Origin of the sequence: Tomitella cavernea (assembly GCF_016599145.1) — a bacterium.
GTDB lineage: Bacteria > Actinomycetota > Actinomycetes > Mycobacteriales > Mycobacteriaceae > Tomitella > Tomitella cavernae.
Window position 1 is genome coordinate 1 of the sequence record NZ_JAENKO010000006.1, and the last position, 105192, is coordinate 105192.

Sequence of the window (105192 nt, forward strand, 5' to 3'; positions counted from 1 at the left end):
CGCCGCCGTCACCGCCAGCCCGGCCGCCCCGGACACGGCGAACCCCGCCGCCAGCACGCCCGCCGCCCCGGCGGTGGTCGACGACCATGTGCGGGTGGCCGCGCCGAACACCGTGCGTTCACGGCGCCGGGCCGGGACCGCGGCGGCGAGGAAAAGCAGCGGCAGCAGCGCGAGCCCGCCGAACAGACCCAGCCGGTACCAGTGGTCGCTGGGGAAGGTCAGCGTGACGCTGGTCGCGGCGCCCGCGGGCACGATCCACCCCTGCTGCCATCCGTCGACGACGATCGGCTGCAGCTCCGTGCCGGACGCGTCCCTGGCCACCCAGCCCGGGTTGGTCGACTCCGGCACCACGAGCAGTCGGTCCTCGTCGGCTGCGGGCACGCGCATCACACGGTGGTCGTCGCCCCAGGTTTCGACGTGCGCGGGCTGCGGCGACGATGCCGCGGCCCCGCCGGAGACCGTCGGTGCTCCCGCGGGCTGCGGCGTGAGCGTCACGGTGGACACCGTGAACGCCCCGCCGGGCTGCACCGTCAGCCGGTCCGGGCCCGCGGCGGGCTGCAGCGTTGCGTCGCCGCACACGGTCGCGGTGACCGGCGCGCCGTCCCGCAACGCGCGGACCGTCGCGGTGACGGACGTGTGGACCGCGTGCCCGTTCAGCGTGACGACGGGGCCGTCGCCGCAGCCGACGGTGACGGGCGCGTCGGGGTCGGGCGCCGTGCCGATCCGGTCGGTGCCGTGCGGACCGGCGAACGCGGCGAGCTCGGCGATGCCGGGGGCCTGGTCCTTCCGGCGCCCGAACGCCCCGTCCACGGGGACCTCCTGCCAGTCGGTGACCGACACCGTCACGGCGTCGGTGCGGGCCGGCGTGAGCTCGACGATCCCGTCTGCGGGCACCGCCCGCTGCTGCGGGCCGGTGCCCAGGTCGACGGTGACGGTGGTGGGCCGCGCCGGTATCGACTGCCCGTCCCGTCCGCCGGGGGCGGGCGTCGGCGCGGTCACGCGCAGGCTCGCCACCTCGCGCTCACGCGGGAGACGCAGGGTGATGGTGGGCGACGAAGTGGCGTGGCGGGCGGCGGAGTCCGCGGCGTACCAGCTGGTGGCGGGGTCGCCGTCGACGGCGGCGTGCGCGCTTCCACGCAGGTCGACGATGTCCGAGTCGGACTCGGCGCGCACACCGCCGGGCAAGGTGAGCAGCGCTTCGAGGTCCTGCCCGGGCCGTCCCCGCACGGTGAGCTCGGCGCCCAGCGGCGTGTCGGCCGGGGCGTCGATGGTGCGCGTGAACGTGCCGGGCGATTCGGCGGAGCCGCCGAGCGTGGTATCGCAGAGCACCCGCCCGCCGGCGGCCGCACACTGGCGGCGTCCCGGGAACTCCTGGCCCAGGCTCCACTGAGTCACCCGGGCGCGCGGCGGCGGTGGCGGCAGCACCACCTCGCGGTGCACGTCGAGGGGCCCGTCGGGAGTGGTCAGCGACACCTCTGACAGGCCGAACTGGCGTCCGGCTGTGCCGTCCGCGGTGCGTACCGCCTCGATCCGGATCCACTGCGTGGTGCCCGGCGGGATCGGCACCGTTACCTCGGCACCCGGTTCCGGCACCGCCGCGCCCATGGTGCCGCGGGCCGTCTGCACCTCGATCCCTGTGACGGGCGGGCCCACCGCCATGCGATCGGTGCGCACCGTGAGGGTCCCCGAGCGGATCGGCGAGTCCAGGTCCAGCCGCAGCCACTGCCCCACGGCGCTGTCGGCCCCGCCGCTGACCCAGCTGGTCGTCGGGTCGCCGTCGAAGGCGGACGCGGTGCCGCTCGCCGGGTTCACCCCGCCCAGCTGCGTGGCGTCGGCCGCCGAACCGGACGCGGTGACGGTGGCGCCCACCCAGCGGCCCTCGACGAGCCCGGCGCCGGGGACGGGGTAGTCGGGCGTCGCGTTGGGCGTGCGGCGCGGATCGGTGGCGGCGCGGATCCCCGACGTACCGCCGGTGACCCGCCCGTAGTCCTGCTCGCGCGCGGTGGGCGTGTCGGTGACGGCCACAGCGGACGGGTCGAGACCGGCGGCCCGCGCATCGGCGTAGAGCACGACGGGGACGGGGCGCGTGCCTGCAGCACCGGCGGGAGCCGGGCCCGTGGGGACGGTGCCCGCCGGAAAAGCGCGTGGGCGCGCCAGCACCTCCGGCCCACCGGCCACCACCGGGACCTCGTCGAGCCCCACGGTGTACGGCGCGACGGTGACCGGGTCGGCGCCGACCCGGTAGATCTCGATGGCGGGATAGTCCTGGCGCAGGCCCGCATCCTGGAACTCGGTGACCTCGTCGTCCGTCGGTGCCGCGCCGTTCCCGCGTCCCGCGTCCAGGCCACCGGGGTCCGTCCGGGCCGGGACCTGCCGCGTCGACGGCAGCGGCGGCTCGCCGAAGGCCGCGACCCGGGTCAACCCGGACGAGCCGTCGATCGCGGCGTGCACGACGAGCGGCCGCGGCGCCCGCGCCAGCTCGGGGTCCAGGTCGTTGCGCACCACGAGGTATCCGATGCCCATGCGCCGTAGCGTGGGGGCGAGTGTGTCGGACGGCCGTCCGTCGGCGAGTTGACGCTGGATCGCGTCGAGCGCGCGGATCGCGCCCGGCGGGTTGAGCGGGATGGCGTCGCGCACCGCCCACGGCGTCTCCGCCAGCGGCTGCAGCGGCTCGTCGCGCGTCATGCCCCACTCCTGGATGGCGAACGGCGCGCCCGGCACCACCAGTGCGCGGTGCATGCCCGCGGCGGTGGCATCGGTGGAATCCGCGTGGTCGGTGAGCCAGTCGGCCGCCTGCTGCCAGTGGTCGGGGATCGCGGAGTAGCCGCCCGGCGGTGCCAGGTCGCCCAGCCAGGCCGGGCTGGAGGCCAGCATCAGTGCGGCCGCCACCAGTGCGGTCACCGCCGTCATCGGCTCGTGTTCGGGGTGCGCCAGCGCGCTGCGGGCCCGGCGCCACGGCACCGCCCCGGGCAGTGGCACCCGTCCCAGCAGGTGCGCCAGCCCCAGCACCAGCGGCAGGCGCAGCAGCGGTTCGAGCTTGTGCACGTTGCGCAGCGGCGCGCCGGCGCCGTCGAGGAACGCGCGCACCTGGTCCGCCACCGCGGAGCCCAGCGCCCCGTCGTAGCCGATGGTCATCCCCGCCAGGCCCACCAGCAGGATCAGCAGCAGGCGCCCGCGCGCGGGCATGCGCCGCATCGCCAGCCCCGCGAGTCCGGCGGCGGCGAGCAGGCCGGTGGCCAGCACGAGTATCGGCTCGCTGACCAGCGGCACCCCGGTGGCGGTGGACGGGGAGATGAAGGGGGTCCACGAGCTGGTGCCGCGGAGCACCTCGGGCAGTGACGCGAACCGGGTGGTGGTGGAGGAGGATTCGATGAAGTCGAGGAACGGCGGGCTCACCTGTCCCAGCAGCCACAGCGGCACGAGCCACCACAGGCAGGCGAGCGCCAGCATGGGCACCCACCAGGCTGTGAAGCGGCGCCAACGGGCGTCGGGCCGGTGCGCGGCCCACCACAGCCCGGCGATGAGGCAGGCGAAGCCCGTGGCCACGGCGTTGACGGCGCCCATCAGCGCCACCGCCGCCGCCGACCGGGCGGCGAGCATGCGCATCGACGCGGGCCGCGCCCCGGCAGCGCCGAGGCCGCCCCTGTCGCCCGTCCCACCCGGGTCCCCGCCGTCGAGCGCCCGGATCACCGGCAACAGCACCCAGGGCGTCAGCATCACCGGCAGCGTTTCCGAGGAGATCGGGCCGATGGTGGTGAGCACGCGGGGCGCGAACACGAACGCCGCGGCCGCGACCATGCGGGACGTCCGGCTGCCGATGCCCAGCGCCTCGGCGACCCGGACCACGCCCCAAAAGCCCACGGCGAGCAGCAGCCCCCACCACAGGCGCTGCGTCACCCACGGGGGGATGTGCGCCAGGTCGCCGAGCGCGAAGAACGCGCCGTGCGGGAAGAAATAGCCGTAGGCCTGGTTCTGCACCTGGCCGAGCGGGGCGATCGACGACCACTGGTGTGCCGCGCGTGCCAGGAAACCGAGCGGATTCGCGGTGAGGTCCAGCTTGGTGTCCGCGACGATGCGGCCCGGAGACTGGCACAGCGCCGCCACCAGGAGAACCGCCGATACGCTCAGCAGCCACCGGCGGGGGACCGGGGCGACGACGACGCCGTCCTCCGTGCACGGTGGATCCTCGGCAGGGGACGGGGGACCGGGGCGCGGGCGGCGCCCGCGCGGGAAGGTGATGCTCAGGACGCCCGGGTCAGCGGGTGCCGTACTGGACCTGGGCGTCCGACGGGTTGGCCGATGCGGCGGTGTCGGGACGCGAAGTGCCCTCGATGGCCGAGGTCACGGGGATGACCACCGCGAGAGCGACCGCCACGCCGATGACCGCGCTGACGACTGCGGGCACAGTGAACTTCATGAAGGCTCCTCGGGATCGTTGGTCCCAAAGTTATCACCCGGACGGGCGTCACGCTCCCAACGCCCGGCGGAGCGTGCGCAGCTTGGCGTCGGTCTCGGCCAGTTCGTCGTCGGCCCGCGACCCGGCCACGATCCCGCCGCCCGCGTGCGCCAGCGCGCTGCGCCGGTCCGGCGCGAGTTCGGCGCAGCGGATCGCCACCACCCATTCACCGTCGCCGTCGGAGTCGCACCAGCCCGCCGCGCCCGCGTAGAAGCCGCGGGGTTCCTCGGTCTCGCGGATCGCGGCCAGCGCGCGGTCGGTGGGCGTCCCGCACACCGCGGGGGTGGGATGCAGAGCCAGCGCCAGGTCCAGGGCGCTGGTGGACGGGTCGGCGAGGGTGCCGGAGATCTCGGTGCCCAGGTGCCACAGGTGCGGCGTCGAGTGCAGCGTCGGCGTGGGCGGCACGGTGAGCTCGCTGCACAGCGGCGCCAGGGCACCGCGGATCCAGTCGACGACGAAGGCGTGCTCGCGCAGGTTCTTCCCGGAGTCCAGCAGCGCGCGTGCGGCCGGGTCGCCGTCGGCACCGCAGGCTTGCGGGGCGGCCCCTGCCTGCGCTGTTCCGCCCGTCCGTGCGGCCGTGCCGGCCAAGGGGCGGCATTCGACACGCCGGCCGCGCCGGCGCACGAGGGTCTCCGGGCTGGCGCCGACCAGCGCGCGCCCGGCGTAGCGTCCCCCGGCGGGGCTCAGGTCGACGGTGAATCCGTTGCCCGCGGTGTCGCCGGCCACCAGGCGGGCGAGCAGCGCGGTGCGCGAGATGGGGCCGTCGGCCTCCAGCAGCACGGCGCGGGCGGCGACGACCTTGTCCAGCTCGCCGTCGTCGACGCGGTGCAGCAGGCGTCCGATGCGTGCCAGGTGCTCCTCGGCGCTGGGCACGTACCCGGTCACGCGCACGCCGAGCGCATCAGGGCTCAGCCGCGGCGCGTCGGGATGCGGCACCCACGTGCCGGACGACCGGGTGACGGACTCGGGGACGGTGAGCGCGGCGGGGGTCTCGGGGTCGAACGGCAGCGCGCCCACCACCATGGCGGCGGCGCCCGAACGGAGCGCCGCCGCAGCGGCGCGGGCGTCGTCGAACGCGCGGGCGCGGCCGGCGGCCGACACCGTCCCGCCCGGGCCGGAGAGCAGGAAGCCCGCCGCGATGCCGGAGCGGCCGGAGTCCACCCCGCCGCCGGGGCTATCGCCGGCGCTGCGCAAGCCCGCTCACTTGCCCGGGGGGACGATCATCACCGGCCGGTGGCTGTGGCGCAGCACCTGGTCGGCCGTGCTGGAGTGGATGAGCGAGCGCAGGCCAGTGGTGCCGCGGGTGCCGGTGACGATGACGTCCGCGTCGAGCTCGTCGGCGATCTCCACGATGGTGGTCCACACGGTGGTGCCGGATTCGATGCACCGGGCCTCCGCTGTGAGGCCGGCCTCGGCGGCCAATTGCAGCCCCTCCTCGGCCACCTCCCGCGCCTCGACGTGCGCGATGTCCTCGGTGTCGTCGTCGGGCAGCCAGTCCGGCTGCATCATCCCGGACAGCCCCGACATCCGCGCCGCCTGCCGCACCATCGGCTCCCACACCGTCACCAGGATCGCGCGTTCGGCGGCGAGGAACCGGCCCGCGTACCGGATGGCGCGCCGGGCGTTCTCGGTGCCGTCGTACGCGATGACGATGAGATCGGCCGGTTCGGTGGACATTTGCTGTCACCTGCGCTTTCGGTCGAAATGGTTGCGGTGTGTTCATCGACGAACCTACTACCGGCGCCGCGGACGACGGGGGGTTTCCCCGGTTCGCGGTACGGTGCTCGGAGCCGTGGGGCACGACGGTACGTGGCGGTACGTGAAGGAGACACGGTAATGGTGTTCGGTGACAGGCGCAGGGGAGTGCGGCGATCCGGCATCGCCGCGCTCGTCGCGGTGTTCGCGGTGACCGCGGCGGCCTGCGGCTCCGGGGGTGCGGGCGACGGGGCCGCCGTCCCTGCGGCGACCGGCACGTCGCAGACCGGCCCGTCCGCGCAGCCGCAGAGCGCCACCACCGCCGCCGGAGGCGCCGCGACGCCGGCCGCCGGCGCCCCGTACGCGTGCGACGGTTCAGACCTGCTCGCTTCGCTGAGCACCCGGCAGAAGCTGGCGCAGATGCTGGTGGTGGGCGTCACCGGCACGCAGGACGCGCTCGACGTCGTCACCTCCGAGCAGGTGGGCGGCGTGTTCGTGGGCAGCTGGACCGACCCGTCGATGCTCACCGGCGGGGGCGCCGCCGCCGTGCACGACGCGGACATCGCCGCGCCGCCGCCGATGATCACCATCGACGAGGAGGGCGGACGCGTCTCCCGGGTCGCCGACCTCATCGGGCCCGCGCCCTCGGCGCGCGAGGTGGCGCGCACGATGAGCGTCGACGAGGCGTACCGGATGGCGCTCGAGCGGGGGAAGAAGCTGCGCGGGCTCGGCATCACCGTCGACTTCGCCCCCGACGCGGACGTCAGTGCCCAGTCTGACGATGCCGTCATCGGCGACCGTTCCTACAGCGACGACCCGCAGACCGTCGCCGACTACGCGGGCGCGGTGGCGCGGGGGCTGCGCGACGCCGGGGTGCACCCGGTGATCAAGCACTTTCCCGGGCATGGCTCGTCCAGCGGCGATTCGCACAACGGTGCCGTGTCGGTGCCCCCGCTGGCGCAGCTGCAGGGCAGAGACCTGATGCCGTTCCGGCAGCTCATCGCCGAGCAGCCCGACGTGGGCGTCATGGTGGGGCACTTGGACGTGCCGGGCCTCACCGACGGCGTCCCCGCCAGCCTCAGCCCCGCGGCGATGTCGCTGCTGCGTGACGGCACCGGATACGACGCGCCCCCGTTCGGAGGGGTGATCTTCACCGATGACCTGTCCGGCATGGGCGCAATCAGCGATACGTACTCGGTGCCGGACGCAGTGGCCGCCGCGCTCGAGGCGGGTGCCGACGTCGCCCTGTGGCTGTCCACCGACCAGGTGCCCGCGGTGCTCGACAGGCTGGAGCAGGAGGTGGACTCCGGGACGTTGCCGATCGACCGCGTGGACGATTCGGTGGTGCGCATTGCGAGGATGAAGGGGATTCTCTCGTGCGGGTGACGGCGGCTGCGGGTTCCCGATGGATGGGAACGCGCCGTGCAGATCCCTACCGTCAAGTAAGTTGAATCGGGCCTTGGTGACGGATGTGGTGAGGAGCGGGATGGGCGCGCGAGCGAAACGACTGCCGCGGGCCGTGCGTGAGCAGCAGATGCTGGACTCGGCCATCGCTGTGCTGGCGGAGCACGGCTACTACGGCACGTCCATGGATGCGATCGCCAAGGATGCCGAGATCTCCAAGCCGATGCTGTATCTGTACTACGGCTCCAAGGAGGAGCTGTTCGAGGCCTGCCTGGACCGCGAGAGCAAGCGGTTCATCGCCGCCATCTCCGAGCGGGCCGAGCCGGCGGCCGGCCCGCGCGAGACGCTCGAGCTCACGCTGCGTGCGGTGCTGGAGTTCGTCGGCGAGCACCGGAACGCATGGCGGGTGATGGTGCGGGAGGCGGCGTCGTCGGGGACCTTCGCCGACGAGATCAACGCCAACCGCGCCAAGCTGGTCGAGCTGACGGCGGGCCTGCTCAAGGCCGGCACCACAGAGGAGCACGACGACGCCGAGTTCGACCTGATGGCCGTGGCCCTCGTCGGCGCGGGCGAGGCGGTGGCCAACCGGCTGGTCGAGTCGGACATCGACGTGGAGAATGCGATCGCGATCGTCACCGGGCTGGCATGGCGCGGACTGGCGGGCAGGAAAAAGGAGTAGCGCGCCACACGTGCAAGCGCCCCGCCCCCGTGCAGTGCACGGACGCGGGGCGCTCTGCGTAGTGGGCCGGCCGTCCTCCGTCAGCCCTCGCCGAGGGTGGCGGTGAGGAACGGGTGCTGCTTCCTGGGGTGGCGCAGCTCGAGCGCCCAGCCCTCGCCGGTCCGCCGCACGTACTCCGCGGCCCGGGTGGGCAGCACCATCGGCTTGCCGAAGCGCACGTCGTACACCGCGTGCTCCGGGATCCGGCCTTCCAGCGCGCCGAGGGCCGCGGCGGCGCTCCACATGCCGTGCGCGATGGTGCGCGGGAATCCGAAGGCCTTGGCGCCCAGCGACGAGACGTGGATGGGGTTGCGGTCGCCGGACACGGCGGCGTAGCGGCTGATGATCTTCTGGTCCGCGTGCAGCGTGGTGGTGGGCACGCCCGGATCGTCCGGCGCGTCGTCCTTCTGCGCGGAGCGCTGGGACGAATCCTCGCCGGATCCGCCGCCGATCTTGAGGAACGTGCTGGTCTGCCGCCACGCCGGAGCGCCACCCGCGCTGATCTCGCTGACCAGCTGCACCTGCGTGCCCTTGCGGTGCGGGCCCAGGCCCTCGGCGTGGATGCGCAGGTCCAGCGGCTCGGACACCGATACCGGACGCAGCTGCTCGATCCTGTTGCCCACGTGCACCATGCCGACCGCCGGCAGCGGGAAATCGCGCGCCGTCATCAGCTTCATCACCGAGGGGAACGTGAGCACGAACCCGTAGGTGAGCGGCAGGGTGTCGGTCAGCCGCAGCCCGCACACCCGCGCGTAGGCGGCCAGGTGGTCCGGGTCCACGCGGTAGCCGGCGATCTCGTAGGTGCGCTGCGGCAGCGCGCCGTGCCCGCCGCCCGGCAGCGGCAGCAGCCCCGCGGCCGCCTTGGCGTAGGAGGCGAGCATGTCCGGCTGCGCCGTGAGGCGGACCGTGCCGCCGGAAGCCGCATAGCGATCAACAGCCACTGTTCACGCCCCCAGCAGGCTCTGGCCGCACACGCGGACCACGTTGCCGGTCACCGCGGCGGACGACGGGCTGGCGAAGTAGGCGACGGTCTCGGCGACGTCGACGGTCTGCCCGCCCTGCTGCATGGCGTTCATCCGGCGGCCCACCTCGCGGGTGGCGAAGGGGATGGCGGCGGTCATGTCGGTCTCGATGAAGCCGGGGGCCACGGCGTTGATGGTGATGCCCTGTCCGGCGTACGCGTCGGAGTGGGTGTCGACCAGCCCGATGACGCCCGCCTTGGAGGTGCCGTAGTTGGTCTGGCCGCGGTTGCCCGCGATGCCCGCGATGGACGAGACGTCCACGACGCGGCCGCCCTTGCCCAGAACGCCGAGGTCCACCAGCTTCTCGGTGAGCTTCTGCGGGGCGAGCAGGTTGACGCCGAGCACGGCGTTCCAGCGGGCGGCGTCCATGTTGGCCAGCAGCTTGTCGCGGGTGATCCCGGCGTTGTTGACGAGGATGTCCAGCCGGCCGCCCTGCTTCTGGACGGCCTCGGCGATCGTGTCGGCGGCGTCGTCCGCGGTGACGTCGACCGCGAGGGCGGTGCCGCCGACCTTGTTGGCGGTCTTGGACAGGCCCTCGCCGGCGGCGGGGATGTCCGCGCAGATCACGTGCGCGCCGTCGCGCGAGAGCACCTCGGCGATGGTGGCGCCGATGCCGCGCGCCGCACCGGTGACCACGGCGACGGTGCCCTCCAGAGGGGCGTCCCAGTCGGCCGGGGCGGCGGCGTCGGTGTCGTTCACGCGGATGACCTGGCCGTCGACGTAGGCGGACTTGCCGGACAGCAGGAAGCGCAGCGTGGATTCGAGCCCGGAGTGCGCGGCCTTCGCCTGGGGGGAGGTGTAGACGAGCTGGCAGGTGGCGCCGCGGCGCAGCTCCTTGGCCACCGACCGGGTGAAGCCTTCGAGGGCGCGCTGCGCGATGTGCTCGTCGCCCGAGGTGAGTTCCGGCGTGCTGCCGATGACGACGACGCGGGCGCACGGCAGCAGGCGGCGCATCTCCGGCTGGAAGAACTCGAACAGTTGGGCCAGTTCGGTGACGGAGGTGATGCCCGTGGCGTCGAAGACGAGGGCGCCGTACTTCTGCGCGTCCTGCGCCAGGTCGTAGTCGCCGAGCAGCGTGCGCAGCGGGTCCGCGAGGCGCCCGGCCCCGCCGATTTTCACCGGCCCGGGAAGCGCGGGCTTACCCTTCTGGTAGCGGCGGAGGGCCTCCGGTTGCGGGAGCCCCACCTTGTCCGCCAGGAAGGATCCGGGACCGGAGTTCACCAGAGTGGAGTACAGGTCAGTGTTTGCCACGAGTCACCTTCTATGTCGCCCGGCCGCCCGGGCGGTGCGCCGCGGGCCCGGTGGTCCTGTGTTCATGTTCGCCGTGCTGAGCATGCTCGCTCTGCCGGTGAGGCGCGCCGCTCGGCCCTGTTCGCGGACCGAGCGGGCAGAGCCTCGGTGTCGACAGCATCTTACTCTTGGGTAAGAATACGTCATAGAGACCGACAACATCTTTCCGACCGCTGGGAGAACCGCGTGCCTACGAATCCCGACTCCACACCCGCCAAGTCTGCCCCCGGCAAGGGTGGCCCGTCCACGGGCAAGAAGCCCGGGCCCGCCAAGCCCAAGCCCGCCGCCGCCAAAGCCGCTGCCAAGCCGGCCGACGCGAAGCCTGCCGCCGGGGCGGCCCCGAGGCATCAGGCCGCCGAGTCCGCCGCGAAGGCCGAGTCCGCCGCGAAGGTCGAGTCCGCTGCGAAGGCCGAGTCCGCAGCGAAGGCCGGGCCCGGCCGCTCCGGCGGGGGTGCGGCGCGCACGCCGCGCCGGGTCGCGGTCCTGGGCGGCAACCGCATCCCGTTCGCCCGCTCGGACCGCAAGTACGCGCACGCCTCCAACCAGGACATGTTCACCGCGGCGCTCGAGGGGCTGGTCAGCCGCTACAACCTGCAGGGCGAGCGTCTGGGCATGGTCGCTGGCGGCGCGGTGCTCAAGCACAGCCGCGACTTCAACCTGATCCGTGAATCGGTGCTGGGCAGCCACCTGAGCCCCTACACGCCGGCGTTCGACCTGCAGCAGGCGTGCGGAACCGGCCTCCAGGCGCTCATCGCGGTGGGCGACGCCATCGCGGCCGGCCGCATCGAGGCGGGCGTCGGCGGCGGCACGGACACCACCTCTGACGCACCCATCGGCGTGGGCAACGACCTGCGGGAGTTCCTCCTGGAGCTCAACAGGGCCAGATCCACGACCGATCGCATCAAGCTGCTGGGCAGCGCGCGTCCCGGGATGCTGAGCCTGGAGATCCCGCGCAACGGCGAACCGCGCACCGGCCTGTCGATGGGCGAGCACCAGGCCGTCACCGCCCGCGAGTTCGGCATCACCCGCGAGGCGCAGGACGAGCTGGCCGCGCAGAGCCACCAGCGTATGGCCGCCGCGTACGACCGCGGATTCTTCGACGACCTGGTCACCCCGTTCCTGGGGCTGACCCGCGACGACAACCTGCGGCCCGATTCCACCGTCGAGAAGCTCGCCAAGCTGCGGCCGGCCTTCGGCGCCAAGGGCCCGCACGCCGACGAGGCGACGATGACCGCCGGCAACTCGACGCCCCTGACCGACGGCGCGTCCACCGCCCTGCTGGCCAGCGAGGACTGGGCCGCGGAGCGGGGGCTCGATCCGCTGGCCTACATCGTCGACTCCGAGACCGCCGCGGTCGATTTCGTGCACGGACACGACGGCCGCACGCCCGACGGACTGCTCATGGCGCCCACCTATGCGGTGCCGCGGCTGCTTGAGCGCAACGGCCTGACCCTCGACGACTTCGACTTCTTCGAGATCCACGAGGCGTTCGCGTCGCAGGTGCTGTGCACGCTCGCCGCCTGGGAGTCCGAGGAGTACTGCACGCGGAGGCTGGGGCTGCCGGCCGCGTTCGGCACGCTCGACCGGTCGAAGCTCAACGTCAACGGATCGTCGCTGGCGGCGGGGCACCCGTTCGCGGCCACCGGCGCGCGCATCGTCGCGACGCTGGCGAAGATGCTCGCCGAAAAGGCCCGGCAGGACGAGCGGCCCGCTCGCGGGCTCATCTCCATCTGCGCGGCCGGCGGCCAGGGCGTGACGATGATCCTGGAGAGCTGACCCCCGCCTGCAAGGGCTCCCCGCGCGCCGCGCGCCGACCCTCCTCTGGCGCGCGCGCCGACCCGGCGTGTCGTGCCGATCGGCGCGCGGCGCGGTGGTGGTCCTCCGGAGCCGGGCCTGCTCTCGGCCTCTGACGCCTGTGGGGCCAGGCGAAATGGCGATTCTCGGCGCGGGTGGAGGGACTGCTCCCGCCGTGCCATTGCGCATTGGTAGAACTCCTGGTTACAGTAACCACACTGCAACACCATCGTCACCCATGACGGAGCGGGAGGCACCACCATGACCATCACGGCAGATTCGCGCACCGACGCCGCGGCCGAGGGCGCACTTCTCGAGCACGCCGCCGGCAATGCGACCCCCGCAACGGGCGGGGTGGGCGCGTCGGCAGGCGACACGGTGGCCGCCCAGGACGCCGCCTACGAGGAACGCCTGCGCCTGCTCTCGGAGGGGTCGGTCAACAAGAACTTCCAGCCGTACCGGGACATCGACTGGGATTCGCCGGAGTTCGCCGTAGTTCCGGGCGACGAGCGCTGGATCCTGCAGGCTGAGACGGACCCGATCGGCAGCCACCCGTGGTACCTGGCGCAGCCGAAGGAGAAGCAGATCGCGATCGGCATGTGGCGGCAGGCCAACGTGGCCAAGGTCGGTCTGCAGTTCGAGAACATCCTCATTCGCGGCATGGTCCAGTACGTCTTCGTGCAGCCGAACGGCTCGGCCGAGGCGCGGTACTGCACCCACGAGTGCATCGAGGAGTGCAACCACACGCTGATGTTCCAGGAGATGGTCAACCGCATCGGGATGGACGTCCCGGGTATGAACCGCCTGCTCCGCGGCGTCGGCCAGCTGCTGCCGCTGGCGGGCTCGGCACTGCCGCTGATCTTCTTCATGGGGGTGCTCGCCGGCGAGGAGCCCATCGACCACCTGCAGAAGCGGATCCTGCGCGAGGACGGCGACATCCACCCGGTGATGAAGTCCGTGATGTCGATCCACGTGGCCGAGGAGGCCCGGCACATCTCCTTCGCGCACGAGTTCATCGAACGCCGCGCGCCGCGCCTGTCCCGCGTGCGCAGGTTCGCGGCGTCGCTGGCCATGCCGGTGATCATGCGCGTCCTGTGCGATGCGATCGTGGTGCCGCCCAAGGAGTTCTGGGACACCTTCGACGTGCCGAAGTCGGTGCGCAAGGAGCTGTTCTGGGACAGCGATGCGGCGCGCGCCGAGCTGTCCGGCTATTTCGGCGACGTGCGTATGCTCGCCCGCAACTCCGGTCTGATGAATCCGGCGTCGAAGCTGCTGTGGAAGGCCTGCAGGATCGACGGCCGCGCTTCCCGTTTCCGCAGCGAGCCCCACCGCTGAGCGGGCCCGCCTACACTCATCCCATGGCCGGAGCAGCGTAGCGACCCTGGCCGGAACGGAACGATCGCCGTGCCCCATGTGATCACGCAGCCCTGCTGCAGCGATGCGTCGTGTGTGTACGCGTGCCCGGTCAACTGCATCCACCCGACTCCCGACGAGCCGGATTTCCTCACCGCGGAGATGCTGCACATCGACCCGCAGGCGTGCGTGGACTGCGGGGCCTGCGTCTCCGCGTGCCCCGTGGACGCGATCGTTCCGGAGTCGAAGCTGGGCGACGGCGAGCAGTTGTTCACGCAGATCAACGCCGACTTCTACCGGGAGCAGCGCGCGCGTCCGGTGCTGGCGCCGGTGATGCCCGCCGCGTCGGCAGTGCAGCGGGGCGAGGACCCGCTGCGGGTGGCGATCGTCGGCTCCGGCCCGTCGGCGATGTACGCGGCCGACGAGTTGCTCACCCAGCCGGGCGTCCAGGTGGACGTGTTCGACCGGCTGCCTGTGCCGCACGGCCTGGTGCGCCGCGGTGTCGCCCCCGACCACCAGAACACCAAGCGGGTGACGGGCCTTTTCGACTCGATCTCGGCGCAGGAGGGGTTCCGCTACTACCTGGGGGTGTCGGTCGGCGAGGACGTGACCCACGACGAGCTGCTGCAGTCGCACCACGCGGTGATCTACGCGGTGGGGGCGTCGTCGGACCGTCGGTTGGGCGTGCCGGGCGAAGATCTGCCCGGCGTCGCATCCGCCACCGACTTCGTCGCCTGGTACAACGGCGACCCCGATCACGCCGACGACGCCTACGACCTGAGCGGGCGGCGCGCGGTCATCATCGGCAACGGCAACGTGGCCCTCGACGTGGCACGCATCCTCACCGCGGATCCGGACGCGCTCGCGGCCACCGACATCTCGGATGCGGCGCTGGAGGCATTGCGCGGCAGCGGGATCGAAGAGGTCGTGATCGTGGGCCGGCGCGGCGCGGGACAGTCGGCGTTCACCGTGCCGGAGTTCGCCGGCCTCATCCGCACGCCGGGCGTCGACGTGGCCGTGGGCCCGATCGAGCCCGACGGCCACGACGATCGTGCGCTCGACGCCGCCACCAGGTCCGGGTTGGACGACGACGCACTGCCGCACGCGGTACGGCACAAGCTGGCACTGCTGGACAATCTGCGGTTGGCGGCGGCCGGGGCGCGGCGGCGCATCTCGATGCGGTACCTGCTCTCCCCGACGCGCATCCTCGCCGGCGACGATGGGCGCGTCACCGGAATCGAGTTCGTGCGCAACCGGTTCCGGGACGACTCCGACCGCGTGGAACCGACTGGCGAGTCGACCACGGTGGCGGCGGGACTGGTGCTGACGTCCATCGGCTACCGCGGTACCCCCGTGCCCGGCGTCCCGTTCGACGACGCCACCGGGACGATCCCCAACGACGAGGGGCGGGTGCTCACCTCCCCGCCGGGCGACGTGCCCGCCGGCGGCACCGCGGGCGCCGGGCCCGGCACGCGGCCGGACGCGGTTCCCGGCGCCTACGTGACGGGGTGGGCGAAGCGCGGACCGAGCGGGTTCATCGGCACCAACAAATCGTGCGCCCGCGAGACGGTGGGGCGCCTCGTGGACGACTACAACGCCGGGCGGTTGCCCCGGCCGCGGATGGACGCGGCGCGCTTCGATTCCGTGGTGCGCAGCCGCCGCCCCGACGTCATCGACCGCGAAGGCTGGCAGGCCATCGACGCGGCCGAGCGTTCGCGCGGCACCGACGAGGGGCGGGTGCGCAGCAAGATCGTCGACCCCGCGGAGGCCTCTGCGGTGGCGTCGGCGCCGGCTGCGCATGACGGCCGGCGGCGCGGGCGCCGGCGGCAGGGCCTCGGGCGCGGAAGCTTGCGGCGGCTCATCCGGCGGTGATCGCCGCACCCGGGGCGCGCTGCGCCCGAGTGCGGAAGGCCGGCGCCCGCACCGGCGGGGCGTTCAGCGGTTCTCGCTGGAGATGAGCGCGGCGATCTCGGTGCGCGTGCTGAGCCCCAGCTTGGTCAGTACGTGGGAGATGTGCGTCTGGACGGTGCGCGGTGAGATGCCGAGCCGTTCGGCGATCTGGGGGCTGGTCATGCCTTGTGCCACCAGCCGGGAGACGCGGTGCTCGGCGCGGGTGAGGCTGCCGGTGCCCGGTGCCGTGGGCGCCCGCGCTGCGCGCCCCGGATCGACCGCCCGCGGTTCCCCCGCCCACCGGCCACCGGCCGCTGCTCGCTCGAACTCCACGCCGAGCCTTAACAACCGGGTGTGGAGCCTGTGCCCGGTGGCGACGGACCCGATCCGCACGGCCAACGCCGCGGCCTGCTCGGCGCGGGCGAGCGCGCCGGCGCCGTCGTGGCGCGCCGCGGCGAGGCACGCGGCCTCCTCGAGTGCCGCGAGCTCGCCCAGCTGGTCTCCGGTCGACTGGAACTCGGCGGCCGCCCGCTCGGCGCCGACCGGATCGCGTACCGCAACTGCGGCGACGAGCGTGGCGGGCCCGCGCAGGGCGGGCGCGTCGAATCGGGGCATGAGCGCGGCGGTGCCGGCCGCGATGACGTCGACCAGGCCGTCGTCGCCGGCGAGCCGGGCCTGCCGGATCAGCAGCGGGGCCTGGCGCACCATCCATGCAAAGTGGCCGTCTGCCTGCGCGGCGGCCCAGGTCCGCCGGGCAAGGCCGACCGCGGCGGCGTGCTCGCCCAGGGCCAGGCGCGCCTCGGCGTCGGCGACGTCGACGTCACGCAGCCCGAACCTGTCGGGAAAGCCGCCCTCGCGCCACCGGGCGAGGAGGGCGAGGGCCGCGGGGGCCGCGCCGCGGTGGACGTCGATCAGGGCCCTGTCGGCCACCGCCGTTGACATCCACCCGGACTCGATGCGCTGGGCCTCGGCCAGGGCGTCGTCGAGGAGCATCGAGGCGATGTCGAGCTCGCCGCACGCCATGTGCGATTCGGCGATGACGCTCTGACGGAACGGGCCCAGCCATCGGTTGACGAGGCGGTTGTCGCGGACACTGTCCACGGGCGCGCGGGTGAGCGTGTAGGACGGCCCGTACGCGAACCGCGTCACCCACAGCGGCCATGCGGCGGATTCGGGGCTGTCCGCGCCGAGCCAGCTCTGGCTCGAGGCGTTGGAGTCGAGTACCGCGTCGAGCAGCGCCAGCGCGCCCACGCAGTCGCCTCCCAACGTGAGGCCGATGGCGCGGGCCGTGCGGTAGCCGGTGAGCCCCGGCGGGGCGTCGTCGATCTCCGCGAGCGCGGTGAGCGTGCCGCCCCGTGGCGGCGAGCCGGTCATGGCGTCGAGCCACGTCTCGATCTCGGCGAGCCAGACCGCGGACTCCCGGGGCAGCGGCTCCTCGTGCATCGCGCGGAGCACCGTGCGCGCCCTCTCGACGCGGGCGCCGAGCGTCGCGAACGACAGCATCGAGAACAGCAGCGTCAACCGTTCCGTCGGCTCGGTGCGCGTTGGGAGCGCCCGCTCGGCCAGCTCGTAGGCCTCGTAGAGCCGCCCGGCGTCCGAGAGCATGGTGACCCTGGTCAGCACTGTGGGAAGGTCGGTCGGTGTGGTGACGGTGCCGACCTGCGGGCGTGGGGGCCGTGGCAGCTGTGCGCCGATCTGCAGGCTCGTCTGGACGCGCAGGATCGAGGAGGTCTCGTCCGTGGCGGGGTGGGTGTCGCCCGCCGCCCCGACGGCGGCGAGCATGAGCGCGCGGATGGGCGGTTCCAGGCCCGCCCGCACGGCCTCCGCGGCGATCCGCGACCCGAACCGGATGTGCTCGCCCTCCCATGCGAGGATCCCGGCGCCCACGGCCGCGTCGATGCCGGCGACGAACTCGCTGGGGTGCTGGCGGCGGGCCATGCCGATCTCCGCGGCGGTGACCGCCTTGTTCCACACGGCGACCAGGCGGACGGTTTGCAAGGCGTCCGGGTCCAGCAGGCTGAGCTGGGTTTCGACGCTGCGTGAGAGGATTTCGACCATCTCGCCGTGGTCCAGGCGCGCGTCGACGGCGTCGCTGCCGGGTACGGGGCGCAGGCGCTCGCGGAACCGCGCCCAGTCGAGGATCCGGTGTGCGTGGGCGGGGTTGCCGCCGGTCTGCAGCAGCGCCGCGGCGAGCATCGGGCCGGGCGGCGCGCCGAGGCGGCCCCGTGCCAGCCCGAGGACTTCGTCGTCCGTGAGCGGCGCCAGAGCGATCCCACGCACGCTGGGCGCCCCGGCCAGCATGGTCAACGCGCCACGCGTGGGGATGCTGCGCCGGGCTACCGCCATGGCCAGGCGCACGTCCGCGTCGGTGCCCGCGAGCCGGTTGAGCACGGACAGCGAGAGGCTGTCGGCCAGGTGCGCGTCGTCCAGCAGCACGGCGAGCGGGCGCTCCCGTGCGAGCGCGGCGACCAGGGTGAGGGCGTGCCGGATCGGTCCCGGCGGCCCGCTCGAGTGCTCGTCCTGCCTGCCGCCGTACGTGCGGTCGCCGGGGGCCTCCAGCTCGGGGAAGAGCTGCGCGAGCACCGACCCCGGGCGGCCGGTGGTGGCCGGCTCGCCGGATGCGAAGCGCAGGTCGACGTCCGGCATGTCGGCGAGCCCGGCCAGCACGTGGAGCAGATGCGTTTTGCCGGAGCCACCACTGCCGGTGACGAGGAATGTGGAGGGGCCGCTGCCCGCCCCGTCCATGAGAGTGCCCGTCATGCCGGTCAGGACCGCGTCGAGGATGGCTGCGCGACTCTCCTCCTCGATCCCCATGCGCACATGATACGGGGACGATCGACCTCCTATGGAGTCTTGGCTCATCCGACGGCTCCCGCAGCGTGCGGGTGTGTAACGCCGCACGCCCCGTGACCGACACACAGGTCGGCCGCGTGATCCCGTCAACCCCGACCGACGGGCTCACGCGGCCTACTCGCGCATCCGGGCCGCACCTCCTCGTTATCCTGGGCGGAAGCGCCGCGGATATCGAGGCCCGGCCCGGCGCCCCGATCGTGACGGGCTCCGCACGCGGGGCCGGTTGAAGCAACGGTGTTCACCTTCGATCATGATGAGGTGTGTCCCCCGGCCGGAGATCCCCATCCGGGCCGACGACCGACTGAAGGAGCACGATGACCGGCGAGCAGGATCCGGCTACCGGGCCCCTCGCGGGCGACTCCGATACCGTCGGCGGCGGGCCTGCCGGCGGCGGACGGAGACGTCTGCGCATCACCCTCGCCGCGGTCGGCGGGGTCGTCGCGCTCGCGGCGGTCGCCTTCGGGATCGACGTGGCGACGACCTCCGGCGAGGTGCCGCGCGGCGTGCGGATCGCCGGGGTGGAAGTGGGCGGGCTCGCGCCGGACGAGGCCGCCGAGCGCGTGCGCGCCCGCGCCGAGGCGGGCGGTTCCCACCCGGTCACCGTGCAGGCGGGCGACGCCACCATCGAGATCGTTCCCGCGGATGCGGGGCTCGGCATCGACGCGGAGGCCAGCGTGGCCGCCGCGGGCACCGGGTCGATGAATCCGTGGACTCGTCTGACTTCGCTGTTCACCACCCGGGACATCCCCGTCGTCGGAGAGGTCGACCAGGATGCGCTCGCGGCCGCCGTCGACGGCATCGCCGGGCAGGTCGACCGCCCCGTCGTCGAGGGCGCAGTGGCCTTCGCGGGCGGCGAGGCGGTGCCGACGTGGCCGCAGACGGGGCAGCGGCTCGACGCCCCGGCGGCGGCCGACGCCCTCATCGAGCAGTGGGCGGACGGCGGCGCGGTGGTACTCCCGGTACAGGTGGAGCAGCCGCGGACCGACCGGTCCGACGTGCAGGCCGTGCTCGACGGCTTCGCCCGCTCCGCCGTGGCCGGACCCGTCACGGTGACCGGGGAGGGCGCCGAGGCGGTGCTCCCGCCCGAACGGATCGGCGAGATCGTCCGCATCGAGCTGGACGACGAGGGCGCGCTGGCGCCTCGGTTCGACGCGGAGGCGGCGCAGCGGGTGTTCGGCGAGCAGCTCGCCGGCACCGTCACGCCGGCGCGTGACGCCACCGTGCGGCTGGGCTCGTCCGGGCCGGAGGTGGTGCCCTCGCAGGACGGGCGCGACATCGACTGGGGCGCCACCCTGCACGACTGGCGAGGGCTGTTCGACGAGGACCGCGCACTGAGCGCCGTCTACGTGGACGACCACCCGGACCTGACCACCGAGGAGGCCGAGGGGCTGGGCATCGACGAGGTGATCGCCGAGTTCACGACCAGCGGCTTCAGCTACGCCTCCGGGGTGAACATCCGGCGCGTGGCCCAGGAGGTGAATGGCGCCGTGGTGCTGCCGGGCGAGACCTTCTCCCTCAACGGCTACACCGGCACGCGCGGCACCGCCCAGGGGTACGTCGAGTCGGGCATCATCCTCAACGGGCACGCCGATCAGGCCGTGGGCGGCGGCATCAGCCAGTTCGCCACCACGCTGTTCAACGCGGCGTACTTCGCGGGGATGGAGGACGCCGGCCACCAGGAGCACAGCTACTACATCTCGCGGTATCCCGCCGGCCGCGAGGCCACGGTGTACGAGGGGGCCATCGACCTCAAGTTCACCAACCCGTCGTCCACCGGCGTGCTCATCCAGGCGTCCGGCGACTCGGACTCGGTGACCGTGCGCATCTGGGGCACCAAGACGGTGGACGTGGAGTCCGTCAACGGTGGGCGCTGGAACTACACCGACCCCGAGCGGATCACGCTCCGCGGCGAGGACTGTTCGCCGTCGTCGGGCGCACCCGGCTTCACCACCTCGGACACCCGCATCATCCGCAGTGCGGCCACGGGTGCGGAGATCTCGCGCAGCACGGAGACGACGGTGTACGACCCGTCGCCCATCGTCACCTGCACATAGGCGGCGCGACCGGAAGGAGTGGTCAGCGGAGGCCGGCGAGCAGTTCGCCGGCCACCCGGCGCCCCGCGGCCCGCCGCTCCTCGGCGGTGCCGCCGAGCGTGAGCGCCTCGTCGTCCGACGGTCCCGTCGCGGCCAGCACCACCGCCCCGAAGGCGAGGATCGACCGCAGCCGGCCCTCCGCTTCCGGGGCGTCGCGGGTGAGCGTGCTGATCACGCGGGACAACAGCTCCAGGTGCCGGGCGCCGATGCTCTCGCGTGCCATCACCGCGCGGTTCACCTGCCCGAACCGCATGACCAGCCCCGATTCGCCGGAGAAGAGCGTGTCGAGCCGGTCGAGGAGCTCCGCATCGCGCTCTGCCGACGGGTCGGTGGCGGCCAGCCAGCGCATCAGCCCGTCGAGACGATGCTCGTGCGTGCTGAACGCCTCCTCGACGATCTCCTCCTTGGTGCGGAAGTGGTAGTAGAGCGCGGCCTTCGTGACCTCGAGGGCCTCGGCGATCTCCCTCAGCGACGTCCCGTCGTAGCCCCGCTCGACGAACATCCGCATTGCCGTCTCGACGATCCGCTGCCGCGTTCCCGTCCGCCTGCCTGACACTTGGGTCTCCGTTTCCATCCCACTGCGCACCGCGAATGTCGGCGCGGCCCCGAGCTTACTTGACGACCGGCTAATGGCGTGCTTACCTGTCGGCAAGTAAAAACTAGCCGGTCGACAGGTAAGGGAGTGTGCGATGAAACAGGCGCAGGAACTCACGGAGCGGGGGACCGCCTCACCACCGGTGCGGGTCGTCCCCGTCATGGCGGCGTTGTTGTGCGCCCTCGTCCCGGTGCAACTCGACGCGCTGGTGACCGCCACCGCGTTGCCGACCATCGCGGGCGACCTCGGCGGGTTCGGCCGGCTCGCCTGGATCGCCACGCTCTACCTGCTGACGATGGCGGTCGGCACCGCGGTGGGCGGGCGGTTCGGCGACCAGTACGGGCGCAGGGCCGTCCTGCTCATCGCCCAAGCGGTATTCGTGGCAGGGTCGCTGTGGGCCGCGCTCGCCGGCGGGATGACGGGGTTGCTGCTGGCGCGCGCGGTGCAGGGGCTCGGCGCGGGGATCACCCTCACCAGCCTCATGGCGACCGTCGCGGACATCGCACCGCCCGATAGGCGGGCGCGCTACCAGAGCATGTTCGGCGCGGTCGCCCCGCTGTCGATGATCATCGGGCCGTGGATCGGCGGCATCATCACCGACCACCTGGGCTGGCGCTGGATCTTCGCGCTCAACATCCCCGTCGTCGCGCTTGCGATGGTCGGCGTGGCGCTACTCCTGCGGACGCCGCGCGAGCGCACCGGTGGCAGGATCGACAGCCTGGGGCTGGCCGCCATCACCGTTACCGGCACCGGGTGGGTGCTCGCCGGCAGCTGGGTGGGGCGGTACGGGTGGACTTCGCCGCACGTGCTGATCGCCGCCGGGCTAGGGACCGTCGGCATCGCCGTCACCTGGACCGTCGAACATCGTGCCGCACAACCGTTTCTGCCGCGCGCGCTGTTCCGGGATCGATCCGTTCTCATGAGCGCCGCGGTCTTGGCGCTGAGTATGGGCGCGGTGATGATGGCGGCGATCAACTTCCTGCCGGTGTTCCTGCAACTCGTGCAGGGGCGCTCGGCGGCGAACAGCGGACTGCTCCTGCTGCCGATGCTGCTGCCGGCGATCGGCGTCTCCCTGCTCGTGGGCCGCTGGACCGATGCGCCATCCCGCTTCCGTCCAGCGATGCTCACCGGAACCGGGATCCTCACGGCCGGCTGCGCGCTGATCGCGACGATGGGGCCGGGCACCGCGATGTGGCAGACGATGCTCTACATGATCGTGATAGGCGCCGGCATCGGCATGCTCTTCCAGACGCCGGTGGTGCTGGTGCAGAACTCGGCACCGCCGGGCGAGGTGGGCGCGGCCACCGGAGCGGTGTCGTTCCTGCGCATGCTCGTCGGCGCGGTGGGCGTGGGCACCCTGGGATCGATCTTCACCGGACGTCTGGCCGACGGGATCGTCGACTCGGGCGCGCCCGGCACGGAGGTGCTCGACCCGTCGTCGGTCGACCCCGCGACGCTCGGCGGGCTGCCCGCCACCGCGGTGCACGCCGTCGCCGACGCCGCGGCCTCGGCGAACACACTGCTGTTCCTCATCGCGACGGGGATCGCGGCCGTGGCTCTGGCCGCTGCCGCGGCGGTCCCGAGGCGGTCGCGGAGCGAATGCGACACGGCGTAGGACGCACGGGGTACGCGGTGCCCGCTGGTCAGCTCCGGTTCAGGGCCTCGGCGATCGGGGTGGGGCCCGTGTTGAACTCGACGGTGCGCCGGATGGTGTCGTCGCGGTGGAGCACCTCGGCGATCACCGCGGCCACGTCGGCGCGGGGGACCTCGCCTTTCGCCATCTGCGACTCCGGCCCCTCGTCGGCCTCGATCCGGCCCGAGCCGGGCTCGAGGGTGAGACGGCTGGGCCCCAGGATCGTCCAGTCCAGGTCGGTGCCCCGCAAGTGCGCGTCAGCTGCGGCCTTGGCCTCCGCGTAGGGGAAGAAGCCGTTGTCCGACGGGACGCCGTGCCCCGGGCCCGCACCGAAGTAGGAGACCATCACGTAGCGGCGCAGCCCGGCACGGACCGCCGCGTCCATCGAGCGGACGGCCGCGTCCCGGTCCACCGCGTAGGTGCGCTCCGGGTTGCCGCCGCCCGCACCCGCGGTCCACACAGCGGCGTCGAACGCCCCGATCTCCTCCGCGATCGCGTCGACGTCGAGCTGCTCCACATCCGCCACCAGCGGCTGGGCGCCCGCCGCCATCACCTCCTCCGCGTGGTTGGGGTTGCGCACGACGGCGGTGACCTCGTCGCCGCGCTCGACCAGCAGCGGATGCAGCAGCATCGCCACCTTGCCGTGGCCACCGAAGACGACGACGCGCGCCATGTCGATCACACCCTTCTGCTCGGCTGCGGTGCACTTGGCGCCGACCCTACCCGCGGCCGGCCGCTCACACCTCGATCGGCGGGTGCAGGCGCTCGACGGTCCAGCGCCGGTCGCGCCGCGCCGCCAGGGCGCTCAGGGCCAGCGAGCCGACGAACACCCCGGCGAGGACCGCCAGCGAGATCCACAGCCGGCCGTCCACGTGGCCCAGAGTCACCTGGCGCAGGCCGTCGACGGTGTAGGTCATCGGGTCGAAGGGGTGCAGCCATTGGAACGGCCTCGAGGTGGTCTCCACCGGATAGACCCCGCCCGAGGACACCAGCTGGAGCATGAGGAACGCGAGCGTGACAACCCTGCCCACCGAGGTGCCCAGCACCACGTTGAACATCTGGATCAGGGCCAGGAACGTCGCCCCGACCAGCAGCAGCATCCCGAAGGTCGCCGCGGGGTAGGCGGGGTTCAAGTCCAGGGCGAAGCGCACCACCAGGTACATCACCACCGCCTGTGCGACGACGATCCACAGCGCCGGCCAGAACGATGCGAACACCACCCGCAGCGAGCCGAGCCTGCCCGCGAGGGGCCGCTGCTGGATGGGCCGCAGCAGCATCCAGACGATGATGCCGCCCACATACAGCGCCAGCGACAGGAAGAACGGCGCGAACCCGATGCCGAACGTCGGCGCATGGGTGACGCTGTCCTCGTCCACGCCGACGGGGGCCCCGATGGTGGACGAGACGTCCTTGCGCTGCTGCTCGTTCCAGTCCGGCACCTGTTCCGCGCCCTCGCCGAGCTTCCGGGCCAGTTCGGCGGACCCGCTGCGCAGCTGCTCGGTGCCTTCGGTGAGCGTGGTGGTTCCGTCGGTGAGCCGGTGCCCGCCGGCGGAGAGCTCGCCGAGCCCGGCGTGCAGTTCGGCCGCGCCGCCCTCGAGCTGATGCCCGCCGGCGGAAAGCTGCTGCAGGCCGGAGCGCAGCGCACCGCCGCCGTCGACCAGCGCGGTGATCCCGCTGCGGTATTGCGATGACGGGTTGCCCAGCTGGTCGGCGAGCTGGGCGGCACCGTCGCGCAGCTGATGCAGCCGGTCCAGGGCGGCGGGGGCGAGCCCCTGGGTGGCAAGGGTGTGCTGCAGTCCGTCCAACGCGGCGACGGCCTGCTGCGAGAGCGGATCGGGGTTGCTGCGCAGCAGGTCGGCCACCTGCGCCACCTGGCGGGCGGCGTCGGACTGGATCCGCCCGATGGGGTCGAGGAGCCCCACCACCTCATCGACGCCGCCGCTGATCTGTGCGGCACCGGACCCCAGCCGGTCCGTGCCTGCGTTGAGCTGCCCCAGCCCGTCGGTGAGCGCCAGCACGCCGCCGGTCGCCGTGTCGATGCCGTCCGAGAGTCGCGCCGCGCCGCCGGCCAGCTCGCCGGATCCCGCATGCGCCGTGTCGATGCCCTCGGACAGCGTGTGCGCGCCCGCGTCGAGTTCGCCTGCGCCGTCGTCGAGGGCGACGGCCCCGTCGGCGAGCCGCGCCGCGCCGTCGGCCGCCTGCTGCAGGCCGTCGCCCGCCGATTGCAGGCCCACCAGCACCTTGTCCACGGCCTGACTGCTGATGGTCTGACTCACCGCCAGCTGCAGCTGGTTCATGGCGTTCTGCCCGATCACCGTGCTCAGATAGTTGTTGGTGTCGTTGTAGAGCACGTCGATCTTCGCCTGCCGCGGGTCGTCGGACATCGGCGATCCCACGGCGGCGCTGAAGTTCTCCGGCAGCGTCACGGAAAAGTAGTAGTCGCCGTCCTCCACGCCCTGCCGGGCCTCCTGCGGCGAGACCAGGTGCCAGTCCAGGTCGTTGCGGCTCAGCAATTCGTCGGCGACCTGTTGGCCCGCGTGGAGCGGCTGCCCCTCGACGACGGCCCCGCGGTCGCTGTCGACCAGGGCCACCGGCAGCCGATCCACCTCGTTGAACGGGTTCCAGAAGGCCCACAGGTACAGCGCGCCGTAGAGCAGCGGCATGAAGACGATGGCCAGCAGCGCGATCTTGGGCATGCGGCCCTTGCCGAAACGCTTGAGCTCGGAGCCGATCGAGAATCCGGCGAGCATGGGTCAGGCGCCTTTCAGGGGTTCGGGGGAGCCCGGTTCCGTCGACTGCAGCGGGTAGAGGCTGTGCGGCGGGGCGGGATCGCGCAGCGGGTCGATGGCCGAGGCGATCACGGTGGCGCGGCGGCCTACGTCGGCGAGGCGGCGGACCAGAGTCTCCTGCTCGTCCCGTGCCCGCACCTGCTCGATGTCGTCGACGAACAGCACCCGCGGGGCGACGCACCGATCGTGGACGGCCGGCGCCGCGGCCAGCGCGATCCGCAACAGCATCCGATCCAGCTCGCCCAGGTCCTCGACGCGGGTGGCGGACGACGGCAGCGGCAGGTCGCCGTAGACGGGGCGCAGCGTGCCCTCGTAGGCCTCGTCGCCCATCCGTGGCGCGCGCCGGTACCAGGGGGTGTTCCAGGCGAGCTGCTCGTGCACGACGGTGCGTATCCGCACGGAACCGTCGATATCGTCGATCCCTCGGAAGCCGGCGATGGCGCAGAGTCCGCGGACTGCGGCCGGCCGGGTGCGGCCGAGCACGTCGAGCGTGCCGCCGTCCACCTTGAACCGGCCCGCAAGGGCCAACAGCAGCGTGGTGCGTCCGGAGCCGGAGGGGCCCTGGAGGATGTGCAGCCCGCCGCGCGCGATGCGCAGGTTCAGCGGCCCGAACACCGGCCCGTCGGGGCCCGCTGCGCGCAGCCCCGTCGCGGTGACGGCCGCGGGGGAGGGCAGGCCGGGGTCGTCCGTGGTGCCACGGTCGTCGTCCTGTGGGGCATCCGGCGCTGATGGCGAGTCCGGCTGCTGCTGAGACACGGCGAAGTCCTTTCGTCGACTGCGTCCGGCGGACCGTGCGACCGGGAAACCGATCGGCCGGATTCGCATGCCGGTGGCAGACCTTACTGCGGCCCGGCGACGATGTCGCCGGGCCGCAGGAGGGAGAGGGTCAGCGGGTCAGAACGCCGCCTCGTCGAGCTCCATGATCTCGCCGTCGGTGTTCTCGACGATCTTGCGGTTGGCCGTGAGCTCCGGCAGCACGTTTCGGGCGAAGAACTGGGCGACGCCCACCTTGCCCTCGTAGAACGCGCGGTCCTTGTCGGGGGCGTCGCCGTCGAGGGCGGCGAGGGCGATCTCCGCCTGGTGCAGCAGCCGCCAGCCCACGAGCAGGTCGCCGAACGACATGAGGAACCGCACCGACGCCAGGCCCACCTTGTAGAGCTCGGCGGTCTGCTCCTGGGCACCCATCAGCCAGCCGGTCATGGTGGTGACCATGCCCTGCACGTCCTCCATGGCGGTGGCCAGGTGCACGCGCTCGCCCTTGAGGCGCCCGTCCGCGTCCGGGGAGTCGATGAAGGCCTTGATCTGGCCGGCCACGTGCCCGAGGGCCGTGCCGCGGTCGCGGGCGATCTTGCGGAAGAAGAAGTCCTGCGCCTGGATCGCCGTGGTGCCCTCGTAGAGCGAGTCGATCTTGGCGTCGCGGATGTACTGCTCGATGGGGTAGTCCTGCAGGAAGCCCGACCCACCGAGCGTCTGCAGGCTGTCGGTCAGGTATTGGTAGGCACGCTCGGAGCCGACACCCTTGACGATGGGCAGCAGCAGGTCGTTCACGCGGTGCGCGGTCTCGAGGTCTGCGCCGGAGGTGAACTCGGCCATCGCCTGGTCCTGGTGGGCAGCGGTGTACAGGTACACGGCGCGCATGCCCTCGGCGTAGGCCTTCTGCATCATCAGCGCCCGGCGCACGTCCGGGTGGTGCGTGATGGTCACGCGCGGGGCGGACTTGTCGGTCATCTGGGTGAGGTCGGCGCCCTGGACGCGCTCCTTGGCGTACTCGAGCGCGTTGAGGTAGCCGGTGGACAGGGTGCCGATGGCCTTGGTGCCCACCATCATGCGGGCGTGCTCGATCACGTCGAACATCTGCGCGATGCCGTCGTGAACCTCGCCGACGAGCCAGCCGACGGCCGGGACGTCGTTCCCGCCGAAGGTGACCTCGCAGGTTGCGGACGCCTTCAATCCCATCTTGTGCTCGACGCCGGTGACGAAGACGCCGTTGCGCTCGCCCATCTCGTTGCTGTCGAAGTCGAAGTGGAACTTGGGCACGAAGAACAGGCTCAGGCCCTTGGTGCCGGGCCCGGCACCCTCGGGGCGGGCCAGCACCAGATGGAAGATGTTCTCGAACAGGTCGTCGGAGTCGGCGGAGGTGATGAACCGCTTGACGCCCTCGATGTGCCAGGTGCCGTCGTCCTGCTTGACGGCCTTGGTGCGGCCGGCGCCCACGTCGGATCCGGCGTCCGGCTCGGTGAGCACCATGGTGGCGCCCCAACCCCGCTCGACGCAGGTCTCCGCCCACTTCTTCTGCTCGTCGGTGCCGTTCTGGAACAGCACCCCGGCGAACGATGGGCCCGCGGCGTACATGAAGGCGGCGGGCTGTGCGCCGAGCATCATCTCGTTGAGGCTCCAACCGAGCACGCGGGGGGCGGGGACGCCGCCGATCTCCTCCGGCAGGCCCATGCGGTAGTACTCCGCGTCCCACATGGTGCGAAAGGACTTCTTGAAGCCCTCGGGCAGCGTGACCTCGTGGGTTTCGGGGTCGAAGGTGGGCGGGTTGCGGTCGGCGTCCGCGTAGGCCTCGCCCAGCGGCCCCTCGGCCAGCTTGGCGACCTCGGAGATCATCGTGCGCGCGGTGTCCTCGTCGAAGTCGCCCCAGGCGCCCTGGGACATCGGCTCCTGGACTTTGAGGTCCTCGAAGAGGTTGAACTCGATATCGCGGGTGTTGCTCTTGAAATGGCCCATGTCTTCGCTTCCTCGTGACAAGCCTTGACTCGGCTGGCAGGCGCCCCGGCCGGCGGGTGGTGGTCCATCCGATGGTGCCCGGTGGCGGGGTGCCCTGCGTGGTGTTCGTCGTTGTCGAGTTGTGGACTTCTGCCGTGCAGGCTGCGGCCTGCGGGTGTCGGTGCTACGCGTCGACGTCGAGCCGGAGGTTCGGCGCCGTAGACGGCACTGCCCGGCGTGCGCGGCGCAGTGCCGCGTGCGCGCAGAGCCACTCTACCGACGAGTAACTTACTGTTCAGGCTACGCCCTTTTGTCCGGTGCGCAAACATGAGGGATTGCTCGGATTGAACATCTGGTGTATAAGGTCGGGAATCTCCACGAAACTGCAGGTGGGTCGGGGTGTCGCAGCGAGGCTGCGGCGCCGGCCGGGCGGTTCGGTGACGGAAGGAACACCGCTGCGTGCCCACGATGGGACCGTTTCCGGGGCCGGTGGGATCCGCGGCGGGTGGCTGGTACGCGCGCCCATCGGCGGAGGCGAGGCCTACCGTGCTGCGTCGTCGGCGAGCGCCTGCACGGCTGGGGCGAGCAGCAGGCTCATGTCGGCGGCCGGGTCCTCCTCGGTGCCGGGGGCGATGGTGACGTAGCTCAGCGCATGGCGCACCAGGTGGCGGCCCAGCCGGTGGGCGTCTTCGTGCGACAACCGCGCCCACGAGTCGGCGAAGATCCGGGCCAGTCGCTCGCTCGCCGAGGCCAGCAGAGTGCCTGCCTCGCTGGTCACCAGCCGCAGGATGTCGTCGGACGCGGAGCCCTCGATGGCCGAGCGCACCATCGGGTCCGCCGCCGCCATCGTCAGGAACGAGCGGAACGCCGTCTCGAGGGCCGCCCGTGCGTCGCCGGGGTGCTCGGCGATGTCGGTCTCCACCTGGTCCAGGTAGCCGTCGACGAGCCTGAGGATGTACTGCTGCGCCACGTCGTGCCGCGATCCGAACTCGTTGTAGAGGGTTTGGCGGCTCACGCCGGCGGCGCGGGCGAGGTCGGTCATCGTGATCGCCGGCCAGGCCTTGTCCGCCTGCAGTTCGAAGAGCGAGTCGAAGACGGACTGCCGCAGGAGGCGACGGGTCGCCTGGTGATAGGGGATGCGTGCGCTCCGGCCGACTGCCATGCCTGCATTGTCGCCGAGTCCGTCCACACCATGCCCGGGCGGGTGCCGCGGGGTGGGGCCGGCGGTACGCGGCGCGAGCGCGGCGGCGGGACTCATCGGGCGGCCGCCGGCGCGCCGGACCAGGTGAGGTGCTCGCCGATGCGCGCCCGCGCCGCCCGCAGTTCCTTGGGGCGGCCGGCCGCGACGGCGGCCACCTCCTGACCGGCCGCGAAGCCGACGGAGAGGAACTCGCGGGCTCCGAGGTCGCCGTCCGTGCGCCACTCGTCGGCCGCCTGCGGCGTCCCCGCGATCTGCAGGTTCACGCCGTACTGGTGCGTCCAGCACCAGGGCACCTCCCGATAGGGCCGCCCGTTGCCGAGGATCGCCCGTGCGGCGGCGGCACCGTGTGCCTGCCCGTGGTTCCAGTGCTCGATCCGGCAGGTGCCGCCGGTGAACGGGTCGGGGAAGCGGGCCGCGTCGCCTGCCGCGTAGACGCCCGGCGCGGACGTGGCGCAGTACTCGTCGACGAGGATCCCGTCGGCGACGTCGAGCCCGGCGGACTGCGCAAGCTCCGTCGCCGGGATCATGCCGACCGCGCCGACGACGACGCCGGCGGTCCATTTCCGGCCGTCCGCGGCTTGGACGACGGATACACCCTTTCCCGATGTATCGGAGTCGGTTTCCCCGACGACGCCGGTGACCTGCACACCGGTCTCGATCGTCACGCCGTGCCCGGCGTGCAGGTCCGCGAGCATCTCCGACACCGCTTCCGGGACAGTCCCCGCCAGCGGCCGTGGTCCGGCCTCGAGGAGGGTGACCGCGACTCCCGCCGCCGCGGCCACGGCGGCCACCTCGCACCCGATCAATCCTGCGCCGACGATCACGAGGCGCCCGCGCGGACCCGGCGCGCCGACGGCCTCGCCGATGCGGCTGCGCAGTGCCAGCGCGTCCTCGGCGTCCCGCACGTGCAGCACCCCCGGCCAGGCAGGTCCGCCGGGCGGGTCGAGCCGCCGCGCGCGGCCGCCGGTGGCGAGCAGGAGCGCGTCGTAGTCGAGCGTCGCCCGGGCGCCGGTGCCGACGTCCTCCGTGGTGATGCTGCCGTCCTCCGTGCTGATGCTGACGTCCTCCGTGGTGATGCTGCGGCCGACGGGGTCGAGGTCTGCGGCCCATGTGCCTGTGCGGATCTCGACCGGCATCGTCTGCCAGGCGTCGGCGGAGCGGAGCGGGATGCGGTCGGCGTCCACGCGTCCGGAGAGCAGGTCCTTCGTCAGCATCGTGCGTCGGTAGGGCGGCCGTCGGTCCGCGCCGATCATGACGACCTCGCCGTCGAACCCGTCCTTGCGGAGTGTCTGTGCGGCGGCCGCCCCGGCGATTCCCGTGCCGACGATGACCACTCGGCCCGGCATCACCGCTCGACCTCCACCATCTCGAAGTCGGCCTTCGCGGCGCCACAGTCGGGGCAGGACCAATCGTCGGAGATGTCGTCCCAGCGCGTGCCGGGCTCGATGCCGTCCTCCGGCCAGCCTTCGGCTTCGTCGTACTCGAATCCGCACTGCAGGCAGCGGTACAGCTTGTAGGCGGTCGCGGTGGCGTTCATGGCATGCTCCTTCGAGTTCGAGGTCGAGGTCGAGGTCGATGTCGAGGTCGGGGGCGGGGGTGCGGGATGGCCGGGCTCAGGCGGGGAGGAAGTCGACCTTCTCGCGGACGCCGCAGTCGGGGCAGGCCCAGTCGTCGGGGACCTCGGCCCAGGCGGTGCCGGCGGGGAAGCCCTCGCGCGGGTCGCCGGCGGCCTCGTCGAACCGGTAGTCGCAGCCGGGGCAGATGTAGACGCTCATTCCGCACGCTCCCCGTAGGCCTCTTCGGCGGGCGCATCATCGGTGATGCCGTACGCGGCGAGCACCTTGGCGCGCTTGCCCGGCTGGATGTTCGCCAGGCGCATGTCACCTGCGTAGTGCCGGGCCACCTTGGGGTCCATGAGCCTGTGCCACAGCGGCGGGACCACCGCGAGCAGGATCATCGTCGAATAGCCGGCGGGCAGCTGCGGTGCCTCGTCCATTGTGCGCAGCGTCTGGTACCGGCGGGTGGGATTGGCGTGGTGGTCACTGTGGCGCTGCAGGTGGTAGAGGAACACGTTGGTGCAGATGTGGTTGCTGTTCCAGCTGTGCGACGGCCTGCACCGCTCGTATCGCCCGCGCGGGGTGCGCCGGCGCAGCAGCCCGTAGTGCTCCAGGTAGTTGACGGCCTCCAGCAGCGAGAAACCGAATACCGCCTGGATCAGCAGGTAGGGCCAGATGGACAGCCCGAAGATCGCCAGCGATGCGCCGAACAGCGCCACCGTCATCAGCCACGCGGTGAGCACGTCGTTCTTGGGGCCCCACACCGGGGAGCCGACGCGCTGCAGGCGCTTGCTCTCGATCTGCCACGCGGACCGGACGCCGCCGGCCACCGAGCGCGGCCAGAACCGGTAGAAACTCTCCCCGATGCGGGAGCTGGCCGGGTCCTCCGGGGTGGCGACGCGGACGTGGTGGCCGCGGTTGTGCTCGATGTAGAAGTGTCCGTACGCGGACTGGGCCAGCACCAGGCGCGAGAGCCGACGCTCCAGGTTCTCCTTCTTGTGCCCCAGCTCGTGGGCGGTGTTGATACCGATGCCGGCGGTGACGCCCACGGTGATCGCGAGGCCGATGTTCGACAGCACGCTCAGATCCCAGGCCGACCAGATGTAGCAGGCCAGGAAGAACGAGCTGTATTGCAAAGGGATGTACGCGTAGGTGGTGTAGCGGTAGAACCGGTCGTTCTCCAGCGCGTCGATCACCTCATCCGGAGGGTTCTTCCCGTCCTCGCCGGCCAGCACGTCGAGCAGCGGCAGCAGCCCGAACGCGATCATCGGCCCGGCCCACCAGAAAGCATTCCAGCCGGTGGCGGCGACGAGACCGACGGCGATGAACGTGGCCGACGACGGGATCAGCGCCAGGATCCACAGCAGCCGCTTGCGATCGCGCCACGTGGCGACGGTGCCGTCCTCACGCGTGTAGGTGAGTGTCTTCATCGTGATCACCCTTCATCCGTGCGGGTCGTCAACGTTGCAGGGCCGGTTGACGTTGATGTGGTAGTGATCACCAAAGTAGACAAAACACATATGAATGTCAATGGAGAAGACCTAATGAGGTCATATGTACACAGGCCGAGGCTGTGCGGGGTGCGGACGCGCGAACGGGCCCCGGCCGGTTGGCCGGGGCCCGTTCGGGGGTGCGGTGAGCGCGATCCGTGCGTCGGGCCTACCGCTTGCGCGCGAACACCAGCGCGTCGATGGCGGTGCCGCCGGCGGTCTCGCGGCCCAGGTCCCGGGCGAAATCCACCGTCATCGACGGATCGAGCTCCGCCGCGATGTCCTGCGGGGAGAACAGGATCGACGGATCCTGCGGACCGCCCACGCCTTCGGCGATGTTGCGGCCGTGGTGGCCCAGCATGAGCAGCGCGCCGCCCGGAGCCAGCGCGTCCTGGGCCCGCCGCAGAAGCCCCCGGCGCTGCTCCGGCGGCAGATGGATATAGACGATCAGCGCCAGGTCCAGCCCGGAGCCGAAGTCTGCGGTGGTCAGGTCCGCGCACGTCCACGTCAGCCGTTCGATCACGGACTGCGGAGAAGGCCGCGCCAGCTCCGCGGCCTTGTCCAGCGCCACCTGCGAGAAGTCGATGCCCTCCACGAGCCAGCCTCGCGTCGCCAGGAACACTGCATTACGGCCCTCCCCGCTGCCGATGTCCACCGCGCGGCCCGGCGGCAAGGGCGTCGTCAGCTCCACTACCACCTCGTTCGCCGAAGCTCCCCAGACGTATCCGGCGTCGGTGTACCGCTCATCCCACTCGCGCGCGTCCATGCAGCCGAATCTACTGCTGTCGGCGCCGCCGGTGGGCTGGTGAGGCGGGCGGACACCTCGGCGCGATTCGCATAGCCTGGGGGCCGGGACGCGGTGCCCGCACGGGCGACGTACGACGAATGGAGTGCCGATGGCGCAGGAGCAGGGCGGCGAACAGGGTTCGTACGTGGAGCCGGGTGGTTCGTACGTGGAGCAGGGAGAGGCGTTCAACCGCGACGAGAACTACATCTCCGACCGCATCACCGCGGACGGCTCCTCCGGGTGGCCCGTCGAGGCCGGCAGGTACCGCCTCGTCGCGGCACGCGCCTGCCCGTGGGCCAACCGGACATTGATCGTCCGTCGGCTGCTGGGGCTCGAGGACGCGCTGTCGCTGGGGCTCTGCGGCCCCACCCATGACCAGCGGAGCTGGACCTTCGACCTGGACCCGGGCGGCGTGGACCCGGTACTGAAGATCCCGCGCCTGCAGGACGCGTACTTCGCCCGCTACCCCGACTACCCGCGCGGCATCACGGTGCCGGCCCTCGTCGAGGAATCCTCCGGCAAGGTGGTCACCAACGACTTCAAACAGATGACGCTGGACTTCTCCACCCAGTGGGCGGCGCTGCACCGCGACGGCGCGCCGGAGCTCTACCCCGAGTCGATGCGCGACGAGATGGACGAGCTCATGGCGACCATCCACGTCGACGTGAACAACGGGGTGTACAAGGCCGGCTTCGCTGGCTCCCAGGAGGCGTACGACGAGGCGTTCCTGGCGTTGTTCGCGCGGCTCGACGAGCTGTCCGTGCGACTGTCGACGCGCCGGTTCCTCATGGGCGACACCATCACCGAGGCCGACGTGCGCCTGTTCACCACGCTCGCCCGGTTCGACGCCGTCTACCACGGGCACTTCAAGTGCAACCGCACCAAGCTCACCGAGATGCCGGTGCTGTGGGCGTATGCGCGCGACCTGTTCCAGACGCCCGGCTTCGGCGACACCACCGACTTCCGGCAGATCAAGCAGCACTACTACCTGGTCCACCGCGACGTGAACCCCACCGGGATCGTGCCGCTGGGGCCCGACACCTCCGTCTGGCTCACCCCGCACGGCCGCGAGGAACTGGGCGGCCGGCCCTTCGGCGACGGCACCCCGCCGCCGCCCGTGCGTGAATCCGAGGCGGTGGACCCGGCCGGGCGCGCGTAGCGGTAGGTGCGCGGGGGCCGCGCGGCGGTGAACAGTCCACGGCGATGGGCGGCCGCACCATAGGCTGCACCCATGACGGGGACCTCGCGCGGGGCAGCGCCGGCGGGGCGACGCGCCGTCCTGGCGTGGTCGTCCTGGGATGCGGGCGCGGCGGCGTTCAACGCGGTGGTGTTCACGTTCGTGTTCTCGGTGTACCTCACCGACCAGGTGGGGGAGGGCTCGCCGGGCGGCATCTCGTCGAGCACGTGGCTGGGATGGGGGTTGGGCGTCGCCGGGTTCGTCCTGGCCGTGACGGCGCCGATCATGGGCGGGCGGGCCGATGCGCGGGGACGCCGCAAACGCTCGCTCGCCGTCCTCACCGCGTGCACGATCGCGCTTATGGCGACGATGTACTTCGTCCGCGATTCCGAGCCGTACTTCTTCCTGGGGCTGGTGCTGCTCGCGTCGGCGTCGGTGCTGTCGGAGCTGGCCAACGTGCCCTACTACGCGATGCTGCGGCAGGTCTCGACGCCCGAGACGCAGGGGAGGGTGTCCGGGATCGGCTGGTCGGCGGGCTACGTGGGCGGTGTCGTGCTGCTGCTCCTCGTATATGCCGGATTCATCGCGGGCGACGGGGACACCCGCGGGCTGCTGGGCCTGCCGAGCGCCGACGGCATGAACATCCGCCTCGTGGTGCTGTTCGCCGCGGTGTGGTTCGTCGCCTTCGCGGTGCCGCTTTTCCTCGTGGTCCCGGAGGTGCCCGCGACGGAGGCGGCGCCGCGCGCGTCTGGTTTCCGCGGCCGGCTCGCCGACATGGCCGGCGCCTATCGGGCGCTGTTCGCCGACCTGCGCCGGCTGTGGCGCACGGACCGGCGCACCCTCGGATTCCTCGCCGCGTCGGCGCTGTTCCGCGACGGCCTGGCGGGCGTGTTCACCTTCGGTGCCGTGCTGGGGGTGGGCGTGTACGGGGTGTCGTCGTCGGACGTGCTCATGTTCGGAGTGGCCGCCAACGTCGTCGCCGCAGTGGGCGCGGTGGCGGGCGGCCAATGCGAGGAGCGGGTGGGCGCCAAGCCGGTGATCGTGTTCTCGCTGGCGTCGATGATGGTGGTGGGCACGGCGCTGCTGGCGTCGTCGGGGTCGGTGGCGTTCTGGGCGTGCGGGCTCGTGCTCTGCTTGTTCATCGGCCCGGCGCAGGCGTCGGCGCGGTCGGCGATGGCGCGCCTGTCGCCGCCCGGCGGGGAGGGCCAGATGTTCGGGCTCTATGCCACATCCGGCCGCGCGGTGTCGTTCCTGGCGCCGACGCTGTTCGGGCTGTTCTCGTGGCTGTTCGGCGCCGACCGGGCCGGCATCGTCGGCCTGCTGATCGTGATCGGCGCGGGGCTGGCGGCGCTGCTCCCGCTGCGGCTGCCGGGGGAGAGGGCGCGGGCGGCGGAAGATCAGGAGGCGGGGTGAGGCTGGCAGCGGGGTGATTTGGCGCTCGACGAGTACGAGTCCCTCAAGGAGACGGCGTACCTGCTCAAGAGTCCCGAGAATGCGCGTCGCCTCCTCGCCGCCATCGGGCGACTCGAATCGGGAGAAGGGGTCGAGCGGGATCTCGCCGAATGAGGCTGGTCTGGGACGGGTCGGCGTGGGACGACTACCTGTGGTGGCAGGCGCAGGACGGCAAGACCCTCGAGCGCATCAACGCGCAGATCCGCGATATCCAGCGGAACGGCAATGAGGGCATCGGGAAGCCCGAGCAGCTCAGGCACGGATTCCAGGGCTACTGGTCGCGGCGGATCACCCTCGAGCACCGGTTGGTGTACAAGATCATCGGCGACGAGATCCGCGTCGCTGCATGCCGATACCACTACGGGGAGTGAAGCTTTCGTGAGTTGTCGGGCGGGCAGAGCGGCTCAAGCGGCCTGCTCGTCGACTCCTGCCTACTCCGCGATCAGCCGGCGGCACCGCTGCTCGAGGTATGCCACGATCTGCCAGAAGTCCTGGAACACAGGGTTGGTGGTCTGCCCGTGGTAGTAGCGGTAGTAGATCTGCTGCGCGATCACCGCCAGCCGGAACAGCCCGTATACCTCGTAGAACCGCCAGTTGTCGGTGTGCAGCCCGGTGGCTTCGAGGTAGCGCTGCACGATCTGTTCGCGAGTGAGCATCCCCGGCAGGTCGGACGGCTGGCGCTTGGTCAGGCGCATCATCGGCTCGTCGTCGGCCTGCACCCAGTAGGCGAGCGTGGCGCCCAAGTCCATCAGCGGGTCGCCCACCGTGGCCAGCTCCCAATCGAGTACGGCCACCGGGCGGAGCGGCGTGGGATCGCCGTCCGACTCGGGGCCCAGCAGCAGGTTGTCCAGCCGGAAGTCGCCGTGGATGACGGCGTGCCGCACGTCCGGCGGTTGGTGCGCGTCGAGCCAGCCGGTGACCGCGGCGAAGTCGGGGACGTTGTCGGTACGGGCCTTGGCGAACCGGCGGGTCCAGCCCGACACCTGGCGGGACACGTACCCGGGGCCGCGGCTGAACTCGTCGGTGCCGGTGGCGACCGGGTCGACGGAGTGCAGCTCCACCAGCAGGTCCACCATCCGGGCGCATAGGGTGCCGGTCTGCGCGGGCGTGAGCGCGACGTCGGCGTCGCCCCGAAGGATCGTGCCGTGCACGCGCTCCATCACGTAGAAGTCGCTGCCCAGCACCGCCGGGTCGGTGCACAGCCCCACCATCTCCGGCACGTGCGGGAACGCGGGCGCGAGCAGCTGCTGGATCCGGAACTCGCGGTGCATGTCATGGCCCGACGCCGGCTTCGCCCCCGCCGGCGGCCGGCGCAGCACCAGGTCACGGTCCGGATAGCGCAGCAGGTAGGTGAGGTTGGATGCGCCGCCCGCGAACTGGCGCACCTCGGGAGTGCCGGCGATTCCGGCGGTCGCACTGAGCCATCGCGCCACCGCGTCCACGTCGAACGCGTCCTCCGCGCGCACCCGCTTGGCGTTGGCGGGCATGTCCGCCGCGGTCTGCTCGTCGGTCACCGGTTGCTCCTCCTCTGCGGGCGCTGTGTCCGTGCTGATGCTGTACGAGCTGATGGTCCCAGGTTGCGGGCCGGCGCGGTGTCGCGTTCGAACTTCCGGCGTGACGCCGGGTGCAGCTCGAACTTCGGGCATCATGTGCACGTCGCGTTCGAACTTCCGGCGTGACTCGATGTCACGCCCGAAGTTGTCGGGTCGGGTCCGTAATTGCAGACCAGATGCGTCAACTGCGGGCGCGACGAGCCGTGGCCTTCGAACTTCAGGCGCGACGTGCACGTCGCGCCTGAAGTTCGAGCGCGACCCGTGGCGCCTTCGAACTTCGGGCGCGACAAGGGCGGCGCGCTCGAACTTCGGGCGTCACCACGCGCCGGCCCCTCCCGCGCCGGCGCCCCGCGCATCGGCCCCCGCAGCCGCCGAGCCCTCAGCGCCGGCCCCCTCGACCTGCGCGCCCGCCGCCGCACGCCGCGCGCGCCACGCGCTGAATCGCGCGGAGATCTTCGGCCCGGTGCTGTCCCACCACCGGTCCACCGGCGGGCAGAGCCGCAGCACCGCCACGGCCAGCGCCCAGCCGATGAGGATGTCGAACACGTAGTGCTCGGCCGTGTAGACGAGGGCGAACGCCATGGTCAGCGCGTAGCCCGCCCACAGGGGCCGCCACCTTTTGCGCACGCGCGGCCACATGAACATGGCGATGAGCGCCGTGAGGCCCGCGTGCAGTGAGGGGATCGCCGCCACCATGTTGGAGTTCTTCTGCCCGGATTCGACCACCTTGCGGGCCGCCATCAGGTGTGTGGCATCCCAGCCGCGCGTGGAGATGCGCTCGACATACTGCTCGGCTCCGGGCTGGTGCGTGGTCATGGGGCCGAGCAGTCCGCCGTCGGGGGTGTCGGCCGGGTCGCTGAACATGCAGTCCGGGTTGGATGGGCCGTCCACCACCTGCTCGGCGGTGCACCGCGCCGCGGCCCACGGCGGTGCGGCGGGCACGAAAATGTAGCCGATCAGCGCGGCGAAGGAGATGGCGACGAACCGGATGACGTACTTGCGCCACGACACCCTGTCGCGCACCCACAGGAACGCGGCCACCACGTAGGGGATGAGGAAGAACGACATGTAGACGGTGCTGGTGATGATCTCCCACCAGGGGATCTGCGCCGTCTTGAGCTGTTCCTGCAACCACACGGTGGGGACGGTGCCGCCGAACATCCATTTGTCCACGTCCACCGCCAGGTGCCAGTGGGTGGGCAGCCCGATGATGATGGCCAGATACCGGCTCAGGTCGTAGGCGGCCAGCAGCAGGGCGAACGGCAGCCAGTCGCGGATCACCCCCAGCAGAGGACGGCGGCCGATGCTGACGGTGAGCAGGCCCAGGCAGATGAGGATCAGCAGGCGGTTGCGGTCGAAGGGGAACCCGAAGAACGTCAGCCACAGCACCACGACCACGGCCCACGCCGCGTAGCAGCTGCGGCGGATGCGGACCAGCTTGCGCCGGTGTTCGGCGGCCGCGCCGTCCACAGCGGTACCCGGGGCGGCGTCGGCGCCGTTCCCGGCAGCGTCGCCCCGCGCTGCGGGGACCGGCGTCGTGGCGCCGGCCGTCGTCGCCCGTTCGACGTCCGGGTCGAGCTGAGTCACTCGACGCATCCTAGGCGACGCACGGCCCGGACCTGTGTCCGACTCGCTGCTCCCACGGACTTACTGCGCGCCGAGGTTCATCTCGTCCGGGTGCAGTCCCAGCCGGGTGCCGTCGTCGAGCGTGGCGATCCGCGTCAGGTCGTCGGCGGTGAGGGCGAAGCCGAACACGTCGAAGTTCTGCGCGATCCGCTCCGGGTGCACGGATTTGGGGATCACGATGAGCCCGTTGTCCAGGTGCCAGCGGATGAGCACCTGTGCGGGGGAGACGCCGTGCTCCCGCGCGATGGTGCCGATGGTGTCGTCGCCCAGGAGCGTGTTCGGCTTGGAGTCGGGCCCCCACCCGGAGCGGGACGTGCCGCCCAGCGGGCTCCATGACTCGACCGCTACCCCCAGCTTCTCCGCCTCGGTGCGGACGTCCTTCTGCGTGAGGTTGGGATTGAGCTCCACTTGGTCGACGGCGGGGAGCATGCCGCCGCGGTCGACGAGAAGCTGCAGGTGGTGCGGCTCGAAGTTGCATACGCCGATGGCCTTGGCGCGGCCCGACTCGGCGATCTCCTCCATCGCGTCCCAGGTGCGCAGCAGCCGGTCGCGGTCCTGCAGCGGCCAGTGGATCAGGTAGAGGTCCACGTAGTCGGTGCCCAGGCGCTGCAGGCTCGCGTCGACGGCGGCGAGGGCTTGGTCGTGGCCGTGGTCGGCGTTCCATAGCTTGGTGGTGACGAAGACGTCCTCGCGCGGCACCGACGATGCAGCGAGCCCACGGCCCACTGCTTCTTCGTTGCCGTATGCGGTTGCGGTGTCGATGTGCCGGTACCCGGCGTTCAGGGCCGCCCCGACGGCACGCTCGGTCTCTTCGTCGGACGCCTGCCAGACGCCCAGGCCCAGCTGCGGGATCGACGTTCCGGAATTGAGAGTGATTGCGGGAATGCTCATGGTCGCCAGCGTAAGCATGAACGGCGGGAGGCGCCGCCGGCGCTGCGGACCCACCGGCGCCGGCCCGGCGGGTCCGCAGCGGTCAGTCGCCGCGCACCTCGGTGGCGCGCTGCTTGCGCAGCAGGAACCGCTGGATCTTGCCGCTGGGCGTCTTCGGCAGCTCGTCGACGAAGTGGACGACGCGCGGGTATGCGTGCGCGGCGAACCCGGTCTTGACGTGCTTTTGCAGCTCGTCGGTGAGCTCCTCGCCGCCGGCGATGCCCGTGCGGAGCACCACGTACGCCTCGAGAACCTCGCCGCGCAGTTCGTCGGGGACGCCGATCACCGCCGACTCCGCGACGGCGGGGTGCGTGGACAGCACGCTTTCCACGTCGAACGGGCCGATGCGGTAGCCGGCCATGAGGATGACGTCGTCGTCGCGGGACGAGAAGTAGTAGTAGCCCTCGTCGTCGGTGCGGCCGGCGTCTCCGGTGAGGTACCAGCGGCCGTCGTCGGCGAAGCGCTCGGCCGTCTTCTCGGGCGCCTCGTGGTAGCTGCGGAACCACATCAGCGGGCTGGCGGGCACGTCGATGGCGACGCGGCCCACCTCGCCGGCGGGCAGCACGTCGGTGGAGTCCTCCGACAGGACGGCCGCCGTCCACCCGGGGAGCGTGTGCCCCATGGAGCCGTCGCGCAGCGGGCGCTGGATCGACTCGTGCCAGCCGTTGATGATCATCATCCCGTGCTCGGTCTGCCCGTAGTGGTCGCGCACGGGGACGCCGAAGATCTGCTGGGACCACTCGATGACCTCGGGGGTGAGCGGCTCTCCTGCCGACGACGCGCGCCGCAGCGGCAGGCTCGCGGGCAGCGCGTCGGCCTTGGCCCGCATGGACCGGTAGACGGTGGGCGCGGCGGCGAAGTTGGTGACGCCGAAGTGTTCGATGACTCTGGCGCTGAGCTCCGGCGAGAACCCCGAGGACAGCAGCAGGCTGCGGCGTCCCAGGGTCAACGGCCCGAGGATCCCGTAGTAGAGGCCGTAGGCCCAGCCCGGGTCGGCGGCGTTCCAGAACACGTCCGTGTCCCGGACGTCGAGCCCCAGCTGGACGTATTCGTGGAACGAGGCCAGCGAATACACCGGGACGGGCACACCCTTGGGCTTGCCGGTGGTGCCGGAGGTGAAGATCATGACCAGCGGCGCGTCCGAGCCGGTGACGGCGGCGGGGCGGCCGGGCCGCTGCGCGTCGACGAGGGTGGACAGCGCCAGGTCGCCGTCGCGGCCGACGGCGCCGGTTCCGCCGTCGGCGATGACGATCTTCGCGCCGACCGGGTCCTCGATCTTGTCGCGCTGGCCCGGGTCGGCGACGACGACCTTCGCGCCGCTGCCGCTCATGCGCAGCTCGATCGCGGGCCAGGCGAAGGCGGTGAACAGCGGCACGTGGACGGCGCCGAGCCGCCAGATCGAGACCAGCGTGTAGACCAGGTCGGCCGACTTGCCCATGAGCGTGGCGACCGCGTCCCCGGGCCCCACTCCCAGCTCGGCCAGCGCCGCGGCACCCTGCTCGGACCGGGTGCGCAACTCGCCGAAGGTGATGTCCACGGAGCCGAGCTCGGCGTCGATGACGGTGAAGGCCACGGAGTCGGGGGCGTGCCTATCGCACAGAAGGTGCGCGGCGGAGACGTTGGAACCGCTGTAGCCGGCGATGAGGTCGTCGACGTAGGCGCCCAAGTCGGTGCCGGGCTCCGGGACGCGGGTGTGCGGGTCGGCAGTGGTGTGCGGGGTGCCAGGGTTTTGCGGGGTGCCAGGGTTTTGCGGGGTGCCGGCGTCGGCCACGGAAAACCGCCTCTCTACGCGATCGGATCACCCGTTTGGGTTAATCATTGTTAACTGTAGTCCTCTGCGTTCGGTTTGTGTAGGGCGTCACGCTACGCGCGGGCGCCGACGGGAACCGGCGCCTGCGCGTGACGGCGCGGTCAGGAGGTCATGCGGCGCGGTCAGCCCGTGATCACGACACCGAGAGCGGCGGAAGGCCGGGCAGCACGGACCCGGGCGGCATCTCCGGCAGCGGCGGCACCGCGGGCATGCCCGCGGGCGTCGTGCCCTTCTCCGCCATGACGGCGACCAGCCTGGCGAGCATCTCGACGAACATGTCCGGCCGGAACCGGTCGGGGGCGAACGGGTCCGCCAGGTTCTTGAGCTCCAGCGGGTCGGCCGCCATGTCGTACATCTCGAACACCGGCGGTTCCTGCCATGCCGGGTCGAAGTACATCGAGAACTTGCGCGTCCGCTCGCGGATAGTGCGCAGGTGGTTCGGCTGCTGCACCGCCGTCTGGCCGTCGGGCTGACCGATGTTGTCGTCGTCGAACGTGTAGTGGAGCACGTCCTGCACCGACGCGGTGGGCGACGCGGGGTTGGCGGCCGCGTCGTCGATGATCGGCGAGAGGTCGACGCCGTGGAAGCCGAATCCGCTGCGCGCCTTGGCGGGGACGTCGGCGATGGTCGCGAGCGTGGGCATGACGTCGATCAGGCTCGACAGCGCGCCGGTCGTCACCGCGGACGGGAACAGCCGCGGGTTGCTGACGACCAGCGGCACCAGCATCGTCTCCTCGTAGGCGTTGAAGACCTTCTGCCGCATGCCGCCGTGCGACATGCCCATCTCGCCGTGGTCGGCCAGGCGGATGATGATGGTGTCATCGCGCAGGCCGTTGGCCTCGACCGCGTCGATGACCGCCCCGATGTGCGCGTCCACCACCTTCTGCACGTACGCGTAGAAGTTGGCGTAGTTGCGCGCGCGGTCGTCGCCGATGAGCGGGCCCAGCCCCATCTGCGACGCGAGGTTGACCTGCGTCTGAGCGCGCGGCTTGTGGTTGAGCGCGAGGACCTCGCGGAAGGTCGGCGGCAGCTCGATGCCCATCTCGAAACAGCCGGGCGCGGCGTCGCGGTAGTTGGTGCCGCCGTCCGGCATCTCCTGGTCCCACGTCTGCGGGTAGGCGAGGATGTCGTGCGGGTTGGCGAAGCTGGCGATGAGGGCGAAGGGGCGGTCGGCGTCGGTCTGCACCGTGTTGAGGAACTCGACGGCCTCGTCCGCGTACTGCTGGTCGATGTTGGCGGTGCCGCCGCCGAAGTGCTCGGGCGCGATGTCCTGGCCGGCCTCGGGCGGCTGCCACCCGTGGAACCCGAATCCCTCGATGTCCTCGGTGGAGGGGTCGTAGCCGTCGGCGCCCTTGCTCATGTGCCACTTGCCCCGGTAGTGCACGTTGTAGCCGGCCGCGGACAGCAGGCGGGCCATGTTGGGGGTGTCCGGGGAAAGCACGGGCTCCGACGGCGACAGCGTGCCGCCCGAGGTCAGCGTGCGGAACACCCCGTGCTGGGCGGGGAAGACGCCGGTGAACAGGGTGCTGCGGCTGGGCGAGCACATCGTGGAATTGCACGCGTTGTGGATGAACGACAGGCCGGTGTCGACGAGCCGCTGGCGCTGCGGGAGATTCTCCGCCGCCCAGCCCTCGGGCCAGTGGATGGGCTGGCGCTCCTGGTCGGTCATGATGATGACGATGTTGGGGCGCTTGCGCACCGCACCGCCGAGGGCCGCGGCGCCGGCACTCGGCGCGGTCCCGGGGACCAGCGACGTGCCCAGGGTGGCCCCGGCGCCGGCGGCGAGCAGGAGACCCGCGCCGCCGAGGAAGCTGCGACGCGGGAAGTCCGAACCGGAACGGGGCTCGGTGATATGAGAACGATCGTCCTGAGAAGGATCGGGGTGGGGGTGATCGGGGGAGTCGGGCGCCATCGAGGGCCTGCCTTCTGTGGGATACGGCGCCGTGGCAAGGCCAGGCCCAGCGATGAACGAGCGCGCGGGGGCAGCGGGCGGTCACGGCATTGAGACTGAGGATAGAGGGCGGGCCACCTCACCGTGGGCGGATTCGCAAGAAGTTGAAACAGATTCCGGATTCCTGGTGAGGCGGGGTTCCGGACGGCGGAGAGCGCCCGGTCCTAGTCCGGGGTCGGCACGCCGTGCGGGTGGCGGTTCCGTATCGTTCTGTGCAGTCGCCGTTGCGGTTCTTTGAGGAGATGATGAGTGTGAACGCGGAAGAGCTGAAGGCCGAGCTGAACCCTTACGACCCGCCGTCGAAGACGCAGGCGTTCGTGTGGACCGGGATCATCGGCGTGCTGGTGGTCCTCGCGATCGTGCTGAGCGTGCTGTACGGCTGGGGAACGTTCGACTAGGACGTCGATGCTGCGGGGCGATCGGCCGGCGAGTCCGCGGCCGGTCGCCCGCGCAGGCCGGCGTGCCCGCCGCGGCGGGCTGCCGAATCCGGTGTCCCGGGCTGGCAGGACGGCTGCATGACCGAGCTTGGTCCGTGGGGCGAAGAATGCTTCGTGTGGCGGGTTTCGCAGTCCGGATTGGGGTCCGGGGCCGGATCGGGGCGGGTGAGCGGTCCCGGTTTCGCCCCGCCGGTGACGTGGTGGCGCGCCCTTGAGGCTGTCGTCCGTGACCTGCGCTGCCTGCGCTACGGGCGGGAGGTGGACGTCGATCAGCTCGAGTGGTGGCTATCAATCCGTGACGACCACTTCGTGTCGATCGGGTGGGAGAGCGGCCGGGGCGTCGGCGGTTTCGGCGGCATGACGGGCCTGACGGGCCTGACGATGGACGCCTCGTACGGTGAGGCCGCGGTGCGGACGGCCGAAGCCGTGCAAGACGATCTCGCCGGATACGAGTTCGTGCAGTGGCCCAGCCGAGGACGCCACCTGCTGACTCCCGGCGTGCGTGCGGGGGAACCGTTCTGGGTGGACCCGCACGGTGATGTGGCGGTCGCGCCGATCGGCGAACTCTGTAAGCACGTCGGTCGGTGGCCCGGCGCAGAGACGTCCACGTGAGCATCACACGGATGGCGGATCTGACGCCGGCGCAGTGGATAGCGGACCGCACCGAGGAGTGGGATCGGTTGGTCTCTCGTGGCCCGTTCTGTTTCGACAGCTACGCGCGCCTGCGGCTCATCCCGGATCCGGATCGGTACGGGCAGCGCGGGAGCGAAGTTCGGGCGGTCGCCGATGCGATGAACGACAACGAGCAGATCGGTGTCGTGCTGTCGGAGCTGGCCAGCTTCACCTGCACGCCGGCTGACTGCTATTTCCTCGTCTGGGAGGGTTGGCCCTGCTTCCACGCGGACGATCCGATGCCGAGGCTGACGATTCCGAACCGGGACTTCTTCCTTTTCCACGGCGCTGTCGCGGATGCGGAGACCTGGGACAGCCAATTGAATGCGTTGCTGGGCGCCATGGAGGCGCCGACGCCGGCGTTCGTCTGGCCGGCCGACCGCGCTTGGTGCGTCACGTGCGACATCGACCCGCACTACGCCACGATCGGGGGATCAGCGGACACCGTCGACGCGGTTCTGGCGCTCACGAACGTGGACGTGGTAGACGACCGCCCCGGAGTGGAGCCACCGCGGTACTTTTGACCGGGTCGTATCCTTGGGCATGTGTGGGCACGCGCCGGGCACGAATAACGGGTTTCGGCCGCAAATGGGCAGGTCGCAGTGGGCCGAAAATTCGCTCTGACCTGCGTGGAGCCGATGACGGGAATCGAACCCGCGTATTCAGCTTGGGAAGCTGATGTTCTACCATTGAACTACATCGGCATCGAGGCGATCTTGGCTGTGTGACCAGCGAAAACACGTGAATCACACTGCTGCGTTGCCTGCAGGCACAGACTCTAGCAGATCGCCGGCGGAGCCTGTCCATGCCGCCCCCCGGGTCCCCGTTAGGCTGTGCTGGTGCTGCTCTCCGACCGCGATATCCGCGCCGCGCTCGACTCCGGCCGCCTCGGCATCGAGCCCTACGATGATGCTCTGGTGCAGCCGTCGAGCGTGGACGTGCGGCTGGACAAGTTCTTCCGGGTCTTCAACAACACCCGGTACACCCACATCGACCCGGCGCAGCAGCAGGACGAGCTGACCACGCTGGTGGACCCGGGCGACGACGAGCCCTTCGTCCTGCACCCGGGCGAGTTCGTGCTGGGCGCCACCATGGAGTGCTGCACGCTGCCCGACGATCTCGCCGGGCGCCTCGAGGGCAAATCGAGCCTGGGCCGGCTGGGGCTGCTGACGCATTCGACGGCCGGGTTCATCGACCCGGGCTTCTCCGGCCACATCACCCTGGAACTCTCGAACGTCGCGAACCTGCCCATCACGCTGTGGCCGGGCATGAAGATCGGCCAGTTGTGCCTGCTGCGGTTGACCAGCCCCTCCGAGAGCCCCTACGGCAGCGCGTCGGTGGGCTCCAAGTACCAGGGCCAGCGGGGGCCCACGCCGTCGCGCGCGTACCTGAACTTCCGCCGCTGAGGACGGGCCGTCGCCACCCGGGTGTGAAGTCGAGGGTTTTCGCAGTATCGCCGCGCCTCATCGCCGCAGCGCAAGTATGGTGGGGCTGGCCTGGTTCGCGTCGCCGGAACGCTCGTGATCTGTCCGGCGACGCGTTGGGGATGTTCAGGCAGGATGGGCGTCCCGGCGTGGAGGGAGGGCACAGTGGATCGCGCGGATCGTGAGGCGAACGGGCAGGCGCGCGCACCGGGTGAGGCGCGGATGAGCGCGATCCTCGGCGTCTGCATCAACGGCGACGACGTCCGCATGGCCCTCGCGGACGCACCCATGTCCGGCGACCCGGCGGTGCACGGCGGCCGCGGTGTCCGCAGGCGTTCGGTGGAGGTACTCGACGCGGCGCGGTTGCTCACGGACGTCCCCGCCTACGGCACGCCGGAGGAGCAGGTGGCCTACGCCCTCCGACCACTGCTGGCCGGTCGTGCGGGGCAGGGCGCGGCGGCGCGCATCGACCGCACCATCCGCTCGGTCGTGTTCGCCTACCACGACGCGGACCAGGCCAAGCGCATCACGATGGGTACGGATGCCGCCGGTCTCACCCACTACAGCCTGATGCCCACACCCGTCGCTGCCCTGGCCGAGCTGATGGCGACCCGGCAGGTGGGCTTCGCCCGGCACGTCGCGGTGTGCAATGTGGACTCGTGGCGCTACAGCTGCGGCATCGTCGACGCCGACGGCGCAATGGTGGGCGATATCCAGCGCATCTCCACCGACAAGCTAGCGGCGGCGGACGTGGACGTGCTCGAAGGCGTCGCGATGGTCGTCGACGCCGCGCAACAGCTCAGCGGCGTGATGGCGGACCTGGTCGTGCTGGTGGGCGAGCGCATCCACGAGCAGTTCGACGCCGAGGTGGTCGAGCGTGAGCTGGGTCTGCCGGTGATCGTCCCCGAGAAGCCGGAATCGGTTGTGGCGCGGGGGGCTTCGTTGTTGCCCAGCCGGGAGGCCGTCGGAGCGTCGGGGGCGGCTTCGGACGGGGACTGGGCGCCGGTGGCGGAGCGTTCCCGGCGGGGCCCGGACTGGACGTCGTCGGCCGCGGCCGTGGCCGGCATCGTGGGCCTGGTCCTGCTGGCGGGGCTCGTCGTCGGGGCTGTGGCGGCCAGTGGGGTGCTGGCCGGGAACGACACCGCCTCCGGCCCGGAGTCGACCACTCTGCCCACGTCGCCCGCCGCGCCGTCACCGGCGTCGACGACGAAGGCGCCCGAGGTGCCTCCGCCGCCCCCGCCCGAGCCGGTGACCACCGAGGCGCCCGCGCCCCCGCCGCCGGTGACACAGCGGGCGCCCGCACCTCCGCCGCCTCCCCCGGCTCCGGAGCCGCCCCCGCCGCCGGTCACCGAGGAGCAGCCTGCGGCGCCCCCGCCGCAGCAGGCCCCGCAACCGCCGCCGCAGCAGGCGCCCGCGCCTCAGCCCGCGCCGCCTCCGCTGGAGATCAACATTCCGGGGCTGCCGCCCATCGAGATACCGCTGCCCGGCGCCTGACCTGCCGTCGAACGGCGCCCGGGGACGGAAGCGGCAAATGAGGCGTGCCGCCTACTGCGAGTAGCCCGCCAGGAAGTTGCCCAGCCGCTCGACGGCCACGGACAGGTCGCGGGCCCACGGCAGCGTGACGATCCGCAGGTGGTCCGGGTGCGGCCAGTTGAAGCCGGTGCCCTGGGTGACCAGGATCTTCTCGCTGGTGAGAAGGTCGTGCACCAGCTGCTCGTCGTCGTGGATCTCGTGCACTTCCGGATCGAGCCGCGGGAACACGTACAACGCACCCTTGGGCGCCACGCACGAGACGCCGGGGATGGCGTTGAGGCCGCTGACGGCGGCGTCGCGCTGTTCCAGCAGCCGCCCGCCGGGCAGGATCAGGTCGTTGACGCTCTGATAGCCGCCCAGCGCCACCTGGATCGCGTGCTGCGCGGGCACATTGGGGCACAGGCGCGTGGATGCCAGCAGGTTGATGCCCTCGAGGAACCCCGTCGCATGCCCCTTGGGGCCGGTGACCGCCAGCCAGCCGGCGCGGTACCCGGCCACACGGTACGTCTTCGACAGGCCGTTGAACGTCAGGCACAGCATGTCGGGCGCCAGCGACGCCAACGATGTGTGCTGGGCGCCGTCATAGAGGATGCGGTCGTAGATCTCGTCCGCCAGCAGCAGCAGCCGGTGCTTGCGGGCCAGCTCGACGAGCTGCTCGAGCACCTCGCGCGAGTAGACGGCGCCGGTGGGGTTGTTGGGGTTGATCACCAGCAGCGCCTTGGTGTGCGGGGTGATCTTCGATTCCAGGTCCTCGATATCCGGCTGCCAGCCGTTGTCCTCGTCGCACAGGTAGTGCACCGGGGTGCCCCCGGCCAGCGAGGTCATCGCCGTCCACAGCGGGTAGTCGGGGGCGGGGATCAGCACCTCGTCGCCGTCGTTGAGCAGCGCCTGCATGGTGATGGTGATGAGCTCTGAGACGCCGTTGCCCAGGAAGATGTCCTCCACGTCCAGGTGGGGGAAGCCGGGCTCCAGCTCGTAGCGCGTGACGATGGCGCGGCGGGCCGACAGGATGCCCTTGGACTCCGAATACCCCTGCGCGTACGGGAGTGCGGCGATCATGTCGCGCATGATCACGTCCGGCGCGTCGAAACCGAACGTGGCCGGGTTGCCGATGTTGAGCTTGAGGATCCGGTGGCCCTCGGCCTCCATGCGCGCGGCGTGGGCGTGCACCGGTCCGCGGATCTCGTAGAGGACGTTCTGGAGCTTCTGCGACTGCTCCAGGGCGCGGTGTGCCGGGTAGTCCAGGGGTGCAGGTGTGGACTCGGGGCGCACATTGTCTGAGATGCTCACCCGACCATCGTGCCACTGCGGCGCGGCCGGGGTGCGGCGCGGGCGGGCAGTGTGGCGGGTGCCTCGCCGGCGGGGGACGCGCCTCCCGCTGACAGGGACCGCCCGCCCCGCCGTCGGCCGCGCGTCCGGTCTCGCGTGCGAGGCTGTATTCTCACAGGTCGGCATTCTCCTGCGCCGCGCACGCCCCCGGCCGGTCGCGGCGGGAGAGCGATGGCGCCTCCACGCCCGGGGGCGGCGGACGATCGGCGGGCGGCACCATGACCGAGTTCTTCGAGCAGCTGTTGACGCTGAACGGGGCCGTGGTCTATGCCATCGTCGGGGCTCTGGTGTTCGCCGAGGTCGCGCTGCTGGTGGGTTTCGTCGTCCCGGGCGAGACGGCGGCGATCGTCGGCGGAGCGCTCGCCAGCCTTGGCCACGCGGAACTGTGGCCGATGGCCACCGTGGTCGTCGGGGCCGCGGTGCTGGGCGACCTCACCGGCTTCGGGGTGGGCCACCTGCTGGGCGACCGCATGCAGGGCCGGCCGATGTCGCCGCGTCGGCGCCGCAGGCGTGAGCAGACCAAGGCGCTGATCGCACGGCGCGGGCCGCTCGCGGTGTTCGTCGGCCGCTACATCGCCTTCGTCCGCACGCTGATGCCCACGCTGGCGGGCGCATCGGGGATGCGGCTGCGCCCGTTCCTGCTGGCCGACGTCGCCGCTGCGCTCACATGGGGTGCGGCCAACGTGGCCATCGGCTTCGTGGTGGGCCGCTCCTACAAGGAGGTGGTCCGCTGGCTGGGCGCCGGGTCGGCGGTGGCACTGACGGTGGTGGTGGTCGCGGCCGCGGCGGTGTGGCTCATCCGGCGCCGGCGGCGCGCGGCGGGTGTCGGTACCGCCCGTGCCCCGGTGGACAGTCCAGAATCATCGTGTGACCACTGAGCAGATTGCGCCTCCGAAGGGCACCGACCAGGGCCGGCCCCGCTCGCGCGCCCGCGTTCCGTTCAGGGGCGCCCCCTACCTGGGGCTCGTCGGCGCGCTGCTGTTCTTCTGGGCGTCGCTCACGCCCACCTTGCTCCCGCGGGGGCCGCTGTTCCAGGGGGCCGTCTCCGGCGGCTCGGCAGCCATCGGCTACGGCATCGGCATCCTCGTCGCGCTGTTCCTGCGGTGGCTGCTGGAGTGGGAGCCGCCGCGGATGATCCAACGCATCGCGTGGTGGGTACTGCCCGTAGCCGCGGCCGGCGGCACGGTGGCGATGCTGGTGTGGTTCGCGCACTGGCAGTCGCAACTGCGCACCATCATGTCGGCGGACGGGTTGCGCTGGTGGGCGTATCCGCTGACGCTGGCGATCGCGGTGCTGGTATGGGCGGCGATCATCGCGGTGTGCCGCGGGTTCCGCTGGCTGGCACGTCTTCTCACCCGCCTGGGCCGTGGGTTCCTGCCCCGCCGCGTGGCCGCGGTGGCCGGTGTCGTGCTCGCCGGGTGGCTGGTGGTGACCCTGGCCAACGGCGTGCTCGCGAACTGGCTGATGTCCGGTCTCAACTCCAGCTTCAGCGCCATCAACGACGAGACCGAGGCGGACAGCGCCCCGCCGGACACGCCCCTGCGCTCGGGCAGCGCCGAGTCGCTGGTCACCTGGGACTCACTGGGGCGGCTGGGACGGCGGTTCGTCTCCGACGGGCCGACGGTGGAACAGATCGAGCGCTTCACCGGCCGGTCCGCCGTCGAACCGATCCGCGTCTACGCCGGCCTCGCATCCACCGACGGCGGGGTCGTCGAGCGGGCACAGCGCGTGGTGGACGAACTCGAACGCACCGGCGCGCTGGACCGGCAGGTCATCGCCGTCGCGAACACCACGGGCAGCGGCTGGATCAACGAGGCGTCGTCGACCTCGCTGGAGTACATGTTCGGCGGCGACACGGCCATCGCGAGCATGCAGTACTCCTACCTGCCGAGCTGGCTGTCGTTCATCGCCGACCAGAGCCGCGCCCGGCAAGCGGGCCGGGCGCTGTTCCGCGCTGTCGCGGCCGAGGTGCAGACGCTTCCCGCGGATCGGCGCCCGCGGCTGGTGACCTTCGGCGAGAGCCTCGGCTCGTTCTCCGGCGAGTCGGCGTTCTCCGGCGACCTCGACCTGGCCGCGCAGACCGACGGCGCGCTGTTCGTGGGCCCCACCAGCAACAACGAGTTGTGGCGCCGGTTCACCGCCCAGCGTGACGAGGGCTCGCCGGAATGGCTGCCGATCTACCGCGAGGGCATGACGGTGCGCTTCATCTCCGACGCGGAGGACCTGCAGCGTCCCGACACCCCATGGGAGGGGACGCGGGTGGTGTACCTGCAGCACGCCTCGGACCCGATCACCTGGTGGAACCCGGACACGCTGCTGTCCGAACCGGACTGGCTCGACGAGCCGCGCGGAGACGCGGTGCTTTCGTCCACGCAGTGGTACCCGATCATCACGTTCCTGCAGCTCAGCGCCGACATGGCGGTGGGGACCGACGTGCCGGACGGGTTCGGGCACACCTACGTGGCCGACTACGCCGACGCCTGGGCGGCCATCCTGGAACCGCCGCAGTGGACCGACGACGACACCCGCCGGCTGCGGAAGGTGCTGGCGGAGTGATGGCTGCCGGCACCACGGAGGACCGACTCAGCGGTACAGGAACGCCAGGGGGCCTGAAATGTACCCGGACTGCTGAGTAGGTTCGCCCGGGACCTCGGGGCGTGGGTCACCCGATGTCGTAGACCACGTCGACCTTGACCGTGACGTCCTGTGAGCCCGGCTCCACGGGAGTGGCGGTCGCGGCCCGGTCGGCGAGCGCGAGCGGCTGCGGGGGACCGGCCTGCGCGGGTACCTCGGCGATGGACCGGACGCTGCCCAGGTCCACGCCGGCCGCCTCGGCGATCTGTTTCGCCTGATCCTGCGCCTGGGTGACGGCTTCGGCGCGGGCCTGGGCGCGCAGGTCGCTGTCGTCGGAGATGGAGAAGCCGGTTTGCCGCACACGGATCGCGTCGCCCGCGGCGCCGGCCGCCGCGTCGATGAGCGGGCCCGCCTTGCTGATGTCGTGCACCGTGGCAGTGACCTCGTTGGTCACCTGGTATCCGGTGATCTGCTGATCGGGCCCGTGCTGCGGGCGCAGGTTCAGGTTGCTGGTCTTGATGTCCTCCGCCGCGATGCCTTTGCCCTTGAGCAGGTCGATCACGGCGTTGGCCTTGTCCGCGTTGTCGGCGAGCGCGGCGTTGGCCGACGAGGCCTGCGTCTGCACCGCCAGTACCACCGTCACGGTGTCCGGGGTGCCGGTGACGGTGCCGGTGGCCTGGGTGCTGATGCCGGGTGCGGGCTCATCCTGCCCCGAAGACGGCGCCGGGGAGCTCGAGCAGCCGGCGGCGAACAGTGCGACGGCCGCGGCGAGAGCACAGGTGGCGGAACGGGAACGAGTACGCATTGCTCCATCGTGGCTGATGCTGCGCGGTGTCCGGGGCCGGATGGGCTCGACTCGCCCGCCTACCAAGTAGAAAATGCACGCCGGCGGGCCCGAAGTTGCATTTTCGACTTGGTCGGCGGGCCGAGATGCGTGCGGCGGCCGTCCCACCGGGGTAGGACGGCCGCCGCGTCGAATTCCCCCTGTGCTCCGACGCGCTCGCGGGGCGCCGGCGACAAAGTGGAGTGCATACCGCCCGGCGAGGTCCGCCGGGACCGAACGACGGAGGTGTGCGCGATGATCGAAGTGGAGGGGCTCTCCCGCCGGTACGGGGAGACAATGGCCGTGGACTCGCTGAGCTTCACCGCGGAGGACGGACTGGTCACCGGATTCGTCGGCCCCAACGGCGCGGGCAAGTCCACGACGCTGCGGATCCTCCTGGGGCTCGAGCGCGCCGACGGCGGCGGCGCCCACATCGATGGCCACTCCTATGGTGCGCTTGACAGGCCGATGAGCAGGGTCGGGGCGCTTCTCGACGCCGGGTGGGTGCATCCAGGCCGTAGCGCCCGCGCTCACCTGCGCTGGCTGTCGCAGGTGGGCCGGATCGATGCGGACCGGGTGGGCGCAGTGCTGACCCGGGTGGGGCTCGACGGTGTCGCGGACCGGCGCGTGGGCGGCTTCTCGCTGGGAATGAGGCAACGTCTGGGGCTCGCGGGTGCGCTGCTCGGGGAGCCCGCGCACCTTGTGCTCGACGAACCGCTCAACGGGCTCGACCCGGACGGCGTGCACTGGATGCGCCGGTTCATCCGCCACTACGCCGAGTGCGGGAACACGGTGCTCGTGTCCAGCCATCTGCTTTCCGAAATGTCCCTGACGGCGGATCGTCTCGTCGTCATAGGCCGCGGCAGCCTCATCGGGCAGTACGACACCGACGAGTTCGTGCGGTCCATGAGCGCGACCTCGATCCGCGTCCGCGTGGACCGGCCGGAGGTGCTGTGTGCCGCGGCCAGCGCCCGGGGATGGGCGGTGGAGACGACCGCTCCGGGGGCACTCGCGCTGTCGGATCCGGCCGGTGGCCTGGACGCGCCGTCGGTGGGCCAGGTCTGCTTCGCGGCGGGGCTGCGCGTCGATGAGCTCACCGAGGTCCGCGGTTCGCTGGAAGACGCATTCCTCGCGGCCACCGGCGATGCTCTCGATTACGGCAGTCCGGAAGCTGGGAGCGTGATCGTCGCCCCGCCGGCCGGAGTGCGGACGGGGGCGGCAGGATGATCGCCAACGTGCAGGGCGAATGGACGAAGATGATCACCACTCGCGCTCCGTTGGCGACCGTGCTGCTGGCGTTCGCCGCACTCGCGGGCGTGGGGGCCATGCGGACACTCACCGCCGACGGAACGTTGACGGCGACACAGTTGCTGGAGGGCGCCAGCACCGGCCTGCTCGTCGTGCTGGCGTTGGGCACTGTCGCGGCGACAGCCGAACACACCCACGGGACGTATGCGATGACGCTGCTCGCCGATGCGGGCAAGACGCGCTTCTTCCTCGCAAAGTTGTGTGCGTCGGCGGCGCTGTGCGCTGGTGCAGCGGTTCTGGGCGCGGCGGTGCTGTCCCTCGTCGGGGTGGTGGCGCCGAACGTCGAATTCGACTGGGCGGCGGGCGACATCCGGCCGGTCTGGGTCGTGGTGCCGCTGTGGGCGCTGTGCGGGGTGATCGGCGTCTCGGTCGGCACCCTGGTGCGGCATACCGCCCCCGCTGTGGTGCTCGTCGTCCTGTGGCCGGCTGCGCTGGAACCGTTGGCGGCGGGCATTCCCGGCGTGGGGGACAGGATCGCTGCGTGGCTCCCGTTCCGGAACGCGGTGGAGCTCTATCAGCCGGGGTCGCTTCCTGTGGATCTCGCGCATGGGCCGTGGGCCGCGTTCGCGGTGGTCGCCGTATTCACCGTCGTGCTCGCCGCGGCCGCGGCAAGCGTGGATGCGCTGCGGAACGGGTGAGCACGCCGCATCGGGGCGGGATGCGGGGTCCGGAGTGCGATGACGGCAACGCATCGACCTGGGGAATCCGCATTATCCTGAGGAAGCGATGACAGCGATGCCCCTGGACCCCGACACCGCGACCGGTCGCCGCCGCGTGCTTGCGGTCGACGTAGTGCTTGCCGCGGTGCTGCTGATCGCCACGCTTTTCCTCGCTGCGGCGCAACAGTCGAGCACCGGGGGCGCCGTCGCGTTGGTGTTGGCGTCGTGCGCGGTGGGCTCGTTGGCTCTGCGCCGTCTCCGGCCTGATGCGACGGCCGCCGTCATCGGCGTCTGCGGCATCGCCGTGCTGGGGTTGTACCTGGCGGAGGCGGACGGGTCGGCGACCAACGAGTACAGCGGCGCTGTGCAAGGGATGCTGCTGGCGACGCTCGCGGGACTGTATGCGGTCTCCGCGTACGGGCGCCCCCTCTTGGCGCTTGTCGCACTTGGCGTCGCGTTGGCCGGTGGCCTGACGTTCACGGTGACATCCGTACAGGCCGACGAGGATCGAATCCGGCTCATCACGATGAACGTCGTGGTCGTCTCGGTCCTCCTCAGCGGCGTCTGCTCGATGGGGCGGGTACGCCGCAGCAGGTTGCGGGAAGTCCGGATCCTCGCTGAACGCAACCTGGCGTTGCAGGCGGAGAAGGACGTGTCGGAGGAACGCGCGGCGGCGGCGGAACGCAACCGGATCGCCCGCGAGATGCACGACATCGTCGCGCATTCGTTGTCGGCGGTCATCGCCCAGGCGGACGGGGGACGCTATGCGGTCGTCGCCGATCCAGAGGCGGGCCGGCGAGCGTTGGAGGTCGTCGCCGCGACGTCCCGCGACGCACTGTCCGACATGCGAGGTCTGCTCGGCGTGCTGCGCGGTGACGAGTCGGACGACGGCCGCGCGCCGCTGGGGGTGCGGGACATTCCGGCGCTCGTCGACGCCGAACGCGTTCACAGGGCCGACGTGGAGTTCACTGAGTCCGGGGATCTCGGGCAGCTGCCGCCCTCACTGGGACTGGCGGTGTATCGGATCGTGCAGGAGGCACTCACGAATGCGCGGCTGCACGGGGCACCCGGCAACCGGACCCGGGTGTCCGTGTCGGGTGAGGGCGGGCTTCTTACAGTAATCGTCGAGGACACGGCACCGGCGGGATGGGCGTCGCGTACGTCGTCGCCGATCCCGCGCGGCGGGCGCGGCATCCTGGGGATGCGGGAACGTGCTGCGATCCACGGCGGCACGCTCGACGCGTGCGGGACGGCCAACGGGTTCCGGGTGGCGGCGGTGATACCGGTCCCGGAGGAGCATGCCGCTCGACCCGGATCGGCCCGAGCCGTCGGTGCGGATGAAGTTGAGGAAGAGGCGGGCCGCGCCCGCGCCACGACGTGGAGGTCGGAGTCCCGATGACGATCAGGGTGGCGGTGGTCGACGACCAGCAGCTGGTGCGCGCGGGCTTTGCGATGGTCATCGACTCCCAGCCGGACATGGCGGTGTCGTGGCAGGCGGGCGACGGGCAGGAGGCGCTGGGCCGGTTGTCCGCGGATCCCGTAGACATCGTGATCATGGACGTGCAGATGCCGGGGCTGGACGGTATCGAGGCCACGCGGCGGGCGATCGCAGCGGATCCGGCGCCCCGCGTCATCGTCCTGACCACCTTCGACATCGACCGGTACGTGCTCGACGCGATCGCGGCCGGGGCGTCGGGGTTCCTACTCAAGGACACCGAGCCGGAGCAACTGCTGGCGTCGATCCGCACTGTTGCGGGCGGTGATGCGACGCTGTCCGCGCGCTCTACTCGCAGACTCCTCGACCACGTACGACAGGGGCTCGGCACGGGCTCCGCACCGGAGCCGGCGCTGGTGGAGGATCTGACCGCGCGGGAGGCCGAGTTCCTGCGCCACATGGCATTGGGACTCAACAACGGCGAGCTGGCGGAAGGGTTGTTCGTCTCTGAGGCCACCGTGAAGACGCACGTGGGCCGGATCCTCGCCAAGACCGGGAGCAGGGACCGGGTGCAGGCGGTGCTCGTCGCCTTTCGTGCCGGGCTGGTGACGGCGGAGGACCTGCGGGGCTGAGGCTGCCGAAACGACGGATCCCCGCCGCGGACCTGTGCGGTCCGGCGACGGGGATCGTGTCGTGCTTGCGGGTCAGCGCTTGCCCGGGGGCTTAGCACCGCCCTGCATGCCCAGGCCCTTCGGCTTGACGCTCAGAGTCGGCTTGTCGTCGTCCGACGCCTTCGTGTCCGGTGCCGGCGTGTCCTGCTTCTTCTCGGCAGGTGCGTCGTCGGCCGGCGCCTCGGAAGCCGCCTCGGCTGGGGGAGCCTCGTCCGCCTGCGGCGCCGCGGGCGCGGCGGCGGGCTTCGGCGCGCCCGGCTTCTTCGCGCCCGGGGCCATCGCGCCCCCGGCCAGCCCGAGGCCCTTGGGCTTGACGCTCAGGCCCGCAGGCTTGTCGGGAGCCTCGGCGGATTCCTGCACCGATTCGGGCTGAGACGCGGCGGTGCTGGGATCCTCGGCCTCAGTCGCTTCCGGCTCGGAATCCTTGGCTTCGGGTGCCTTGGGCGCGGTGGCCTTGGGCGCGCCGGGCTTCTTGGCGCCGGGGGCCTTGGCGCCGCCGGCCATGCCGAGGCCCTTTACCGCGGGCTTGGGCGCGGCGGGAGCGTCAGCGGCAGTGGCTTCCGGTGCCTGCGATGCTTCGGCGGAGGTGTCCTCCGCCTTGGGTGCAGCGGGCTTGGGTGCGGTGGCCTTGGGCGCGCCGGGTTTCTTCGCGCCGGGCTTCTTGGCGCCGGGCTTCTTGGCGCCGGGGGCCTTCGCCGCCCCGGCCATGCCGAGCCCCTTCGCCGCGGGCTTGGGCGCTGCGGGCGCCTCGGCGGTCTTGGACTCCGGTGCCGGCTGCTCGGCGGGCTTCGGCGCACCGGGTTTCTTCGCGCCGGGCGCCTTCGCCGCCCCGGCCAGCCCGAGCCCCTTCGCCGCAGGCTTGGGGGCTCCGCCCGGCGCGGGTGCCCCGCCGCCGGGCTTCTTGGCCCCGGGCGCTTTGCCTGCGCCGGCCATCCCGAGCCCCTTGACCGCAGGCTTCGGCGCGCCGCCGGACGCGCCGTTGCCCGAGGACCCGCTGCCGCCGGTCGACGGAGCGCTCTCCGTCTTCTCCGGGGCCTCGGCGGGGGACTCCTTGAGAGCCGTGGCGGTACCGGCGCCGGCCGCCGCGGCCGGATTCTTGCGCACGGGGGAGGTGACGTTGACGGTGGCGCCGCCGCGGCGCACCCCGTCGAGCAGCACCTGCGCCACGTCGACCACCTCGACGCCCTGCGCCTTGTCCTCCTGCGCGGTGACGCCGTCGGCCATCATCACCTTGCAGAACGGGCAGGCGGTGACGACCTTCTTCGGCTGGGTGGTCAGCGCCTCCTCGACACGCTCGATGTTGATGCGCTTGCCGATGTTCTCTTCCATCCACATGCGCGCACCGCCCGCGCCGCAGCACAGGGAACGCTCGGCGTGCCGGGGCATCTCGCTGAGCTTGGCGCTGGAGCCGATGAGCTCACGCGGCGCGTCGTAGACCTTGTTGTGGCGGCCCAGGAAGCACGGGTCGTGATAGGTGGTGTTCTCCGGGGACGGATCGGCCACGGGGGTCAGGCGCTTGTCGCGCACCAGGCGGTTGAGCAGCTGCGTGTGGTGCACCACCTCGTACTCGCCGCCCAGCTCCGGGTACTCGTTGGTGAGCGTGTTGAAGCAGTGCGCGCAGGTGGAGACGATCTTGCGCTTCTTGCGCGGCAGGCCGTCGAACACCTCGTTGAGCGTGTCGACGTTCTGCATGGCCAGCTGCTGGAAGATCAGCTCGTTGCCGGCGCGGCGGGCCGGGTCGCCGGTGCAGGTCTCGCCGTCGCCGAGCACCATGAACTTCACCGCGGCGATGTTGAGCAGCTCGGCCACCGCCTTGGTGGTCTTCTTGGCGCGGTCCTCGTAGGCGCCGGCGCAGCCCACCCAGAACAGGTACTCGAAGTCGTCGAACGCGTCGACGTCCTTGCCGTAGACGGGGACGTCGAACTCCAGCTCGGAGATCCAGCCCATGCGGTCCTTGGCGTTCTGGCCCCAGGGGTTGCCCTTGTTCTCGAGGTTCTTGAACAGGCCGGCCAGCTCGGACGGGAACTCCGACTCGATGAGCACCTGGTAGCGGCGCATGTCCACGATGTGGTCGACGTGCTCGATGTCCACCGGGCACTGCTCGACGCACGCGCCGCAGTTGGTGCAAGCCCACAGTGCTTCCGTGTCGAATACCGGCTGCGGTTCTCCCTCCGCGTAGGAGCCGACGAGAGGACGCTCGGCCTCGGCGCGGGCGGACTCGGGGATCTTCGCCAGCGCAGCTTCGTCGGCGTTGCCCTCGGCGTCGACGAGGCCGATCTCGTCGCCGCCCATGTCCTTGCTGCCGCCGGCGAGCAAGTACGGCGCCTTGGCGTACCCGTGGTCGCGCAGCGACATGACCATGAGCTTGGGGCTCAGCGGCTTGCCGGTGTTCCACGCGGGGCACTGGCTCTGGCAACGTCCGCACTCGGTGCACGTGGTGAAGTCCAGCCAGCCCTTCCACGAGAAGTCCTCGACCTTGCCGGCGCCGAACGCGTCGACTTCGGGGTCGGCCTCCTCGAGTTCGAGCACCTTGCCGCCGGACATCATCGGCTTGACCGCGCCCAGGGCGTTCTTACCGTCGTCCTCGCGCTTGAAGTAGATGTTGAAGAATGCGGCGAACCGGTGCCAGGCGACGCCCCAGGTGACGAAGTACCCGACGACGGCCAGCCAGATCATGCCGGAGAGCAGCTTGACCACGGCCGCCCAGCTGACGGCGGTCTCGTCGATGCCGGTGAACAGCTGCGCGAAGTAGTGGGTGAAGAACGACGTCCAGATGGGCGGGTTCTCGCCGCCGCTGGCGATCTTGAACGTCTTGACGAAGATCATGCCCAGGCCCTCGATGAGCACGACCCACTCGACGAAGTAGGCGGCCTTGAAGTCGGAGCCGGTGAACCGGGACAGCCGCGAGGGCACCCGGGGATGGTTGATCTGGCGGATCACCATGAGCACGAGGACACCGATGACGGTGCCCAGGCCCAGGACCTCGCTCCACAGCTGCCAGATGTTCCAGGAGCCGAACACGGGCCAGTGGAAGTGCGGGTCGAAGGACTCGCCGTAGGCCTCGAACCACAGCAGGGCGCCGCCGAGGAAGCCGATCATCACGAACCAGTGGGCGATGCCGACGGTGCGGTTCTTGAGCATCTTGGTGTGCGCCAGGAACTCGACGATCACCGTCTTGACACGCGGAACGACCGGCGTGTTGCGGGTGCGGTCCGGCTGGCCGAGCGCGATGGTCTTGACCATGCGCCACACGCCGGAGGCGAACATCACCCAGCACGCGACGCTGATCAGCGACGCGACGGTGCCCAGCGTGATGGTCAGGGCGTTCATACGGGTCCCTTCTTCGGGGCGGTCATGTGGGGCGGTGGGCTCGACGCGGCAGTCCCGGATACCCGGCGTCCTGCCCGCGGTCGCCGCCCGCCGGCCTCGCGCAGGATGATACCTGCTGCGGACACCGACTTGTTACCAGCTGGTAACCTTATGCGCCCCTGTGCAGGGCAGGGGTCGCCCATGCTCGGAACCTACACCGGCCGTCCGTCGTCCGGCGGGGTCAGGGTAGGCAAATCCCCCGGGGCCGGGACTGTGCGCGTGGGCACTGGCGCGGCCGCGCGCAGTCGCGGCTGACTGCCGTATCGCTCCTGGCTGTCGTGCGTTCGGTGCAATCCGCCGCGAGGATTTCATTGTGTTATGTGTATTGGGTTACACTTATCCGGTACTTGTACGGGTCACTCTCGCTGGCATCGCGTCCGTGCGGGGTGGTGTGAGCAGTTCCGTCGTCGCAGTCGGGGTGCGGCCACGGACGATGAGGAGTCGTTGCATATGAAGATGATGCGATACGTCGCCGCTCCGGTGGCCGCCGTGACGATCGCCGTGTCCGGTGCGGGCGTGGCGTCGGCCGCGACGCCGGGCGATATCGCCCAGGGCATCAACCTGGGCCAGAGTGTGGCGCAGTACCCCGGGAGCGTGGCGAACATGCTCCTCGGCCAGCCGTACGGGGGTGCCGCCGCGACGATCATCGGCCTGCTCGGCGGTTCCATCGGGCTGGGGCTCGCGCTGGCGCCGGGGGTGGAATTGCCGACGATGCCGTTCTGACCGCTCGCCGTTGTGACGGGGCGTGCCCGCCGGGTGCGCGATGACCGCTCCGCGGAGCGCCCGTGGAATCGCGGCCGCAACGGCCGCGCAGTATTGCCGAATCGTTTGGGAGGAAGACCATGAACCGTAGTCGTTACCTGGTGGCGCCGCTGGCCGCTGCCGCCCTGGTGGCAGGAACCGGGGTAGGCGTGGCCGGCGTCGCGAACGCCGCCCCCGCGCCGGGCTCGATCGAGATGCCGGCGATGCCTGCCCCGCCGGCGGCGCCCGCGCCGCAGGACCTCAACATCGATGCGTTCCTGAAGCAGCTCGGCATCAACACGGCGATCGGCGGGTTCGCCGGCACTGCGGTGGGGGCGAGCCTCGGGTGCGCGCTGGGCGCTGGAGCTGGCGCGGCGGCTACCGCTGGCGTGGCGACGGGTTCGGGATGCATATCCGGTGGCCTGCTCGGCGGCCTCGCAGCCGGTGCCGGTGCCGGCGGCGTGGTCGGCACCATCCTCGGCGGCTTGGGTGCCATCCCGGAGCTCTTCGCCCCGGAGGCCCCGGCCGAGGGCTGAGGCAGCCGCACATAATGCCCGCGGCCGGCGCGTCGATCGCGCAGCCGACCTGGGTCCCCGTATGGCCCGGCCCTGTTCGCAGGGCCGGGCCATACGCGTACCCGAGGCCGGGGCGAGCCCCTGCCGGGGGCGCGGGCATCCGTTCCGGCCGACCCGCGATGGCCAAGCAGTACGCACTGAAACCGACCTCGGGAGAAAACGCATGACACGCAATAGCTGGATCGCCTCGGCGGCCGCGGCCGCCGTGCTGACCGGCGGCATCGGGTTTGGTACGGCAGGAACCGCTGCCGCGGCGCCCGCCGGGCCGCCGGCCCCTGAAGCCCCGCCGACGTGGATCCTGATGCCCAGCACCGGCGACCCGAACCTGGACGCGCTCCTCGGCGAATACGGCGTCGCCACCGACCCGGGCGCGGACCCCATCGCCGCCGGGGCCACCTGGGGGTGCCTCGTCGGCTCCGCCGCCACGCTCGTGACGACGGTCGGCCTCGCGTCGCTCGAGGGGTGTGCGATCGGCGCGGGAGTGGGCGCGGCGGCTTCCGCCTCGTAGGGCAGCCTTCGCCCACCGCCGCCCTCGCCCGGGGAATGCGGCGCATTCCGGCTGCCGCGCGGTGATGTGCGTCGCATAGGCTCATGGCGGGAATGATCCTCCGGGAGCGTCCGTTATGCCGGATGACAAACCTGAGCGAGTGAGGCTCAATCGAACTTGACGTCACGTAGCGCCTGATGCAATCTTGAGTGTGAAGTGCTCAATCCATGCCGGGTACGCGCTGGGTTTGATCACGACCACCGTCAACATCAGGAGGAACATCATGGCTCGTGCGGTCGGTATCGACCTCGGGACCACCAACTCGGTCGTCTCCGTTCTGGAGGGCGGCGAGCCCGTCGTCGTCGCCAACGCCGAGGGCTCGCGGACCACGCCGTCCGTCGTCGCCTTCGCCAAGAACGGTGAGGTGCTCGTCGGGCAGCCGGCGAAGAACCAGGCCGTCACCAACGTCGATCGCACCGTGCGTTCGGTCAAGCGCCACATCGGCACCGACTGGAACGTCGCCATCGACGACAAGAAGTACACCTCCCAGGAGATCAGCGCCCGCACGCTGATGAAGCTCAAGCGTGACGCGGAGGCCTACCTGGGCGAAGACATCACGGACGCGGTCATCACCGTGCCCGCCTACTTCGAGGACAGCCAGCGCCAGGCCACCAAGGAGGCCGGGCAGATCGCGGGCCTGAACGTCCTGCGCATCGTCAACGAGCCCACCGCGGCGGCCCTCGCCTACGGTCTCGACAAGGGCGAGAAGGAACAGACCATCCTGGTCTTCGACCTCGGCGGCGGCACCTTCGACGTCTCGCTGCTGGAGATCGGCGACGGCGTGGTCGAGGTGCGCGCCACCTCGGGCGACAACGAGCTCGGCGGCGACGACTGGGACCAGCGCATCGTCGACTGGCTCGTGGACAAGTTCAAGTCGGCCAACGGCATCGACCTGACCAAGGACAAGATGGCCCTGCAGCGCCTGCGTGAGGCGGCGGAGAAGGCCAAGATCGAGCTGTCCAGTTCGCAGACCACCTCCATCAACCTGCCCTACATCACCGTGGACGCGGACAAGAACCCGCTGTTCCTCGACGAGCAGCTCAGCCGCAGCGAGTTCCAGCGGATCACCTCCGACCTGCTCGACCGCACGCGCAAGCCGTTCCAGGCCGTCATCAAGGACGCCGGCATCGCCGTGGGCGACATCGACCACGTCGTGCTGGTGGGCGGTTCCACCCGCATGCCCGCGGTGACGGAGCTGGTCAAGGAGATGACCGGCGGCCAGGACCCCAACAAGGGCGTCAACCCGGACGAGGTCGTCGCCGTGGGTGCCGCGCTGCAGGCCGGCGTGCTCAAGGGCGAGGTCAAGGACGTCCTGCTGCTCGACGTGACCCCGCTGTCGCTGGGCATCGAGACCAAGGGCGGCGTGATGACCAAGCTCATCGAGCGCAACACCACGATCCCCACCAAGCGGTCGGAGACCTTCACGACGGCGGACGACAACCAGCCGTCGGTGCAGATCCAGGTGTTCCAGGGCGAGCGCGAGATCGCCACGCACAACAAGCTTCTCGGGTCGTTCGAGCTGACCGGCATCCCGCCGGCGCCGCGCGGCGTGCCGCAGATCGAGGTCACCTTCGACATCGACGCCAACGGCATCGTGCACGTCACGGCCAAGGACAAGGGCACAGGCAAGGAGAACACGATCAAGATCCAGGACGGTTCCGGCCTGTCCCAGGAGGAGATCGACCGGATGGTCAAGGACGCCGAGGCGCACGCGGAGGAGGACAAGCAGCGTCGCGAGGAGGCGGACGTCCGCAACCAGGCGGAGTCGCTGGTCTACCAGACCGAGAAGTTCATCAAGGACAACGAGGACAAGGTCCAGGCAGACGTCAAGGAGAAGGTGGAGGGGTCCATCCAGGGCGCCAAGGACGCGCTGGCGGGCACCGACATCGCCGCCGTCAAGTCCGCGATCGAGCAGCTCAACACCGATTCGCAGGCGCTCGGCCAGGCCATCTACGACGCGCAGGCCGCTGAGGACGGCGCGTCCGCCGAGGGCGGCTCCGCCGACGGTCAGGACGACGTCGTCGACGCGGAGGTCGTCGACGACGCCGGGAACGATCAGGAGAAGAAGTGACACAGGCGCCGCAGGGCGACGGCGGGCGCGCCACGTCCGGCGAGCGCGAGGAGCCCGTCGTCGTGACCGACAACCGCAAGGTCGACCCTGAGACCGGGCAGGCCCGCACCCCCGACTCGGCCGCGCAGGCCGAGCCGGGGGCGGGGGCCGGCGAAGAGGCCGTGGACCTCGATCTCGAGGCCGCGGTGGTGGACGGCGAGCTCGACGGAGCGGCGCTGCAGGTGGCAGAGCTGACCAACGACCTGCAGCGTCTGCACGCCGAGTACGCCAACTACCGCAAGCGCGAACAGCGCGAGCGGCAGGTGGCCGTCGCCCAGGCGAAGGCCTCGGTGATCGGCGAGCTCCTGGACCTCCTCGACGACCTGGACCGGGCCCGTGACCACGGAGACCTCGATTCCGGCCCGCTCAAGTCGCTCGGCGACAAGCTCGTCGGCACGCTCAAGGGGCTCGGCCTCGAGGGGTTCGGCGCCGTGGGCGACGCGTTCGATCCGGAAATGCACGAGGCGGTGCAGCACACGGGAGGCGACGACCACCCGGTGCTCGACACGGTGCTGCGCCGCGGATACCGCGTGGGCGACCGGGTCCTGCGCACGGCAATGGTCATCGTCGGCGACGCTCCCGCCGACGCGGCCGGCGGCGACGGCGGCCCGACCGCCGGGCCGGCGGACACTGCATCGGGTGCACCGCCCGCGCAGTGAACGGAAAGCACGATAATCAGTAACCGCAGTGACCACACTGAGAAGTGACCTGCGGTCACGTGAGCACGACAGGAAAGGAGGTGGCGCCCGGTGACGCAGCGCGAGTGGGTGGAGCGAGACTTCTATGCCGACCTGGGCGTCACGTCCACCGCGACGGCCGACGAGATCAAGAAGGCCTACCGCAAGCTGGCGCGTGAACTGCACCCCGACGCCAACCCCGGCGACGAGGCGGCGGAGGAGCGCTTCAAGCGGGTCAGCGAGGCCTACACCGTCCTCGCGGACGCGGAGAAGCGCAAGGAGTACGACGAGGCCCGTCGTATCTTCAGTGCCGGCGGGGGTTTCAGTCCCGGCGGCGGATCCCGCACCGGCGGACGCACCGGCGGGTTCAGCCCCGGCGGTTTCTCGACGGCCGACTTCGACCTGGGCGACCTGTTCGGCCAGGCCACGGGCGGCGGCGATGCCGGCGACATTTTCGGCGGACTGTTCAACCGCGGCACCCGGCCCTCGCGCCCCAGCCGCGGCAACGACATCGAAACCGAGATGACGATCGACTTCCGCGAGGCCGCGCGGGGGTCGGTGCTGCCGATCCGGCTCACCAGCCCCAGTCCGTGCATCACCTGCCACGGCAGCGGTGCACGGCCGGGCACCAGCCCCAAGGTGTGCGCGCGGTGCAACGGCTCGGGTGTGGTCAGCCGCAACCAGGGCCACTTCGGGTTCAGCGAGCCGTGCGTGGACTGCCGCGGCACAGGCTCGATCGTGGACAGCCCGTGCACCGACTGCAGCGGAACCGGCGTCACCACGCGTGAGCGCACCATCAGCGTGCGGGTGCCGTCGGGCGTCAAGGACGGGCAGCGGATCCGGCTGGCCGGCCAGGGGCAGGCGGGCATGCGGGGGGCGCCCTCGGGCGACCTCTACGTGACCGTGCACGTGCGCCCTGACCGCGTCTTCGGCCGCGACGGCGACAACCTCACCGTCACCGCGCCGGTGACGTTCGGCGAACTCGCACTGGGCACCACGCTGCACGTGCCCACGCTGGACAACAAGGTGGGCGTGAAGGTCCCCGCCGGCACCAAGGACGGTCGCACGCTGCGCGTGCGCGGCCGCGGGGTGCCCAAGCGCTCCGGCGGGGCGGGAGACCTGCTCGTCACCGTGCGCGTCGCGGTGCCGAACCAGCTCGACAGCGCCGCCAAAGACGCACTCGAGACCTACATCAAGGCCGAGAAGGAAAGCGGGTTCGATCCGCGCGCGGACTGGGCCGGTGCGTGATGACGGGCCGTGACCCGGGCGGGCGCAGGCGCGGCAGGGTGGAGGCGGCACTGTTCGGCATCTCGGTGGCAGCCGAGATGGCGGGCATGCACGCGCAGACCCTGCGCACCTACGACCGACTGGGGCTGGTGACCCCCGCCCGCACCAGCGGCGGCGGGCGCCGGTACTCCGATCACGACGTGGAGCTGCTCCGTGAGGTGCAGCGCCTCTCGCAGGACGAGGGCGTCAACCTGGCCGGCATCAAGCGCATCATCGAGCTGACCGGTGAGGTGGCCGCGCTTGAAGCCCGCGTCGAGGAGCTCATGGCGGAGACGACGCGGCTCCGGGCGCGCACGGCCACGGCCGGGCGCGAACTGGTGCCGTTCGAGCCGGGCAACGCGGTGGTCGTGTGGCGGCCGCGGACCGGACGGTGATAGCGGCGATATCCGCCCGAGCCTGACCGGCAAGCAAGACGGATCCCCGTCGCCCTGGGGCGGCGGGGATCCGTCATGCGTGCCTCAGCCGTTGTCGCTGACGTGGAAGCTGAACTCCGCGTTGGGGTAGCCCGCGTCGATCGTGTTCGCGGTGCCGACGCCCACGTGCGCCTGAGTGCCCACGGTGTTGAGGTTCCCCTGGTAGTCGTTGGCGTGCAGCGTGACGCCCCGGTGCGACACCCCGTTGGACAGGTCGTAGTCGAGGTTCACCGCGACGCCGTGGTTGCCGTTGCTCAACACCGTGATGTCCTCCGTGGAGTGTGCGCGGATCGCCTGCCACGGCGCGTCGCTGAACGTCCCGTCCTGCACGGTGCCGCCCTGGTAGTACAGGGTGTCGCAGGTCTCGTTGGTGATGTGCACCGTGATCGACGCGTCGTCGTCCGGGGCGGTGGGGCCGGCCAGTGAGCCGAGCGATCCGGAGACGGGGGCTGCGGAGGCGCCGGTGGCGAGGGCGGTGGCGGTGACCCCGGCGCCGGTGACGAGGGCGCCTGCGGCGAGGACGGAGGCGACGACTGGGGTGGCGAAGCGGACGCGCATGATCAATTCTCCGGACGGTGTCGGTGGTGGTCTGCCGGTGTGCTCCGGCGATGCATCCACTATCCGGCGCGCGGGCCGGGAAGTATGTCCTGCGCGGGGAGGGTGCGAGGGGGGAATGCGCGTGTCCACCGACAGGGGGACACGCGAAAGCCGCGTGCGCGTCGGTGCAGGGTGGAACACTTCAAGGCGTGGAAGTGCGCGTAGTCGTGGGCGACGATCACCCGATGTTCCGTGAGGGCGTGGTGCGGGCGCTCGCCGCCGCCGACGGCATCACGGTGGTGGCAGAGGCCGATGACGGCGCCGCGGCTCTGGACGCGATCCGGGAGCACCGCCCGCAGGTGGCGCTGCTGGACTACCGGATGCCCGCGCTCGACGGCGCCGCAGTGGCGGCGGCCGTCACGGCGGAGAAGCTGCCGACGCGGGTGCTGATCCTGTCCGGTCACGACGAGTCCGCCATCGTCTACAGCGCGCTCGAGGACGGGGCGTCGGGTTTTCTGCCCAAGGAGTCCTCGCGTGCCGAGATCGTGCTGGCCGTCCGCAACTGCGCGAAGGGCCGCGACGTCCTGCCGCCGGAACTGGCCGCCGGCCTGGTCTCCGAGGTGCGGCGCCGCAAGGAGGGGCCGGCGCTGAGCGACCGCGAGGCGGAGGTGCTCGACGGCATTGCGCAGGGCAAATCGGTGCCGACGATCGCCGGCGAGCTGTTCCTGGCCCCGTCCACGGTGAAGACGCACGTGCAGCGCCTGTACGAGAAGCTCGGTGTCACCGACAGGGCCGCCGCGGTGGCCGAGGCGATGCGCAGGGGGATCCTGCGGTGACGCCGGGCGGGTGAGCATGTGAGCGTGCGCGACGACGCCGTCCGCGACCATTCGGTGGAGGCGCTGCGGGTCACGGCCCTGCTGCGGGTGCCGCTGCTGTTGATCATGGTGATGGTGGGCACCGCCGTGCCCGTGGATCATTGGCTGCCGGGCCTGTACTGGGGGTTGCTGGCGTTCTGGGCGCTCGTCGCGGTCTGGTGGCTGTGGCTGGTGTGGCGGGGGCGCGTGGCGCGCTGGGCCCTCGGAGTGTCCACGGCGGTCGACATCGTGGGACTGGTGTCGCTGTGTGCGGCGTCGGGCGGGGCGACGTCGGTGCTGGTGCCGGTGTTCTTCGTGCTGCCGGTGGCGGCCGCGTTCCTGCACGGCCCGCGTATCACTGCGGCGCTCGGCGTGTTGACCGTCGCCGGCTTCGTGCTGGTGTGGCTCTTCTACGCCGTGCGGGACGACACCGTCGACCTGCCGGACGTCGCCTTCCTCTACGCGGCCTTCCTGGCATGGCTGGCGGCGGCGATGACGGCACTGTCCGCGGTGCTCGAGCGGCGTTCCGCGGCGGTGATGGAGTTGCTCACCGCCCGGCGGAAGCTCGTGGCGGAGGCGCTGCGGGTGGAGGAGCGCGAACGTCAGCGGCTGGCCGAGCACCTGCATGACGGGCCCCTGCAGAACATCCTGGCGGCGCGGATGGACGTGGAGGAGGCCTCCGAGCGTCATCCCGACCCCGCCCTCGAGGGTGCAGAGTCGATCCTGCGCGACACCGCCGGCCAGCTGCGCGCCACCGTGACCACGCTGAACCCGCAGGTGCTCGAGCACCTGGGGCTCGCGGCCGCGCTGCGCGAACTGGTGGACCAGAGCGCACGCCGCGGCGGTTTCGAGACGCAGGTGGAGATCGACGGCGTGGGCAGGCCGGCCGAGCAGGCGCTGCTGTATTCGACTGCGCGTGAGCTGCTGGCGAACGTGGTCAAGCATGCGAGGGCGGATCGGGTGACTGTTTCGTTGGGGCAGTCTGGCCGGTTCATGGAGATGACGGTTGCCGACGACGGCGCGGGGTTCGACCGGGGCATGCTTCCGGAGCGCATCGCGGAGGGGCACATCGGGCTCGCCTCGCACGTGCTGCGGATCGAATCCGTGGGCGGCACCTGGGAGATGGACTCCGCGCCCGGACGGGGCACGACGACGGTGGTGCGGGTGCCCCGGGCCGGGCACGGCGTCGTTGAGGGCTGATGCAGGCGCGGTCAGCCCTCGCTGCCCGAAGAGCAGCAGGCGCCGCTGCGTGCGGGGGAGTCGCCCATCGCGTCCGCGTCGCTCTTGACGACGTAGACCTCCCAGGGTTCGGCGCCGGGGCCGTGGGCCCAGACCTTGTCCTGCACCGCGTAGCAGCACGTGGTGTCGTTCTCTTCGAAGGTCGCCAGGCCGACGTCGGCGAACCGTGTGGTGGCGGCGGCGACCTGGTCCGCGGATTCGACCTCGACGCCCAGGTGGTCCAATCTCGTGGACTGGTCGGGCTCGCCTTCGATGAGGACGAGCTTGAGCGGCGGATCCGCGACCGCGAAGTTCGCGTAGCCGGGCCGCCGCTTGGCGGGCGCCACACCGATCAGGGCGGAATAGAACGCGATCGAGCCTTCCAGATCGGCGACGTTGAGCGCGAGTTGCACACGGGACAAGGTGTCCTCCGATTTTGTGATTCGATGTCTGTCGATGCAAGATTGCACCCTGAATTGAAACCTGTCAATATCGAGCTATGTCGAATCAGCTGGACGTGCGTGGGGACGAGTGCGGGTGCCGCGGAGGATTGCTCGTCGCGCCGGTGGGAGGCGAGGAAGCCGTCGAACTGTCGCGGGTGTTCAAGGCGCTGGGCGACCCGGTACGGCTGCGCCTGCTGTCGATGATCGCCTCACACGACGGTGGCGAGGTGTGCGTGTGCGACTTGACGCCGGCCTTCGACCTGACACAGCCGACGATCTCGCACCATCTCAAGCAGCTGCGGCAGGCCGGCCTGATCGGCTCGGAGCGCCGGGGCACCTGGGTGTACTACTGGCTGCTTCCGGAGGCGACCGACCGTCTCGCCGCCCTGTTCACCCGGCCCGTCGGGTCGGCGGACGCCCCGCATGTCCAGGCGGCCGATGCGACGGAGGCGCCGGCATGAGCGTGGACACCTCCGCGCCCGCAACGCAGCATGCGCAGAAGCTGTCGTTCCTCGACCGGTTCCTGCCGGTGTGGATCGGACTGGCCATGGCGGCCGGGCTGGGGCTCGGGGCCGTCTTCGAGGGGCTGGACACCACGCTCGACGCCGTGCAGGTCGACGGGGTGTCGGTGCCGATCGCCCTGGGCCTCCTGATCATGATGTACCCGGTGCTGGCGAAGGTGCGCTACGACCGCGTGGGCGCGATCGCCGGCGACCGCAGGCTCATGGTCAGCTCCCTGCTGCTCAACTGGATCGTCGGACCGGCGGTGATGTTCACCCTGGCGTGGACGCTGCTTCCGGACCTGCCGGAGTATCGCACCGGCCTCATCATCGTCGGACTGGCGCGGTGCATCGCCATGGTGGTCGTCTGGAACGACCTGGCCTGCGGCGACAGGGAGGCCACCGCTGTGCTGGTGGCGATCAACTCGGTGTTCCAGGTGATCATGTTCGCCGTCCTCGGCTGGTTCTACCTGTCCGTGCTGCCGGGGTGGCTGGGGCTCGAGCAGACGAGCATCGACGCGTCGCCCTGGCAGATCGCCAAATCGGTGCTGATCTTCCTGGGGATCCCGCTGGTCGCCGGCTATCTCACCCGGCGCCTGGGCGAGCGGGCCAAGGGGCGTCAGTGGTACGAGCAGGCCTTCTTGCCGCGGATCGGCCCGTGGGCGCTGTACGGCTTGCTGTTCACGATCGTGATCCTGTTCGCGATGCAGGGCGAACAGATCACCTCCCGCCCGCTCGACGTGGTGCGCATCGCGCTGCCGCTGCTGCTGTACTTCGCGATCATGTGGGGCGTCGGCTTCGGCACCGGCGCGGCGCTGGGCCTGGGTTACAAGCGGACCGTGGCCATGGCGATGACCGCCGCGGGCAACAACTTCGAGCTGGCCATCGCCGTGGCGATCGGCACCTTCGGCGTGGCCTCCGGGCAGGCGCTGGCGGGGGTGGTCGGCCCGCTGATCGAGGTTCCGATCCTCGTCGGGCTCGCCTACCTGTCGTTGCGGCTGCGCAGGCGCTTCGCGTCGGAACGGGTGGCGGAGGCATAATCTGCGCCGCCGGCGTGACGTCGCGTGCCGGACGCGCCGCGGTCCGCACTTCCATCGTGTCCTCGAAAGGAACCCCATGCCCACCGTGCCCAGCGTGCTGTTCGTGTGCGTGCACAATGCCGGACGGTCGCAGATGGCGGCCGTCTACCTCTCCGCGCTCGCCGGGGACCGGATCGAAGTCCGCTCGGCCGGCACCGCCCCCGCCGACGCCGTGAACCCGGCCGCGGTCGAGGCGATGGCGGAGGCGGGCATCGACATCGCGGGCAGCAGCCCGCGGATACTCACCGCGGACGCCGTCGAAACGTCGACCGTCGTCATCACCATGGGGTGCGGGGACACGTGCCCGGTGTTCCCGGGGATCAGCTACCGCGACTGGGCGCTCGACGACCCGGCCGGCCGCGGAATCGAGGCCGTGCGGCCCATCCGCGACCGGATCCGGGAGAAGGTCGAGGCGCTGATCGACGAACTTGCACCGGGCACGCCCCGCGCGGCGCCCGCCGACGCCGGCTGAACGGCCGACGCCGGCCGGCCTGCGCACCCGGAACGGTCAGCTCACCGTGAAGATGTACCGCGCATCCGGCGAACCGTGCACGAAGTGCGGGTCCAGGCGCACGCCCGGGCTCGCGGCGGATCCGTCGGTGTTCGTCTGCGCGTGGTAGTTGTTCACCGCGATCGTCACATCGCCGACGTTCCCCCACCAGGCGGACAGGTGGTAGTCGAGGTACACGCCCACGCCGGGGCCGGCGTCGCTCGCCACGCGCACGGTCTGCGACGTGTGCGGGGCGATGGTGTGCGAGGGGCCGTCGACCCAGTGCCCGTCGGGGGCGTGGCCGCCGGTGAAGTACATCGTCGCGTCGGTGTTGTTGGTGACCACCGTGGTGATCGTCGCCTCGGCCGGCGCGGGCTGCAGGCACAGGGAACCATCGGGCGTGATGCACAGCGACCCCACCGGGATCGCGGGCGGCGGCGTGGCGGAGGCCCCCGTGGCGGCCGAGACGCCGATGGCGGCGGCGGCCGTGGCCGTGAGGATTCCTGCGGAGATCGCGCTGCGGATCTTCATGATGACTCCTATTGCGGGACTGTGTGTTTCGTCTGCATCGCCGGTGTGATCCGGCGATGCACCCACAGTCCCTCGGAATCAGAGCCGGGTCTGTCCCGTGGCGGGAGGATCCGGCGGGGGAATGCGCGGTTCCACCGAATGGGGGATCAGTACGGGTCGAAGGCGATGTTCTCGCGGGGCGTGCCGGCCGCGAGGAGCCGGCCCACGGTGGCCTCGACCATCTTGGGTGAACCGCACACCAGCACGCGCCGGTCCGACCACGCTCCGTATGACGTGACGACGTCGGCGAGCGTGCCCGTCTGCCGCGAGTGCATACCCGGCTCGTAACGGCTGTCGGTGCCCGTGAGCCACCAAGGGTCCTCGGTCTCCTCCGACACCGGCACCACGGTGAGCCACGGGTTCGTGATGGACAGCCGCCACAGTGTGGGCATCTCGGTGAGGTCTCCGGGATGCCGCGCGCCGTAGAACAGGTGCACCCGGGGATTCTCGCCGAAGCGGGCCATGTCCACGATGATCGACCGCATGGGGGCCACCCCGGAACCGCCCGCGACCATGAGCACGTCGCAGCCGGCGTCGCGGTCCACCTGCATCGACCCGTGCGCCGCGCCGAGCCGCCACCGGTCGCCCACCCGCGTACCGGACACCACCGGGCCGCTGACGTCGCCGCCTGGGACGGTGCGGACGAGGAACTCCACCTGACCGCCGGGGTTGGGCGGGATGGTGGGGGAGAGGTAGCGCCAGCCGCCCAACGTGGTGCGCACGCTCAGGTACTGGCCCGCCCGGTAGGGGACGGGTGCCTCGGCCTGCAGGCGGATGACGGCCTGGTCCCGGGTGGCCCGGATGTGCTCGACCACCGTCGCCTCGACGAAGGCCGGTCCCGGGTCCTTGGCGGCGCCCGCGTTCATCAGCTCAGTGGTGGCGCGCACCAGTAGCAGCAGGAGCTTGTCGATCTCCGGGGTGCGCCGGTGGGCCAGTCGCTGCGAGATGACCATCGCCATCGACTTGCGGAAGGCCGAATAGTCCTCGGTGGCGGCCCCGAACTTGCGGTGATCGCGGCCCAGCTGGCCCAGGAACGCCATCATGGCGGGTTCTGCGTCGGGGTCGTCGATCGAGCGCACCACGTACACGAGGACGTCCATGAACACCGCGCGGTGCTCGACCATGTTCGCCGGGAACATCGCGCGGGCGGCGGGCCGGTACGCGAAGAACCGCGCGAAGATCTCTGCGCTGAGAGCGTCGGAGTCCTCATGCAGAAACGCCAGGAAGCGTTGTCGCGGGGACGGTTCCGCTGTGGACATGCGACCCCCTTCCTGATCGGCACCACGGCCGCGCACCGACGCGGTCCATCCGGCCTGTACCCGCTGCATCCGCTGCGGGTACAGCGTACTGAACCGGGGGAGGACCCGGCGTCGCGGCAGGTGGCGGGCGTCTCACGACACCTGCCGGGAGTGCTCCGGGAACCGGTGCTGGAACATGTGTCAGTTCTGGCGATAGTGTCGGGTGGATCACGACGAAAGTGGAGGGACGATGAGCGACATCCTTACGACGGACTCTGCGGGCACTCCGGGGCCGGCCGGCGTGGCGGGGGCGGCGGACCCCGCTCTGCACCGCATGCAGTACATGCCCGATCTGCTGATCCGCGCCCTCGACCGCAACCAGGACAAGCCGGCGTTGTACCTGGGCGACGTGGTGCTCACCGCGGGCGAGGTGCGCGACCAGATCAGCTGCTTCATCCAGGCCCTCGAATCGCTGGGCGTCGGCAAGGGCACGAAGGCGTCGATGCTGTCGAAGAACCGGCCCGAGGTGCTCATCTCGATGGGGTCGACCATCATCGCCGGGTGCCGCAACACCGCGCTGAGCCCCACCGTGGAGCTCGACGCGCACCGCTACATCATCGACGACGCGCAGATCGAGATGCTCGTCTTCGACCCCCGCCACTACGAGGAGCGCGCTGCGCAGCTGCGCGATGCGTGCCCCACGCTGACGACGCTGTTGTCGTTGGGGCCGTCGGAGGCGGGCACGGACATCCTGGCACTGGCCGCCACGTTCGAACCGAGGCCGCTGGTGGCCGCGGATGTGGACGGCGAGGACGCGTCGTCGATGGTGTACACCGGCGGCACCACGGGCAAGCCGAAGGGCGTCGTCAACACCTTCCGATCGGGTGTGACGCTGCCGCAGATCCAGATGTCGGAGTGGCAGCTGCCCGACGACATGCGCTTCCTGGTGTGCACGCCGCTCTCGCACGCCGGCGCCGCGTTCTTCCTGCCGACCCTGCTGCGTGGCGGCGCGTTGGTGGTGCTCGAGCAGTTCTCGCCGGGCGCAGTGCTGGCGGCGATCGAGAAGTACCGGATCACCTCCACCATGCTGGTGCCGACGATGATCTACATGCTGCTGGATCATCCGGACATCGACCGACGCGACCTGTCCAGCCTGCAGACCCTGTTCTATGGGGCGTCCGCGATGTCGCCGTCCCGGCTGCGGGAGGGCATGGCCAAGCTGGGGCCGGTGTTCTTCCAGTTCTACGGCCAGTCCGAGTGCGGGATGAGTATCGCCGTCATGCGTCGCGAGGAGCATCTGCCCGACGACCCGGCGCGGCTCGCCTCCTGCGGCCGGCCGGTGCCGTGGCTGGACGTGCGACTGCTCGACGACGACTTGAACGAGGTGGCACGCGGCGAGCTGGGCGAGATCTGCGTGCGCGGTCCCCTGGTCATGCGCGGCTACTGGAACAAACCGGAGCAGACCGAGGAGGCGTTGCGCGGCGGGTGGCTGCACACGGGCGACGTCGCGCGCATGGACCGGGGCGGATTCATGACCATCGTCGACCGCAAGAAGGACATGATCGTCACCGGCGGATTCAACGTGTTCCCGCGCGAGATCGAGGACGTCCTCTCCGCAGACCCGGCCGTCGCCGGCGTCGCCGTCGTGGGCGTGCCCGATGAGAAGTGGGGCGAAGCCGTCAAGGCGTGCGTGGTCCCGCGTGAGGGCGCCGCCATCGACGCGGACGCGCTGATCGCACGGGTCAAGGACGCCCTGGGGTCGGTGCACTCGCCCAAGTCGGTCGACGTCATCGACGCGATCCCGGTGACGGGGCTCGGCAAGCCCGACAAGAAGGCGTTGCGGGCGCGGTACTGGGAGGGTGCTGAGCGGATGGTATGAGGTGGGGCAGTGGCGGCCGGCGGCCCCGCCCGACTGAGGCGGGGCCGCAGTCCCGGGATCGATCCGGACCTCGGGCCGACCATGCCTCGCAACTGCGGCTCATCGGTTGCGGTCGTCCCGGTCGAGTTCCTCCTCCATCGCTTTCGACAGTTCGCCGACGAACGCCTCGAACGTCCGCAGCATCCGGGGCGGATAGGTGGAGATCAACGCGTCCAGACGCTCGCCGAGGGGGCGGAAGAACATGTCGGCGCGCTCGTGAATGTACTTGCTGCTGCGTAGCGTCACGATTCTGCGATCGGCGTGTTCGCGGGTGCGAATGATATGGCCGGCCTCCTCCAGCCGGTTCAGCAGTGCCGTCGTAGCCCCTGATGACAGGGGCAGGCTCTTGCTGAGGCGGGCCGGCGAGAGCGGAACGCCCCGCTCCTCCGCTGCGATGATTTGCAGCAGCGCGTTCGCGTCGGTGGCGTGCAAGCCGAGCCACCGGGCGAAGACCCGGCTGAACTCTGTGAAGTGCCCGCCGAACGTCCGGAGGCCTTCCATCATCCGCTCCCGTTGCGCCACCACGGCCTCGACCGACTCTTCCGCCATGGTCGCGCCTCCTCCGCCGTTCCGCCTGTCGTCGTTGACAACGTAGCGCAGTGGAACTAACTTCATAGTCAAGTTACTTTACTATGGAGATGATGTGAAGATTTCACCAGTTGCCCGCAAATGGCTAGGCCTCATCGCCATCGCGTTGGGCGTGGCGATCATCGTGGCGGACACGACGATCGTCAACGTGATCGTGCCCACGATCGTCGAGGGCATGGATGCCACCTCGGTACAGGCCCAGTGGATCCTGGAGTCCTACGCCATCTCGTTCGCCGCGTTGCTGCTATTGACAGGGCGGATCGCCGACATCGTCGGGGCTCGGCGGGTCTTCCTTCTGGGGGTGGTGGTCTTCGGCCTGACCAGTGCGTTGGCAGGCCTGGCGCCCTCAAGCGGGATCCTGATCGTCGCTCGATTCCTTCAAGGAGCCGGCGCTGCGATGATCCTGCCCACGTCGCTATCGCTACTCAACGCGACGTTCACCGGCAAGGCCCGGGGGCAGGCCTTCGCCGTCTGGGGTTCGACGATCGGTGCCGCCGCCGCGCTCGGACCGGTGCTGGGCGGCTGGCTTTCCGAACACTTCTCGTGGCGCTGGGCATTCGGCATCAACGTGCCCTTGGTGCTGATCATCATCGCGGGAGTTCTGCTCTTCCTGGCGCCGTCGCCCCGTACCAGGGGCCGTATCGATATCCCCGGCGCGCTGTTGTCCGTGGTCGGGCTCGGCCTCCTCGCATTCGGGCTCATCGAGGGCCGGAACTACGGATGGCTGATCACCACCGAGCCGATGCAGATTCTCGGCTTCACATGGGGTGGCGGGCCTTCTCCCGTGCTGATCGCGTTGGTGGTTGCCGCTGCCACGTTGGCGGGCTTCGTACGTCGGCAGGCTGTGCTGAGCCGAGGCGACAGCACGTATGCCCTGATGGACGTTCGGCTCTTCCGCATCTCGTCGTTCCGCAACGGGAACATCGCCACCCTCATCATCAGTCTCGGCGAATTCGGGATCATCGCGGTGCTGCCGCTGTGGATGCAGTTCACGCTCGGTTACAGCCCGCTTCAGTCCGGGCTCGCGCTGGTGCCCGTGGCCATCGGCAGCTTCTTCGCGAACGGCGCGAGTTTTGGGATGGCCGCTCACGTTTCGCCGCTGAACATGCTGCGCATCGGCCTGGGCCTCGAAGCCGTCGGTTTGGCAGGGCTGGGCTTGATCGCCGCTACCGACAGCAGTTGGTGGCTGGTCTCTGTGGCGCTGCTGCTCTACGGTGTCGGCGTCGGCTTCGCCACAGCGCAAGTCACGAACGTCGTCTTGCAGGACATCCCTGAGAGCAGCGCGGGGCAGGGGGCCGGGGTTCAAAGCGCCTTCCGGCAACTCGGCACCGCGCTGGGAATCGCACTGCTCTCGACTGTGTTCTTCACGACGCTCGGCTCGCGGCTGTCGACACGACTGGCCGACGCGGGCCTGTCAGGCGGGCAGGTGGACACCTTGACCTCGTCAGTCACCGATAGTGCGGGCGCGGTGATCGACTCGCTTGCGGCCAATCCGAGCACATCGTTCGTTGCCGATGCTGCGCGGATGGCCATGACCGAGGGCATCAACCTCGGCGGTTTCATAGCAGCCGGTTTCCTTGTGATCGGGCTGCTTGCCACGGCATTCATCCCCAACCGGCCCGTGCCAGCAGAAGACGGCGATCCGGCATCCGCAGAGGGGGCGACGCTCTAGGGGCGAAACTCGCAGCCGCTCGGTCGGGGTGCGGCGGGTGGGGTTCGGGCAGGCATGAGCGGTGCGGGGCTTCGCGGGCGGGCAGGCCGGGGAGGTCCCGCACTGTTTCCGCATCTGTGCGGGTATCGCCGGCCGGGCGATGTAGGACTTCGGATGCGCCTCCGTCTGCACAGTGCAGCGTTGTGCGCCGAGGCCGCGCGGGTTGGAGGAATGGGCGCAATGCCCGTGGACCACGCGTGTGTCGTACATCATGCAATAGCGGCGCGCCGACGTGTATTGAGTGGAATAGACTCACCTATCCCAAGGTTGAGTGAGTCAGTATCAACAATATCGGCTCAGCGGTGCGCACGGGGCGTGAGATCCCAAGACGGGTTCGCGCCGCGGCCCGGTCCGACCCGTGAAGAGGGGTGGAAATGGAATCGTTCAACCCGACAACCAAGACCCAGGCGGCGCTGTCGTCTGCCCTGCAGTCGGCATCGGCCGCAGGCAACCCGGAGATCCGGCCCGCGCACCTGCTGGTGGCGCTGATCGACCAGACGGACGGGATCGCCGCGCCGCTGCTGCGCGCCGTGGGCGTCGACCCGCAGGCGGTCCGCGCCGAGGCGCAGCGGCTGGTGGACGCGCTGCCGACGGCGTCGGGCGCGTCCGCGCAGCCGAACCTGTCGCGGGAGTCGCTCGCCGCGGTGACGGTGGCGCAGAAGCTGGCCGGCGAGATGTCGGACGAGTTCGTCTCCACCGAGCACCTGCTCGTGGGCCTGGCGACCGGCGACTCCGACGTCGCCACGCTGCTCACCGGGCACGGGGCCGGGCCGGACGCGCTCCGCGAGGCGTTCACCACCGTGCGCGGCAATCGGCGGGTGACCAGCGAGGACCCGGAGTCCACCTACCAGTCGCTGGAAAAGTACTCGACGGACCTCACCGCCGCTGCGCGCGAAGGCAAGCTCGACCCGGTGATCGGCCGCGACACCGAGATCCGCCGCGTCGTCCAGGTGCTCAGCCGGCGCACCAAGAACAACCCGGTGCTCATCGGTGAGCCCGGCGTGGGCAAAACGGCCATCGTCGAGGGGCTCGCGCAGCGCGTGGTGGCGGGCGACGTGCCCGAGTCGCTGCGCGGCAAGACGGTCATCTCCCTGGACCTCGGCTCGATGGTGGCGGGCGCCAAGTACCGCGGCGAATTCGAGGAGCGGCTCAAGGCCGTGCTCGACGAGATCAAGGAGAGTGACGGCCAGATCATCACCTTCATAGATGAGCTGCACACCATCGTGGGCGCCGGCGCCACCGGCGAGTCCGCGATGGACGCCGGCAACATGATCAAGCCGATGCTCGCCCGGGGTGAGCTGCGGCTGGTCGGCGCCACCACGCTCGAGGAGTATCGCAAGTACATCGAGAAGGACGCAGCGTTGGAGCGGCGCTTCCAACAGGTGCTCGTGGGTGAGCCGAGCGTGGAGGACACCATCGGCATCCTGCGCGGGCTCAAGGAGCGCTACGAAGTGCACCACGGTGTGCGCATCACCGACTCCGCACTGGTGTCGGCTGCGACGCTGTCGGACCGGTACATCACCTCGCGGTTCCTGCCGGACAAGGCCATCGACCTGGTGGACGAGGCCGCCTCGCGGCTGCGCATGGAGATCGACTCGCGTCCCGTGGAGGTCGACGAGGTCGAGCGGATCGTCCGTCGCCTCGAGATCGAGGAGGTGGCGCTGGCCAAGGAGGATGACGCGGCCTCGAAGGAGCGACTGGACAAGCTGCGCGAGGAGCTGGCCGACGAGCGCGAGAAGCTCAGCCAGCTTATGGCGCGGTGGCAGAACGAGAAGCAGTCCATCGACGCGGTGCGCGAGCTCAAGGAGCAGTTGGAGAACCTGCGCGGCGAGTCCGAGCGCGCCGAGCGCGACGGCGACCTGGGCAAAGCCGCTGAGCTGCGCTACGGGCGGATCCCCGAGCTGGAGAAGGAGTTGGCCGCCGCCACCGGCGAGGCCGGCGACGACGGTGCGGGCGACGTGATGCTCAAGGAGGAGGTGGGCCCCGACGACGTCGCCGAGGTCGTCTCCGCGTGGACCGGGATCCCCGCGGGCCGCATGCTCGAGGGCGAGACGGCCAAGCTGCTGCGCATGGAGCAGGAGCTGGGCAGGCGAGTGGTCGGACAGTCCGAGGCCGTCCAGGCGGTGTCCGACGCGGTCCGGCGGGCGCGCGCCGGCGTCGCCGACCCAAACCGTCCCACGGGCTCCTTCCTGTTCCTGGGTCCCACGGGCGTGGGCAAGACGGAGCTGGCCAAGTCGCTCGCCGGGTTCCTCTTCGACGACGAACACGCGATGGTGCGGATCGACATGTCGGAGTACTCGGAGAAGCATTCGGTGGCCCGGTTGGTCGGTGCGCCCCCGGGGTACGTCGGCTACGAGTCCGGCGGGCAGCTCACCGAGTCGGTGCGCCGCCGCCCCTACACGGTGGTCCTGTTCGACGAGGTCGAGAAGGCCCATCCGGACGTGCTCGACATCCTGCTGCAGGTGCTCGACGACGGTCGCCTCACCGACGGCCAGGGTCGGACGGTGGACTTCCGCAACACGATCCTGATCCTCACGTCCAACCTGGGCGCGGGCGGCGGCCACGACCAGATGATGGCGGCGGTGAAGGCCACCTTCAAGCCGGAGTTCGTCAACCGGCTCGACGACGTGGTCATCTTCGACCCGCTCTCGGAGCAGCAGCTGGAATCGATCGTCGACATCCAGCTGGGCCAGCTGGCCCAGCGGCTCGAGGCGCGCCGGCTCACGTTGGACGTCTCCGGCCCCGCGCGGGCCTGGCTGGCGGCGCGCGGCTACGACCCGGCCTACGGGGCGCGTCCGCTGCGCAGGCTGATCCAGCAGGCCATCGGCGACCAGCTGGCCAAGAAGCTGCTCGCCGGCGAGATCCGGGACGGGGACGCGGTGCCGGTCACCGTGGCGGGGGACGGCGAGAGCCTGGTCCTGTCGTCTGGGTCATAGCGGAGTCGGCCGTAGGTGAGACGCCGGTCTCGCTCACGGCCGCCTCATGACCAACATCATAGGCGGTACCGGCCGTCATAGGTAGATTTGGTGTGTCCGGCATGCACAGAATGTTCACGGGGGCGGCGTGCGCTGCGCACCACCCAGGGTCCGGCCGGAGCCGGGCCCCGACGAAGGGACACGACATGCTTGCAGGACTCCTGATCGCCGCCGGTGCGGTACTCGCCATCGGGCTGGCCTCCGGGCGCGGGCTCGACTTCGGCGCCCGTGAAGTGCGGGCAAAGACCGACAATCTGCGCTGAAGACGCCCTGCGGCCCGCCGTGCGGTCATCACACGGGAGCCGCCGCCGCACGTATAGTGTGCCCGGACCTCGACGGGGTCCGGGCACACCGCTGTCCGGGCGCGGGGTGTGTGTTGGCGCCCTCAGCGGAAACCACGCGGGTTCACAGCCTGCACTCAGGATCCGTGCCTAGCCTGAGCAGCACGCAGCCGGCACGCGGCCCGGCCCGGAGAATGCGCCGGGAACGCACGCCGCGGTGTCGCCGGTGGTGCATGCCGAGGTTCCGATGGGAGGCCACATCGAGATGGATGACCCGGATCGTTCGTCGCGCAATGACGACGCTTCAGGCGCCGCATGGTCCCGGCCTCACCCCGGTGCGCGTCCCCCCGGCGCGCCCCACTCCGGAGAGCCGCGCCCGTGGCACCCGGGCGACGAGGCGTACAGGCCGGACGCCCCCTACGGGCCGGACGGGCCCTACGGGCCGGACGGGCCCTACGGGCCGGACAGGCCCGACGCCCCTTATCCGCCGGGCCCGTCGTACGCGCCCGGGCCCGGCCACGAGCAGGACACGATGGCGTTCCCGACGGCGCCGGTGCAGCCCACCGCGTTCGGCTCGCCGGCGTACGTGGAGCCCGGGTACACCGACGCCGCGGAGAGGAAGCGCAGGCCCATCGGCGGCGTCGGCGCTCTCGTCGCGGCGGTGTGCGTCCTGCTGATCGGGCTGGGCGGCGCCTACCTCGTGTCCGTGGGCCTGGGCTCGTCCGACGAGGAGCCTGCGGTGCCGGTGGGGATAGCGCAGCAGGCGCCCGCGACCGGTGCGCCCGGCGGACAGGGCGGCAGCGCCACCGGCCCGCTGCCGCAGGGGAGTTCCGGGGGCGAGGGGGCGCAGTCCCCGCAGGCGCCGTTCGGCTCGCTGGGCGGCGGATCCTCGGCCGGTGCCGGCGGCCAGTCCGAGCACGGCGGTACCAGCGCGGCGCTGGGCGTCGTCGCGTCCATCGACGGATCCACGTTCTTCGTACGCACCATCGACGGCAGCGAGAACCAGGTGGACACCGACGGGCACACCTACTTCGCAACGGTGCGGGGTACCGGCGGCATCTCCAAGCTCGCCGTCGGCGACCTGGTGTTCGTCGGAGGCGAGAACCAGTCCGACGGCACCATCAAGGCCGACATGGTCCTCGGCGGCGCGTTCCCCGAGCTGGGCGCGGGGACCAGGTGACCGCCGGCAGTCGTTATCAGACGCGGATCGCGCCGTCATCGGCGATGCTTCCACGTCTCCGACGGGTTCACGCTTAAGCTGTCCATCGATGTCTATCTTCTGGTTCGTCCTGGCCGCGTTGGCGTTGATCGGCGCCGTGGCGCTGATGTACCTGGACCGCAACAAGCCCGAGCCCGCCCGGGTGGGGCGCAGGGACTGGGCCGGCGCCCGCGGGCTGGTGTACGCCGACGCGGAGCCGGGGCTCACCGCGGAGTGGCGCCGCGGCGTGTTCGAGGAGTTCCCGCACTCGCGGGCCGTCGATGTGGCGATGGGGCTGCTGGACGGCTCGCAGATGTACATCACGGACCTCGAGGTGCCGCCGCAGGTGGGGCAGGAGGCGGCCGCGCCGCAGCGGGAGACCGTCGTCTGCCTGCAGCGTGCGGTCGGATCGCCGGTCGTGTTCGACTTGCGCGCCGAGACCTCACCCGCCCCCACGGAGCCCGAGGTGCACATCCTCGGCGCCGTCGGACGGTTCTTCGCGTTCTCCAACGACCTGGGCGTGGCCCGCAGGGTGTGCGACAGGCGCATGGTCGCCTTCGCCGAGGCGGTGCCCGAATGCGTCGACACGTTGTGGAGCGAAGGGGACTGGACGTTCGCGTGGCTCGTGTCCGGGGCGGGCCCCGACGACTGCGACGACGCCGTCGCCGCGCTGTCCAGGTTCACCTCGCTGTTGCGGGTCCTTCCCCCGGCCCTCGGCGGTCCCGTGCCTCAGGCGATGGCGCACGACCCGGGAAGCCCGCGCCCGTGAGCGCCGGTGCGGACCGGACCGGCCCTGCTGGGCCGGCGAGGTAGGCGCGCTATGGAGACGGTGCTGTTCGGGGTGATCCCGGTGCTGGTGTTCATCGCCCTCGCGGCGCGGAGCGCCCTGCGCGGAAGGGCGAGGCCACGCCGCTTCAGCGCCGGCGTGTATGCGCCCGACGGCGACGGGCGCGGAGCCGGCGAGGGGATGATCGCCGCCAGCACGTTCGAAGACAGAGACAACGGCGCGCGGGACGAGTATGCGGCCCGGATGCGCGAGCCCGACCCGATCGACCCGACACGAGGTGGCAGATGACGAACCCGGACCGGACCGCGACCACGGCACCGTCCACCGACGGTGATGCCACGGCCGAGCTGGCGGGACTCGTCCGCGAGCACGCCGTGGTGCATGGGAAGGTGACGCTGTCGTCGGGCAAGGAGGCCGACTACTACGTGGACCTCCGCAGGGCCACGCTGCACCATCGGGCGGGGCCGCTGATCGGCCGGCTCCTGCGCGAGCTCACCGCGGACTGGGAGTACACGTCCGTCGGCGGGCTGACCATGGGTGCCGACCCGGTGGCCCTGGCGGTGATGCACGCACCGGGGCGCCCGGTCGACGCGTGCGTGGTGCGCAAGTCGGCCAAACAGCACGGGATGCAGCGGCGTATCGAGGGCCCGGACGTGCGCGGCCGCCGCGTGCTCGTCGTCGAGGACACCACCACCACGGGCAACTCCCCGCTCACCGCGGTACGGGCGTTGCGCGAGGAGGGCGCGGACGTCGTCGGCGTGGCGACGGTGGTCGACCGCGACACCGGCGCGGCGCAGATCATCGAAGCCGAGGGCGTCCCCTACCGCTCGCTGCTGGGGCTCGCGGACCTCGGGCTGGCGGGGGCCGCGGAATGACCCGTGACGGCGCGCGGTCCGTTCTGCGCAGGGTGGGTACGTCGCTGCGCGGATCGGGCGGACTGCACCCCGAGCACGTGGTGTACCTGACCGGGGCGCTCGCCACGACGGCGCTGGCGCTGACGGGCGACAAGCGCATCCAATACGCCACCAAGACCACACTGGGGCCCGCGCTGGCGGCCCGCGTGGTGCGTGAGCGGCGCGCCGGCGCGATCGACGGCGTGGACATGACGCTTCTGCTCGTCGGGCTGGCTGGCGCGACCGTGGGCGACGTGTTCATGGTCGACGCGGACGACGACGAACGCCTACGGCGCGGGGCGTCGGCCTTCGGCGTGATGCAGTCCGCCTACGGGCAGTACCTGCGGCAGCACGGCGCGAAGCCGAAGCTCAAGTCCGCGCTGGTGGGCGGCGGGTCCGCGGCGGCGGGTGCGGCGCTGCTGCACTGGCGGATGCCGCAGGTGGCGTCCACGCTCAGCGGGTATTCGCTGGCGCTGGGCGCCACGGCGACGCTCGCGGCCGACCCCGGGCTGGCGCCGGGCGCGTCCCGGATCGCCGACGTGGTGCGCCCCGATGGGGCCGACACCCGCACCTGGCTCGGCGCCGGAGGAATGCTGTTCACGGCGTCGGACGCGGCGATCGTGGGCCGGCGGATGTTCCTGCGGGGTGCGGCCGCCCGGCGCCTGGCGGAGGCATTCGTGATCGCCAGCTACGGTGCCGCTCACGTGATGCTCGTCGAGGGCATGTTGGCGCTGCGCCGACGCTAGCCGCCCGGGCCTGTGGTCCGGAGGCCGGTTCAGTGCGGCATCAGGTGCGGCTGCAGCAGCACGTGGTCCCTGTCGCGCGGGTCGACGCGGATGGGGAAGGTTTCGCCCGGCAGGAAGAGGGCGCGCTCGTGCGGGGCGAGCATCCGCACGATGTGCCCCGCGTACGGCACCGCGCCCGGGACGACGAGGCGTAGCTTGATGTCCGTGAGCTCGCCGGTGAGCTCACGCGGCTGCAACGGGTGCACGGCGAGGATCGTGGCCCATCCCTCGTAGCCGTGGCGCGCCAAGCGGGGACGCCGGTGCGCCCACATCAACCCGATGGCGAGCAGGAAAACGTAGCCGCCCAGCAGGATGACGATCTGCGCGGCGAGCGTGCCCCGCGGCGCGATGGTGTGCAGCACCGTCACCCATGCGATGAACGCGGCGACGAACAGAGCGGTTGCGATCGCCACCGCTCGTACGGAACGTGCACGGCTCATTCAGCTCACCGACCTCGACCCGGGCGTCGCGGACCACCGCGCGATCACCGTCAGTATCGACCGGAACCGTGGCGGCTAAACCGGCACGCCCACGACTCCAGCCTAGTCCTCCGTCGGACGGTGCCGGGGCGGTTGCGGAGGGATGGCGCCGGGCCCCTCGGGGTGCTGGGGCGCGCGCGTGGTGGGGGACTGGCCGGGGTAGTCGGCCCAGCCGGCGGAGGGGTCCAGCGGCGGCCAGGCCCCGTCCGGGGCGCCGGTGCGCGTACGCGGGCCGGCGTCGTCCGTCGAAATGGACGTGGCGGTGACCCACACAAGGCCCAGCAGCAGGCCGATCGAGATCGCCAGCATGGCCGACGCCCACACCTGGCGTTCGGAGGTCAGCGCGGCGCAGCTGGCCTGGCCGGTCTCCGTGGCGCCCTGCACCGAACCGGTGCCGAACGCCGACGCGCACTGGACGGCGCCCAATGGTGACTGCACCAGCGTGGGCCGGCTCAGGCCCAGGTACATGCCGGCGAGGAACAGGGTGATCGCCAGCGGTGAGAGCAGACGGGCGATCAGCCGGGACGGTTTCACTCGAAGACTCCTTGCCATGGGTGCGCCGGGCCGTGCGCCTGGTCCTCTGCGCAGTCTGTCGCACGCGCACTCGCCGCGATACGCCGGGTGCGCGTCGGCGGGCCGGGTGCGCGGCGGCGGGGTACCGTCGCCCCGTGCCTCACACCAGCCGCAACGCACCCGACGCGTGGACGCCGGACATGCCGGGCCCCCGGCACGAGGGCCAGGACCCGCAGCTCGACGCTCCCGGCCCCACCGAGTGGAATCCGCGCCCCGTGGGCCTCGGCCCGTGGCACGAGGAGCGCTGCGGGCCCGTGCCGGACGACCCGCGTCTGGACCGCGCACTGGTCGAGGAAGGCGACCGCCGCAACGTCGTCGACGCCTACCGGTACTGGCGGCGCGAGGCGATCGTCGCGGACATCGACACCCGGCGCCATCCTCTGCACATCGCCATCGAGAACTTCGGCCACGACTCGAACATCGGGACCGTGGTGCGCACCGCCAACGCCTTCGCGGTGGGGGCCGTGCACATCGTCGGCCGGCGGCGCTGGAACCGGCGGGGCGCCATGGTCACGGACCGCTACCAGCACATCGAGCATCATCCGGACGTTCCGGCCCTGCTGGACTACGCGTCGGAGCACGGGCTGGGCGTGGTCGCGGTGGACAATGTGCCCGGGTCGGTGCCGATCGAGACGGCGACCCTGCCGCGCGAGTGCATGCTGCTGTTCGGCCAGGAGGGGCCCGGGGTGACAGACGACGCCCGCAGCGCCGCGCTGTTCACCGTGTCCATCGCGCAGTTCGGCTCCACGCGCAGCATCAACGCCGGTGTGGCGGCCGGCATCGCGATGCACACGTGGATCCGGCAGCACGCGAACCTGTCCACCGCGTGGTGAGCAGCCGGATTCGGAACGCCGTGCGCGGCGGGCCCGGTCCGGGCACGATGAGATCATGTCGTCACCTGGCAGCCCGTCGGCGCAGCTCACCGCGTGGGCGTCGCGCGCCGATGCCGCGGAGGCGGCTGTCTCGCACCGGCACATTCGCCGGCTCTGGGCGGTCCCGCGGACGCGGATGGGCTGCGCACGCTGGCCGGCCGACGTCCCGTCCGCGACGTTCCTCTCCTGGCACTACTGGTGGCAGGCGCAGCTGATCGACTGCGCAGTGGACGCGGCGGTGCGTGACCCCACCCCGGTGCGCCGCCGCCGGCTCGGCAACCTGTGCCGCACCCCGTGGATCCGCAACACGGTGAGCCGGGCGGGGACCGTCGGCTGGCGGCGCGACTTCAACGACGACATGGCGTGGATGGCGTTGGCGCTGGAGCGGGCGACGCGGCTGTGCGGCGTGCGCACGCCGCGCGGATTCGACAAGATGACGGCCGCGCTCGTGGACGGCGCCGATCCCGCCACCGGGGTGCTGCCCTGGCGGCGCGGCGGCGACTTCCTGAACGCGGCCACCAATGGCCCGGCGGCGATCCTCTGCGCCCGCCTGGGATGGACCGACACGGCGGAGAGGCTCTGCGACTGGCTCGACGCCACGCTCCGCGACCCGCAGACGGCCCTCATCCACGATGGCATCCGCAAAGGCGTGCTGGTGCAGGAGTACTACACCTACTGCCAGGGTGCGGTGCTCGGCGCGGAGACGGAGCTCGCGGCGCATGCGGCGGACGCGGTGGGGTCGCAGGCGATGCGCGGGAAGCGCATCGGGCGACTGCTCGAGGCGGTGTCGTCGGGCATGTGCGTCGGCGGCGTCATCCACGGCGACGGCGGCGAGGACGGCGGGCTGTTCGCCGGGATCCTGGCGCGATACCTCGCGGGGGTCGCGTGCGACCTGCCCGAGTCCGTGCCCGATGCGGGCCTGCTGCGCGGCACGGCCGCGAATCTGGTGATGACGTCCGCCGAGGCGGCCTGGGGAAACCGGATCGAGTTCGACGGCGAGCCGCTGTTCGGACACGAGTGGGTGACCCCCGCAGTGGTGCCGGCGGCCCTGTTCCGGCCTGACGACCCGACCGCACGGGTCGCCGAGCGCGATCTGTCCGTGCAGGTGTCGGGCTGGATGCTGATGGAGGCGGCGGCGCGGGTCGACAAGACCGTCGCCGGCTACGGAGCGGGGTGAGCGGCGGTGCAGCGGCTCAGTGTGTGAGGGCGGGCGCGGCTTCCTCCGCGCACTGGCGCGCGCGGCCTTCCTTGCGCATGCGCACCACTCCGACCGCGGTGACGACGATGACGGCGAGCGTCATGCCGCTGAGGACCACCGGCATGAGCCAGCGCACGCGGTCGAGCTGCGAACCGCCGACGTACCCGACGACCAGCATCACCGGGGCCCAGACGAGGGCGCCGAGCGTCGTCGCGATGGCGAACGAACGCCGGTTCATCGCCGCGGCGCCTGCGACCTGGGGGCACAGCGTCCGGATCCACGGCAGCCAGCGCGCCATGAGCACACCCCAGAAGCCGTAGCGATTGAGCAGGCCCCGAGCCTTTCCGAGGTTCTCGGCGTTGACGAACCGGCCGCCGGGGCGGGCGGCGAGCCTGTTCCCGCGGCAACGTCCCATCCGGTAGCCCACGTGGTTGCCCGCCACGGCCGCGGCGAACACGGCTATCACTGCGAGCACCAGCCACCCCGGTTGGTGCCCGGCCGCGAACATCATGCCCGCGGTGGCAAGCAGTGAATCGCCCGGCAGCACGAAGCCGATGAGGAACGCGCATTCGATGAACAGCACAGCAGCGACCAGCACGACCAGCAGGCCGGGGCCCGCGGACTGGACGTGGTCGAGTGCGGTGCTGAAGAACGTCACTGGCCGGCCGGCTGCTCTGGGTCGGCGGAACCGAGTGAAACGGACTGTGGCCGGTCGGCGGCCGGATCCGGCCCGGTGGCCGCAGCGTCGCCCCCGCTGGACTTGCGCCGCTTGTACCACTCCCACACCATCGGCAGGATCGACACGAGCACGATGAGGATGAAGATCGGTTCGATGAGCTTCTGGATGATCGCGAAGCTGCCCAGCCAGTAGCCGAGCAGCACGATGCCCGCACCCCAGACGATGGCGCCGACGATGTTGTAGAGGCTGAACAGGGTGTACCGCATGCGCGCGGCGCCGGCGACGATGGGTGCAAGCGTGCGCACGATGGGCACGAAGCGCGCGATGAAGATGGTGAGCGGCCCGCGCTTCTCGAAGAAGTCATGCGCCTCGATCAGGTACTTCTCTTTGAGGAAGCGCGCGTCGGGCTTGAACATGGAGGTGCCGGTGTAGCGGCCGATCCAGTAGCCGATCTGCCCGCCGATGATCCCGGCGATGGGGACGCCGATGAGCAACCAGACGAGCTTGAGGTGTGAATCCGCGACCTTGTCGGCATGCTCGGCGGTGGCGCTGCCGGCGGCGATGAGCCCGGCGACGAACAGCAGCGAATCGCCCGGCAGGATCGGGAACAGCACTCCCGACTCGATCAGAATGACCAGCAGCAGGCCCCAGAATGCGAAGGCGCCGAAGTAGCCGATCAGATTGAACGGGTCCATGAAGCCCGGCATGAGCGCCAGGTTCGTGGTGACGGAGTCGGAAGCGGCCAGCAAATTCACGGAGCCCAGCGTACCTGGACCGCAGCGCGGATCCGGGAGGCCGTGAGCCGCGTCACCGACGGGGGTCGGTCGTGCGCAGCACCGTGTCGTGTGCGGGAGCCGTGCCTCGCTCTTGCGCCCCCACGGAGTGGGCCGTCACGAGACTTCGCCGCGGGGAGTTGCCATAATGAGTGCGGTAGGCCGTGTCGGCCCGCCCCGGACCTGCACAGTCGTCAATGGAGGACCCCAGCCGTGCCCATCGCAACCCCCGAGGCCTACGCCGAGATGCTCGGACGGGCCAAGGAGAACACCTTCGCCTACCCCGCAATCAACTGCACGTCGTCCGAGACCATCAACGCCGCCATCCGCGGCTTCGCCGAGGCCGGCAGCGATGGCATCATCCAGTTCTCCACCGGTGGCGCGGAGTTCGGGTCCGGGCTCGGAGTCAAGGACATGGTGACCGGCGCGGTCGCGCTCGCGGAGTTCGCGCACGTCGTGGCCGCGAAGTACGACGTCAACATCGCGCTGCACACCGACCACTGCCCCAAGGACAAGCTCGACGGCTTCGTGCGCCCGCTCATCGCGCTGTCCCAGGAGCGGGTCGACGCCGGTAAGAACCCGCTGTTCCAGTCGCACATGTGGGACGGGTCCGCCGTGCCGATCGACGAGAACCTCGAGATCGCCAAGGAGCTCATGGCCCTGACCTCCAAGGCGAAGCAGATCCTCGAGATCGAGATCGGCGTCGTCGGCGGTGAAGAGGACGGCGTCGAGAACGCGATCAACGAAAAGCTCTACACCTCGGACGAGGACTTCGCGAAGACCGTCGACGCCCTCGGGGCCGCCGGCGTCGGCGACGAGCGCGGCTACATGCTCGCCGCCACGTTCGGCAACGTGCACGGGGTGTACAAGCCGGGCAACGTCAAGCTCAAGCCTGCGGTGCTGGCCGCCGGGCAGCGGATCGCCGAGAAGAAGCTGAGCCTGTCGGAGGGCGAGAACCCGTTCGACTTCGTCTTCCACGGCGGCTCCGGCTCCGCGGTCTCCGACATCGAAGAGTCGCTGACCTACGGCGTGATCAAGATGAATGTGGACACCGACACGCAGTACGCGTTCACCCGGCCGCTCGCCGCGCACATGTTCACCAACTACGACGGCGTGCTCAAGGTCGACGGCGACGTGGGCAACAAGAAGGTCTACGACCCGCGCAGTTACCTCAAGAAGGCCGAGCAGTCGATGACCGACCGCGTGGTGGAGGCCTGCCGGAACCTGCACTCGGCGGGCAAGTCCGTCAGCGCTTGACATCATGAGACGCCGGGCCGTACGGCCCGGCGCTCAGCTCGGCGGCCGCATCCCGACAGGGGTGCGGCCGCCCCGCCTTTCCACGGGTCCGGCGTGCGGGGCGATGGGAGTGCGGTGAAGTGCGGCCGCGCGGCGTGTCGGTAGCGCTCCGCGCGGCGCCGGCACCGTGGCTCAGCTCGCGGACAGTGACATTTCGACCGATGCGAACGGAAGCAGCGGCACCGATGAGCCCTCGTCGCCGGGTCCGGGCTCCGGGTCCGGCTCGGCAGGCTGGTCGATGGCGATCACCGACACCGAAGAGCTGGTGCTGTCGGATACGTAGGCGTAGCGCCCGTCGGGGCTGATCATCACCGCGTAGGGGTCGCCACCGACGTCGATGGTTTCCACCACCTCCTTCGTCGCGGTGTCGATGACCAGGACGGAATCGGTGGATTGGCCGGTGACGTAGACGCGCGATCCGTCTGGAGTGAGGGCGACATCCCACGGGTTCGTGTCCACCACGATGGTGGTGGTCGACCGGCCTGAAGTGTCGATGACCGAAATCGATCTGCTGACGTAGTTCGCCACGTACGCATGCGCGCCATCGCGGGTAAGGGCGATCCCCCACGGGCCATCGCCCACGTCGATGGCCTCGACTTCGCGGGTCGTCGTGTCGATCACGGATACGGTGCCGCCGGAATAATCGGATACGTAGGCTGCGCTACCGTCGGAGGCGAAGACGACGCTTTCAGGGTCGGAGCCCACTTCGACTGTGCCCTGCACGGTGCGCTCCGCTGCATCGATGATCGAGACGGTGTTGTCGTCCCCATTCGTGACGTAAACCTCGGAACCGTCGGGGCTGAATGCCGCGCCCGCCGGGAAGTCCCCTACTCCGATCGTCGTGATCAACTCGTTTCCGGGAACTGTGTACACCGCGACCGACGCATCCCGAAAATTGGTCACGTACAGTTCGGTGCCGTCGGGGGAAATCGCCATGGCGAATGCGCCTGGGTCAGCGAACGTGCTTTCCACCGCGTTTGTCTCGGCATCGACGACGCTCACGGTCTTCGTCGACCAATGCGAGACGTACACCCGCGTGCCGTCGGGCGTGATGGCCATCCCCGTCGGCCCGGCCGTGGTCGGGATCGTGTCGATGACCTCGTCGGCCTGTGCTGCGGAGACGAACGTGGTCAACAATGCGACTGCGGCTGCCGTGGCCGCTGATGTTCGCAGGCCTCGGCGGAAGCCGCCGTATCGGTGGCGTCGAGGAGAAGAACGTATCGGGCGGGGCGGCATGGAGCGTCCTTGCGTCAGGGGCGTGATGCTTGCGAGTGCGACGATTTTCGAAACGGAACCGGGCCGCCGTGAGTGGTGAACGGGAAGCCGGGTTCACTGCACGATCGAGAGCAACTGCGTGTCCGAGAACTACTGCGCATGGGAAAACTACTGTGCATGCGAGAATGCCTGTGCATGCAAAAACTACTGTGCATTCGAGCGCAACCGCTCATCGTCGCTCGTCATTCTCGATTTATACTTGCGCAAACCATAGCCGAGAATTGTGATAAGTCAATTGTTCGCGCCGCGGGCGCGTATCAGCGTGCGGACACGTCGAACGAACGCCGATCCTGATTCACGCCACAACAAGAGACGCACGCTGCGTGAGTGGCAGCGACCAGCAGCCGGCGGCGGGGTACGGGGACGGCGCGGCGGGTGCGCGGGCCGTGGATGGACACGCGGACTCATCGTTGCCGCGCACCCTCCGGCACAATGGGCGCCATGACCTCTTTCGGTGATCTTCTGGGGCCCCCGCCCACCCTGCTCCCCGGCGACGATGACGACGCCGAGTCGGAGCTGCTCAACCACGCCGACCCCACTGCGGTGGCGGCCAAGTACCCGTCAGCGTCCATAGCGTGGGCCACGTTGGCCGAGGGCGCCCTGGACGAGGACGCCCACGTGAGGGCCTATGCCTACGCGCGCACCGGGTACCACCGCGGCCTGGACCAGCTGCGCCGCAACGGCTGGAAGGGCTATGGTCCGGTTCCCTGGAGTCACGAGCCCAACCAGGGATTCCTGCGCGCGGTCGGTGCGCTCGCGCGGGCGGCGCAGGCGATCGGCGAGGACAGCGAGTACCGTCGCTGCCTCGACCTCCTCGAGGATTGCGATACTGCGGCGGCGGGCGAGCTCGGCCTGGTGTGAGCCGCGCGGCCGGGTCAGTACAGTGCGCCGCTGATGTGCTCCCACGCGGGCGCGAGCTGCGGGCGGAAGGTCTGCCAGCCGTGCAGCCCGTCCTGCAGGTAGTCGACGCGGACGTCGGCGTCCACGTCGTCGAGTGCGCGGTCGAGGTCCTGCGTGCACCCGTAGATGAACTGTTCGATGACGGCGCCGGACAGGTACGCGGACAGGTCGCCGTCGTACGGCCCCGCCAGCTCGCCGGGCCGGCCGATCCCGGGGGACGCGGACAGGTACACCGCCATCCCTTCGAGCGCGCCGGCGTGCGAAAGGACGTCGTGCCGGGCCCACTCGGGGTTGTCCCGGGTGCCCCACATGTTGGTGACGTCGCCGCGCCGCGTCTCCACCGTCATCTTCGTCATCGCATAGCCGGCGTCGGACAGCGTGGAGTAGCAGCCGCTGATCCCCGCCACCGCGCTGTAGAGGGAGGGGTGCAGCGTGGCGATCCCCAGCGCCCCGGACGCGCCCATCGACAGGCCCGCGATGCCGCGCTTGCCGTTGAAGGGGATTGCGTGCGCGCCGCCCTCGAGCAGCGGCGGCAGCTCCGAGGTCAGGAAGGTCTCCCACTTGTTGCGCGAGAGCATCGGGTCGTCGGCGATCCAGTCGGTGTACATCGAGCCGTAGGCGCCGGTGGGCATGACCACGGTGACCTGCTTGTCACGGAAGTAGTCGTCGGCGTGCCCCAGCGTGATCCAGCCGCTGGGCAGGTCGGATCCGACGCCGTCGAGCAGGTAGAGCATCGGCGCGGGCGCATCCGGGTCGGCGGCGCGGAGCACCTGCACGGCGATGGTCCGCGACATCGACGCCGAGTCGACATACCAGGTTTCCAGGCGCGGTTCGTCCGCGTCGCGTTCGATCCGCACCACCCGCGACTGCGTGATGGCCGGGTCGGGGCGGGGAACCTGGTACGGGTCCTCGAGCAGCCCGGAACTGCCGAACACCGCGTCCATCGGCAGTGCGACGGTGCTGCCCAGCGACGCGGTGTCGGTGGATCCGAGCGGGCTCGCCGAGCCGACGCTCTCGCCCGAACCCGTCATCGACTGCGCGGACGACTCCACCGAGGCGCCCCCGGCCGACCCGGAGTCCCCGCCGGAGCCCGAGGACAGCGGCACGGCGGCTGCAGGCTGCGTGAACACCACCGCACCCAGGGACACCGCAACCAGGGACACCGCACCGAGGGCAGCCGCCGCAATGCCGGCGCGGCCGCGGGCCCGGTGGCCGGTCGGGCGTGCGCGGGCCGGGCTGCTGAACGGTGCGGGTGCGGTCACGGTTCCTCCGGGGGTCGGACAGACGTCTAGCCGGAGAATTCTCGCACATTGATCTCCGGCGTGCGCGACCGATCAGCAGGTTCCGCGGGGCACGATGATCGGCACCGTGCCCTGCGGGTCGTCGAGGACGTCGGCCCGCAGCCGGTAGGTCTGCGCCAGCGTCTCCGGGGTCAGCGCCTGCTGCGGCGTGCCCGAGCCCAGGATCCGGCCCTGCCCGAGCACGATGATCCGATCCGAGTAGGCGCCCGCCATCATCAAGTCGTGCAGCACCATGACGACGGTGCGCCCGCGGCGCGTGAGCCCCTGCACCAGCTCGAGCATCTCGACGGCGTGCGCCGGGTCGAGGTAGGTGGTGGGCTCGTCGAGCAGGATCACCGGTGTGTCCTGCGCGAGCACCATCGCCAGCCACACCCGTTGGCGCTGGCCGCCGGACAGGGTGGCCATATCGCGGTCGACGAGCGCGGTCGTCGACGTCTCTTCCAGCGCGGCGTCGATGGCGGCGGAATCGGCCGCGGTCTCGCCGCGCCACCAGGGCCGGTGCGGGTGGCGTCCGCGCGCCACCAGCTCGCCCACGGTGAGCCCCTCGGGTGCCACCGGGTTCTGCGGCAGGACGGCGACGGTGCGGGCGGCGTGCCGGGCCACCATGCTGTGCACGTCCTCATCGTCGATGAGCACCCTGCCGGCACGCGGGCTCAGCTGCCGGCTCATCGTCTTGAGCAGCGTGGATTTTCCGCACCCGTTCGGGCCCAGCAGCGTCGTCGTCTCGCCGGGACGGGCGGTCAGGTCCACCGGGCCGACGACGTCGGGTGCAGAGCCGTATCCGGCACTCACCCCCTCGACTGTCACCGTGGTGCCGGCGCAGGCGGGGTCGGCGTCGGTGCCGTTCAGCGGGGGTTGCCGCGTGTGCTGCTGTGGGATCATCGGGAATCCTCCTGCCTCTGTGCGCAATGCTTCACGGCGTGGACCGCCCCCCACGCCGTGCCGAACCGAGTACGAGCGCGATGAGAACGGGGCCGCCGACGACCGCGGTGATGAGCCCCACCGGTGCAGTGAACGGCAGCGCCTCGGCGGCCAGCGCGCACACGGTGATCACTGCGGCGCCGCCGACGGCCGACGTCGCCGGCGGGGGAGTGGGACGCCCGGTGAGCAGCCGGACCAGCTGCGGTGCGACGAGGGCGACGAACCCGATGGGGCCGACGACGGCCACGGTCACTGCGGCGAGCCCCGTCGAGGCCACCAGCAGCACCATCCGGACGCGCGGCACCCGGACGCCGAGTGCCGCGGCGGTCGCGTCGTCGTGTGCGAGCAGAGGAAGGTCACGTGAGACGGCGGCGCCCAGCGCGGTGAACACGAGCAGACCCACCGACAAGGGGACGAGGGCGCCCGCGCGCACCAGCCCCGTCGATCCGGCCAGCCATGTCTGCGCCTCCGTCGCACGCGTGAGGTCGGCGCGCAGCAGCAGGTAGCTGACGAGGCTGCTGCACAGCAGGCTGAGCGCGAATCCGATCACCACGACGCGGCGGGACGAGCCGAAGCCGCCGAAGAGCAGCAGCAGGCCGACGATGACGGCAGCGCCGACGAGCGCCATCGCGGCCCGCCACCAGAAGGTGGAGATGTCCTCGGAGAACGCCGGCCGGGCCACCACGGTGCCGGCGACGACGGCCACCGACGCGCCGCCGGTGATGCCGAGGACGTCGGGCGAGGCGATGGGGTTGCGGGACATCGTCTGCGTCCACGCGCCCGCCAGACCCAGCGCGGCGCCCACCGCCACGGTGGCGATGGCCACCGGAAGCCGCAGGTCCCAGACGATGCTGATGGTCCTGTCGGTGTCGCCGCCGGTGAGCGCGTCGAGCACTTGTGACGGAGTGAGCTGCACGGGGCCGGTGGCGAGGAGCATGATGTAGCCGACCGCGGTGACGACACCCAGCCCGAGGAAGACGGCGATGAGGCGCAGTCGGCGGGCCCGCGCAGTACGGCTTCGGGCGGTGCGGCCGCGAGGGGTGCGGCCGTTGTGCGGCGGGCCGGAATCGGCGCCGACATCGGCCGGGCGCACATCCGTCGTGCCGGTCATGCGAACACCGCCGGCCGGCTTCGGCGCATGCGCACCACCGAAGCGATGAGCAGCGGCGCCCCGATGACGGCGAGCACCACCGAGACTTCCACTTCGCCGGGGCGCGCGACGACGCGGCCGAGCACGTCGGCGATCAGCGTGATGGCGGCGCCGGCGAGCGCGGTGGGAATGAGCATCCGGCTCAGCGACGGGCCGGTGAACCGGCGCACCAGGTGCGGCGCGGCGAAGCCGACGAAGGCGATGGGGCCGACGGCGGCCGTCGCGCTGCCCGCGAGGATGACGACGGCCAGGGCGGTGAGCGTCCGCGTGGTGCGGGGCGTCCCGCCGAGGCCGACGGCGGTGGACTCGCCCATGGCGAGCAGATCCATCGGACGGGCCGCGGCGGCCGCGATCAGCAGGCCCACGGCGAGCCCCACGGCGACGATCGCGAGGTCGCCGCCGCTGCGTCCCACGGTGGACCCGACGATCCACTGGCGCATCCCGTCGAGGACCGACGAATCCTGCAGCGCCAGCAGGGTCGTCGCCGCCCGCAGTGCCGCCGCCATGCCGAAGCCGACGAGCAGCAGCGTCAACGGGTCGGACGTGCGGCGAGAGACGGCGAGCACGACGAGGGTCACGGCGCCGGCGCCCGCGAGCGCGAGCAGCGCCTGGCTGCCGATAGCGACGGCCCCCAGCGTGGTGCCGACGGCGACGGCGAACGCGGCGCCGGCCGTGATGCCGATGATGCCCGGGTCGGCCAGCGGGTTGCGGGTCCAGGCCTGGGCGAACGCGCCGGAGACCGCCAGCGCGGCCCCCGCGGCGAGAGCGAGCAGCGTACGCGGCACCCGGAGCTGCCACACCACCTGCGACAAATCGCCGCCACCACCCCCGCCCGGGCCGGCGAACAGTGCGGAGAAGGCGGCGACGGGCGAGGTCGGACGGGCGCCGACGACGATGGAGAGCACACAGCCCGCGAGCACCCCGGCGACAGCGACCACGAGGATCACCGTCGCCCGTCTACTGCGGCCGCGGGCCGGTGCGCTCACAACTGCTGGTCGATCGCGTCGACGACGTACGGGATGGTCAGCGGGTTCGGCATGCTCATCGCGTTGCCCGTGTTCTGGTCCAGGTAGTACACCTTGTCCTGCTTGACCAGGTCGAGACCCTGGAAGATGGGGCTGTTGCGCACGGCGTCGGCGGCGCCGTTGTAGTCGAGGACGAACAGGTAGTCGAGCACGTCGAGGTCGCGGTAGTTCTCCGGCGCGATGTCCTTGTAGAAAGTGCCGTCGGGCGTGGCCTGCAGGTCGTCCGGGATGGTGAATCCGAGCTTCTCGATCATCGCGCCGCGGCCGTCGCCCTCGGTGTAGAGGCCGAGCTTGCCGGCGTAGGGCATGACCACGGCGGCCTTCTTGCCCTGCAGCTCGGGGTGCGTCTCGCGGAACTCGGCCAGCCTCGCCTCGGCCTGGTCGATGAGCTTCTGGCCCTTGTCCGGCTTGCCGACGGCGTCGGCGATGGTGGTGACCTGCACCTTCCACGGCACCTGCCAGTCCTTGTACTCCGGCGGGTGCACGGTGACGGGTGCGATGCGCTCGAGGTCGGTCTTCGCCTGCTCGTTCACCGCATTGTTGACGGCGATGATCTGCGTGGGGTTGGTGGCCGCGACCTGCTCGACGATGTCCGCGGTGAACCCGCTGGCGGTGTTGAAGATCAGCGGCGGGCGGGCGTCGCCCAGCTCGTCCTGCGCCCACGGGCCCACTCCGGACTCGTCGACGTCGCCCTGTGCGCCCCACGGCGCGATCGCCACGGGGGTGATCCCGAGGGCGAGAAGCGTGTCGGTGTCGCCGAGGCCCAGCGCGGCGATGCGCTGACCGTCGGCGGCCTGCTGGGTTCCGGACGCCGCGTTCGCGGTGTCGCCGTCGCCGCCGCGCGAGCATCCGCCGAGCGTCAGGGCCACGGCGGACAGCACCGCGACGGCCCCGAGGAGGCGGCGTCGCCGGCGCAGGGGCGTCGGTGCGTCAGATTTCTGCATGGGGAGCAGGTTAGCCTAGGCTAATACCCGAACGGAAGCCGGATCGGCCGACGGAAACCGACCGGCGGACGCGGTGCGGCGACCCCGCCGGACCGCGACGCACAACCCAGGAGCCGCATGGCCCACAGCATCACCGCCGCCGACACGCGCCTCACCGCTCGGCCGGCCGCCGGGGAGCACCGCATCATCCCGGTCACCGTCACCGCGAACGAGCGCCTGGCGGAGAACGTCCGCCGCCTGACGTTCACGGCGCCCGCGTTCGCGGACCACCGTCTCAGCAGCCCGGACGAGTACTTCGGCCTGCTCATGCCGCGGGACGGCCGCGCGTTCCGGTGGTTCGACCCGGACGCGGCGGCCAACATCCGCGCCGCCGTCACGGCGCTCCCGGCGGACGAGCGCCCGGAGCTGCGCTGGTACACCATCCGCCGACTCGACCCGGCGGCCGCCGCCATCGACGTCGACGTGGTGACGCACGGCGACGACGGGCCCGGCTCGCGGTGGGTGCTGCGCGCGGCGCCGGGGGACACCGCGGGGGTATACACCTGCGGCGGCATCTGGTGGCGTCCCGCGGAGCGCCGCCTGCTGGTGGCCGACGCCACCGCCGTGCCCGCGCTACGGTCGGTGCTGGAGTTCCTCGCCGCGCACCACCCCGGCGAGCTGGCGTCGACGCACGTGCTCGCGCTCGCCGCCTCGGACGCGGAGCTCGAGCCCGGGCTGGTCGAGCAGTGGGCGCGCCGGGTGGGCACCCTCGAATTGGTCTACGCCCCCGAGGACCGCCAATGCGCCGAGACCGCGCGGATCCTGCAGCAGTGGGCCCGCGACGGTCACCCCGCCGCGCGCGTGCCGTACGTGTGGGCCTGCGGCGAGGCGGACCTGGCGAAGGCCGCGCGCACCATGGCCGTCAAGGCCTGGGGTCTGGACGTGGAGCGGGCGAACTGGGCGACGTATTGGATCCGGGGGCGGGCTCGGCCCTGAGCGGGGCACGATGCCAGGATGGGCGCATGCCGCGCACTCTCCTTCGAGCCCTCCGGTGACCGGCCGGTCCCTGCTGGTGGCCGGCACCACATCGGACGCCGGAAAGACGGTGGTGACCACCGGGATCTGCCGCGCGCTCGCCCGCCGCGGCATCTCCGTCGCGCCGTTCAAGGCGCAGAACATGTCGAATAATTCGATGGTCGTCGAGGGCGGCACCGCGGGGGAGTGCGCGGAGATCGGCCGGGCCCAGTGGATCCAGGCGGTCGCGGCGGGGGCGCGGCCGGAGCCGGCGATGAACCCCGTGTTGCTCAAGCCGGGCAGTGACCGCCGCAGCCATGTGGTGGTGATGGGCGAGCCGGCCGGCACGCTCGAAGCCGGCGAGTTCGCAGGCGGACGGCGACACCTGGCCCGCGCGGCCTTCGACGCTCTCGACGACCTGCGTTCACGCTACGACGTGGTGGTGTGCGAGGGAGCGGGCAGCGTGGCGGAGATCAACCTGCGCGCGCACGACTACGTCAACATGGGGCTCGCACGCCGGGCCGGGATGCCGACGATCGTCGTGGGCGACATCGACCGCGGCGGCGTCTTCGCCGCCATGGCCGGCACCCTGGCGCTGCTCTCGCCCGGGGACCAGGAGCTGGTGCGCGGGTTCGTCGTCAACCGGTTCCGCGGCGACGTCGGCCTGCTGCGCCCCGGGCTCGACGAACTGGAGCGCCGCACCGGCCGTCCCGTGCTGGGGGTGCTGCCGTGGCTGCGGGGGCTGTGGCTGGATTCGGAGGACTCGCTCGCGCTGGGGGCCCGGCGGTCCGGGGACGAGGACGATGGCGGCGAAGCGGATGCCGCCGGGGCGCCCACCGTGGCCGTGGTGATGCTGCCGCGCATCTCCAACTTCACCGACGTCGACGCGTTGTGCCTGGAACCGGGCGTGCGTGTACGGTACGTCGACGACCCGCGCGCCCTCGCGGGCGCCGACGTAGTGGTGCTGCCGGGCACGCGTGCCACGATCGGAGATCTGGCCTGGCTGCGCGGGCGCGGCCTGGACACGGCGATAGTGGAGCACGCCGCAGATGGCGGTGCGGTGCTGGGGATCTGCGGGGGGTTCCAGATGCTCGGCCGCGAGATCCGCGATCCGGATGGAGTGGAAGGTTCCGGGGGCGTCGCCGCCCCGGGGCTGGGGCTGCTGGACGCGGTCACCGAGTTCGGCGCCGGCAAGGTGCTGCGCCTGCCGGAGGGGAGCGCGCTGGGCGCCGCGGCGTCGGGCTACGAGATCCACCACGGGCGCGTGACGGTGGCATCCGGCGCCGAGTTCCTGGGCGGCGCGCGCGACGGGCTCGTATTCGGCACCATGTGGCACGGCGCCCTGGAGGGCGATGCGCTGCGGTCCGAGTGGCTGCGGGAGGTGGCGCGTGCGCGGGGAAAATCGATCGCAACCGGGGCGGTGGGCTTCGCGGCCGCCCGTGCGGAGCGGCTGGACCGGCTGGCCGACCTGATCGACGAGCACATGGACGTCGACGCGCTGCTGGCGATGCTCGACGGCGGGCCCGCGCTGCCCACGGTCCGCCTCGCATTGGAGCAGCCCCGATGAGCGTGCTGGTGCTCGGCGGCACCGGCGAGGCGCGTGCGCTGGCGGAACGTCTCGACGGCGCCGGCGTCCCGTTCGTGTCCTCGCTCGCCGGTCGGGTGGGCCGTCCGCGACTGCCCGTCGGGCCTGTGCGGATCGGCGGGTTCGGCGGCGCCGACGGCCTGGCGTCGTACCTGTGCGGCGAGCGGATCACCGCGGTCGTCGACGCCACCCATCCGTTCGCCGCGGGGATCAGTGCCCACGCGGCCGACGCGTGCGCGCAGGCGAGGGTTCCCCTGCTGCGCCTGCAACGGCCCGGCTGGTCGGACGAGCCCGGTGCGCACCGTTGGAAATGGGTGGACGGGCACGACGCGGCCGCGCGCGCCGCCGCAGGGCGCGGCGGCACGGTGTTCGTGACGACGGGACGCCAGACGCTCGACCGCTTCGTCGGACCGCTGGCGTCGTGCCCGACGCTGGTGCGCGTGGTCGAACAGCTCGACATCGCGGTGCCGGGCGAGTGGATGGTGCTGGAATCGCGTGGACCGTACGACCTGGCCGCCGAGCGGGCGCTCATGCGCGAGCACGGCATCCGCGTGCTCGTCACCAAGGACTCCGGCGGGGCGATGACCCGCGCCAAGCTCGACGCCGCCGACGAGTTGAAGGTGGACGTGATCATCGTGCGCAGGCCGCCGGCGCCCGCGGGGGTGGAGACCGTGGCCGACGTGCGCGCGGCGGCGGAGTGGGCGACGGGTGTGACTGGGGCCGGCTGACTACGGCTGGCTGGCTGAGCCAGGGACGCCCTGGTGCGCACCCTTTTCCGCGGCCTGTGGATTGCGGAAGCATTCGCGCCGACGCACGACCACGGCCTCACTGGGCGGTGACGGTGAACGAGCAGGTCGACATGCCGATCCGCCAGTGCACACCGCTACCCGATTCCTTCCGCGACTCCTAGGCGCACAGAACGGCCGTCGACCTCGAGGGCATGCGCACCCTGCAGTGGGGTTCCAGAAGGCATGATGTGAGGCAGGTAACAACTTCTGCGTCGGGAGGCCCGCCATGCCGCACACGCCCGCACCGAGCCGCACCACGGTTCCCGGAACCCTGAGATCCACCGCAGCCCGCGTGCCTGATCGCGAAGCGCTGGTGTTCGGCGACCTGCGCTACACCTACGCCGAGCTCGACGCGGCCGTCGACCGCGTGGCCGCCGTGCTGGTGGGCGACGGCTTCCGCAAGGGCGACCGGCTAGCGCTCATGTCGCCCAACACCGACAGGTTCGTCATCGCCTTCTACGCCGCACAGCGCGCGGGGGCGGTGGTGGTGCCGGTCAACCCCGCGTCCACGGGGCCAGAGGTGGACTACCTGATCCGGGACTCGGGCGCGTCGGTCCTGATCTACGCGCCGCCGGTGTCGGGGGCGGTGCGCGATGCGGTGGCGGCCGGTCTGCCCGAGGGGCTGCGCATCCACTGCACGGGTGCGGATGCCGGATACCCCGACCTGTTCGAGGCCGCCGAGGGGACGGCGCCGGGGCCGGTGGACGTGGCGATCACCGAGGACGACGACTGCGAGATCCTCTACACCTCCGGCACCACCGGCAAGCCGAAAGGCGCGCTGTTCGATCACCACCGGATGATGTGGGAGACGGCGGCCTTCATCGGGGGAGTCGGCCTGCGCGACGGCGACCGGCTGCTGCACGTGGCCCCGCTGTACCACTCCGCCGAGCTCAACCTGATGCTGCTGCCGGGCGTGTTCGTGGGCGCGACGCACATCGTGCACAGCGGATTCGACCCGGTAGCGGTGTTGGACACCATCGCAGGCGAGCGCATCACGATGATGTTCGGGGTTCCCACCATGTACCAGTTCCTCATGCGTGTGCCCGGCGTGGCCGAACGGGACCTCGGGGCGTGGCGCACCGGGATGTTCGGCGCGGCCCCCATGCCGGCATCGGCAGTGCAGCAACTCGTGGCGACGTTTCCGGGCGTCGAGTTCATGCAGCTGTGCGGGCAGACGGAGGCCGGGCCCGGCGGCATCCTCGCCAAGCACGAGCAGGTGGTGGCACGGCCGGAGACCAGCGGCAAGGAGGCGTTGATCAACCTGGAATGCCGGGTGGTACGCCCCGACGGCACCGACGTGGCGCCGGGCGAGGTGGGAGAGATGATCCTGCGCGGCGTGACGGTGATGAAGGAGTACTGGAACAAGCCGGAACAGACCGCCGAGACCATCCGCGACGGCTGGCTGCACACCGGCGACCTCACCCTCGTCGACGCCGACGGCTGCATGACCGTGGTCGACCGGCTCAAGGACATGATCATCACGGGCGGACGCAACGTGTACTCGGTCGAGGTGGAGAACGCCGTCGCCGCGCACCCGTCCGTCGTCGACTGCGCGGTGGTGTCGAGGCCGCACGCGGAGTACGGCGAGTCGATCGTGGCCGTCGTGACGCTGGCAGAGGGGGCGGGCCTGGGCCTCGACGAGCTGCGGGAGTACTGCGGCGAGCGGATCGCACACTACAAGGTGCCGCATGACCTCGTGGTGCTCGACGCCATCCCGCGGAATGCCTCGGGCAAGATCCTCAAGCGCGATGTGCGCGGGATGGTGTGAGTCCTGCGGCGCCGGTTGCTGCCGCGCCGACCAAGCGGATTCTGCACGTTCCGGCGCGGGATCCGGCAGAAAGCGCTTGGTCGGCGGGGCGGATGCGGCGGGAGTGATCGAGTACCGCGTCAGCCCAGTGTGAACCCCTTGTACCCGTCGGCGGCCACGCCGTCGCAGATGCCCCGGTAAGTGCCGACTCCGCCGAGGAACGGCATGAACACGCGTGGCTTGCCGCGGACGTTGGCGCCCAGGTACCACGAGTCGGCCTGCGGGTAGAGGGTGCCGGCGGCGATCTGGTTGCCGAGCTCCACCCACCGGTCCTGTGCTTCGGCGGTCGCCTCGACGGTGCCGGCGCCCGCGTCGGTCAGGTGCGCCAGTAGGTCGCGCACCCACTCGACGTGCTGCTCGATGGAGACGACGACGTTGGACATCACCGACGGGCTGCCCGGGCCGGCGAGCACGAACATGTTGGGGAAACCCGCCACCGACACGCCGAGGTAGGTGCGCGGGCCGGCCGCCCACGCGTCGCGGAGGCGACGCCCGCCGCGGCCGCGGATGTCGATGCGCGAGAGTGCGCCGGTCATCGCATCGAAACCGGTGGCGAGCACGACCGCGTCCAGGCCGAAGTCCCGTGCGCTGGTGCGGATGCCATCCGGCGTGAACGTCTCGATCGGCGTCGCCCGCAGGTCCACGAGCTCCACGTTGTCGCGGTTGTAGGTCTCGTAGTAGTCGGTGCCCACACACAGCCGCTTGGCGCCGATGGGGAAGTGCTGAGGGCACAGTGCCTCGGCCGTGGCGGGGTCGTCGACGGCGGCGCGGATCTTGCCGCGCACGAAGTCCGCGACGACGGCGTTCGCCTCCGGGTTCGTCATGACGTCCGAGAAGGCGGACTGCACGCATAGCCCGCCGATGGCCCAGCGGCGCTGCAGCTCGGCGAGCCCCTCGTCCCGCGGGACCTCGGCGACAGGGCCCAGGGGCGGCGGAAGGTGCCATCCGCCGTACGACTCGCGCAGCGCCTGGCGCCGCGTGGGGTAGTCGGCCTCGATGGTGTCGGTCTCCGTGGGGGCGAGGGGATGGTTCCGCGCGGGCACCACGTAGCCGGCGGTGCGCTGGAACACAGTCAACTGCGTAGCCTGCTCGGCCAGCGCCGGGATCGCCTGCACCCCGGAGGAACCGGTGCCGATCACGCCGACCCGCTTGCCGCGCAGATCCGCGTCGCCGGGCCAGTCGGCGGTGTGCAACAGCCGGCCACGGTACCCGGACGCGCCCGGGAACTCCGGGGCGTTCGCCTGCGAGAGGCTGCCGGTGGCGAAGATCAACCATCGCGGCGTCCACCGCCGCCCGTCGTCGGCGCGGACCTCCCACCTCCCGGCCTCGTCGTCGTAGTCCGCCGCGGCGACGGTCGTGGACAGGCTGATGTGCGGGTGCAGCCCGAGCAGGTCCGCGGCGGTCTGCAGGTAGCGCTTGATCTCCTGCGCAGACGGATACCGCTGGGTCCAGCGCCACTGCGCGCGCAGTGCGGGGTCGAACGAATAGGAGTAGTCGATACTGTTGACGTCGCATCGCGCGCCCGGATAGCGATTGTGATGCCAGGTGCCGCCCCTAAGGGATCAACTTCGGCTATCGGATCCGGCGTAAGGGCATTGGTGACGACAGGTCCTCGCCGAGGTGGGCATCCCCGACTCCGTGGGCAGCACCGGGAATCCTTATGACAACGCGCTCGTGGAGACGATCAAGGGTCTGTACAAGACCGAGTTGATCAAGCCCCGTAAACCGTGGAAGACGGTCGGCGAGGTCGAGATCGCCACCGCTGAGTGGGTCGACTGGTTCAATCATCGGCGCCTGTACGAGTACTGCAGGGACATCCCGTCGGCCGGGCTCGACGCGGCATACTACGCTCGCACAGCGATGCCGCAACTCGTGGCGACGGCCGTTTGAGGCGGTCTCCGGACATGCCGGAGCAGTTAACTGGCTCTTCAGCTCTTAGAGTGCGTTGATGCGTGCGGCGAGTTGGCCGGAGTGCAGTAGTGATCGCAAGATGTAGTGGTCGAGGTTGCGGAAGCCTTGAGCGATGCCGTGTAGGTGTTCCAGGCGGCCGTTGATGGCCTCGACGGGCCCGTTGGAGACGCCTGTGTCGAAGTACGCCAGGATCTCCTTGCGCCGGGCCCACAGGCTGCGGCCGAGCTGGGCGAGTTCATCGAGGCC

Annotated in this window: 93 protein-coding genes, 1 tRNA gene and 1 pseudogene; 51 read left to right on the forward strand and 44 right to left on the reverse strand. The window is 71.1% G+C overall.

The features are described 5' to 3' along the window. The 4 genes from JJ683_RS03900 to JJ683_RS03915 all read right to left on the reverse strand — a co-directional run. Positions 1 to 4104, reverse strand: a 4104-nt coding sequence (locus JJ683_RS03900; RefSeq protein WP_200171417.1) for an alpha-(1->3)-arabinofuranosyltransferase domain-containing protein, incomplete at its 3' end; no start/stop codon positions are given. 151 nt (positions 4105 to 4255) lie between these two features. Further along, the gene (locus JJ683_RS03905) at positions 4256 to 4417 is read right to left on the reverse strand and encodes a DUF2613 domain-containing protein (RefSeq protein WP_182346446.1); all 162 of its coding nucleotides are present in this window, start codon (positions 4415 to 4417) and stop codon (positions 4256 to 4258) included. A 48-nt stretch (positions 4418 to 4465) separates the two neighbouring features. Beyond that, entirely contained in the window at positions 4466 to 5596 is a 1131-nt protein-coding gene (locus JJ683_RS03910) for an isochorismate synthase (protein ID WP_372435234.1), read from the reverse strand. A gap of 60 nt (positions 5597 to 5656) precedes the next feature. Continuing rightward, a complete protein-coding gene (locus tag JJ683_RS03915; protein ID WP_182346447.1) occupies positions 5657 to 6133 on the reverse strand; it encodes a universal stress protein in 477 nt (158 codons plus the stop codon). Positions 6134 to 6292: 159 nt separating this feature from the next. Between JJ683_RS03915 and JJ683_RS03920 the strand changes: the two genes are divergently transcribed. Continuing rightward, positions 6293 to 7537 (forward strand): glycoside hydrolase family 3 N-terminal domain-containing protein, encoded by a 1245-nt coding sequence (locus JJ683_RS03920; protein ID WP_200171419.1) that lies wholly within the window; start codon positions 6293 to 6295, stop codon positions 7535 to 7537. 100 nt (positions 7538 to 7637) lie between these two features. Then, on the forward strand, positions 7638 to 8234 hold the full coding sequence (locus tag JJ683_RS03925; protein ID WP_200171421.1) for a TetR/AcrR family transcriptional regulator: 597 nt from the start codon (positions 7638 to 7640) through the stop codon (positions 8232 to 8234). Between the two features lie 80 nt (positions 8235 to 8314). On the opposite strand, the gene JJ683_RS03930 is transcribed toward JJ683_RS03925, so the two are convergent. Together JJ683_RS03930 and JJ683_RS03935 are read right to left on the reverse strand one after the other, a co-directional pair. Continuing rightward, complete coding sequence (locus tag JJ683_RS03930; RefSeq protein WP_200171572.1) at positions 8315 to 9154, reverse strand: MaoC family dehydratase; 840 nt, start codon at positions 9152 to 9154, stop codon at positions 8315 to 8317. A 63-nt stretch (positions 9155 to 9217) separates the two neighbouring features. Further along, positions 9218 to 10546, reverse strand: a complete 1329-nt coding sequence (locus tag JJ683_RS03935) for a 3-oxoacyl-ACP reductase (RefSeq protein ID WP_200171422.1) — start codon at positions 10544 to 10546, stop codon at positions 9218 to 9220. A gap of 225 nt (positions 10547 to 10771) precedes the next feature. On the opposite strand from JJ683_RS03935, the gene JJ683_RS03940 reads away from it, so the two are divergent. From JJ683_RS03940 to JJ683_RS03950, 3 genes are all read left to right on the forward strand, one after another. Then, a complete protein-coding gene (locus tag JJ683_RS03940) occupies positions 10772 to 12361 on the forward strand; it encodes an acetyl-CoA C-acetyltransferase (protein ID WP_200171425.1) in 1590 nt (529 codons plus the stop codon). A gap of 279 nt (positions 12362 to 12640) precedes the next feature. Continuing rightward, positions 12641 to 13714: an AurF N-oxygenase family protein gene (locus JJ683_RS03945; RefSeq protein ID WP_200171427.1), complete on the forward strand. Its 1074-nt coding sequence runs from the start codon at positions 12641 to 12643 to the stop codon at positions 13712 to 13714. Between the two features lie 69 nt (positions 13715 to 13783). Continuing rightward, a complete protein-coding gene (locus tag JJ683_RS03950) occupies positions 13784 to 15604 on the forward strand; it encodes an FAD-dependent oxidoreductase (protein WP_200171429.1) in 1821 nt (606 codons plus the stop codon). Positions 15605 to 15667: 63 nt separating this feature from the next. Here JJ683_RS03950 and JJ683_RS03955 read toward each other — a convergent pair whose 3' ends face one another. After that, complete coding sequence (locus JJ683_RS03955) at positions 15668 to 18436, reverse strand: helix-turn-helix transcriptional regulator (protein WP_200171431.1); 2769 nt, start codon at positions 18434 to 18436, stop codon at positions 15668 to 15670. 353 nt (positions 18437 to 18789) lie between these two features. Here JJ683_RS03955 and JJ683_RS03960 point away from each other — a divergent pair, with 353 nt between their 5' ends. Then, positions 18790 to 20529 carry a VanW family protein gene (locus JJ683_RS03960; protein ID WP_200171433.1) on the forward strand — a complete coding sequence of 580 codons (1740 nt, stop codon included), beginning with the start codon at positions 18790 to 18792 and terminating at the stop codon, positions 20527 to 20529. Positions 20530 to 20551: 22 nt separating this feature from the next. Here JJ683_RS03960 and JJ683_RS03965 read toward each other — a convergent pair whose 3' ends face one another. Beyond that, complete coding sequence (locus JJ683_RS03965; protein WP_200171435.1) at positions 20552 to 21124, reverse strand: TetR/AcrR family transcriptional regulator; 573 nt, start codon at positions 21122 to 21124, stop codon at positions 20552 to 20554. A gap of 133 nt (positions 21125 to 21257) precedes the next feature. On the opposite strand from JJ683_RS03965, the gene JJ683_RS03970 reads away from it, so the two are divergent. Next, complete coding sequence (locus JJ683_RS03970) at positions 21258 to 22778, forward strand: MFS transporter (protein ID WP_200171437.1); 1521 nt, start codon at positions 21258 to 21260, stop codon at positions 22776 to 22778. Between the two features lie 28 nt (positions 22779 to 22806). On the opposite strand, the gene JJ683_RS03975 is transcribed toward JJ683_RS03970, so the two are convergent. From JJ683_RS03975 to JJ683_RS04020, 10 genes are all read right to left on the reverse strand, one after another. Next, the gene (locus JJ683_RS03975) at positions 22807 to 23469 is read right to left on the reverse strand and encodes an SDR family oxidoreductase (protein ID WP_200171574.1); all 663 of its coding nucleotides are present in this window, start codon (positions 23467 to 23469) and stop codon (positions 22807 to 22809) included. A 64-nt stretch (positions 23470 to 23533) separates the two neighbouring features. Beyond that, positions 23534 to 25546, reverse strand: coding sequence for a YhgE/Pip family protein (locus tag JJ683_RS03980; protein ID WP_200171439.1), 2013 nt, complete (start codon positions 25544 to 25546; stop codon positions 23534 to 23536). 3 nt (positions 25547 to 25549) lie between these two features. Next, entirely contained in the window at positions 25550 to 26341 is a 792-nt protein-coding gene (locus JJ683_RS03985) for an ATP-binding cassette domain-containing protein (RefSeq protein WP_307810673.1), read from the reverse strand. A gap of 138 nt (positions 26342 to 26479) precedes the next feature. Further along, a complete protein-coding gene (locus tag JJ683_RS03990) occupies positions 26480 to 28315 on the reverse strand; it encodes an acyl-CoA dehydrogenase family protein (RefSeq protein WP_200171441.1) in 1836 nt (611 codons plus the stop codon). Positions 28316 to 28835: 520 nt separating this feature from the next. Then, positions 28836 to 29456, reverse strand: coding sequence for a TetR/AcrR family transcriptional regulator (locus JJ683_RS03995; protein WP_200171443.1), 621 nt, complete (start codon positions 29454 to 29456; stop codon positions 28836 to 28838). Positions 29457 to 29548: 92 nt separating this feature from the next. After that, positions 29549 to 30841 carry an NAD(P)/FAD-dependent oxidoreductase gene (locus JJ683_RS04000; protein ID WP_200171445.1) on the reverse strand — a complete coding sequence of 431 codons (1293 nt, stop codon included), beginning with the start codon at positions 30839 to 30841 and terminating at the stop codon, positions 29549 to 29551. Further along, positions 30841 to 31032 (reverse strand): rubredoxin, encoded by a 192-nt coding sequence (locus tag JJ683_RS04005; RefSeq protein ID WP_200171447.1) that lies wholly within the window; start codon positions 31030 to 31032, stop codon positions 30841 to 30843. Before JJ683_RS04005 ends, JJ683_RS04000 begins: the two co-directional genes overlap by 1 nt. A 76-nt stretch (positions 31033 to 31108) precedes the next feature. Then, positions 31109 to 31270 carry a rubredoxin gene (locus JJ683_RS04010; RefSeq protein ID WP_200171449.1) on the reverse strand — a complete coding sequence of 54 codons (162 nt, stop codon included), beginning with the start codon at positions 31268 to 31270 and terminating at the stop codon, positions 31109 to 31111. Then, positions 31267 to 32481, reverse strand: a complete 1215-nt coding sequence (locus tag JJ683_RS04015; RefSeq protein WP_200171451.1) for an alkane 1-monooxygenase — start codon at positions 32479 to 32481, stop codon at positions 31267 to 31269. The genes JJ683_RS04010 and JJ683_RS04015 overlap by 4 nt, the downstream gene beginning before the upstream one ends. A gap of 229 nt (positions 32482 to 32710) precedes the next feature. Further along, positions 32711 to 33307, reverse strand: a complete 597-nt coding sequence (locus tag JJ683_RS04020; RefSeq protein WP_200171452.1) for a class I SAM-dependent methyltransferase — start codon at positions 33305 to 33307, stop codon at positions 32711 to 32713. A gap of 130 nt (positions 33308 to 33437) precedes the next feature. Between JJ683_RS04020 and JJ683_RS04025 the strand changes: the two genes are divergently transcribed. The 4 genes from JJ683_RS04025 to JJ683_RS04040 all read left to right on the forward strand — a co-directional run bounded on the left by JJ683_RS04025 (position 33438) and on the right by JJ683_RS04040 (position 36328). Next, positions 33438 to 34487 (forward strand): glutathione S-transferase family protein, encoded by a 1050-nt coding sequence (locus JJ683_RS04025; RefSeq protein ID WP_200171454.1) that lies wholly within the window; start codon positions 33438 to 33440, stop codon positions 34485 to 34487. 72 nt (positions 34488 to 34559) lie between these two features. Then, positions 34560 to 35918, forward strand: a complete 1359-nt coding sequence (locus JJ683_RS04030) for an MFS transporter (RefSeq protein ID WP_200171457.1) — start codon at positions 34560 to 34562, stop codon at positions 35916 to 35918. An 18-nt stretch (positions 35919 to 35936) separates the two neighbouring features. Further along, positions 35937 to 36071, forward strand: coding sequence for a type II toxin-antitoxin system Phd/YefM family antitoxin (locus tag JJ683_RS19400; RefSeq protein ID WP_277952070.1), 135 nt, complete (start codon positions 35937 to 35939; stop codon positions 36069 to 36071). Continuing rightward, the gene (locus tag JJ683_RS04040; protein ID WP_200171459.1) at positions 36068 to 36328 is read left to right on the forward strand and encodes a Txe/YoeB family addiction module toxin; all 261 of its coding nucleotides are present in this window, start codon (positions 36068 to 36070) and stop codon (positions 36326 to 36328) included. Before JJ683_RS19400 ends, JJ683_RS04040 begins: the two co-directional genes overlap by 4 nt. A gap of 60 nt (positions 36329 to 36388) precedes the next feature. Here JJ683_RS04040 and JJ683_RS04045 read toward each other — a convergent pair whose 3' ends face one another. The 5 genes from JJ683_RS04045 to JJ683_RS04065 form a co-directional block, all read right to left on the reverse strand. Next, on the reverse strand, positions 36389 to 37444 hold the full coding sequence (locus JJ683_RS04045) for a phosphotransferase family protein (RefSeq protein WP_200171578.1): 1056 nt from the start codon (positions 37442 to 37444) through the stop codon (positions 36389 to 36391). Between the two features lie 381 nt (positions 37445 to 37825). Next, a complete protein-coding gene (locus tag JJ683_RS18880) occupies positions 37826 to 39106 on the reverse strand; it encodes a phosphatase PAP2 family protein (RefSeq protein ID WP_372435233.1) in 1281 nt (426 codons plus the stop codon). A 51-nt stretch (positions 39107 to 39157) separates the two neighbouring features. Next, the gene (locus JJ683_RS04055; protein ID WP_200171463.1) at positions 39158 to 40027 is read right to left on the reverse strand and encodes an aldo/keto reductase; all 870 of its coding nucleotides are present in this window, start codon (positions 40025 to 40027) and stop codon (positions 39158 to 39160) included. Between the two features lie 82 nt (positions 40028 to 40109). Continuing rightward, positions 40110 to 41732: an AMP-binding protein gene (locus JJ683_RS04060; RefSeq protein WP_200171580.1), complete on the reverse strand. Its 1623-nt coding sequence runs from the start codon at positions 41730 to 41732 to the stop codon at positions 40110 to 40112. 277 nt (positions 41733 to 42009) lie between these two features. Continuing rightward, positions 42010 to 43788, reverse strand: coding sequence for a sulfatase family protein (locus JJ683_RS04065; protein WP_200171465.1), 1779 nt, complete (start codon positions 43786 to 43788; stop codon positions 42010 to 42012). 284 nt (positions 43789 to 44072) lie between these two features. Here JJ683_RS04065 and JJ683_RS04070 point away from each other — a divergent pair, with 284 nt between their 5' ends. The 3 genes from JJ683_RS04070 (at position 44073) to JJ683_RS18885 (ending at position 45460) form a co-directional block, all read left to right on the forward strand. After that, positions 44073 to 44225: a hypothetical protein gene (locus JJ683_RS04070; RefSeq protein ID WP_182346471.1), complete on the forward strand. Its 153-nt coding sequence runs from the start codon at positions 44073 to 44075 to the stop codon at positions 44223 to 44225. A gap of 117 nt (positions 44226 to 44342) precedes the next feature. Next, complete coding sequence (locus JJ683_RS04075) at positions 44343 to 44876, forward strand: hypothetical protein (protein ID WP_242474390.1); 534 nt, start codon at positions 44343 to 44345, stop codon at positions 44874 to 44876. A gap of 11 nt (positions 44877 to 44887) precedes the next feature. Then, positions 44888 to 45460: a hypothetical protein gene (locus JJ683_RS18885; protein WP_242474391.1), complete on the forward strand. Its 573-nt coding sequence runs from the start codon at positions 44888 to 44890 to the stop codon at positions 45458 to 45460. Positions 45461 to 45566: 106 nt separating this feature from the next. Here the strand turns inward: JJ683_RS18885 and JJ683_RS04085 are convergent. After that, positions 45567 to 45640: transfer RNA gene (locus JJ683_RS04085), tRNA-Gly, on the reverse strand. A 135-nt stretch (positions 45641 to 45775) separates the two neighbouring features. Between JJ683_RS04085 and dcd the strand changes: the two genes are divergently transcribed. Both dcd and JJ683_RS04095 read left to right on the forward strand, forming a co-directional pair. Then, positions 45776 to 46342, forward strand: coding sequence for a dCTP deaminase (dcd, locus tag JJ683_RS04090; RefSeq protein WP_200171469.1), 567 nt, complete (start codon positions 45776 to 45778; stop codon positions 46340 to 46342). A 183-nt stretch (positions 46343 to 46525) separates the two neighbouring features. Next, on the forward strand, positions 46526 to 47854 hold the full coding sequence (locus JJ683_RS04095; RefSeq protein ID WP_200171471.1) for a hypothetical protein: 1329 nt from the start codon (positions 46526 to 46528) through the stop codon (positions 47852 to 47854). Between the two features lie 51 nt (positions 47855 to 47905). Here JJ683_RS04095 and JJ683_RS04100 read toward each other — a convergent pair whose 3' ends face one another. Then, entirely contained in the window at positions 47906 to 49165 is a 1260-nt protein-coding gene (locus tag JJ683_RS04100; RefSeq protein WP_372435235.1) for a pyridoxal phosphate-dependent aminotransferase, read from the reverse strand. A gap of 275 nt (positions 49166 to 49440) precedes the next feature. On the opposite strand from JJ683_RS04100, the gene JJ683_RS04105 reads away from it, so the two are divergent. Then, positions 49441 to 50100: a DedA family protein gene (locus JJ683_RS04105; RefSeq protein ID WP_200171472.1), complete on the forward strand. Its 660-nt coding sequence runs from the start codon at positions 49441 to 49443 to the stop codon at positions 50098 to 50100. Continuing rightward, positions 50090 to 51778, forward strand: coding sequence for an alpha/beta hydrolase (locus tag JJ683_RS04110; RefSeq protein WP_200171474.1), 1689 nt, complete (start codon positions 50090 to 50092; stop codon positions 51776 to 51778). Before JJ683_RS04105 ends, JJ683_RS04110 begins: the two co-directional genes overlap by 11 nt. Before the next feature lie 106 nt (positions 51779 to 51884). On the opposite strand, the gene JJ683_RS04115 is transcribed toward JJ683_RS04110, so the two are convergent. Then, positions 51885 to 52601, reverse strand: coding sequence for an SIMPL domain-containing protein (locus tag JJ683_RS04115; RefSeq protein ID WP_200171476.1), 717 nt, complete (start codon positions 52599 to 52601; stop codon positions 51885 to 51887). A gap of 273 nt (positions 52602 to 52874) precedes the next feature. Here JJ683_RS04115 and JJ683_RS04120 point away from each other — a divergent pair, with 273 nt between their 5' ends. The 4 genes from JJ683_RS04120 to JJ683_RS04135 all read left to right on the forward strand — a co-directional run bounded on the left by JJ683_RS04120 (position 52875) and on the right by JJ683_RS04135 (position 56653). Continuing rightward, positions 52875 to 53846 carry an ATP-binding cassette domain-containing protein gene (locus tag JJ683_RS04120; RefSeq protein ID WP_200171478.1) on the forward strand — a complete coding sequence of 324 codons (972 nt, stop codon included), beginning with the start codon at positions 52875 to 52877 and terminating at the stop codon, positions 53844 to 53846. Further along, on the forward strand, positions 53843 to 54565 hold the full coding sequence (locus JJ683_RS04125) for a hypothetical protein (RefSeq protein WP_200171480.1): 723 nt from the start codon (positions 53843 to 53845) through the stop codon (positions 54563 to 54565). Before JJ683_RS04120 ends, JJ683_RS04125 begins: the two co-directional genes overlap by 4 nt. Positions 54566 to 54653: 88 nt before the next feature. Then, positions 54654 to 55985, forward strand: a complete 1332-nt coding sequence (locus JJ683_RS04130; protein ID WP_200171482.1) for a sensor histidine kinase — start codon at positions 54654 to 54656, stop codon at positions 55983 to 55985. After that, entirely contained in the window at positions 55982 to 56653 is a 672-nt protein-coding gene (locus tag JJ683_RS04135) for a response regulator transcription factor (protein WP_200171485.1), read from the forward strand. Before JJ683_RS04130 ends, JJ683_RS04135 begins: the two co-directional genes overlap by 4 nt. Before the next feature lie 72 nt (positions 56654 to 56725). Here JJ683_RS04135 and JJ683_RS04140 read toward each other — a convergent pair whose 3' ends face one another. Beyond that, on the reverse strand, positions 56726 to 60022 hold the full coding sequence (locus tag JJ683_RS04140) for a (Fe-S)-binding protein (RefSeq protein ID WP_200171487.1): 3297 nt from the start codon (positions 60020 to 60022) through the stop codon (positions 56726 to 56728). 489 nt (positions 60023 to 60511) lie between these two features. Between JJ683_RS04140 and JJ683_RS04145 the strand changes: the two genes are divergently transcribed. The 7 genes from JJ683_RS04145 (at position 60512) to JJ683_RS04175 (ending at position 66372) form a co-directional block, all read left to right on the forward strand. Then, the gene (locus JJ683_RS04145) at positions 60512 to 60784 is read left to right on the forward strand and encodes a hypothetical protein (RefSeq protein WP_200171489.1); all 273 of its coding nucleotides are present in this window, start codon (positions 60512 to 60514) and stop codon (positions 60782 to 60784) included. A 119-nt stretch (positions 60785 to 60903) separates the two neighbouring features. Beyond that, entirely contained in the window at positions 60904 to 61338 is a 435-nt protein-coding gene (locus JJ683_RS04150; RefSeq protein WP_200171491.1) for a hypothetical protein, read from the forward strand. 202 nt (positions 61339 to 61540) lie between these two features. Next, complete coding sequence (locus JJ683_RS04155) at positions 61541 to 61885, forward strand: hypothetical protein (protein ID WP_200171493.1); 345 nt, start codon at positions 61541 to 61543, stop codon at positions 61883 to 61885. A 262-nt stretch (positions 61886 to 62147) separates the two neighbouring features. Then, positions 62148 to 63995, forward strand: a complete 1848-nt coding sequence (dnaK, locus tag JJ683_RS04160; protein WP_200171586.1) for a molecular chaperone DnaK — start codon at positions 62148 to 62150, stop codon at positions 63993 to 63995. Continuing rightward, positions 63992 to 64693 (forward strand): nucleotide exchange factor GrpE, encoded by a 702-nt coding sequence (gene grpE, locus JJ683_RS04165; protein WP_200171495.1) that lies wholly within the window; start codon positions 63992 to 63994, stop codon positions 64691 to 64693. Before dnaK ends, grpE begins: the two co-directional genes overlap by 4 nt. A gap of 90 nt (positions 64694 to 64783) precedes the next feature. Then, positions 64784 to 65959 carry a molecular chaperone DnaJ gene (gene dnaJ, locus JJ683_RS04170; RefSeq protein ID WP_200171497.1) on the forward strand — a complete coding sequence of 392 codons (1176 nt, stop codon included), beginning with the start codon at positions 64784 to 64786 and terminating at the stop codon, positions 65957 to 65959. Next, positions 65959 to 66372, forward strand: a complete 414-nt coding sequence (locus JJ683_RS04175; protein ID WP_200171500.1) for a heat shock protein transcriptional repressor HspR — start codon at positions 65959 to 65961, stop codon at positions 66370 to 66372. The genes dnaJ and JJ683_RS04175 overlap by 1 nt, the downstream gene beginning before the upstream one ends. Before the next feature lie 84 nt (positions 66373 to 66456). On the opposite strand, the gene JJ683_RS04180 is transcribed toward JJ683_RS04175, so the two are convergent. Continuing rightward, positions 66457 to 66969, reverse strand: a complete 513-nt coding sequence (locus JJ683_RS04180; protein WP_200171502.1) for a hypothetical protein — start codon at positions 66967 to 66969, stop codon at positions 66457 to 66459. 188 nt (positions 66970 to 67157) lie between these two features. Here JJ683_RS04180 and JJ683_RS04185 point away from each other — a divergent pair, with 188 nt between their 5' ends. Together JJ683_RS04185 and JJ683_RS04190 are read left to right on the forward strand one after the other, a co-directional pair. Beyond that, on the forward strand, positions 67158 to 67784 hold the full coding sequence (locus JJ683_RS04185; RefSeq protein WP_307810675.1) for a response regulator: 627 nt from the start codon (positions 67158 to 67160) through the stop codon (positions 67782 to 67784). 24 nt (positions 67785 to 67808) lie between these two features. Further along, positions 67809 to 69002 (forward strand): sensor histidine kinase, encoded by a 1194-nt coding sequence (locus JJ683_RS04190; RefSeq protein ID WP_307810676.1) that lies wholly within the window; start codon positions 67809 to 67811, stop codon positions 69000 to 69002. 11 nt (positions 69003 to 69013) lie between these two features. Here JJ683_RS04190 and JJ683_RS04195 read toward each other — a convergent pair whose 3' ends face one another. Further along, positions 69014 to 69442 carry an ArsI/CadI family heavy metal resistance metalloenzyme gene (locus JJ683_RS04195; protein WP_200171506.1) on the reverse strand — a complete coding sequence of 143 codons (429 nt, stop codon included), beginning with the start codon at positions 69440 to 69442 and terminating at the stop codon, positions 69014 to 69016. Positions 69443 to 69519: 77 nt separating this feature from the next. On the opposite strand from JJ683_RS04195, the gene JJ683_RS04200 reads away from it, so the two are divergent. The 3 genes from JJ683_RS04200 (at position 69520) to JJ683_RS04210 (ending at position 71514) form a co-directional block, all read left to right on the forward strand. Beyond that, positions 69520 to 69924 carry an ArsR/SmtB family transcription factor gene (locus JJ683_RS04200; RefSeq protein ID WP_200171508.1) on the forward strand — a complete coding sequence of 135 codons (405 nt, stop codon included), beginning with the start codon at positions 69520 to 69522 and terminating at the stop codon, positions 69922 to 69924. Next, positions 69921 to 71003: an ACR3 family arsenite efflux transporter gene (gene arsB, locus JJ683_RS04205; RefSeq protein WP_200171510.1), complete on the forward strand. Its 1083-nt coding sequence runs from the start codon at positions 69921 to 69923 to the stop codon at positions 71001 to 71003. The genes JJ683_RS04200 and arsB overlap by 4 nt, the downstream gene beginning before the upstream one ends. A 76-nt stretch (positions 71004 to 71079) precedes the next feature. Beyond that, a complete protein-coding gene (locus JJ683_RS04210; RefSeq protein WP_200171512.1) occupies positions 71080 to 71514 on the forward strand; it encodes an arsenate reductase ArsC in 435 nt (144 codons plus the stop codon). Between the two features lie 36 nt (positions 71515 to 71550). Here JJ683_RS04210 and JJ683_RS04215 read toward each other — a convergent pair whose 3' ends face one another. Both JJ683_RS04215 and JJ683_RS04220 read right to left on the reverse strand, forming a co-directional pair. Then, positions 71551 to 72063 carry a hypothetical protein gene (locus JJ683_RS04215; RefSeq protein WP_200171514.1) on the reverse strand — a complete coding sequence of 171 codons (513 nt, stop codon included), beginning with the start codon at positions 72061 to 72063 and terminating at the stop codon, positions 71551 to 71553. Positions 72064 to 72209: 146 nt separating this feature from the next. Next, positions 72210 to 73361 carry an FAD-binding oxidoreductase gene (locus JJ683_RS04220; RefSeq protein ID WP_200171516.1) on the reverse strand — a complete coding sequence of 384 codons (1152 nt, stop codon included), beginning with the start codon at positions 73359 to 73361 and terminating at the stop codon, positions 72210 to 72212. A gap of 313 nt (positions 73362 to 73674) precedes the next feature. On the opposite strand from JJ683_RS04220, the gene JJ683_RS04225 reads away from it, so the two are divergent. Beyond that, the gene (locus JJ683_RS04225) at positions 73675 to 75219 is read left to right on the forward strand and encodes an AMP-binding protein (protein WP_242474400.1); all 1545 of its coding nucleotides are present in this window, start codon (positions 73675 to 73677) and stop codon (positions 75217 to 75219) included. A gap of 99 nt (positions 75220 to 75318) precedes the next feature. Here the strand turns inward: JJ683_RS04225 and JJ683_RS04230 are convergent, their stop codons facing one another. Next, the gene (locus tag JJ683_RS04230) at positions 75319 to 75807 is read right to left on the reverse strand and encodes a MarR family winged helix-turn-helix transcriptional regulator (protein WP_200171520.1); all 489 of its coding nucleotides are present in this window, start codon (positions 75805 to 75807) and stop codon (positions 75319 to 75321) included. Positions 75808 to 75901: 94 nt separating this feature from the next. On the opposite strand from JJ683_RS04230, the gene JJ683_RS04235 reads away from it, so the two are divergent. The 7 genes from JJ683_RS04235 (at position 75902) to JJ683_RS04265 (ending at position 84437) form a co-directional block, all read left to right on the forward strand. Next, complete coding sequence (locus JJ683_RS04235; RefSeq protein ID WP_200171522.1) at positions 75902 to 77518, forward strand: MFS transporter; 1617 nt, start codon at positions 75902 to 75904, stop codon at positions 77516 to 77518. A 413-nt stretch (positions 77519 to 77931) separates the two neighbouring features. Next, complete coding sequence (gene clpB / locus JJ683_RS04240) at positions 77932 to 80493, forward strand: ATP-dependent chaperone ClpB (RefSeq protein ID WP_200171524.1); 2562 nt, start codon at positions 77932 to 77934, stop codon at positions 80491 to 80493. An 852-nt stretch (positions 80494 to 81345) separates the two neighbouring features. Then, positions 81346 to 81993 carry a DUF5666 domain-containing protein gene (locus JJ683_RS04245; RefSeq protein WP_207279924.1) on the forward strand — a complete coding sequence of 216 codons (648 nt, stop codon included), beginning with the start codon at positions 81346 to 81348 and terminating at the stop codon, positions 81991 to 81993. A gap of 88 nt (positions 81994 to 82081) precedes the next feature. Continuing rightward, the gene (locus tag JJ683_RS04250; RefSeq protein WP_200171528.1) at positions 82082 to 82780 is read left to right on the forward strand and encodes a TtfA family protein; all 699 of its coding nucleotides are present in this window, start codon (positions 82082 to 82084) and stop codon (positions 82778 to 82780) included. Between the two features lie 51 nt (positions 82781 to 82831). Beyond that, a complete protein-coding gene (locus JJ683_RS04255; protein ID WP_200171530.1) occupies positions 82832 to 83086 on the forward strand; it encodes a hypothetical protein in 255 nt (84 codons plus the stop codon). Further along, the gene (pyrE, locus tag JJ683_RS04260; protein WP_200171532.1) at positions 83083 to 83673 is read left to right on the forward strand and encodes an orotate phosphoribosyltransferase; all 591 of its coding nucleotides are present in this window, start codon (positions 83083 to 83085) and stop codon (positions 83671 to 83673) included. Before JJ683_RS04255 ends, pyrE begins: the two co-directional genes overlap by 4 nt. Further along, positions 83670 to 84437: a lysoplasmalogenase family protein gene (locus JJ683_RS04265; protein WP_200171534.1), complete on the forward strand. Its 768-nt coding sequence runs from the start codon at positions 83670 to 83672 to the stop codon at positions 84435 to 84437. Before pyrE ends, JJ683_RS04265 begins: the two co-directional genes overlap by 4 nt. A gap of 29 nt (positions 84438 to 84466) precedes the next feature. On the opposite strand, the gene JJ683_RS04270 is transcribed toward JJ683_RS04265, so the two are convergent. Both JJ683_RS04270 and JJ683_RS04275 read right to left on the reverse strand, forming a co-directional pair. Further along, on the reverse strand, positions 84467 to 84889 hold the full coding sequence (locus JJ683_RS04270; protein WP_200171536.1) for a hypothetical protein: 423 nt from the start codon (positions 84887 to 84889) through the stop codon (positions 84467 to 84469). Positions 84890 to 85018: 129 nt separating this feature from the next. Continuing rightward, positions 85019 to 85489 carry a hypothetical protein gene (locus JJ683_RS04275; RefSeq protein WP_200171538.1) on the reverse strand — a complete coding sequence of 157 codons (471 nt, stop codon included), beginning with the start codon at positions 85487 to 85489 and terminating at the stop codon, positions 85019 to 85021. Between the two features lie 179 nt (positions 85490 to 85668). Here JJ683_RS04275 and JJ683_RS04280 point away from each other — a divergent pair, with 179 nt between their 5' ends. Both JJ683_RS04280 and JJ683_RS04285 read left to right on the forward strand, forming a co-directional pair. Further along, entirely contained in the window at positions 85669 to 86361 is a 693-nt protein-coding gene (locus JJ683_RS04280) for a TrmH family RNA methyltransferase (protein ID WP_200171590.1), read from the forward strand. Positions 86362 to 86416: 55 nt separating this feature from the next. Beyond that, positions 86417 to 87577 carry a glycoside hydrolase family 76 protein gene (locus JJ683_RS04285; protein ID WP_200171540.1) on the forward strand — a complete coding sequence of 387 codons (1161 nt, stop codon included), beginning with the start codon at positions 86417 to 86419 and terminating at the stop codon, positions 87575 to 87577. Between the two features lie 16 nt (positions 87578 to 87593). On the opposite strand, the gene JJ683_RS04290 is transcribed toward JJ683_RS04285, so the two are convergent. Beyond that, positions 87594 to 88256: a DedA family protein gene (locus JJ683_RS04290; RefSeq protein ID WP_200171542.1), complete on the reverse strand. Its 663-nt coding sequence runs from the start codon at positions 88254 to 88256 to the stop codon at positions 87594 to 87596. Continuing rightward, complete coding sequence (locus tag JJ683_RS04295; protein ID WP_200171592.1) at positions 88253 to 88984, reverse strand: DedA family protein; 732 nt, start codon at positions 88982 to 88984, stop codon at positions 88253 to 88255. The genes JJ683_RS04290 and JJ683_RS04295 overlap by 4 nt, the downstream gene beginning before the upstream one ends. Positions 88985 to 89263: 279 nt before the next feature. Between JJ683_RS04295 and fbaA the strand changes: the two genes are divergently transcribed. Continuing rightward, entirely contained in the window at positions 89264 to 90307 is a 1044-nt protein-coding gene (fbaA, locus tag JJ683_RS04300) for a class II fructose-bisphosphate aldolase (protein ID WP_182346512.1), read from the forward strand. Between the two features lie 171 nt (positions 90308 to 90478). Here the strand turns inward: fbaA and JJ683_RS04305 are convergent, their stop codons facing one another. After that, on the reverse strand, positions 90479 to 91480 hold the full coding sequence (locus tag JJ683_RS04305; RefSeq protein ID WP_200171544.1) for a beta-propeller fold lactonase family protein: 1002 nt from the start codon (positions 91478 to 91480) through the stop codon (positions 90479 to 90481). A 582-nt stretch (positions 91481 to 92062) separates the two neighbouring features. Between JJ683_RS04305 and JJ683_RS04310 the strand changes: the two genes are divergently transcribed. Then, entirely contained in the window at positions 92063 to 92482 is a 420-nt protein-coding gene (locus JJ683_RS04310) for a DUF3151 domain-containing protein (RefSeq protein ID WP_200171547.1), read from the forward strand. Positions 92483 to 92496: 14 nt separating this feature from the next. Here the strand turns inward: JJ683_RS04310 and JJ683_RS19595 are convergent, their stop codons facing one another. The 5 genes from JJ683_RS19595 to JJ683_RS04335 form a co-directional block, all read right to left on the reverse strand. Beyond that, positions 92497 to 93783 carry an alpha/beta hydrolase gene (locus tag JJ683_RS19595; RefSeq protein ID WP_200171549.1) on the reverse strand — a complete coding sequence of 429 codons (1287 nt, stop codon included), beginning with the start codon at positions 93781 to 93783 and terminating at the stop codon, positions 92497 to 92499. A gap of 72 nt (positions 93784 to 93855) precedes the next feature. Next, a complete protein-coding gene (locus JJ683_RS04320; protein ID WP_200171551.1) occupies positions 93856 to 94704 on the reverse strand; it encodes an ABC transporter ATP-binding protein in 849 nt (282 codons plus the stop codon). A 31-nt stretch (positions 94705 to 94735) separates the two neighbouring features. Further along, positions 94736 to 95854 carry a FecCD family ABC transporter permease gene (locus tag JJ683_RS04325; RefSeq protein ID WP_200171553.1) on the reverse strand — a complete coding sequence of 373 codons (1119 nt, stop codon included), beginning with the start codon at positions 95852 to 95854 and terminating at the stop codon, positions 94736 to 94738. Further along, complete coding sequence (locus JJ683_RS04330) at positions 95851 to 96879, reverse strand: FecCD family ABC transporter permease (RefSeq protein ID WP_200171555.1); 1029 nt, start codon at positions 96877 to 96879, stop codon at positions 95851 to 95853. The genes JJ683_RS04325 and JJ683_RS04330 overlap by 4 nt, the downstream gene beginning before the upstream one ends. Beyond that, complete coding sequence (locus JJ683_RS04335; RefSeq protein ID WP_200171557.1) at positions 96876 to 97862, reverse strand: ABC transporter substrate-binding protein; 987 nt, start codon at positions 97860 to 97862, stop codon at positions 96876 to 96878. Before JJ683_RS04335 ends, JJ683_RS04330 begins: the two co-directional genes overlap by 4 nt. 117 nt (positions 97863 to 97979) lie before the next feature. Between JJ683_RS04335 and JJ683_RS04340 the strand changes: the two genes are divergently transcribed. From JJ683_RS04340 to JJ683_RS04355, 4 genes are all read left to right on the forward strand, one after another. Next, complete coding sequence (locus tag JJ683_RS04340) at positions 97980 to 98837, forward strand: siderophore-interacting protein (protein ID WP_200171559.1); 858 nt, start codon at positions 97980 to 97982, stop codon at positions 98835 to 98837. Between the two features lie 10 nt (positions 98838 to 98847). Then, positions 98848 to 100422 carry a cobyric acid synthase gene (locus JJ683_RS04345; protein WP_200171561.1) on the forward strand — a complete coding sequence of 525 codons (1575 nt, stop codon included), beginning with the start codon at positions 98848 to 98850 and terminating at the stop codon, positions 100420 to 100422. Beyond that, complete coding sequence (locus JJ683_RS04350; RefSeq protein ID WP_200171563.1) at positions 100419 to 101168, forward strand: cobalt-precorrin-6A reductase; 750 nt, start codon at positions 100419 to 100421, stop codon at positions 101166 to 101168. Before JJ683_RS04345 ends, JJ683_RS04350 begins: the two co-directional genes overlap by 4 nt. Positions 101169 to 101454: 286 nt before the next feature. Then, positions 101455 to 102996, forward strand: coding sequence for a class I adenylate-forming enzyme family protein (locus JJ683_RS04355; protein WP_200171565.1), 1542 nt, complete (start codon positions 101455 to 101457; stop codon positions 102994 to 102996). A gap of 119 nt (positions 102997 to 103115) precedes the next feature. On the opposite strand, the gene JJ683_RS04360 is transcribed toward JJ683_RS04355, so the two are convergent. Then, positions 103116 to 104534, reverse strand: coding sequence for a flavin-containing monooxygenase (locus JJ683_RS04360; RefSeq protein WP_200171594.1), 1419 nt, complete (start codon positions 104532 to 104534; stop codon positions 103116 to 103118). Positions 104535 to 104646: 112 nt separating this feature from the next. Here JJ683_RS04360 and JJ683_RS04365 point away from each other — a divergent pair. After that, a pseudogene (locus JJ683_RS04365) lies at positions 104647 to 104925 on the forward strand (integrase core domain-containing protein); the annotation flags it as partial. 45 nt (positions 104926 to 104970) lie between these two features. Here JJ683_RS04365 and JJ683_RS04370 read toward each other — a convergent pair. Beyond that, positions 104971 to 105192, reverse strand: a 222-nt coding sequence (locus JJ683_RS04370) for a transposase (protein ID WP_200171567.1), incomplete at its 5' end; no start/stop codon positions are given.

What these genes read in the sequence shown, in the direction of transcription:
- JJ683_RS03905 (WP_182346446.1), bottom strand. Translation starts at nt 4,417, where the DNA reads ATGAAGTTCACTGTGCCCGCAGTCGTCAGCGCGGTCATCGGCGTGGCG.
- JJ683_RS03915 (WP_182346447.1), bottom strand. Translation starts at nt 6,133, where the DNA reads ATGTCCACCGAACCGGCCGATCTCATCGTCATCGCGTACGACGGCACC.
- JJ683_RS03920 (WP_200171419.1), top strand. Translation starts at nt 6,293, where the DNA reads ATGGTGTTCGGTGACAGGCGCAGGGGAGTGCGGCGATCCGGCATCGCC.
- JJ683_RS03925 (WP_200171421.1), top strand. Translation starts at nt 7,638, where the DNA reads ATGGGCGCGCGAGCGAAACGACTGCCGCGGGCCGTGCGTGAGCAGCAG.
- JJ683_RS03930 (WP_200171572.1), bottom strand. Translation starts at nt 9,154, where the DNA reads ATGCTCGCCTCCTACGCCAAGGCGGCCGCGGGGCTGCTGCCGCTGCCG.
- JJ683_RS03945 (WP_200171427.1), top strand. Translation starts at nt 12,641, where the DNA reads ATGACCATCACGGCAGATTCGCGCACCGACGCCGCGGCCGAGGGCGCA.
- JJ683_RS03955 (WP_200171431.1), bottom strand. Translation starts at nt 18,436, where the DNA reads ATGGGGATCGAGGAGGAGAGTCGCGCAGCCATCCTCGACGCGGTCCTG.
- JJ683_RS03960 (WP_200171433.1), top strand. Translation starts at nt 18,790, where the DNA reads ATGACCGGCGAGCAGGATCCGGCTACCGGGCCCCTCGCGGGCGACTCC.
- JJ683_RS03970 (WP_200171437.1), top strand. Translation starts at nt 21,258, where the DNA reads ATGAAACAGGCGCAGGAACTCACGGAGCGGGGGACCGCCTCACCACCG.
- JJ683_RS03975 (WP_200171574.1), bottom strand. Translation starts at nt 23,469, where the DNA reads ATGGCGCGCGTCGTCGTCTTCGGTGGCCACGGCAAGGTGGCGATGCTG.
- JJ683_RS03980 (WP_200171439.1), bottom strand. Translation starts at nt 25,546, where the DNA reads ATGCTCGCCGGATTCTCGATCGGCTCCGAGCTCAAGCGTTTCGGCAAG.
- JJ683_RS03990 (WP_200171441.1), bottom strand. Translation starts at nt 28,315, where the DNA reads ATGGGCCATTTCAAGAGCAACACCCGCGATATCGAGTTCAACCTCTTC.
- JJ683_RS03995 (WP_200171443.1), bottom strand. Translation starts at nt 29,456, where the DNA reads ATGGCAGTCGGCCGGAGCGCACGCATCCCCTATCACCAGGCGACCCGT.
- JJ683_RS04000 (WP_200171445.1), bottom strand. Translation starts at nt 30,841, where the DNA reads ATGCCGGGCCGAGTGGTCATCGTCGGCACGGGAATCGCCGGGGCGGCC.
- JJ683_RS04005 (WP_200171447.1), bottom strand. Translation starts at nt 31,032, where the DNA reads ATGAACGCCACCGCGACCGCCTACAAGCTGTACCGCTGCCTGCAGTGC.
- JJ683_RS04010 (WP_200171449.1), bottom strand. Translation starts at nt 31,270, where the DNA reads ATGAGCGTCTACATCTGCCCCGGCTGCGACTACCGGTTCGACGAGGCC.
- JJ683_RS04015 (WP_200171451.1), bottom strand. Translation starts at nt 32,481, where the DNA reads ATGAAGACACTCACCTACACGCGTGAGGACGGCACCGTCGCCACGTGG.
- JJ683_RS04020 (WP_200171452.1), bottom strand. Translation starts at nt 33,307, where the DNA reads ATGGACGCGCGCGAGTGGGATGAGCGGTACACCGACGCCGGATACGTC.
- JJ683_RS04025 (WP_200171454.1), top strand. Translation starts at nt 33,438, where the DNA reads ATGGCGCAGGAGCAGGGCGGCGAACAGGGTTCGTACGTGGAGCCGGGT.
- JJ683_RS04030 (WP_200171457.1), top strand. Translation starts at nt 34,560, where the DNA reads ATGACGGGGACCTCGCGCGGGGCAGCGCCGGCGGGGCGACGCGCCGTC.
- JJ683_RS04040 (WP_200171459.1), top strand. Translation starts at nt 36,068, where the DNA reads ATGAGGCTGGTCTGGGACGGGTCGGCGTGGGACGACTACCTGTGGTGG.
- JJ683_RS04045 (WP_200171578.1), bottom strand. Translation starts at nt 37,444, where the DNA reads ATGCCCGCCAACGCCAAGCGGGTGCGCGCGGAGGACGCGTTCGACGTG.
- JJ683_RS18880 (WP_372435233.1), bottom strand. Translation starts at nt 39,106, where the DNA reads ATGCGTCGAGTGACTCAGCTCGACCCGGACGTCGAACGGGCGACGACG.
- JJ683_RS04055 (WP_200171463.1), bottom strand. Translation starts at nt 40,027, where the DNA reads ATGAGCATTCCCGCAATCACTCTCAATTCCGGAACGTCGATCCCGCAG.
- JJ683_RS04065 (WP_200171465.1), bottom strand. Translation starts at nt 43,788, where the DNA reads ATGGCGCCCGACTCCCCCGATCACCCCCACCCCGATCCTTCTCAGGAC.
- JJ683_RS04070 (WP_182346471.1), top strand. Translation starts at nt 44,073, where the DNA reads ATGAGTGTGAACGCGGAAGAGCTGAAGGCCGAGCTGAACCCTTACGAC.
- JJ683_RS04075 (WP_242474390.1), top strand. Translation starts at nt 44,343, where the DNA reads ATGACCGAGCTTGGTCCGTGGGGCGAAGAATGCTTCGTGTGGCGGGTT.
- JJ683_RS18885 (WP_242474391.1), top strand. Translation starts at nt 44,888, where the DNA reads ATGGCGGATCTGACGCCGGCGCAGTGGATAGCGGACCGCACCGAGGAG.
- JJ683_RS04105 (WP_200171472.1), top strand. Translation starts at nt 49,441, where the DNA reads ATGACCGAGTTCTTCGAGCAGCTGTTGACGCTGAACGGGGCCGTGGTC.
- JJ683_RS04115 (WP_200171476.1), bottom strand. Translation starts at nt 52,601, where the DNA reads ATGCGTACTCGTTCCCGTTCCGCCACCTGTGCTCTCGCCGCGGCCGTC.
- JJ683_RS04120 (WP_200171478.1), top strand. Translation starts at nt 52,875, where the DNA reads ATGATCGAAGTGGAGGGGCTCTCCCGCCGGTACGGGGAGACAATGGCC.
- JJ683_RS04125 (WP_200171480.1), top strand. Translation starts at nt 53,843, where the DNA reads ATGATCGCCAACGTGCAGGGCGAATGGACGAAGATGATCACCACTCGC.
- JJ683_RS04130 (WP_200171482.1), top strand. Translation starts at nt 54,654, where the DNA reads ATGACAGCGATGCCCCTGGACCCCGACACCGCGACCGGTCGCCGCCGC.
- JJ683_RS04135 (WP_200171485.1), top strand. Translation starts at nt 55,982, where the DNA reads ATGACGATCAGGGTGGCGGTGGTCGACGACCAGCAGCTGGTGCGCGCG.
- JJ683_RS04140 (WP_200171487.1), bottom strand. Translation starts at nt 60,022, where the DNA reads ATGAACGCCCTGACCATCACGCTGGGCACCGTCGCGTCGCTGATCAGC.
- JJ683_RS04145 (WP_200171489.1), top strand. Translation starts at nt 60,512, where the DNA reads ATGAAGATGATGCGATACGTCGCCGCTCCGGTGGCCGCCGTGACGATC.
- JJ683_RS04150 (WP_200171491.1), top strand. Translation starts at nt 60,904, where the DNA reads ATGAACCGTAGTCGTTACCTGGTGGCGCCGCTGGCCGCTGCCGCCCTG.
- JJ683_RS04155 (WP_200171493.1), top strand. Translation starts at nt 61,541, where the DNA reads ATGACACGCAATAGCTGGATCGCCTCGGCGGCCGCGGCCGCCGTGCTG.
- dnaK (WP_200171586.1), top strand. Translation starts at nt 62,148, where the DNA reads ATGGCTCGTGCGGTCGGTATCGACCTCGGGACCACCAACTCGGTCGTC.
- JJ683_RS04175 (WP_200171500.1), top strand. Translation starts at nt 65,959, where the DNA reads ATGACGGGCCGTGACCCGGGCGGGCGCAGGCGCGGCAGGGTGGAGGCG.
- JJ683_RS04180 (WP_200171502.1), bottom strand. Translation starts at nt 66,969, where the DNA reads ATGCGCGTCCGCTTCGCCACCCCAGTCGTCGCCTCCGTCCTCGCCGCA.
- JJ683_RS04200 (WP_200171508.1), top strand. Translation starts at nt 69,520, where the DNA reads ATGTCGAATCAGCTGGACGTGCGTGGGGACGAGTGCGGGTGCCGCGGA.
- arsB (WP_200171510.1), top strand. Translation starts at nt 69,921, where the DNA reads ATGAGCGTGGACACCTCCGCGCCCGCAACGCAGCATGCGCAGAAGCTG.
- JJ683_RS04210 (WP_200171512.1), top strand. Translation starts at nt 71,080, where the DNA reads ATGCCCACCGTGCCCAGCGTGCTGTTCGTGTGCGTGCACAATGCCGGA.
- JJ683_RS04215 (WP_200171514.1), bottom strand. Translation starts at nt 72,063, where the DNA reads ATGAAGATCCGCAGCGCGATCTCCGCAGGAATCCTCACGGCCACGGCC.
- JJ683_RS04220 (WP_200171516.1), bottom strand. Translation starts at nt 73,361, where the DNA reads ATGTCCACAGCGGAACCGTCCCCGCGACAACGCTTCCTGGCGTTTCTG.
- JJ683_RS04225 (WP_242474400.1), top strand. Translation starts at nt 73,675, where the DNA reads ATGCAGTACATGCCCGATCTGCTGATCCGCGCCCTCGACCGCAACCAG.
- JJ683_RS04230 (WP_200171520.1), bottom strand. Translation starts at nt 75,807, where the DNA reads ATGGCGGAAGAGTCGGTCGAGGCCGTGGTGGCGCAACGGGAGCGGATG.
- clpB (WP_200171524.1), top strand. Translation starts at nt 77,932, where the DNA reads ATGGAATCGTTCAACCCGACAACCAAGACCCAGGCGGCGCTGTCGTCT.
- JJ683_RS04245 (WP_207279924.1), top strand. Translation starts at nt 81,346, where the DNA reads ATGGCGTTCCCGACGGCGCCGGTGCAGCCCACCGCGTTCGGCTCGCCG.
- JJ683_RS04250 (WP_200171528.1), top strand. Translation starts at nt 82,082, where the DNA reads ATGTCTATCTTCTGGTTCGTCCTGGCCGCGTTGGCGTTGATCGGCGCC.
- JJ683_RS04255 (WP_200171530.1), top strand. Translation starts at nt 82,832, where the DNA reads ATGGAGACGGTGCTGTTCGGGGTGATCCCGGTGCTGGTGTTCATCGCC.
- pyrE (WP_200171532.1), top strand. Translation starts at nt 83,083, where the DNA reads ATGACGAACCCGGACCGGACCGCGACCACGGCACCGTCCACCGACGGT.
- JJ683_RS04265 (WP_200171534.1), top strand. Translation starts at nt 83,670, where the DNA reads ATGACCCGTGACGGCGCGCGGTCCGTTCTGCGCAGGGTGGGTACGTCG.
- JJ683_RS04280 (WP_200171590.1), top strand. Translation starts at nt 85,669, where the DNA reads ATGCCGGGCCCCCGGCACGAGGGCCAGGACCCGCAGCTCGACGCTCCC.
- JJ683_RS04285 (WP_200171540.1), top strand. Translation starts at nt 86,417, where the DNA reads ATGTCGTCACCTGGCAGCCCGTCGGCGCAGCTCACCGCGTGGGCGTCG.
- JJ683_RS04295 (WP_200171592.1), bottom strand. Translation starts at nt 88,984, where the DNA reads ATGCCGGGCTTCATGGACCCGTTCAATCTGATCGGCTACTTCGGCGCC.
- JJ683_RS04310 (WP_200171547.1), top strand. Translation starts at nt 92,063, where the DNA reads ATGACCTCTTTCGGTGATCTTCTGGGGCCCCCGCCCACCCTGCTCCCC.
- JJ683_RS04320 (WP_200171551.1), bottom strand. Translation starts at nt 94,704, where the DNA reads ATGATCCCACAGCAGCACACGCGGCAACCCCCGCTGAACGGCACCGAC.
- JJ683_RS04325 (WP_200171553.1), bottom strand. Translation starts at nt 95,854, where the DNA reads ATGACCGGCACGACGGATGTGCGCCCGGCCGATGTCGGCGCCGATTCC.
- JJ683_RS04335 (WP_200171557.1), bottom strand. Translation starts at nt 97,862, where the DNA reads ATGCAGAAATCTGACGCACCGACGCCCCTGCGCCGGCGACGCCGCCTC.
- JJ683_RS04340 (WP_200171559.1), top strand. Translation starts at nt 97,980, where the DNA reads ATGGCCCACAGCATCACCGCCGCCGACACGCGCCTCACCGCTCGGCCG.
- JJ683_RS04345 (WP_200171561.1), top strand. Translation starts at nt 98,848, where the DNA reads ATGCCAGGATGGGCGCATGCCGCGCACTCTCCTTCGAGCCCTCCGGTG.
- JJ683_RS04350 (WP_200171563.1), top strand. Translation starts at nt 100,419, where the DNA reads ATGAGCGTGCTGGTGCTCGGCGGCACCGGCGAGGCGCGTGCGCTGGCG.
- JJ683_RS04355 (WP_200171565.1), top strand. Translation starts at nt 101,455, where the DNA reads ATGCCGCACACGCCCGCACCGAGCCGCACCACGGTTCCCGGAACCCTG.